Raw genomic sequence first — 111,070 nt, forward strand, 5'->3', positions numbered from 1 at the left:
GGGTCCCGAGCCGGGCGGCCCGTACGGACGGCTGCACGGCCTCCCGGAAGGACGGGTAGTCCTGCGCGTGCACGGCATCCCGGGCAGCGGCCGGCCGTCCGCACATCCGTACGTCCGCACCTACGCCTCTCCGGGCACCGCGCCCAACGGTCCCGGGAGAAGAGCCGGGTCCGATCGGCCCCGTAGGGGGAATCCGGGTTCGAGGACCGGCTGTACGTCAGCAGCGTGCGCGCCCCCCGGACAGCGTCCGCCGTCCCAGCCGACCACCTGGATCTGACGGGAGCCGTGCGGGACCTCGGATGGCCGGCGGTCGCCGGTCACCGGTCGCCGCGTCCTACGGAGCCTCGCTCTTGTTCCAGACGCCCGGGGGCTCCGTTCCGCCACCCACCGGCAGCCTCCGCCCGCCGTCTTCGGCTCCGTCGCGGTGTCCGCCGGGGCCCGCGCGATCCCGGGCGCGGCCCGGTTGAGCGTGCGGGGCGTCCGTACCGGATCGGCCGCGTCGAACGGCACCGGCCACCGGTCCCTGGCCGCCGTATTCGCGGGCGGCTGCCGCCGGAACCGGTCGAAGAGCGGCACACCGCGGCTCCCGGTGCCGGCCCTGTTGTCCGGGGCCGGCAGCACCCCGCAGGCCGCCGACACGTCCACGGCGGCGCCGTCGGAGCCCACGGCGATCCCGCCCGGCAGGGCCGCGCAGGACTTCGAGGCGTCGGCCGTCGCCGGATCCCCGGCCGGATCCCGGTGCGCGAACTGCTGCTCCCACAGGTCCGCCACCATCAGCCCGCCGCGGCGGGCCAGTGCGGAGGTGGCCTCCGGGGCACCCCGGGGCCGCAGGGAGCGCCGGGCCCCGGCAATGCCCCGGGTCCGCTCGGAGCAGGGCCCACCCCCCCCGACCGAGTGGGCACCGGCCGTGTCTCCTCCAACGGCACCGTCCGCCCCCGCCGACGGGGCAGAGGAGGCAGGAGCGATGCTGCGCACGCAGGCGTACCCGTACCGGGCCGTCCGCGCATTCCGCGGCACGCCTCGCTTCAGCCGGCCGGGGTGCCTCGGCCGCGATCCGCTGCAGGGAGCCCCGGTGGCAAACCGTGACACCAGCGGCACGTAATCTGCACGAGGTCCGTCGTGAGGCCGCCGACCGGCGAGCCGCGCGGCTGCGGGTAGAGCGGGCGATGCGCCCCGGCACTGACAGCCCCTTCCCCGACTTTGGTGCAGCCCTCGCAGCCCTGGCTCGGACGACCCCGGCCCGGCAGTGGACCGCACCCCTGACACCACACCCTGACCAGCCCTGTTCGCGGGCAGGCCCCCACCCATGCAAAGGAACACCCCATGTCCCACCCTCCGTACGGGCAGCAGCCCGGCAACGGATTCGGCCACCCCGGCCCTCAGCGGCCGTGGGGACAGGCGCCGCAGCCCGGCGGCTGGGGCCCGCCGCCGAAGAAGTCCAAGGGCGCGATGATCGCGGCCATCGTGGGCGGCCTCTTCCTCCTCGGGATCATCGGCGCCATCGTGGGCCCCAACGACTCCACCGGCACCACGGGCAGCGTGGCCCCGACGGTCACGGTCACGACGGCGGCCCCGGCGCCGGTCATCACCCCCACGTACGCACCGGCAACGACCGCACCGCCAACCACCGCTGTGGCCCTGCCCACCAGCGCCCCCGTGAAGACCGAGGCACCCTCGGGGACTTCCTCCGGCGCGGGAGCCGCATCCAGCACTGGCAAGCTCCCCAACTTCGTCGGCCACCAGCTCCAGGCCGCCCAGGACGGCGCCCAGGCCGCCGGGTTCTTTCTCCTGTCCAGCACCGACGCGACCGGCGCGGGCCGCATGCAGGTGCTCGACCGGAACTGGAAGGTCTGCGCGCAGAATCCGGCACCCGGCACCCACGACATCGCCACCCGCGTCACGTTCGACACGGTGAAGACCGAGGAGAGCTGTCCCTGATGCCCAGCCCCCAGCGGCCGGACGTTCCGCAGGCGGCTCCGGCCCCGAAGAAGAGCGCCGGCAAGAGGATCGGGACCGGCTGCGGCGCGACCGCCGCCGGCCGTGCCCGGGGCGCCGCCTACACGGGCCCGAAGGGGGGAGGCCCGGGGAGCTCCACCGAGAACGGCTGGTACGAGGAGCACCACTACCCCGGCACGACGAAGGAAGAGCGGAACGTCCGCGGCCATGACGAGACGTCGTGCCGCGCGGTCGCCCGCGCCAAGTAGTCCCACCGGGGCCCGGCCCGACCGGCAGGGCCCCCATCACGAAGGAAACGAAGCGATGCCCGCACGCCCGACTTCCGTCCCGGTCACGACCGGCGGAGCCACCTACGACCTCACGCGGGAAGGCGTCGAGGCAGCCGCCTCCCGCATGCTCGCCGTGCACCAGACCGCCCCGGGGGGCGCCGAGTGGTACGTCCTCGTCGGCAGCGGACTGCACTACGTCTCGGACGTGTTCGCCGAAGCCACCAGCGGGCCCCGCACCCGCGACGTCAAGAGCGTCCGCGACGCCCTGGACCTGCTCGGCTTCCCCCTGTTCGTCCGCGCCGACCGCGACCTGATCGACAAGGGCATCCCCACCCACCGAGGCTGACCACCCCAGTCCTGCTCCGCCCCCGCCGGCCCCGTCGCCCCGCCGGCGGGGGCGCCTTCGTCCGGGTGGCGCTGGTGTGCCCCGTACTCATGCGGGCCACCTGACGTCATGTCACCGTGCCGTTCGGTATCCCCGGACGTTCCGGCCGGGCATCCGCACGGCCCGGGTCATTGACCCCGCCCGTACGCGCAGACGAGGATCCCGCCATGACGCCGGTACGGAAGAACACGGTCGACGGACTGCTCCACGACAGCGCGCGGCGCGTCCCGGAACGGATCGCGGTGCGCTACCGCGAGCGGACCTGGACCTACGCGGAACTGGACGCGGCCGTCTCCGCCGGCGCGGCCGTGCTGCGCGGGCGCTACGGCCTGGCCGAGGGGGACCGGGTCGCGACCTTCGGGCACAACTCCGACGCCTACCTCCTCGCCTTCCTCGCCTGCGCCCGGGCCGGGCTCACGCACGTCCCCGTCAACCAGAACCTCACCGGGGAGGACCTCGCGTACATCCTGGAGAACTCCGGGAGCGCGCTCGTCCTCGCGGATCCGGACCTGGCGGCGAGGGTCCCGGCGGCCTTCGCCGTACGCCCGCTGCGCGACGCACCCGCCTCCTTCCTGGCGGAACTGGCAGAACCGGCAGAACCGGCGGAGCCCGCCGGGCCCGCGGCCCCCGCCCGTTCCGGTGACCCGTCCCGGCTGGCGCAGCTCCTCTACACCTCCGGGACCACCGCCCTGCCGAAGGGGGCGATGATGACGCACGAGGCGCTCTGCCACGAGTACGAGAGCGCGATCGCGGCCCTGGACCTGGCGGAGGGCGATCTGCCGGTGCACTCCCTGCCGCTGTACCACTCGGCGCAGATGCACGTGTTCCTGCTGCCGTACCTGGCGGTGGGCGCGCGGAACACGATCGTGGACGCGCCGGTGGCGCAGGAGATCTTCGACCTGGTGGAGGCGGGGGAGGCGGACAGCCTGTTCGCGCCGCCGACGGTGTGGATCGGCCTGGCCAACCATCCCGACTTCGCGGACTTCGCCGTCCGCGACCTGTCCGGCCTGCGCAAGGCGTACTACGGGGCCTCGATCATGCCGGTCCCGGTCCTGGAACGGCTGCGGGCGCGGCTGCCCGGACTCGGCTTCTACAACTGCTTCGGCCAGAGCGAGATCGGCCCGCTCGCCACGGTGCTGCGGCCGGAGGAGCACGAAGGGCGGATGGACTCGTGCGGGCGGCCGGTCCTCCACGTGGAGGCGCGGGTCGTCGACGAGGACGGGGCCGAGGTGCCGGACGGTACGGCGGGCGAGGTGGTCTACCGCTCCCCGCAGCTCTGCCTGGGCTACTGGAACGACGCGGAGGCGACGAAGAAGGCCTTCCGGGACGGCTGGTTCCGCTCCGGCGACCTGGCGGTCCGGGATCCGCAGGGGTACTTCACGGTCGTGGACCGGGTGAAGGACGTCATCAACTCGGGCGGGGTCCTGGTCGCCTCGCGGCAGGTCGAGGACGTGCTCTACACCCACCCGGGCGTGGCCGAGGCGGCCGTGGTCGGCCTGCCGGACGAACGCTGGATCGAGGCCGTCACGGCGGTGGTGGTCCCGCGCGAGGGGGTGACGGAGGCGGAACTGCTGGCCTACGCCCGCGAGAAGCTGGCCCACTTCAAGGCCCCGAAGCGGATCCTCTTCGTGGACGCCCTCCCGCGCAACGCGAGCGGCAAGATCCTCAAGCGCACCCTCCGCGACCGCTTCTCGTCCCCGGCCTGACGGCCCGCCGACTACCCTCGGCCGTCATGAACAGAAGACGGCAGAAGAAGCTCACGCGACAGCTCGTCGGCGCCTCGATGTTCGGGCGCACCGCCCAGGTCCACGCCCTCCTGGGAGCCGGCGCCCACCCGGAGACGGCCGACTCCGAGGGCACCACGCCCCTGTACGCGGCATCCGTTCACGGCGCCGCCGCCACGGTCCGCCGCCTCCTGGCGGCCGGTGCCGACCCGAACACCGAGAGCGGACACGGCACGGAGGGCACGCCGCTGTGCGCGGCCGCCTGCTGGGGCCACACCGACACGGTGCGCGAGCTCCTGGCCCACGGCGCGGACCCGAACCTCCGGGAGGACCGCGGCACGGGCCACACGCCCCTGGAATGGGCGCTGGCCGGACCGCACCAGGAGACGGCGGATGCACTCCGGGCGTCCGGAGCCCGGCCCGCCCCGGCCACCCCCTAGACCGGAGCTACGGCTCTCGGTCCCGGTTCCGGTCCCGGTCATGCTCCTGGCCCTGCTCCTGGTCCTGGTCCTGCGCGAGCTCCGTGTCCTGGAGGCGGCGCAGGACCAGGTGTTCGTGGACGAGGCGGCCGACGAGGGCGCCGCCGTAGACCACGAAGCCGACGCCGACCAGCCAGGACTGGACGACCAGGAGGGTGCCGAAGGGGCCGTACGTCACGGCGTTGGAGGCGATCAGCGGGGAGAACACCAGCTGCGAGAAGACCCGCAGGCCGAGGAGGCCCAGGCTGGTGCACGCGGCGCCCGGGAGCAGGGCGCGCCAGCGGACCCGGCCGCCGAGGAGGATCCGCTGGGAGGTCCAGAAGAACAGGCAGGTGCCGATGACGTCGCCCGAGGTGCCGAGGACCGTGCCGAGCGCGTCGTCGGAGGGGGCGGGGATGCCGACGAGCAGGGCGAGGTAGCAGACCAGCAGGGCGAGCCAGACGACGTGCCGCCACATGGTGTGCCAGCGGGCCGTCGGCAGGTCCCAGACCTTCTCGTAGCCGGTCTGCACGGCGGAGCCGAAGGTCAGGCCGAAGACCGCGAGGGCGGCGAGACCGAAGGCGGTCGTCCGCTCCAGCGCCAGGTCCGCGGCGCCGAACAGCATCTCCACCCGCTCACGGGAGAACTCCGTCACCCCGAGGGCCTGACCGAGCCAGCGGCCGAAGCCCGAGCCGCTGCCGGGCGCGGCGGCCGCGACGACGACGAGCAGCGGCACCAGCGTGAGGAAGCCGAGCGCGGCGAAGCCCATGGCGCGGTGCATCAGCTCCATCTCCCGGCCACGGCTCCAGGCCAGCTGGGCCTGAGAGCCCTGCACCCGTTCGTGGAGCCAACGGAAGATCGAGGTCACGCCTGTGTCCCTACCCGGACAGGGCCGCCCTGTCCCGGACCGCCCCCCGAAATGAGCCCGAAGGGGTGGCCTCCTCGCGCGCGGCCTCGCCGGCCTCGCCGCCCGTGCGTCCGGGGATCCGGTCCGACACGTGGGCGGTACGAGGCGCTTCGTTCCGGACCCGGCAGGTGTCGCCACCGCATGATGGGGCCGGGTCCGGGCTCCTCCGGACCGACCCTCCACCGGAAGGCACCGCCTTGAGGCGTACTCCTCGTCGAGCCGGGATCCTGCTCGCCGCGTTGCCGCTGTGTACCCTCCTGCTGGTCCATGCCGCCCCGCGCGCCGAGGCCGCGGGGCCCCCGCACTGCGCTGCCGGCGCGTTCCCCGTCGACCCCGCCCCGCCCGCCCACCTCGCCCGGCCGGGTCAGGACGCGCAGGGCGTGCTCGTCGCCCTCCGGCCGGACGTCGCACCCAGGAGCGGCGGCACCCAAGTGGTGCTGAACGGCAGCGGACTGACCCCCTACACCCGGGTGCTCTTCGGCTCCCTGACGCCCGACGGCTGCTTCACGGGGCTGGAGGCCACCGGCGTGACGGTCATCAGCGACAGCTCCGTCATCGCCACCGCCCCCCAGTGGCCCGTGGCGGGGACCGTCTCCGTGGTCGCGGCGACGCCGTGCGGCCGCATCACGAACCAGCTCCCCTTCACCTACGTGGACCAGGCGGACAGAGACGGCCCGGACCGTCAGGATTCCCGGAGGTCCACCATGCGCTTGATCTTGCCCACCGAGCGTTCGAGGGTTTCCGGGTCCACCACCTCCACCTTCACCGAGACTCCGACGCCCTCCTTGACCGCCCGCACCACCGAGGCGGCCGCGGCCTCACGCTGAGCCGCGTCGCTCCCGCGCCGGGCCTCGACCCGTACCGTCAGGGCGTCCAGCCGTCCCTCCCGGGTCAGCCGGAGCTGGAAGTGCGGAGCCAGGGCCGGGGTCCGCAGGAGCACCTCCTCGATCTGGGTGGGGTAGACGTTCACCCCGCGCAGGATGATCATGTCGTCGCTGCGGCCGGTGATCTTCTCCATCCGGCGGAAGGCCGGCCGGACGGTGCCGGGCAGCAGCCGGGTCAGGTCCCGGGTGCGATAGCGGATGACGGGCATCGCCTCCTTGGTGAGCGAGGTGAAGACCAGCTCCCCGGGCTCCCCCTCGGGCAGGACGGCTCCCGTCAGCGGGTCGACCACCTCCGGGTAGAAGTGGTCCTCCCATATGTGGAGCCCGTCCTTGGTCGCCGCGAACTCCTGTGCGACGCCCGGGCCCATCACCTCCGAGAGCCCGTAGATGTCCACCGCGTCGATGTTCAGGCGTTCCTCGATCTCCCGGCGCATCTCCTCCGTCCAGGGCTCGGCGCCGAAGATCCCCGTGCGGAGGGAGGTGGCGCGAGGATCGATGCCCTGGCGCTCCATCTCGTCCAGCAGGGTCAGCATGTAGGAGGGGGTCACCATGATGACCTCCGGCCTGAAGTCCTCGATCAGCCGGACCTGGCGGTCCGTCATCCCGCCCGAGGCGGGCACGACCGTACAGCCCAGGCGCTCCGCGCCGTAGTGGGCGCCCAGGCCGCCGGTGAACAGGCCGTACCCGTAGGCGATGTGGACGATCTGGCCGGGCCTGCCGCCCGCCGCGCGGATCGAGCGGGCGACGACGTCCGCCCAGGTGGACAGGTCCCCCTCCGTGTACCCGACGACGGTCGGCCGGCCCGTGGTCCCGCTGGACGCGTGGATGCGGCGGACCTCGGAGCGCGGTACGGCGAACATGCCGAAGGGGTACTGGTCGCGCAGATCGGACTTGGTGGTGAAGGGGAACAGGGCGAGATCGGAGAGGGAGCGGCAGTCGTCGGGATGCAGACCGGCCTTGTCGAAGGCCTGCCGGTAGAAGGGCACCCGGTCGTACGCCCGGCGCAAGGTCGCCCGCAGCCGGGTCAGCTGGAGCGCCGCCAGCTCGTCCCGGCCCATCCGCTCGCCCTCGTCCGCACCCGCGTCGTGGCCGTGGCCGTGGCCCTGTCCGTACGTACCCATGCCGCCCACCCCTTGTCCGAGTCAACTCGCCCGAGTAAACCGACCGATCATTCGGTAGATTGCCGGACGCCGGCGGCCAAATCAATTACTCGAACGGGTGATCGTCTGCTGAGATTGCATTCATGGCGATCTCCACACCCTCCACCTGCACCTTTACCTTCACCACCTACGACGGAACCGAACTCGCGTACCACGTCCAGGGCGAAGGCGAGCCGCTCGTCTGCCTCCCCGGCGGCGCCATGCGGGCCTCCGCCTACCTCGGAGACCTCGGCGGACTGTCCGCCGGGCGCCGGCTGATCCTGCTCGACCTGCGGGGGACCGGCGACTCCGCGGTCCCGGCCGACGCCTCGACGTACCGGGTCGACCACCAGGTCGCCGACGTGGAGGCACTGCGCGGCCACCTCGTCCTGGAGAGCGTCGATCTGCTCGCCCACTCCGCCTCCGGCAACCTGGCCCTGCTGTACGCGGCGGCGCACCCGGGGCGGGTGCGCCGGCTGGCCCTGATCACACCGACCAGCTGGGCCGTGGACCTCGCGGAGTCCCCGGAAACCCGGCTCGCGGACGTCCGCCGGCGGGGTGGCGGCGAGCCTTACGACACGGCCGTCGCGGCCTACGAGCGGGCGCTCGCCGCCATCGCCGCGGGCGAGAACCCCGACGAGGCCGACTGGGCGGCGGTGATGCCCCTCGCCTACGGGCGCTGGGACGAGACGGCGCGCGCGCACGCGGCACTGAGCCCGGTGCAGAAGAACGCCGAGGCCTCCGCCGCCTTCGCCGGCCCCGGAGCCTTCGACCCGCCCGCCACCCGGGCCGCGCTGGGCCGGTTCGCCGGAGAGGTCCTGGTCCTGGCCGGGGAGCTGGACTCCAACCCCTCCCCGGCCCTCGCCGCCCGGCTCGCGGAGCTCTTCGCGCACGGTGCGGCCGACGTACAGCGCGGCGCCGGGCACTTCCCGTGGCTGGACGAGCCGCAGTGGTTCGCGGCCCGCGTCGAGCGGTTCCTGGCCACCGGAGCCTGAGCGGCGACCGCCGGGCCGGGGGCGTACGGTCGAAACAGACGCCCCTGGCGAAGCCGAAACAGACGCCCTGGCGAAGGGAGGCGGCGGCCATGTCCGTCATCGACCCCGCGGTATCGGTGCGGCTCGGCGCCCCCGGTGCGCGCCGCCTGTCCGGACTCCTCGCCGAGGTCGCCCACCTGCTGGAGGACCCCGGCCCCCTGCGCCTCGACGACGCCCAGGCCGATGTGCTGGGCCAGGGCGCGGACCGGGCGGAGCTGGCCACCTGGACCCGCACCCTGGCGGCCGAACTGCGTACCAGGCTCTGAGGAACGGCCCTCGCGCGGTGGCCGGCGGACGCGCACACGCCCGCGGGCCGGAACCCACCTGGGTACCGGCCCGCGGGCGTGCGCCGGTCGGGGTCAGCCCGCGGCGCCCGCGTCCGCCTCCGTGGCCACCGACTTCGCCCACCGGTAGTCCGCCTTGCCGCTCGGGGAGCGCTGGATGGCGGGGGAGATGACGAGCTGGCGCGGGATCTTGTAGCCCGCCAGCTTGGTGCGGCAGTGGGCCTGTATCTCGTCCAGCGTCGGGTCCGCCGCGCCCTCCCGGATCTGGACCACGGCCGCCACGTGGCTGCCCCACTTCGGGTCCGTGACCCCGGCGACCAGGGCGTCGTAGACGTCCGGGTGGGACTTCAGCGCCTGCTCGACCTCCTCCGGATACACCTTCTCGCCGCCCGTGTTGATGCACTGCGAGCCGCGCCCCAGGACGGTGACGATGCCCTGCTCGTCCACGGTCGCCATGTCGCCGAGCAGCACCCACCGCTCGGATCCCTTCTGGAAGAAGGTCTCGGCGGTCTTGGCGGCGTCGTTGTAGTAGCCCAGCGGGACGTACCCGCGCTGCGCGAGCCGTCCCGGTTCGCCGACCGGCACCGGCTCGTGGGTCACCGGATCGACCACCTGCGTCCGCTCGTTGACCTCCAGCCGGAAGCCCTTCTCCGGGCTGGAGTCGTTCGTGGCGCGGCCGTTCGAGCCGGACTCGGACGAGCCGAAGTTGTTCAGGAGCAGCACGTTCGGCACGAGCGCCTGGAACTCGGCGCGCACCGTCTCCGACATGATCGCGCCGGAGGAGGAGACGGAGAAGAGGGAGGACAGGTCGGTGCCCTTCAGGGGACCGTTGAGGGCGTCGATGAGCGGCCGCAGCATGGCGTCGCCCACCAGCGAGACGCTGGAGACCTTCTCCTTCTCGATCGTGCGCAGCACCTCCTCGGGCGCGTACTTGCGGTGGATGACCACCCGCTGCCCGTAGTTGAAGGCGATGAAGGACGTGAGCGTGGACGTGCCGTGCATCAGCGGCGGCGCGGGGAAGAAGGTCAGCCCGGCGCCCTTCGACGCGACCCGCTCGGCCAGCTCCTCGGGCCGCTTCACCGGCTCGCCGGAGGGTTCGCCGCCGAAGAGGCCCGCGAAGAAGAGGTCCTCCGCGCGCCACATGACGCCCTTGGGCATGCCGGTCGTACCGCCGGTGTAGATGATGAACAGGTCGTCGGGGGAGCGGGGCGGGAACCCGCGCTCCGGCGAGCCGGCCGCCTCCGCGTCGGCGTACGCGACCGGCGCGATCGAGGGCTCCGGGGCGCCCTCGGGGGTCTCGCCGACGCGGATCAGGTGACGGAGCTTCGTCGTCTGCGGGAGGGCCGCCGCGACCCGTTCGGTGAACTCGCCCTCGAAGACGAGCGCGGCGAGGTCGGCGTCGTTGTAGAGGTAGACGAGCTCCTCCTCCACGTACCGGTAGTTCACGTTCACCGGAACCAGGCGGGCCTTGAGGCAGGCGATGACGGTCTGGAGGTACTCGACGCCGTTGTAGAGGTGCAGGCCCAGGTGCTCACCGGCCTTCAGGCCGCTGTCCAGCAGGTGGTGCGCGATGCGGTTCGCCGCCGCGTCCAGCTCCGCGTACGTGAGGCGGCGCTCGGCGCCGGTCCCGGGGTGGTCCACGTACACGAGGGCCTCGCGGTCCGGGACCACGTCCACGACCGACTCGAACAGGTCGGCAATGTTGTACTCCACCGGTCCTCCTGACCCAGAAAATCCCATGGCTGGTCTGCTCGGCGGTCATTAGAGCGTCGCCAACCCCAACAGGGAAGGGGACCGTCCAAGAAATCTGACTGGGTGTCAGAAAACTATTGAACTGCACCCGCCCCTCCTGCAACCTGTTCTAGGTCTTGAGACGGGAGGACGGCAATGGGTGGGACAGAACACCTGACCGTGGAACGCCACGGAGCCACGCTGGTGCTCACCATGAACAGGCCCGAGGCGAAGAACGCGCTCTCGCTGCCGCTGCTGGTGGGCCTGTACGACGGCTGGCTGGAGGCCGACGCGGACGACACGATCCGCTCGGTGGTCCTGACGGGCGCCGGCGGGGACTTCTGCGCCGGCATGGACCTGAAGGCGCTGGCCGGCAAGGGCATGGCGGGCGACCAGTACCGGGACCGGCTCAAGGCCGACCCCGACCTGCACTGGAAGGCGATGCTGCGCCACCACCGGCCGCGCAAGCCCGTCATCGCGGCGGTCGAGGGCTACTGCGTGGCCGGCGGGACGGAGATCCTCCAGGGGACGGACATCCGCGTGGCGGGGGAGGGGGCCACCTTCGGACTGTTCGAGGTCAAGCGGGGGCTCTTCCCGATCGGCGGCTCCACGGTCCGGCTGCCGCGGCAGATCCCGCGGACGTACGCGCTGGAGATGCTGCTGACCGGACGGCCGTACGCCGCCGAGGAGGCGGCGCGGATCGGGCTCGTGGGGCGGGTCGTACCGGACGGCACGGCGCTGGACGCCGCGCTGGAGATCGCGGAGCGGATCAACGCGTGCGGGCCGCTCGCGGTGGAGGCGGTGAAGGCCTCCGTCTACGAGACGGCCGAGATGACGGAGTCGCAGGGGCTGGCGGCGGAGCTGCTGCGGGGGTGGCCGATCTTCGACACGGCCGATGCGAAGGAGGGGGCGCGGGCGTTCGCGGAGAAGCGGCCCGCGCTGTATCGGCGGGAGTAGCCGTGCCCCGCGCCCCGTGCCCCGCGCCCGTGCCGGTCCCACCCCTTCCGGTGGTGCCGGTCCCTGACGGCCCGGCGCGGTGCCGTCGCCGGGGACCAGTTCCCGGACCCCTGCGCCCCACACACCGGCGGGGCCGCGTCCGGTGCCTGATGGGCCCCGCGGGACGAGCCTCCCGGGGGCGCCGACCGTCCCGGCAGGCCGAGCTGGTCCTGGCGGCGCCTTGTGGGCCCCGCGGGCCGATTCCGGTCCGGCGGTGCCTGATGGACCCGCGGGCCGATTCCGGTCCGGCGGTGCCTGATGGGCCCGCGCGCCGAGTCGGACCGTGCGGTGCCTGATTCGACCGGCGGAGCCCGTGTGGCCCCGGCAGCCTGATTCGCCCGGCGGGGCCCAGAGCGTCCCGCCCCATACATCGGAGACCCACCCATGACAGCCGCGTCGCCACCCGAGATCCTCCGCGCACCCCTTGTCGTCGAGTTCCCCTTCACCCGCTCCCTCGGCCCCGTGCAGAGCGCCTTCCTCACCGGGCTCCGCGAAGGGGTCGTCCTCGGGGTCACCACCGCCGACGGCAAGGTGATGGTGCCGCCCGTCGAGTACGACCCCGTCACCGCCGAGGAGGTGCGGGACCTGGTCGAGGTCGGGACCACCGGGACCGTCACCACCTGGGCCTGGAACGGTTCGCCGCGCCCCAACCAGCCCCTCGGCACCCCCTTCGCCTGGGTGCTCGTCCGCCTTGACGGCGCCGACACCGCCCTCCTGCACGCCCTCGACGCCCCCGGGCCCGAGGCCGTCTCCACCGGCATGCGGGTGCGCGTGCGGTGGGCCGCGGAGCGGATCGGGGCCATCACCGACATCGCCTGCTTCGAGCCCGCAGAGGACGAGGGGGAGGGAGCCGGGGAAGCGGCCCCGCACAGTGGGGAGTTCGCCGACGCCGTCACCGGGATCGTCGCCGAGGCCCGCCTGGACTACACGTACAGCCCCGGCCGCGCGCAGACCGCGTACATCGCCGGGCTCTCCGAGCAGAAGACCATCGGCGAGCGCTGCCCCTCCTGCCACAAGGTGTACGTGCCCCCGCGCGGCGCCTGCCCCACCTGCGGGGTGGCGACCACCGACCGGGTCGAGGTCGGGCCGGCCGGCACCGTCACCACCTACTGCATCGTCAACATCAAGGCCAAGAACCTCGACATCGAGGTGCCCTACGTCTACGCCCACATCGCCCTCGACGGCGCCGGCCTCGCCCTCCACGGCCGGATCGGCGGCATCCCGTACGACCAGGTGCGGATGGGGCTGAGGGTCGAACCGGTCTGGACCGAGGGCGGGCGCTACCCCGACCACTACCGCCCCACCGGAGAGCCGGACGCGGACTACGACGTGTACAAGGAGCTCATCTGATGGCCCGATACGCCCGCGAGGTCGCGGTGGTCGCCTTCGCGCAGAGCGACCACCTGCGCCGCACCGACGAGCTCAGCGAAGTCGAGATGGTCATGCCGGTCCTGCACCAGGTGCTGGCCGCCACCGGACTCAAGACGGGTGAGATCGGCTTCACCTGCTCCGGTTCCAGCGACTACCTCATGGGCCGCGCCTTCTCCTTCACCATGACCCTCGACGGAGTCGGCGCCTGGCCCCCCATCTCCGAATCGCACGTGGAGATGGACGGCGCCTGGGCCCTGTACGAGGCCTGGGTCAAGATCCAGACCGGCGAGGCCGACACCGCGCTCGTCTACTCGTACGGCAAGTCCTCGCCGGGGTCGGTGCGCGACGTGCTGACCCGCCAGCTCGACCCCTACTACCTCGCCCCGCTCTGGCCCGACTCGGTGGCGCTGGCCGCGCTCCAGGCCCAGGCGCTCATCGACGCGGGGGAGACCGACGAGACCGCGCTCGCCGCGATCGGCGCCCGCAGCCGGGCCTCCGCGGGAGCCAACCCGCACGCCCAGCTCAGCGGAGCCGTCGCACAGGGCGACTACCAGGTCGCCCCGCTGCGCACCGGCGATTGCCCGCCCATCGGCGACGGGGCCGCCGCCGTCATCCTGGCCGCTGGGGACGTGGCCCGCAGGCTGTGCGAGCGGCCCGCGTGGATCACCGGAATCGACCACCGCATCGAGGCCCACAGCCTCGGGCTGCGCGACCTCACCGACTCCCCGTCGACGCGGATCGCCGCCGAGCACGCGGGCGTCTTCGAGTCCCCGGTGGACACCGCGGAACTGCACGCCCCCTTCTCCTCCCAGGAAGTCGTGCTGCGCAAGGCCCTCGGACTCGGCGGGGACGTCGCCGTCAACCCCTCCGGCGGAGCGCTCGCCGCCAACCCGATGATGGCCGCCGGCCTGATCCGGATCGGCGAGGCGGCCGCCCGCATCCACCGCGGCGAGTCCGACCGGGCCGTCGCGCACGCCACCTCCGGCCCCTGCCTCCAGCAGAACCTGGTCGCCGTCCTGGAAGGGGACCGAGCATGAGCACCTCCGCCGCTCCGGGCAAGGAGCCGGTGGCCGTCGTCGGCATCGGCCAGACCAAGCACGTGGCCGCCCGCCACGACGTCTCCATCGCGGGGCTGGTGCGCGAGGCGGCGTCCCGGGCCCTCGCGGACGCCGAGCTGACCTGGGCGGACATCGACGCGGTCGTCATCGGCAAGGCCCCCGACTTCTTCGAGGGCGTGATGATGCCGGAGCTGTACCTCGCGGACGCCCTCGGCGCCGTCGGCAAGCCCATGCTCCGTGTGCACACGGCCGGTTCGGTGGGCGGGTCCACGGCGCTGGTCGCCTCCAACCTGGTCGCCGCCCGCGTGCACCGCACGGTGCTGACCCTCGCCTTCGAGAAGCAGTCCGAATCCAATGCCATGTGGGGGCTCTCGCTCCCCGTCCCCTTCCAGCAGCCGCTGCTGGCGGGGGCCGGCGGGTTCTTCGCCCCGCACGTGCGCGCGTACATGCGGCGCACCGGCGCCCCCGACACGGTGGGCTCGCTCGTCGCGTACAAGGACCGCCGCAACGCGCTGAAGAACCCGTATGCGCACCTGCACGAGCACGACATCACCCTGGAGAAGGTCCAGGCGTCCCCGATGCTGTGGGACCCGATCCGGTACTCCGAGACCTGCCCGTCCTCCGACGGGGCGTGCGCGATGATCCTCACCGACCGGGCGGGCGCGGCCCGTTCGCCGAGGCCGCCGGCCTGGGTGCACGGCGGGGCGATGCGCAGCGAGCCGACGCTCTTCGCGGGGAAGGACTTCGTGTCCCCGCAGGCGGGCAAGGACTGCGCGGCCGACGTCTACCGGCAGGCCGGGATCACCGATCCGCGCCGGGAGATCGACGCCGTGGAGATGTACGTGCCGTTCTCCTGGTACGAGCCGATGTGGCTGGAGAACCTCGGCTTCGCGGAGGAGGGCGAGGGCTGGAAGCTCACCGAGGCCGGGGTGACGGAACTCGACGGGGACCTGCCGGTCAACCCGTCGGGCGGCGTCCTGTCCACCAACCCCATCGGCGCCTCCGGCATGATCCGCTTCGCGGAGGCGGCCCTCCAGGTGCGCGGTCAGGCGGGGGAGCACCAAGTACCGGACGCCCGGCGGGCGATGGGCCACGCCTACGGCGGCGGGGCGCAGTTCTTCGCGATGTGGCTGGTCGGAGCGGAGCAGCCCGGCTCCTGAGCGGAAACCCGATTCCGGGCGGGGGTGCCGTACAGGCCACGAGTGACGCACCGTGGCCTGTGCGGCACGGCGTGCGATGGCTAACCTGGCCCCGGGACGACGAACCGGGAGTACCGGGAGGAGCACGCACGTGGCAGAGAGCATGACTTCGAAGGCGCCCGCCGGCTGGGGCAAGCCGGACCTCGACCTGACCGAGGCGGACTGGCAGTCGAGCAGCCGGGGGGCGGGTGACGTCCAGATCGCCTTCGTGGAGGGGTTCATCGCGATGCGCAACGGTGACCGCCCCGAAAGCCCCTCGCTGATCTTCGCGCCGGACGAGTGGCGCAAGTTCGTCCTGAACGCGCGGGGCGGGGAGTTCGACCTGACGTAGGCCGTCTCCCTCTTCCGGCGGGACGGGAACACGGCGCACCACCGGGCGCGGAGCCGCCGCCCCGGTGGGGAGTCGCCGCCCCGGTGGGGAGTCGCCGGTCACGCCGGGAGCCGCCGGTCACGCCGGAAGTCGCCGGTCACGCCGGGAGCCGCCCGTCAGGGCCGGAGCCCGTGCGATCCCCGGCCCGGTGGCCCCGTAAACCCCTTGCCGGGCCCGGCCGGCCCCGTCATCATGGCCGCCATGACGACCACCCGCCGAAAGGGCGATGCCGCGTAGACGGCCCGGCGCGCTGCGCGCCGCACGAGGTACGTACGAAGGCCGGCGGCCACCCGCCTGGGCGGGGGAACTCCCGCCCGTGGACCGGCTGTCGCCCGGGGCCGCGGCCGCCGCGCACTGGGCCCGGCCCGGACGGGCCGGCGAGATCGCGGACCTGCTGACCCGGTACCGGACCTTCCTGAGCCGCCCCGGCAGCCGTCTGCTCCTGGTCCCCTCCGAGTGCCCGGCCTGCCCCGGCTGCGCACGCGACGACGTCGCCGTCGTCCGGGACGACCTGGGCGAGCTGTACCGCGACCTGCCGCCGGCCGCCCGCACCGAGCTCGGCCGTCTGCTGCGGGGCCTGGACGCCGAGTTCCGCCGCCGCACGCTCCCGCACCCGGTCCCGCGTGCCGGCGGCTGGGCGGACTGGAGCGGCCGTCCCCGCGCCTGGTGGCACCGGCGGCTCTACGAGGACGACTGACCGGCCGGCCGGGGGGCGACCGGCCCAGGGTGTCGGGCCGGCCAGGGCGCGACGACCGCTACGGTGAGCGCATGAGCGGAGAAAACGACCTGCGGAAGCTGCTGAGCACCATGCGGCCCGAACTGAACGACGGGCTGTACGTGTTCTGCACCATCCCCGCCGACACCGACCCGCAGGCCCTGGCCGGGCTCACCCCCGTGGCCTCCGTCCTGGAGCCCGAGGGGCTCACCCTCGTGCTGAGCCAGGAGGACGCCGACGCGGCCGCTCTCCCCTACGCGTACACCGCCGGCTGGATCACCCTGGGCGTGCACTCCGCCCTCGACGCCGTAGGACTCACCGCAGCCTTCGCCACCGAACTCGCCGCACACGGCCTGAGCTGCAACGTCATCGCCGGCTACCACCACGACCACCTCTTCGTGGAAGCCGCCCGGGCCGCCGAGGCCGTGGCCGTGCTGGAGGCGCTCGCGGACCGCTCCGCACAGGACTGAGCCCGCCGCGCGGGTCCCGGCGGGCGGCACCCCGAAGAAGATCAGCTCTATTTGCCGCACCAGCCTTCCCGGGCGCGTGCGCGGGCGTACGCTGAACCCCCGAACAGGCCTGGGGGGTACCAGCCATGACGGAACGCCGGACCCGCGAACGGCGCACGATGTTCGAACGCGACACGGAGCTCACCGCCGTCGACGAAGCCCTGGAGCAGCTCACGGACCCGGGCCCCGACGCCGGTGGAGCCCTGCTGGCCTTCTCCGGACCCGCCGGCCTCGGCAAGACCACGCTCCTCGCCGAAGTCCGCCGCCGCGCCCACACCAGGGCCTGCACCGTCCTCGCCGCCCGCGGCGGCGAACAGGAGCAGAGCCAGCCCTTCCACGTCGCCCGCCAGCTCATCCAGCCCCAGCTGGCCGGCACCTCGGAGGCGGAACTGCGCGAGATCCTCGGCAGCTGGTACTCCATCGTCGGCCCCGCCCTCGGCCTCTGCGCGGCCGAACAGGGCGCCCCGCCCGACCCCCAGGGCCTGCGCGACGGACTGGACTGGGTCCTCACCCACCTCGTCGTCCAGCGGGCCCCCGTCGCCCTCGTCCTGGACGACGCCCACTGGGCCGACCCCGAATCCCTCTCCTGGCTCGCCGCCTTCGCCCCGCGCGCCGAACACCTCCCGCTGCTCCTCGTCGTCGCCTACCGCCCCGACGAACTGCCCGCCCACGCAGAGGCCTTCCGTACGCTCCCCGGCCGCGCCGGCCACCGCCCGCTGACCCTCGCACCGCTCACCGCCGAAGCCGTCTCCGGCCTGGTCCGCGAGGCCGTCGGCGACCACGCCGACGAGGCGTTCTGCCGCGAGGCCTGGGCCGTCACCACCGGCAACCCCTTCGAAGCCGTCGAACTCACCGTCAAGGTCCGCGACAAGGGCCTCGCCCCCGTCGAAGCCAGCGCCCCGCTGCTGCGCGACCTCGCCGCCGCCCAGCGTGGCAGCGGCCTCGTCGCCCGCCTGCACAGCCTCGGCCCCTCCACCGTCCGCTTCGCCTGGGCCTGCGCCGTCCTCGGCACCGACATCCCCCGGGAACTCGCCGCCCGCGTCGCCGGACTCGGCACCGAGGAGGCCGTCGACGCCACCGGGCGGCTGCGCCACGCCCGCATCCTGTCGGGCGCCGCCGAGGAGACGGCCGCCGAGGAAGCGGCCGGGCTGGAGTTCGTCCACCCCCTCATCGCCACCGCCATATACCGCGCCATCCCCGACGCCTTGCGCGTCGCCCTCCACGGGAAGGCCGCCGCGGCCGTGGTCGACGCGGGACTCGGGCCGTCCGCCGCCGCCCGGCACCTGCTGGAGACCCATCCCGAGAACGACCCCTGGGTCGTGCGCACCCTGCGCGAGGCGGCGGGCGAGAACCTCCGCGCCGGCGCCCCCGAAGCCGCCCGCCGCCAGCTCGCCCGGGCCCTGCGCGAACCCCCGGACTTCGACGAACGCGCGGCCGTCCTGTACGAGCTCGGCTGCGCCTCCCTGCTCACCGAGCCCGCCAACACCGTCAACCACCTGCGCGCCGCCCTCGCGGAGCCCTTCGAGGACCCGGCCCTGCGCCAGGGCATCGTCATCCGGCTGGCCCAGGTGCTCTCGCACAGCGACCGGCTCGCCGAGGCCTCGGAATGCCTCGCGCACGAGATCCCGTACACCCAGGACCTGCGCGGCCGGCTGCGCCTGCAGTCCGAGCAGTTCATGTGGGACGCCTTCAACGCCGCCGAGCCGGACTCCCCGGCGCGCTCCCGCCGGCTCGCGAAGCTCGCGGACCGGCTGAGCGGGCGCGACCTGACCGAGCGGTACGTCATCGGGCTGCGCGCCTGGGACGCCTGCCTGCGCGGCGAGCCCGTCGACGTGGTCCTCCACCATGCCGGGCGGGTCCTGGAGACCGAGTTCAGCTGGGCCTACGAGGACCGGGGCTTCGAGGTCCCGGTGCTCGTCGCGATGGTGCACATGTACGCCGACCGGCCGGAGCGGGCCGAGGAACTGTTCGAGGCCGGCACCGCCGAGTTCGAGCGGCAGGGCTGGCGCGGGGCGCACCTGTCCTTCGCCTACAGTCTGCGCGCCTACATCCGCTACCGCCGGGGGCGGCTGGCCGAGGCGGAGGAGCTGGCGCGGGCCGGACTGCGCCTCGCCGAGCGCGTCGGGCGGCGCACGCCCGTGCACTGGTACGCCATCGCGATCCTCGTCACCACCCTGCTGGCGCGGGGCCGGACGGAGGAGGCTTGGGAGCTGTCCCGGGAACACGAGTACGGGGAGCCCTTCCCGGCGGCGGTCGTCTTCCCGGACTCCCAGACCGTCTACGCGGAACTGCTGCTGGCCCGCGGCCAGGCGAAGGCCGCGGCGGCGGAGCTGGAGGCGGTGGACCGGCGGCTGACCCCCCGGGGCATCCAGAACCCGTCCTGGTGCCCGTGGCGGCTCCACCTGGCCCGGGCGGTCGCCGCGGAGGACCCGGCGCGGGCGCGGGAGCTGGCCGGGGAGGCGGTACGCCGGGCCCGCGCCTTCGGAGCCGCGTCCGGCATCGGCCAGGCCCTGCGGGTGGCCGCGGAGGTGGCTGCGCCGCAGGACCGGGCCGCCCTCCTGGAGGAGGCCGTGGAGGTCCTGTCGGCTTCGCCGGCGGCGTACGAGCTGGCGCTCGCGCTGGCCGCGCTGGGGGCGGAGCGGGGGGACGCGGAGCTCCTGCAGCGTGCGGTGGTGGCGGCCCGTGCCTGCGGCGCGGACGGCCTGGTGGCCACCACGACGGACGTACTGCTCGCCTCGGGCGGCATCCTGCCCCGCGATCCGGTGCCCGGTGCCGCCGTGAGCTGAGCGGCGGGGCGGGTGCGGCCGGGGTGGCCCTGCGGGGCCGGGTCCCCTCCCCGCCCTTCCAGCGTTCCCCGGGCTCCGCCCGGACCCCTGCTCGTCAAACGCCGGAGGCGCTGGGTGCGGCCGGTGGGCGCGGGGTCCGGGGCTGAGCCCCGGGGAACGGGCGAAGGGCGAGTAGGGGACTCCTGCCCCGCGAGGCGGCAAGGGCTGCTGCGGGGATCTCCGCCCCGCGCGGCGGTACGCACCGCGGGCCGGGTCGGGGGTGGAGGGCCGCGGGACGCGGCAGGGCACGTACCATGGCGGCATGTCCTTCCTCCGCCGCCACCGCGCCGCCACACCCGCCGGCCCGGACTTCGACGTCCTGGCCATGGACCCGGGGGACTGGCCGGGCAATCTCGGGGCCGGGCTGCTGCCCGCGCCCGACGGCAGCTGCCAGGGTGTCTTCCTCCGCTACGACCTGTTCGGCGGACGCGGCCCCGCGATGATCATCGGAAACCTCCCCGAGGGATCCCCCGCGCGCGAGCTCTCCGAGGGCCAGGTCCCCTTCGAGGTGGCCCAGCTGCTCGACGCCCTCGAGAACGACGAGGACGTCGAGGTGACCGGCGCCGAGGACTGCCCCGTCATGCAGGGCGACAACCTCCTCATCGTCCGGAAGATCAAGCTCTCCGAGAGCCGGATCAGCTGCGTGCAGTTCGACCGCAGTGACAACGTGCTGGTCACCATCGCGAGCTGGGACCGCCCGATCACGGACGACCTCTACGCGCTGCTGAAGCCGCTCCCGGCCGAGCTCTTCCAGCAGGGCTAGCCCGTCACGCGTCCGCGATGTCGTTGGCTGCCACGTAGCCGAACGTCATCGCGGGACCGATCGTCGACCCGGCCCCCGCGTAGCTGTGCCCCATGACGGCCGCGCTGGCGTTGCCCGCCGCCCACAGGCCCCGGATCACGGAGCCGTCCGCGCGCAGGGCGCGGGCCCGCGCGTCCGTGACGATGCCGCCCTTCGTGCCCAGGTCACCCGGCACGATCCTGAAGGCGTAGAACGGCGGCGCCCAGATCGGGGCGAGACAGGAGTTCGGGGTCACGCCCGGGTCCGTGTAGTAGTGGTCGTACGCGGTGTCGCCCCGGTGGAAGTCGGGGTCGGTGCCGTTCCACGCCTGCGCGTTGAACCGGTTGAGGGTGGAGCGCAGGGCGCCCGCGGGCACCCCGATCTGGTTGGCGAGGGCGTCCCAGGTCCACGCCTTCTTCGCGGCGCCCGCCTGGTACCAGGAATCGGGGAACGCGATCGTCGGCAGGATGTCCTTGAACAGGTACTTGTTGCGGTAGTTCTGATCCACGATCAGCCAGGCCGGAATGTGCGAGCCGGCCGCACCCCGGTCCTTCTCGTACATCACGTGGACCACATCGCTGTACGGGGCGGCCTCGTTGACGAAACGGGCGCCCTTCGCGTTGACCATCAGGCCCCCGGGCAGGGTCCGTTCGGCCAGGCAGAAGTACGGTTCGTTCGGGAGCGGGATGGACGGACCCCACCAGGCGTCGTCCATCAGCGCCAGGTCCGCACCGGCCCGCTGGCCCGCCCGGATCCCGTCGCCCGTGTTCTCCTTCGCTCCGACCGACCACTGGGTGCCGATCGGCTGCTGCTGGTACTGGGCCCGCATGTCCGCGTTGTGCTCGAAGCCGCCCGAGCCGATGACCACGCCCTTGCGGGCCCGCACCACGCCCCGTACGCCCGCCTTCTCCACGACGACGCCCGTGACCGCGCCGCCCTCCTGGACCAGGTCGACGAGCGGGTTGTTCAGCCACACCGGCACGCCGGCCTGCATCAGGCCGGCCCGCAGACCGGTCGCCAGGGCCTGGCCCATGGTCAGCGGCTTCTGCCCGCACAGCGCGGCCGCCGTACCGCGCGCCAGGCATTCGGTGGACACCGCCAGCCCCTTGGCGCTGACGGCGGCCAGGTTGAGCCACTTGTAGTCCTGGCTGAACACCACCATCCCGGCCGGCACGGGCATGTACGCCGGGTTCAGGTGGGCCAGTTCGGCGCCGAGGATGTTCCCGTCGATCTGGTCCGGCTCGATGGAGCGGCCGTTGGGGAGCCCGCCGGGGAGGTTCGGGTAGTAGTCGCTGTAGCCGTCCATGAAGCGGAAGCGCAGCGGGCTGTTGGCCATCACGAAGTCCAGCATCCGGGGCCCGTTGGCGAGGAAGGCCGCCTGCCGGTCCGCGGGGGAGCCGTTGCCGACCACGGCCGCCAGGTACTGCGCGGCCTTCGCCGGAGTGTCCGGGACGCCCGCGCCCAGGATCACGGAGTTGTTGGGCAGCCAGATCCCGGCGCCGGACCGGGCCGCCGAGCCGCCGAAGGTCGGGGCCTTCTCGACCACGAGCACGCTCAGGCCCCGCTTGGCCGCGGTGAGCGCGGCGGTCATCCCGGAGGCCCCGGAGCCGACCACGACGACGTCGTACTCGCCGAGCGAGGGCTCCCCGGCCGCGTGGGCGGCGGCGGCCGGCAGCACGGCGGCGGCCAGCACCCCGGCCCCCGCCCCGGCGAGGACCGTCCGGCGGGAGGGGAGGGCGGAACCCGGTACGGATCTCGGTGCGGAACTCGGTACGGAACTCGCTTCGGAGGCGGTTCTCGCGGTCATGGGCAGGCTCCAGCGGAGAGGGGGGGTGGGGGGACGGATCCAGCATTCTGATGCTGAGTCAGAAAAGGTGTTCGGGGGATCATGTGAAGTCAAGGCATACGCGCCAGTTGCGCTCCGGGCCCGGACGCACGAAATCCCGTGCCGCACACACCAGGTGTGTGCGGCACGGGATTTCGTGCGGGCCGCGCGGTGCGCGGCCCGGGTCAGCGCGTGCCCACCGCCGCGCGGACCGCCCTGCGGGCCATGCCCGCGTCGTCGTGGAGGCGGCGCAACAGCAGGCGCTGCTCCTCGCCCGAGGACAGCGAGCCCGCCGGCGGGGCCTGGGCCGGGGTGGTCGCCAGCATCGAGCGCTGCACGGCCGTCTCCGACATCCGGATCTCCCGGGTGAGCACCAGCATCAGGTTGACCAGGAAGGCGTCCCGCGCGGCCGGTCCGGCCGCCTGCGCCAGGCGGCTGATCTGGGCCCGTGCGGCCGGGGCGTCGCCCAGTACCGTCCACAGCGTGGCCAGGTCGTAGCCGGGCCGGTACCAGCCCGCGTGCTCCCAGTCGAGGAGCACGGGACCCGTCGGGGACAGCAGCAGGTTCGACAGCAGTGCGTCGCCGTGGTTGAACTGCCAGGGGTTCCCCGACATCTTCACGCCGTGCAGCAGCTTCTGCAGATCGCCGAAGTCACGGTCGGTCAGCAGGCCCAGCTGGTAGTCCCGGGCGATCCGCCGGTCGTAGTCGAGCGGGCGCCCGAACAGCTCGTCCGCGGGCTGCCAGCCGTTGACCTGGCGCACCGCTCCGAGTGCGGCCCGCAGGTCGGCGCGCGGCGGGGCCTCCACCGGATGCCGCTGGAGCGCGGCGACCCGGCCGGCCATCCGTTCCACGATCAGTACGCAGTTCTCCGGGTCGGCGGCGATCAGCCGCGGCACCCGGACCTGCGGGCGGTGCCGGACGAAGGTCCGGTACGTCGCTATTTCGTGCCGGTACCGCTCGCGCCACTCGGGCGAGTGATCCAGTAAAACCTTCGCTACGGCCGTCATCCGTCCGGTGGTTCCCACCAGCAGGACCGACCGGCCGCTGCGGCGCAGTACCTGGACGGGCGCGAACTCCGGACAGATGCGCTGTACGGAGGCGAGTGCGGTGCGCAACTGCGCGCCCTGCGGACCCGACAGGTCGATTCTCCCGCTGAGCGGCTGCGATCCTGTACCCGGCATCCGCCGTGCCCGTACGGCGCCCTGCGCCGGGGCCGCGGGGCGGCCGGGTTCGAGGTAGGGGCCGCCGCCCGCGGGGAGCGTGCGGTGCGGCCGGACCGGGGCGGACACGGAGGACGTGGCTGCGTACATGGCGTTACGGATCCCTTCGTGCGCCGACGAGTTGCGTGGTGCGTACGCCGCCCCGCCGGATCCCGTGCATCACCCTGGGGAGTTCCGCCGGTGACCGGGTCGGGGAGGCGCATTCCTACCTGACACCCGGGCGTGGGTGGCGGACCACATTGCGTGCCCTGGCGAACCCTGGCGAATAGTCGCTCGGCATCTGACGCCGGGTTACTGTCAACTCAGCCGAGAACCTGGGGGCTTGACGTGAGCAAAGGTCCAAACACCCGTCTGAACGACCTGTTCGGCCTGGCCGGCTGGTCCAAGGGCGAACTGGCGAGGATGGTCAACCGGCAGGCGGCCTCGATGGGCCACCACCAGCTGGCCACCGACACCTCGCGGGTGCGGCGCTGGATCGACATGGGGGAGACCCCGCGCGAACCGGTGCCCACGGTACTGGCAGCACTGTTCACCGAGCGGCTCGGTCGTGTCGTGACCATCGAGGACCTCGGGTTCGTACGACAACGGCGCACCGCCAAACAGCAACCGGACGGGGAGCAGGAGAACCCCGACGGAATGCCCTGGGCGCCCGAACGCACAGCCGCGGTCCTCACCGAATTCACGGGAATGGACCTCATGCTCAACCGTCGCGGTCTGATGAGCGCGGGTGCCGCGCTCACCGCCGGCTCAGCCCTCAGCAATGCCATGCACGACTGGCTCCACACCGACCCCGCCCGCGCGAAGGACGTCCAGCGCCACGGCGAAGGCTTCCAGGCCGACTCCGCTGGATACGACCGCTACGAGGCGGCGCCCATCGGCTCCCAGGAGATCGAGGCGCTGGAGCGCTCCGTGGAGGTCTTCCGCGCCTGGGACGCCTCCAGAGGCGGCGGCCTCCAGCGCAAGGCCGTGGTCGGGCAGCTCAACGAGGTGGGCGGCATGCTCGCGTACCACCACCCCGACCACCTCCAGCGCAGGCTGTGGGGGGTGGCGGCCAATCTGGCGGTGCTGGCGGGCTGGATGTCCCACGACGTGGGCCTGGAGCCCACGGCGCAGAAGTACTTCGTGATCGCCGCGCACGCGGCCCGCGAGGGCGGCGACCGGCCGCGTGCGGGGGAGGCGCTGTCCCGCGCGGCCCGGCAGATGGTCCACCTGGGCAAGCCGAACGAGGCGCTCGATCTGATGAAGCTGGCACAGTCCGGCTCCGGCGAGCAGACCCTGCCCCGGACCCGGGCCATGCTGCACACCATCGAGGCCTGGGCGCAGGCCGCGCTCGGCAAGGGGCAGGCCATGCGCCGCACCCTGGGCGAGGCCGAGGACCTGTTCGTGTCCACCTCGGGCGACGTACCGCCGCCGTCCTGGATGCAGCACTTCGACGAGGCGGACCTGCACGGCATGCAGGCGCTGGCCTTCCGCACCCTCGCGGACCACGACCCCTCGGCGGCGACCATCGCGCAGCAGCACGCGAAGGAGGCCCTGCGGCTGCGGGCCGACGGCCACCAGCGCTCGAAGATCTTCGACTACATCTCGATGGCCTCGGCCTGTTTCATCGCCGACGACCCGGAACAGGCCGACCGCTACGCCCGCCTGGCGCTGGTCTCGATGAACGAGACGTCCTCGCACCGGACATGGGACCGGCTGCGCGAGATGTACCGGCTGACGGGTCACTACTCCGGGTTCGCCGGCATCGAGGAGCTCCGCGAGGAGATCAAGCTGGCGCTCCCGAACAGCCCCGTGGCCCGGTCGGTCTGAGACCGGTGGCCGCGGGGGTGGGGGTCGGACGACGAGGGACGACAGGCCGGACGGCCGAACGGCCGGACGAGGGACGGCGCGAGGCGACAAGAGGCGACGCGAAGGGCCGCGCCTTCCGGCGCGGCCCCGAGTCCCGCGAAGCACCTGTCGGCTGACGCCCGTTACGAGCCGATCCTGGCCACCAGTACGCAGGCGTCGTCCTCGCGCTCGCCCTCGCCGAACTCCCCGATCACCAGGCGCACGCAGTCCTGCGCGGACCGGGCGGCGGAGAAGTGCGGTGCCAGGGCCAGTAGCCGTTCGGTCCCGTCGGCCTTGCTGAACTCGATGCTGCGCGGGGTCAGTCCGTCGGTGTGCAGCACGAGTACGTCGCCCACCTCCAGCCGCTCCTCCGCCTGTCCGTACGCGGCTCCGGAGGTCGCTCCCAGCAGGACGCCCTCGGGCGGCAGCAGGGAACGGCCCTGGCCGCGCCGGAACAGCAGCGGGGCGGGGTGGCCGGCCTGCGCCCAGGACAGCACCCGGCGCGCGGGATCGTAGCGGCAGCACACCGCGGATCCCAGCGCGGGCTGGACGGAGGTTTCCAGCAGCTGGTTCAGCCAGCCCATCAGCGGGCCCGGCTCGATGCCCGCCATGGCCATCCCGCGCAGGGCGCCGAGCATCATCGCCATGCCGGAGGTGGCGGTCACCCCGTGGCCGGTGAGGTCGCCCACCGTCAGCATCGACTGCCCGTCGGTGAGTTCGAGCGCGTCGTACCAGTCGCCGCCGATGAGCGCACTGGTCGCGGAAGGCAGGTAGTGCGCCGCCACGTCCAGCGCCCTGGTGTTGTCGTGCGGGAACCGCAGGGAGCCGCGCCACGGGGGGAGCACGGCTTCCTGCAGCTCGACCGCCAGCCGGCGCTCGGTCTGCGCGATCTCCTGCCGGCGCTGCAGCGAGTCACGGGACTCGCGCACCGCCCGCTGGCTCCGGCGCAGTTCACTCACGTCCCGCAGCACGGCCCACATGGAGGCCGTGCAGCCGTCGGAGTCGAGTACCGGCTCGCCCCTCATGTGCAGCGTCCGGACGCGGCCGTCGGTCCGGACGATGCGGAACTCGCCGTCTATCGGCCTGCCGTCCACCAGGCAGGCCGTCACCATCGCGGTCAGCAGCGGCTGGTCCTCGGAGAACAGGGTGGATCCCAGTTCGTCGAGGGGCAGCGCGCCGGCCTCGGGTGAGCGGCCGAAGATCTGGAAGAGCTCGTCGGACCAACTGACCTCATCGGTCAGCAGGTTCCACTCGGCACTGCCGACCCTGGTCTGCTGCGCCGCGGTCCCCGTCTCGGGGGCGGCCTGCGGAAGCGCGGCGGACTCGGGCGAGGCGGGCGGCAGTCCCTCTTTGAGCTGGCCGAGGTGGGCGCGGAGATCGTCGAGGTGGTGGACGGCGAGATCGCACAGCGCGCGCTGCCAGCGGCCCTGCGCATCGTCGTCGTCGACCACGGTGTCGCGGCGGACCGCGTCGACCTCTCCGCGGAGCTGCCGGGTCTGAGAGATCAGCGCGTCCACCGACCCTGGCTCGGGGGGTTGCGCGGGGCGGTCCGCGTACAAGTGGGACGGCATCTGAACTCCGATACAGGCGCGGCACGGCCAAGTCTGAGGAGGGACCGGTTCTGAAGGAAGGGCCGGCAACGACTGTTGCACAGCCGGCGACGGCCTGTAAGGCGTTTGGCAACATCTGAGTCGGACTTGCTCCGGGCATATGCCTGAGGCCTTCCGGCCCTCCTGGAGCGTGCGAACGAATCCGGTCAGCCGCTGCCGGCGGGCCGCCGGGCGAACCCCGCCGGCCCCTGCCCCTGCCGGGCCCGCCCCCGGTCCCTCACGGGCCGTCACGCGGCGATCGGTGCCGGGCCCAACCCGCCGGAGCGCCCCGGGGGGCGGCCTCCGGCCGCTCCGCCGCGCTCCACCCGCGGCCGGAAAGGGGCCTTCCCGGCGGCGGCGATCGATCGTACGGCCGAGGTGTACGAGGCCACCGCTCCGCCGGGCCGTCGAAAGATGCGCGGGACCCGGATCAACACGGCCGCGCCCGCATCCCCCGAACGAAGGACCCCGTGCCGTCCGCCCTTTTGTCCAGGAGGTGATCCGGACTTCCCCCGGCACCCCCGAATGGCTACTCTACGTGCCGGTAATGAGCCGGGGAGGCTCACTGGAGCAGGCCGCGCAGGGTGGGGACACGACGACATGACCGGGCACAGCCACGCGCTGAACGAGGGGAACGGCCGCGCGACGGCCGACCGGCGGGGCCACGCGCCGGCCGACGGAAACGGCCCCGCCGACGGAAACGGCCCCGCCGACGGAAACGGCCCCGCCGACGGGCGGAGCCGGCGCTCCTTCCTCACCTACCTGATCGCCGCCCCGACCCTCGCCCTCGTCACGCGCGCCGGGGCCGACCTCCTCGCCCCGCAGCCCGCGCACGCCGTGGTCCCCACCCTGCCCGCCCCCGCCGACCTGGTGGACCTCGGCGACCTGTTCATCCTGGCCGGCGCCCCCACCTCCGCCCTGCTCGCGCTCGTCGTGCAGGCCGACGGAACGATCCGCTTCCGGCTGCCGCGCGAGGAGGTCGGCCAGGGGCTCACCACCGCCGTGGCCATGCTCGTCGCCGAGGAACTCGACGCCCCGCTGGCCGCCGTACGGGTCGAACTGGACGATGCCCGCCCCGAGCTGCTCTTCAACCAGCTCACCGGATCCTCGAACTCCATCCGCTCCCTCTACGGCCCGGTCCGCCAGTGCGCCGCCACCGCCCGGGCCCGGCTGGTCGCCGCCGCGGCCGTCCGCTGGAGCCTGCCGGCGTCGTCCCTCACCACCGCGAACGGCGCCGTCCGCGCCCCCGACGGCCGCACCGCGGCCTACGGCTCCCTCGCCGCGGCCGCCGCCGACCCCGGCCTGATCGTCCTCGGGGCCACCCCCAAGCCGGCGGCGAAGCACGCCCTGGTCGGCAGGCCCACCAGCCGGATCGACGCCCGCGCCATGGTCACCGGTGCCCAGCGCTACACCCTCGACCTGGACGTGCCCGGGGCCAAGCCCTGCGTGGTGCGCCGTCCGCCCACCCTCGGGGGCAGCGTCCGCTCCGTCGCCAACCTCGACGCCGTCCGGGCCATGCCCGGGGTGCTGCACGTGGTGACCGTCGCCACCGGGGTCGCCGTCGTCGCCGAGACCTTCGGCCAGGCCCTCGACGCGAAGGCCGCCCTCCAGGTCACCTGGGGCCCGGGACCGGCCGACCAGCTCTCGGACGCGGCCGTCCGTACGAAGCTGCGCGCCGCCACCCCGCCCCTGCTCGTGCCGCCGCTGCTCACCGCGCACGTGGACGCCGAGTTCGACTTCGCCTTCGTCAGCCACGCTCCGATGGAGACCAACTCGGCCGTCGCCGACGTGCGCGACGACCGCGCCGAGATCTGGTCCGGGCTCAAATCGCCGATCGTGGCCCGCGAAACGATCGCCGCCGACCTCGGCCTGCCCCTCGACAAGGTCACCGTGCACGTGGTGCAGGCGGGCGGCTCCTTCGGCCGCCGGCTGTTCTTCGACGCGGCCCTGGAAGCGGCCCGGATCTCCAAGGCCTGCCGCCGCCCGGTCCGGCTGATGTGGACCCGCGTCGACGACACCCGCCACGGCCGGATGCGCCCCGCCACCCACCACAAGATCCGGGCGACCCACCTGCTGGGCGAGGTGCTCAGCTTCGAACACCGGGTCGCCGCCGCGGAGACCGACTTCCGGCACGGGCTCGGCGAGATCATCACCGCCACCGCCGCCAGCCTCCCGCTCGGCATCGGCAACGCCACCCTCGCCCAGACCCTCTTCCTCACCACGATCAAGTCCCCGTACCACTTCGGGCTCACCACCCAGGCGCTCACCGAGGTCCCGACCGGAGTGCCCACCGGGTCCTGGCGCTCGGTGTACTCGGCGAACACCCGCGGGGCCGAGGAGATCGTGGTGGACGAGCTGGCCGCCGCGACCGGCCGGGACCCCTACCAGTTCCGCCGGACCTTCCTGAAGACGGCCGCCCAGCGCGCCGTGCTCGACAAGGCGGCCACCGAAGGGGGCTGGGGCCGGGCCATGCCCGCCGGGTGCGCGCAGGGCATCGCCTTCCACGAGGAGTACAAGTCCCGGACGGCCTGCCTGGTCGAGATCGACACCCGCGACCCGGAGCACATCCGCGTCACGAAGGCGGTCATCGCCGTCGACGTGGGCCTGCCCGTCAACCCGCGCGGTCTCGAGGCCCAGATGATCGGCGGCCTGACCGACGCGATCTCCACCACGCTCAAGGCCGGCCTGCACCTGGACAAGGGACTCCCGCTGGAAGGCAGTTACAGCCAGTTCCACTGGGCGCGCCAGCGCGACACCCCGAAGGACGTACGCGTCTTCGTGCTCCCGGCGACCGGAACCGAGCCGGGCGGGGCCGGCGAGCTGGGCCTGCCCGCCGCCGTGGGCGCCATCGCCAACGCCTACGCCCGGGCCACCGGCACCAAGCCGCGCAGCTTCCCCCTCGACTTCGACGTCGACTTCACCCCGTACCCGCGCTAGTCAGCCAGGAGCCGAGCCGTGCCCTCGCACACCTTCACCGTCAACGGGCAGAGCGTCACCGTGGACGCACCCGACGATCTGCCCCTGCTGTGGGTGCTCCGCGACATGCTGAACGTACGCGGCCCCAAATACGGCTGCGGAGTGGACGTCTGCAAGGCCTGCACCAGCCACCTCGACGGGGTGGACGTCCGCCCGTGCGTGGTGCCGGTCTCCGCGTGCGCGGGGAGGACGGTGACCACCATCGAGGGGCTGGCCGACGGCGACGACCTGCACCCCGTGCAGGAGGCCTGGCTCGAACAGGACGTGGCCCAGTGCGGCTTCTGCCAGCCCGGCCAGATCATGGCGGCCGTCGCCCTGCTGAAGCGGACGAGCACGCCCACGGACGAGGACATCGACGCGATCGCCAACATCTGCCGCTGCGGAACGTACTTCCGCATCCGGGAGGCGATCCGCAGCGCGGCGGCGAAGATGGAGGCGGTTCACCCCGTGACACAGGGTTGATATGGGACGAATCGACACGGTTTTGGCTGATCATGCCTGAATGAGGCGTATCAATGCGAAACGTGTGCTGGTCGGCGAACCGCTCGACACCGCGCGTCTGGGCGAGACCCTGCTGCCCAAACGGCTCGCGCTCCCGATCTTCTGCAGCGACCCGCTCTCCTCCGTGGCCTACGCCACCGAGGAGATCCTGCTGATCCTCGCCCTCGGCGGGGTCGCGCTGCTCCACCTCGCCTGGTACGCGGCCGCCGCCATCGTGTTCCTGCTCGTGGTCGTCGTCGCCTCCTACCGGCAGACCTGCTACGCCTACCCGGGCGGCGGCGGCGCCTACATCGTCAGCTCCAAGAACCTCGGCCAGACCGCCGCCCTCACCGCCGCGAGCGCCCTGCTCGTCGACTACGTCATGACGGTGGCCGTCTCCGTGGTCTCCGGCGTCGCCGCCATCACCTCCGCCATCCCCTCCCTCTCCGACCACGAAGTCCCCCTGTCGGTGGGTTTCGTGGTGCTCCTGACCCTCATGAACCTGCGCGGGGTACGGGAATCGGGCCGGGTCTTCGCCGTCCCCACCTACGGCTTCGTCCTGGTGATCTACCTGATGTTCGCGGTGGCCGCCTACCGGCTCGCGACCGGTGACACGATCCGCGCCGAATCCGCCGAGCTGCCGATCACCGCCGAGGGCAACTACGCCGGCCTCGCGGTGGTGCTCCTCGCACTGCGCGCCTTCGCCTCCGGCTGCACCGCGCTCACGGGTGTCGAGGCCATCAGCAACGGCGTCCCCGCCTTCCAGAAGCCGAAGAGCAAGAACGCGGCGACCACCCTCGCCGCGATGGGCGCGCTCGCCGTCACCATGTTCGCCGGGATCACCATCCTCGCGATGAGCTACAAGGTGCACGTGGCGGCCGATCCGACCGAGCTGGGCCTGGCCCCCGGCACCCCGATGTCCACCGCGCTCGCGCAGATCGGCCGGGCCACCTTCGGCCACTGGCACGTCCTCTTCTACCTGCTCCAGGCCGTCACGGCCGGCGTGCTGGTCCTCGCCGCCAACACCGCCTTCAACGGGTTCCCGATGCTCGCCTCGATCCTGGCCAAGGACCGGTACGTTCCCCGCCAGCTCTTCAACCGCGGAGACCGGCTCGTCTACTCCAACGGCGTCGTCCTGCTGGCGCTGGCCGCCATCGGCCTCATCGTCGCCTTCGACGCCCAGCTGACCCGCCTCATCCAGCTCTACATCATCGGCGTCTTCGTCTCCTTCACCCTCTCCCAGGCGGGCATGGTCCGGCACTGGCAGCAGGAGCTCGCCTCCCCCGAGACCCGCAAGGAGGAGCGGATCCACATCCACCGCCGGCTCGCCATCAACGCCGTCGGCGCCACCATGACCTTCGTGGTCCTGGTCATCGTCCTGATCACCAAGTTCACCCACGGCGCCTGGCTCGTCGTCATCGCCATGCCGCTGCTCTTCATCGGCATGAAGGGCGTGCGCCGCCACTACGACACCGTGGCCCGGGAGGTCGCCGTCGCCCCCGGGGTCAAACCCCGCAAGCCCGCCCGTCACCACGTCGTCGTCCTCGTCGCGTCCGTGCACGCGCCCACCCTCAAGGCCCTCGGCTTCGCCATGGGACTGCGCCCCGACACCCTGACGGCCGTCTCGGTGGCCGCCGACGAGGAGAGCGCGAACCAGCTGCGCGCGGACTGGGCGGACCACGACCCGGGCATCCCGCTGAAGGTGCTGCACTCCCCGTACCGCGAGGTCGTCGGGCCCGTACTGGCCTACGTACAGGAACAGGCGGCCGCCGAGGGCACCGACATGCTCTCCGTGGTCATCCCGGAGTACGTGGTCGGGCACTGGTGGGAACAGCCCCTGCACAACCAGAACGCGCTGCGGCTCAAGGCGCGCCTGCTGTTCACGCCCGGGGTCGCGGTGATCGACGTGCCGTACCTGCTGGAGTCCGCGAGACCGGGGGAGCAGGGGGAGCAGGGGGAGAAGCCGGAGCGGGGAGAGAAGGCGGAGACGGGGGAGCGGTAGGCGCAGGCGCGGGAGCGGCCGGGCGCTGGGTGACCGCCGCGTGGGCCAGCGCCAGCTCCACGACGTGGGCGGGATCGGACAGCGAACGGCCGGTGAGCTGCTCCAGGCGCCGCAGCCGGTTCGAGACGGTGTTGCGGTGGCAGTACAGCCGCTGGGCGGCGTACGTGGTGGAGCCCCGGCAGAGCAGCCAGGTGCCCAGGGTGTCCAGCAGCACCCCGCGGTCCTGCGGGGGCAGCGCCAGCACCGGACCCAGCACCACCTGACGCAGCCGGCCCGCGAGTTCGGGCTCGGCCGCGACGAGCGCCGCCGGGAGCCGCTCGTCCAGCAGGGCGGTGTGCGGACCGTCGGCTCCCGGCGCCGCGCGCAGCGCGAGGACGGCCAGCCGGCGGGCCCCGGCCAGCTCCCCCGGCGTCTCCACCACCGGGCTCACCCCGGCCCGTAAGTCCAGGGGCGCGAGCAGATCGGTCACGGAGGCGAGCGGCAGCCGGCCCAGGTCCACGAGGCCGGTCTCCCCGTCGGCCCGGATCCGCCACAGCACGCGCGGGGCGCCGGCGGCCGGCGCCGTGCCCGCCCCGTCCCCGGGGCCGAGGACCACCACGGCGAACCGCCCGCGCTCCGGCAGCCCGAGCCGGCGCGCCGACTCGGCGGACCGGCCCGCCGGAGCGCCGCCGTCGAACAGGGCGTCGAGCAGGGCCCCCCGCAGCTCCCGCTCGCGGTCGGCGCGCACGGCGTCGGCCCGGCGGTAGGACTCGGCGGTCGCGTCCGCCATCCGGTCCACCACGTCCCACAGCGCGGGCGCCCCGGGCAGCAGCCGGGGCAGCGCCGCCCGGTCGTGGGCGGCGACGGCCTCGGTCAGGACCTGCCACAGCAGCCGGCCGGCGAGCCGGTGGACGCGCAGCAGCGAGTCGAGCGGCAGCCCCTGCCGGGCGCGGAGCTCCCCGTCGGCGCGGGCCTCGCCGAGCTCCGGGGGCAGGCCGCGGGCCTCGCGGAGCAGACCGTCGACGGACTGGCGCAGCAGCTGGTGGACCCGCTCGCGCAGGGCGGCCCGGCCGAGCAGGGCGACGTAGACGGCGCAGGCCGCATCCCCGTCCGGTGACCGGTCGGCGAGCCGCTCGGCGGCCACGGCCATCCGGCGGTCCAGGTCCTCGCGTATCTCCCCGATGATCCGCTCCATGACGGGCAGGGTGGCACGTCGGAGGGGGTGCTGGGGAGGGCCGCGACGAGGCGGTGTCCGCTAGCGTGTCCGAAGCACTGCACGTGCAGTGCATATGCGGCGGTCATACCGGCAGCCACGTCCACACGGTCAGGGACCCACCCATGCGCCAGAACCCGGAGCGCCGCGCCGCGCTGCTCGACGCCGCCATCGAAGTCCTCGCCCGCGAGGGCTCGCGGGGGCTGACCCTGCGCGCGGTGGACACGGAGGCCGGAGTCCCGACCGGCACCTCCTCCAACTACTTCACCAACCGATCCCAGCTCCTCGTGCAGATCCTGCACCGCACCCGCGAGCGGCTGACCCCCGACCCGGCGGACCTGACGGGCCCCTTCGACACGAAGGTGCTGCTGCGCAGGCTCCTGGAGCGCATGCGCCGCGAGCGCAGCGTCCACACCGCGATGCTGGAACTGCGGCTGGAAGCCACCCGGCGGCCCGAGCTCCAGGAGGCGCTGGCCGGGTTCCAGGGCGCCGAACTGGAGGCGAACATCGCCTGGCACCTGGAGGCGGGCCTGCCCGGGGACCGGCAGGGCGTGGTCCTGATCTACCTGGCCATGCTCGGGCTGATCGTGGACGACCTGACCGCGCCGGGACTGCTCGCCCCCCACTCGGTGGAGGGGCTCATCGACACGATGGTCGAGCGCCTCCTCCCGGAGGGCCCCGCCGACTGACTATCGTGCCGGTAGGGCCGGTTCCGGCAGCGCCGTCAGGACCGTCAGGTCCGGTGGCGCAGGCGGACCGGCGGCACTGGCAGGACCGGCACGACCGGCTCGCATCGCGGAGATCGCGGGAGGGGACCGTGGCAATGGCGGACATCACGGGGCAGGGAGCGGACGAAGGCGCCCGCGGCCCGGACGCCGGCATCCAGTGGCTGGCGGACTGGAGCGCCTGGTACGTCGGGCTCACCTTCGCCCGGGGCATCGGCCCCGAGGAACTGGCCGTCCGGCTCGGCGCCCTGCCGGACCTGCACCCCGGACCGCTCGGGGCCATCGACGCGTGGAGCATGGTCACCGAGACGCTCGACGGCGACGGGGTGGCCCGGGTCGGGAGCTGGGGCGGCTGGTCCTTCGCCGTGGAGCACGGAGTGCCCGCCGGGGCGCACCGCCTCGCGGAGGTGTCCCGCTCCGGGGCCGAGGCCGTGTACCTCGACCCGCAGCCCGACCACCCGCCGAAGCAGTTCGCGTACGCCCGGGACGGCGAGCTGGTCTGCTGCTTCGGCATCGGCGAGGAGCACTGGCGCGGCGGCCACCGGCCCGACTTCCTCCTGCCCGAGCTGGTCGAGGCCAAGATCCTCACCCCGGACGGCTGCTACGCCCGCCCCGAGGACGAGCCGCAGGAGGAGCGCGACCGCCTCACCCTCGCCGTCCTGGAACACCGCTTCGCGCTGTCCCTCCCGCGCCACCTCGTCGAGGAGACCCCGCTCCCGGCCTTCGTGACCTGCACGCAGTAGGGAGTTGCGCCGGGGGAGGGAGTACGGCCGAGGAGGAGGGGCGTACGTTCCTCAGCCGGCGTGGTCCCGGATCACCCGGCGGGCCAGCACGGCGCGGGCCGGAGCCAGCTCGGCCGCGACCGCCTGCGCCCGGACGGTGTCGCAGACGACCAGGGCGGGCCGCGGCTCGGCCGAGGCCAGGCGGCGGCGCCGCAGATGGGTCGGCGGATGGGTGTCGTCGACACTGTGCCCGCGCCGCGTCGAGACCCGGCGCAGCCGCTCGTACTCGGTCTCGGGGACGACGGAGATCCGCGCGGCCAGCCGCTCCCACAGCTCGCGTTCGGCGGCCTCGCGCTCCTCACGCACCTGGCCGGCCGTGGATCCGCGGGAGGCCCGCGCCGCCGCCATAGACTCGCGGCGCAGGTGTGCCTCGACGCCGTCGCCGACCAGCAGCCGGTCGAGCAGCGTGATGGCCGCCGCGCTGGAACCGGCCCGGGCCGCGCCGGTGTCCGCCAGGTACTCGGCACGCTGCGAAGCCCGCATGGTCAGGCCGTCGAGCAGGTGGATCAGCCCGTGGACCGTCCAGCGCGGCAGGAAGGTCAGGGCGTTCAGGAACCAGTCCACGATGCTCCCGCGGTTCACCGGGCGCAGGACGAGGTGCCATTCGACGAGGGACCGCAGGGCCCCGTGCATCAGGAACGAGGAGCGGATGTCGCCGTTCGCGAAGTGCCCGAGCTCGTGCCCCAGCAGGGCCACGCGCTCCTGCGGGGTGAGGATCTCCCACAGCCCGAGGCCCAGGACAATCATGCGGCGGCCCCGGTACCCGTAGGTCGTGACCCCGGCGTTGAAGGAGGCGTCCACCACCACCGCGTGCACCCCCGTGGTCCCGACGGCCGCGCCCACCTCGTCGATCAGCTGCCAGCTGCTCACCGTGCCTCTGGGCCAGGCGCCGCCGGACCTGCGCGAGGCGTCCCCGGTCCGGATCCGGGGCGCCCGGGGATGGCCGGTTTTGGTCGGGGAGGGTGCGTCTTGTGACACTACGGAGGTGAACGCGACCGACTTGTTCCACCAGACGCTGCGCGAGCGGATCGCCCCGGCGCTGCGCGACGCGGGTTTCACGGGTACGGGGCTGGAGTACCGGCTCCGCGCCGCCGAGCCCGACCACGCACTGCTCGGTTTCCAGCGGAGCGCTTCGTCCGGGGCCGCCGAGTGCAGGTTCACCGTCAACCTGCGCGCGGTCCCGTACGAGGAACACGAGGCGCTGCGGCGGCTGCGGCCGGCCCTCGGCACCCGGCTCAGCGCCAACCGGATCGGCCCCGTCGGCTGGCACGCCAGGATCGGCCGCCTCCTCGGCCATCCGCACGACCACTGGTGGACGATCACCGACGAGCGCAGCGCCGCCCGCGTCGCGGACGAGGTCACCGACGTGGTGCTGCGCCACGCCGTCCCCGCCCTCTGGGGCGAGGTGACCGACCGGCCGCCGCTGCCGGGGCCCGTGGTGGATCCGGTGCCCGACTGCCTGGACCCGGTGTGCCTGCGCGTGGACAGCGGCCCGTTCGGACCGTTCCCCGTCGCGGGCGGGGAGACTCCGCTGCCCGTGGACCTGGAGGGCACCCTCGTCCTGGAGACGGGCGAGCGCCGCCGGGCCTCGCCCTTCCTCACCGTCCACGACGAGCTGACGGACGCGGAAGCCCGGATCGTCATCGACGCCCCCTGGCGGCTGGAGCAGCCGCTCTTCGGCTCGGTCCGGGTCGGTATCGCCGCCGACGGCGACGTCCGTGTCTCCGCCAGCCCGGGCAGCATGCTCCCCGGCCATCCGGCGGCGCTCCTCGGCGAACTGGCCCTGTGCCGGATCAACACGGCCGAGGTCACCGGCAACGGCTCCCTGCGGCTCACCTTCGAACAGGGCTCCCCGCGCGAGGCCTGCCTCACGGTCTCCGGCGCTCCGCACGCGCTGACCGTCGGCGCGCCCTGGCACATCGAGGGGTGGACACCGGCCAGGATCTGATCCGCGCCGAATGGTGTGTGTGAGCCGGGCAATAGTTGATCTTATGCTCAGGTTTACGCGCGTCCGCTGGTTTTGAGGCCGGTGAGCGACTTTGATGGGTTTGCCAGGCCTCGTACCGGAGCAGGGGGGACCACTCATGGGTACCGAACGCAGCCCGAAGGACAGCACGGAGAACGCCGGCGCCACCACCGCACCCACCCTGATCGGTTCCGTGCAGCGGGCGTTGCGGCTCGTGGAGGCGATGTACGCGGAGGGCGGGGCGACCGCGAAGCGCCTGGCCCGGCTCACCGGGATCCCCTTGCCCACCGTCTACCACCTGCTGCGCACCCTCAGCCACGAGGGATACGTACAGCGCGAAGGCGGATCCTTCCGGCTCTCGGACGATCTCCCGCTGGCCTCATGAGGGCACGCCGAACCAAGGCAATGATCAAAATGTGTGAGGTTCCGGCCAAGCTTTCACGTGCCATCGCGCATGTTCCAGCGGAAAATGCCAGAACGCCCTTCCGCAGTGCGGAACTTGAGTAAGTTCCCTTCTGTCGCGCCGCAGCCCGTGCACCACGCACGGTCCGGCCGGGAGGGGAGCCCGCGTGCCCGGGATCGACGAATGCCTGCTCGAAGCCATGGCCCTGCCCGGTGCCAGGGGGGCCGCGCTGGTCGACTGGAGCAGCGGACTGGCCCTCGGCACCGCCGGGGAATCACCGGTGGGGGACCACGAGACCACCGCTGCCGAGACCGCCGAACTGGCCCGGGCGGCCGCCGAGTACGAGTCCTTCGCCCCGGGCGGGACCGAGGCGCAGGACGGCGCCGGGCCGCCCGTGGAGGACCTGATCGTCACCACCCGGACCGGCTACCACGTGCTCCGCTTCGTCGAGACCAGCTTCGACAGCAGCGTGTTCCTGCACCTGTGGCTCGACCGGACCGACGGAAACCTCGCCCTCGCCCGGCACAGACTCCGGGCCCTGGCCGAGGAGTTGGTGCTGAAGTGACCGCCGTCGCCACCGTTGCCGTCTCCCCGCTGCTCACCCGGCTCGCCGCCGAGCGGGCCACCGGCGCCCTCTTCCGCGAGCGCGGCACGCTCTTCCTGGAGGACGGCCGCGTGGTGCACGCGGAGAGCCCGGCCACCCCCGGACTCGACGTCCTGCTCACCACCGGCGGGGGCCTCACCCCCGAGCGCTGGACCGAAGCCGTGAATGAGGCCGGCGCCCGCCGCCAGGTCGCCCGGTTCCTCGTCGACAGCGGTGGACTCGCGGGCGGCGAGCTGGAGATATGCCACCTCGCCGCGATCTTCGACGCCGCCTTCTTCGCACTCTCCCCGGGCAGCGGGCCGTCCCGCTTCCGGCGCGGCGCCACCCACTGGATCGGCTCCGTCCGTTCCGTTCCGGCCGCCGCCGTCGAGCGGGAGACCTGCCGCCGCCATGAACTCCTCGACGCCGTCTGGCCCTATCCGCTGCTGGATACCTCCCCGGTCGTGCCCAGGACCGCGGCCCCCGGGCAGACCGTCACCGCCCGCCAGCGGATCCTGCTCGACCTCGCCGACGGGGTGCGGACACCGGCTGACCTCGCCTGGGTACTGGGCCGGCCGGCCTTCCACACGCTGCTCGACGTACGGCGCCTCGCGGCGGCCGGGCTGGTCGAGACCCCGCACGCGCCGGCACCCGCCGCAGCGGCGGAGGCGCCGCTGCCGGACTGGATGACGCAGGCGCAGTCCCCGGATGTGGCGCTGCTGCGCCGGTTACGCGACGCACTGGAGGCAAGCCTGTGAGGCTCCCGCTGCGACCCGCCCAGCGCGGCGACCGTTCCGAGCGGCGGCAGTCCGAGAGGAGAAGATCCGACATGAGTACGGTGCCCGCCGAAGCCGAGGCCGAGATACTCGCCGAACTCCGCCGGCTGCGGGCCCGCGTCCCCCAGCTGGGCGGCGCCCTCGCCGCGAGCGTCGACGGCCTGGTCCTGGCCCACGACAGCGCCGCCGCCGAGGCGGAATCCGTCGCGGCCCTGACCGCCGCGGCCCTCGGCGTGGCCCAGCGGCTCAGCGACTGCACCGGGCAGGGCGGGTTCCGCGAGCTGCTCGTGCGCGGGGAGGACGGCTACGTCGCCACCTACGCGGCGGGCGAGGCGGCCGTACTGACCCTGATCGCCGAGCCGCGCGTCAACGTCGGCCGGCTCCACCTGGAGGCCCGCCGTTCCAGCCTGCGCATAGCGGAGCTGATCGACCAGAGCCTCGGCCGCCGCGGCCCGGTACCGGGCCCGGCCCCGGGCTCCTGATCCCGTCGACCACGTACACCCGCACCGACCGACCGAACGTACCGACCTCAGATCCAGGAACCGAAGAGAAAAGGAGCAGCCATGGCCAACGTGGAGACCTCGCTCAAGGAAGCCACCACCAGCATCGAGGGCGTGATCGGCGTCGCCCTGGTCGACTGCAGCAGCGGTATGGCACTCGGCACCATCGGCGGCGGAAAGGACCTCGACCTCACGGTCGCCGCCGCGGGCAACACCGACGTGGTGCGGGCCAAGCTCCGCACGATGGAGATGCTCGGCCTGAAGGACGACATCGAGGACATACTGATCACCCTCGGCACCCAGTACCACCTGATCCGGCTCCTGAAGGGCCGGGGATCCGCCGGGCTCTTCCTGTACCTCGCGCTCGACAAGACGCGGGCGAATCTCGCGATGGCCCGGCACCAGCTGAAGAAGATCGAGGCGGAGCTGGAAGTCTGATCCGATGACGGCGAGGTGGCGGGCGGCTTAACTCATGGCCGCCCGCCCCGCGGCTCCGCGCTTATGCCCGAGATGACCGATTTTTATCATCTCGTTACAGCGTAAGATGCTGTAATCGGCTGATCGTTAAAGTGTTATTGAGCTGGAGAACCCCCACCCCATGCCTCCGCGCCTGAGCATCGTCGTGCCCGTCTACAACGTCGAGCTCTATCTCGACGAGTGCCTTGAGTCCATCGCGGCGCAGACTTTCGGCGACTTCGAAGTCGTCCTCCTCGACGACGGCTCCACCGACGGCAGCGCGGCACTGGCCCGGGCCTTCGCCGACCGCGACGACCGCTTCCGGCTGGTCCTCCAGGAGAACGCGGGACTCGGCGCGGCCCGCAACGCGGGCGCCCGGCACATCAGCCCGGACAGCGAGTTCCTGGCCTTCGTCGACAGCGACGACACCCTGCCGCCGAACGCCTACCAGCGCATGATCGACGCCCTCGACAAGACCGGCTCCGACTTCGCGGCCGGCAACGTCAAGCGCTTCCGCTCCGTCGGCATGCAGCAGGCCTGGGGACACCGGGTCCCCTTCGCCTCGACCCGGCTGAAGACCCACGTCTCGAAGTTCCCGGCGCTCGTCACCGACCGCACCGCGTGGAACAAGGTCTACCGGCGCAGCTTCTGGGACGAGCACGGCTTCCAGTACCCGGAGGGCATCCTCTACGAGGACGCCCCCGTCTCCATCCCCGCGCACTACCTCGCCAAGAGCGTCGACGTCATCGGCGAGTGCGTCTACCACTGGCGCGTCCGCGAAGCCGGGGAGCGCTCCATCACCCAGCGGACCACCGACCCGGTCTCGGTCATCGACCGCGTCACCTCCATCCGGCTGGTCCGCGAGGCCCTCCAGCGCAACCAGGACGCCGCCCGCACCCGTCACCTGCGCGACTACGACCACAACCTGCTGACCGAGGAACTCCAGCTCATCTACAAGTTCGTCCCCGAGGGCGGCGCCGATTTCCGTGCCGCCTTCGCCCGGGAGGTCGGCGCCCTCGTCCGGGAGATGGGCACCGGAACATGGGCGGACCTGCCCGTCGGGGACCGCCTCAAGGCCTACCTCACGGGAGAGGGCCGCGTCGAGGAGTTCGTGGCCCTCATACGGCACCAGCGCGCCTTCCACCACAGCCTGCCGGTCAAGGGGCTCGCCCGCCCGCAGGCCGACTACCCCTTCCTCAAGGCACCGGTTCCCACGCACGTCCTCGCCGTCGGCCCGAGCGAACGGCACGTCATCAGCCGCGTGGAGCAGGCCCAGTGGGCCGACGGCAAACTCCTGCTGCGCGGCTACGCCGTGCCCGGACACCTGGGCGCCGAGAGCCGCCTCGGCTCGCGCAAGATGCTGGTCTTCCGCGAGCAGGGCAAGCGCAAGGCCAAGGGCAAGGGGAAGAACAAGCCGCGCCGTGCCGTCGTCACCACCCGTACGGTCGCCTCCCCCCTGGCCACGGCGAACTCCCCGCACCTCACCCTGCGTCACGCGGACTGGGCCGGCTTCAGCGCCGTCATCGACGCCACGGCCTTCCAGACGGGCGGCCAGTGGAACGAAGGCGTGTGGACCGGGTCCGTCATCGCCACCGGCGCCGGCGGTCTGCACCGCGAGCGGCTCTCGCACGGCGAGCACGACAGCGGGCAGAACCCGCCCGCGCACTGGGTCGCCCCCGACGTGCGGCTCCTGCCGAGCACCGGCGGCCTCTTCAGCGTCCAGGTCGAGAGGGTCCGCGCCCGCGCCCTGGGCGTCCGCCTGGACGGTGACGCCATCGAGGTGACGGGCGAGCTCGCCGCCGAGGTCGGTGCCGGAGCCACCCTGCGCGCGGTGCACTCCAGCCGGGCCACCCTCACCCTTGAGCTGGAGAGCGCTCCCGCCGTCGCCGGCGGCAGGATCCCCTTCACCGTGCGGCTTCCGCTGGCCGCGCTGGCCGACGTCCCCGCCGCCCCCGGCGCGCCCGGCCAGTGGGCCCCCAAGCCGTGGAACCTGACCGTGACCGGCGCCGACGGTACGGAGCACCGCCTGGCGTACGACGAGCGCGCCGGACTCACCGGACTGGTCGTCCCGCTGCCCGGCGGCGAGCCCGGCCGGACGCTGTTCGCCAAGCGCGGCACCACCGGCAACCTCATCCTCTCGGTCCAGCCCTCCCCGCCGCTGGTCGCCACCGTCGGGACCGAGAACGGCGTCCTGACGCTCGGCGGCCGCTTCATCGCTCCCCTGGACGAGCCCTACGAACTCGTCCTGCACAACGCGTCGGGCACCGAGTTCAGCTACCCCGTCACCCGTGACGGCGATGCCTTCGAAGCCTCCTTCGCGCCGGCCTTCCCCGCGAACGGCGCCGGCCGCGTCCCGCTGCCGCAGGGCCGCTGGTGGCCGACGCTGCGCCCGGCCTCCCAGGGCGGAGCCACGGCGAGCAAGCTCGGCGTCGACCGGGGCGTCCCGCTGCAGTTCGCTCCGACCGCCCTGTACGCGGGACCCCACGCCGTCACGGCCCTGGGGCGCCGGATGCGCGTCGAATCGCGCCTCTACGACCGGGTCGTACTCGTCGCCGACCCGATGCTCAGCCCGCACGACCGCTCGCGCTACGCGCAGCGGGTCGCGCGCGATGTCACGTACCCGGCCCAGCGGGACCTCCCGCTCAAGGACGTCGTCGTCTACGACGCCTTCCAGGGGCACGGCGCCGGCGATTCCCCCCGCGCGATCCACGAGGAACTCCTGCGGCGCGGCGAGAAGCTCGAACACATCTGGGTGGTGCGCGACGGCCGCGTCGAGGTCCCGGAGACCGCGCGCGCGGTGCAGTACGACAGCCTCGAATTCTGGGAGCTGCTCGCGCGGGCCCGGTACTACGTGGTCAACGACAGCGTGCCGCTCGCCTTCCGCCGCCGCCCCGGCCAGACCGTCGTGCAGACGTGGCACGGTACGCCGCTGAAGCAGATCGGCCACGACTTCAACCACGACTACTACACCAGCCCCGCGGTGCTGGAGGCGCTGGAGCACGACAGCGCGCAGTGGTCGCTCCTCGCCTCCCCGGGCTCGTACGCCACCCCGGTCCTGAAGCGGGCGCTGGGCTACGAGGGCGAGGTCATCGAGTCGGGCAGCCCGCGCACGGACGCCCTGGTGCGCCCCGACGCGGCGCGGATCGCGGACGTCCGCCGGCGGCTCGGCCTGCCCGAGGGCAAGAAGGTCGTCCTGTACATGCCCACCTGGCGAGAGAACCTCGAGGGCTGGACGCTCACCTCCGGCTACAAGCTCGACCAGCGCATCGACCTGGACGCGGCCCGGCGCGAGCTCGGCGAGGACCACGTCCTGCTGATCCGCAGCCACCACAAGGTCACCGAGCAGGTGTACGAAGGCGCCCGCGACGGCTTCGTCGTCGACGTGTCGCGCTGGCCCGACGCCACCGACCTGCTGCTCGTCGCCGACGTGCTGATCTCGGACTACTCCTCCGCGATCTTCGACTTCGCGCACACCGACCGCCCGGTCCTGCTCTTCACGTACGACCTGGAGCACTACCGGGACACGCTGCGCGGCTTCAGCTTCGACCTGGAGAAGAAGGCCCCGGGCCCGCTGCTCAGGGATTCGGCGAGCCTGATCGAGGCCGTACGGAACGCGGACGCCGTTGGCGCGGAGTACGCACCGGCGCGTGCGGCCTTCCGTGAGGAGTTCTGCGACCTGGACGACGGCTCGGCGGCCCGGCGGGTCGTCGATCGCATGCTCGGGATGTAACCCGCAGGAGTGCGGTGCGGACCGGAAACGGACCGGCCCCGGCCCCACCGATGAGTTTCGGGGCCGGGGCCGGTCTGTATGTACGGGACGGATTCCCCGCCCACCGCACACTCCGGAGGCAGTCATGGCGAGCAACCCCTTCACCACGTGTCTGTGGTTCGACGGCGCGGCGGAGGCCGCCGCCGACCACTACCTGTCGATCTTCAAGGACGGCAAGCGCGGCCGCGTGGGCCTCTACCCCGAGGGGAGCCACGGCGTGGCGGGCGAGGTCATGGTCGTCGAGTTCGAGATCAACGGCCAGAGGTTCGTCGGGCTCAACGGCGGCCCGCAGTTCCCCTTCACCGAGGCCGTCTCCTTCCAGATCCACTGCGCCGACGACGCCGAGGCGGACTACTACTACGAGGCCCTGACCGCCGACGGCGGCGCGGAGTCCGCCTGCGGCTGGGTCAAGGACAAGTTCGGGGTGTCCTGGCAGGTCATCCCCGCCGGGGCCATCGAGCTGATCTCCGACCCCGACCCGGGGCGGGCCGCCCGGGCGACGGCCGCGATGATGAAGATGAAGAAGCTCGACGTGGCGGAGATGCGGCGCGCGGCGGACGCGGGCTGACACCCCCTACGGGCACGCGCCCGACCGCGACGGCCCGCGCGAGCACCTCGGGGTCCAGCCGCTCCCCGAACATCACGGTCGCCGCCTTCAGGATCCCGCCGCACGCGAGGCAGGCCGGATCCGGCTCCCCGGCGGCGACCCGGGCCAGCGCCTCGTCCATACCGGTACGGGCCCGGCCAGCCCGTGCACACCACCGCCCGCGCGGTGGTGTGCAGTTCGAACACCTTGCGCGCGGACGTCCCGGCGAGCTGGTGCAGCCCGTCCACGTTCTTCGATGTCCACGGAGATCGGATCATCCCGGCGGGCGCCCGGCGCATCCGGCCCCCGCCGGCGCCCGCGCATCCGTAGGGTGTCCGCATGCCCACCACCGTCCTGTACTGCTCCGACCCGCTGAACGGGCGCCGCCCCGACGCCCACTTCGCCGAGGAGGCCCGCGCGGTGCGCGATGCCGGGGGCGGCATCGGGCTCATCGACCACGACGCGCTGCTCGCCGGGGACGCCGGCCGGGCCGTGGCCGGGGTCCCCGCCGAGTCGGGCGCGCTCTGGTACCGGGGCTGGATGATTCCGGCGGCCCGCTACGGAGACCTCGACGCGGCCCTGCGCGAGCGCGGCGCCGCACTGCGCGTCACCCCGGAGGCGTACCGGCGCGCCCACGAACTGCCCGGCTGGTACGAGGCGTTCGCCGGACTGACCCCGCCCAGCCGCTGGCTGGCGGCGCCCCCGGGGAGGACCCCGGAGCCGGTCCGGCTCGCGGACGCCGCCGCGGCCCTCCCGTCGCGCGCCGGCATCGTCAAGGACTACGTCAAGTCCCGCAAGCACGAGTGGGCCGAAGCCTGCCACCTCCCCGACCTCACGGACCGGGCCGCCGTCCACCGCGTGGTGAACCGCTTCGTGGAACTCCAGGGCGAGGACCTGGCCGGCGGGGTGGTGCTGCGCGCCTTCGAAGAGTTCACGGCCGCCGTGGGCGAGGCCGGAGAAGTACGGGTCTGGTGGCGCGACGGCGAGCCCCGGCTGGTCACCGCCCACCCCGACAGCCCGTACGCCGTCGCCGCGGAGCCGGACCTCGAACCGGTGCGGGCCGCCGTCGCGGAGCTCGGCTGCGCCTTCGTCACCACGGACCTCGCGCTGCGCGCGGACGGGGTCTGGCGGGTCGTGGAGGTGGGCGACGGGCAGGTGAGCGATCTGCACCCGCAGGCCGATCGCACGGTGTTCGTCCGTCTCCTGACGGACGGTTGAGGGCGCGGGCCGCGCGGGCGGATCTGGTACAACAGCGGACATGACGGGACTCGCTGGATTCGAGATCAACGGCGCGAGCGTCGCCGACATGGCGCTCATCCGGGACTGGGCCGACGAGGAGGGCTGGAACCCCGGGGACTCCGACCGGTTCGCGTTCGCCGTCGCCGATCCCGGCGGATTCCTCGTCGGGAGGCTCCGCGGGGAGCCCGTCGCCTGCATCTCGGCCGTCCGCTACGGCTCCGGGTTCGGCTTCATCGGCTTCTACATCGCCCGCCCCGACGTCCGCGGCCAGGGGTACGGGATCCGGCTGTGGAAGGCCGGCATGGAACGGCTCGACGGGCGGCTCGTCGGGCTCGACGGGGTGGTCGAACAGCAGGACAACTACCGCAAGTCCGGCTTCCGCTCGGCCTGGAACAACGTCCGCCACGAGGGCGTGCCGCGGGCGGGAAGGCCGGGGGACCCGGGAGGGGAGGAGGCCGCGACCGGGCTAACGATCGTGGACGCGGCCACCCTGCCCTTCGGACAACTCGCCGCCTACGACCGGAGGTTCTTCCCCGCGCCGCGCGACGCCTTCCTCGCGGCCTGGGTCGGACTGCCCGGCCGTACCGCCCTCGCCGCGGTCCGGGACGGCCGGATCGAGGGGCTCGGAGTGGTCCGGCCGGGCAGCGGCGCCTCCCGTGTCGGCCCGCTCTACGCGGCCGACCCGGCCGTGGCCGCCGCGCTGCTGCTCCGGCTGGCGGAGCGGACGCCCGACGGCACGGTGGCCGTGGACGTACCGGACGCCCATCCGCGAGCCGCCGCCCTGCTGGGCGGACTGGGCCTGAGCCCGACCTTCGAGACCGCCCGGATGTACACGGGCCAGGAGCCGGACCTCGACCTGACCGGCATGTACGGGGTCACCAGTCTGGAGCTCGGCTGACCGCGGTCACCGGGCCGGTTTCAGGAACGGGCCGAGCGGCCGAGTCGGGCCGGTCTCAGATGGTGAAGAGCGTGCCCGTGCTGTTCCACAGGGCGCACCGGTTCGCGTAGGTGTAGGAGTAGCTCATCCGGCGGCCCTGCCACACGCCATCGGCGGTGACGGTCACCGGGCTCCACTCCCGGGTACACGCCGCGTCGGGGCGCGGCTGGGCCAGCGCGTCCAGGTCGGGCGCGTGGGCCCGTAACTCGGCGCACGCCGCGTCCGGGGCCGGGTGGGTGCCGCCGGGCCGGGGTGCGCACACCAGGGTGACCGCGCGCAGCACCGTACCGCTCGCCGCATCGTCACCGTCGGTGACGCTCAGGACGAGCGCGGACGGGGCGTACAGGCTTTCGCCGCCGGTGGGCGCGGCTCCGGCGGCCCCCGAGCCGGCCAGTGCGGTGAGGGCGGTGAGCCCCATGGCGGCGGACGACAGTCCCAGGGTCCTGGTGACGGATCGCATGTCGAACACTCCTCGCGTCGTTGCGTCGGATAACGGACGCGAGTCTTGCCCATGCGGAACCGGAACGCCCGTTCGCACCTCTACTTCTCGTCACGCACCGCGCACGCATGACCGCAGACCGCAGCCGCGGCGGGCGGCTGACCTGTGGGGGAGCGTCCGGTGGAATCGGCCCGAACCCGACCGGATCAGCTCGCGGCGAGGCGGGGGGCGTACAGGTCCATGAGCCGGGTCCGGGTCTGGTGCAGCCGCAGGGCGAGGACCCGCCCCACCCAGTGGCCGAGTGCGGACCCGAAGGCGGGATCGGCGTCCATGAGCATCCGTACGGTCGTGGCGTCGAACTCGTACGCGCGCACCGGCGTCATGGCCTCGGCGCCCAACTGCCACACGAACGGCGGGAACAGCCACGACCACCCGACCAGTTCCCCGGGGCCCAGGCTCTCGATGGGGGTGGGCCGGCGGCCCGGTACCGGGATCTCCAGGGTCACCGTGCCGGAGCGCACGATCCAGAAGGAATCCGCCCGCGTGCCCTCGTCGAAGATCCGCGCGCCCTCGCGGAAATTGACCTCGCGGGCGTGGGACATCAGCCGCCCGCGATGCTCGGTCGACAGGACGGCAGCGATCCGGATGGGGGAAGGTGTGCTCACGACGGCCTCCGATCGGGACCCCCCGCTCCCCCCAGTGTCGCTGACGCCGGAGCGAATCCGGGGCGTCCGTCTCCGGAGAATTGTCCGATTTTCGGTGACTCAAACCCCACGGACCGGAAGAGCGGTCCCAGGGCGGGCAGGAAGGGCGCCGTGCGGGCGATCCGATGGTGCGGCCCGGCTACTCCTCGGCGCCGGCCTCCAGGCAGGCCAGCTCCATGGCGTCGAGGACGGCCTCGTGGGTGCGCCCGCTCAGTTCGGAGACGTTCTCGATCTGCGCCGTCGCCCAGGCCGCCAGGGTCATGACCAGCACGCGGAGCCCGTCGGTGCCGTACTCGGCGAGGATCTCGTCGGCGGTGTCCATCGCCTTCTCGGGCACCTGTTCCGGTGGTTCCAGACCGGCCAGGCCGCGCAGGAGGGTCAGCGTGCGGCGGGAGATCTCGGGGGTCATCCCCGCCAGTCGCGTGTCTTCTTCGTCGTTCATCCCGCTCGTCCCGCTCATCCCGCTCCGCCCCTCCGTGCCCGCGCCCGTGCCCGCGTACGTCCCCGGGCGTGCGCTGCTGCCCGCGCCCGTGCCGTCCCCCCAGGGCACCGTAGAGGGGTACGGGCCCGGGTGGGGCGGCAATCGGGAGAACGGACCCGGGCGTCCCAGGTTTCGGACGGGCGGGGCCAAGGCCTGCCGCTGGGTGAACAAGGGGTCGCATTCCGTGACCGGAGCGCGCGATTTGGCATCCGGTGCGTCAAGTGCGGTGAACGGGAGCGGGATTCCCCTTAGGGTGCCCGTGGCCACGGGAATGGACGTCCGTACGATAGTTTCCGGCCATTCCGCATTCCGTGGCTTTCGCGGTTTTCATGGTTCGTCATTCGTTTCACCGAACTGGGGGGTTCATGCGTAGATCCAGAGGGCTGGCAGCCGCTCTCACCCTGGCCCTGGCCGGCACCTGCACGGCCACGGGCCTCGGCCTCGTCCAAGAGGCCGCGGCCGTCACCCCGCCGGTGGCCTTCACCGCCGACGAGCTGCCCACCTGGCAGGCCAACGGTGTCGTCTGGGCCCTCGCCGAGGCCGGCGACAAGGTCTTCGTCGGCGGCACCTTCTCCGAGGTGCGTCCCCCGGAGGGCGCCCCCGGAACCGAGCAGGAGGCGGTGAACTTCGCGACGCTCGACGCCGCGACGGGCGCCCCGACCTCCTGCAAACTGTCCTTCACCGTGGGCTCCGGCACCGCCACCGTCCGCGCGCTCGTCCTCTCGCCGGACAAGGCGACCCTGTACGCGGGCGGCTACTTCGGCGCCGTCAACGGCACGGCGGTTTCCAGCCTCGCCGCCATCGACGTGGCGACCTGCACCGTGAAGACCGGCTTCCGGCCCGCCTTCGCGGCCACCGTCCGGGCGCTGGCCGTCACCGGCGACACCGTCTACGCGGGCGGCGACTTCCTCACCGTCGCGGGCCAGCCCCGCGAGCGGTTCGCCGCCGTCGGCGCGGCCGACGGCGCACTGAAGCCGTTCACCGCGGACGCCGACGAGCCGGGCCGGGCCATCGAGGTCACCCCGGACGGCCAGCACGTGATCCTGGGCGGTGACTTCTTCACCGTGGGCGGTACGAACAGCCACGCCCTGGCCGTCGTCGACGCCACGAGCGGAGCCGTCACCAAGGCCTACCCGGGCTTCATCGAGACGAACTCGGTGGTCAAGGACATCGCCACCGACGCGACCGGCTTCTACACGGGCAACGAGGGTACGGGCGGAGGCGTCTTCGACGGCCGGATCGCCCTGAACCTGAGCGACTACGGCCAGCGCTGGCGCGACACCTGCCTCGGGGCGACCCAGGCCGTGCTCCCGTACCAGGACGTGCTCTACAGCGCCTCGCACGCGCACGACTGCTCCAGCATCGGCGAGTACCCGGACGGCCAGCGCCACCACCTGCTGGCCCAGCCGACCACCGCGACCGGCAAGCTGGGCTGGGCCCCCGACACCAACGACGGCATCGGCGAGGGCATCGGCCCGCGCGTGATGACGGTCGGTGCCAAGGGCGGCGTCCAGTACCTCTGGGTCGGCGGCGAGTTCACCACCGTCAACGGTGCGGCGCAGCAGAGCCTGACGCGCTTCGCCTCCACCGGGGACACGGGCGCGCCCAGCGTCCCGGTGGCGAGCGCGGTGAGCTTCAAGCCCGGTGAGGTCCAGGTGCGCTGGCGCACCAGCCTCGACCTGGACGACAGCACCCTCACGTACAAGGTCTACCGGAACGGTTCGGCCACGCCGATCGCGACGCTCGCGGCGGACTCGCTGTTCTTCCGCCGCCCGCAGGCCTCATGGACCGACACCACCGTCACGGCGGGCCAGTCCTACACCTACCGGGTGACCGCCACCGACGCGGCCGGCAACGCCAGCGCCCTGTCGGCGACGGCGAGCGTGACGGTCCCGAACTCGCCCGACGCGTACCCCAGCGCGGTCCGCGCGGACGGGGCCCAGCTGTACTGGCGCTACGACGAGTCGGCCCTGCCCTTCGTCGCGGACTCCTCGGACGGCAACCAGAGCGGTGTGCACCTCAACACCCCCGCCCTGCGCCAGACGCCCGGCGCGGTCTCGGGCGCGAGCACGGCCATCGGCTTCAACGGCACGGACGCCCAGGTGTACGGGGACAAGCGCCAGAACGTCGGCTCCGCCTACAGCATCGAGACCTGGTTCAAGACGAACACCACCACGGGCGGCAAGCTCGTCGGCTTCGGCAACAACCAGGCCCGCGGCAGCAGTCAGTACGACAAGCACATCTACATGACCAATGACGGCCGGCTCGTCTACGGCGTCTACAGCGGCGGCACGCACACCGTCACGACCGCCGCCGCGTACAACGACGACCAGTGGCACCACGTCGTCGCGACCCAGGGCCCGGGCGGCATGACCCTGTACGTGGACGGAGCGCAGAAGGGCACGCTGGCCTTCACCGCGCACGAGAACTTCGCCGGCTACTGGCACGCCGGCGGAGACAGCCTCGGCGGCTGGCCGGACCGTCCGGTCAGCGAGTACTGGGCGGGCAAGCTGGACGAGACCGCCGTCTACCCGACGGTCCTGAGCGCGGCCCAGGTGCAGAACCACCACGCCCTGGCCACCGCCCCGGCCGACTCGGTCGTCGAGGTCCAGGCCGCGGAGGACACGTACGCCAACGCGGGCGCCCCGGGCACCAACTACGGGACGTCCGGCTCGCTCGCGGTGCGCGGGACCTCGTTCTACGGGAGCTACCTGCGGTTCAACCTGCCGGCCGCACCCGCCGGCACGGTGCTCAAGGCCGCCACGCTGAGCGTGAAGACCAGCACCATGAGCGGCGCCGGCACCACGGACACGGTCTCCGTGCTCCCGGTCACCGGCTCCTGGACGGAGGCCGGGACCACGTACGCCAACCGCCCGGCCCTCGGCGGCCCGGCGCTCGGCAGCTTCGCGGGCGTGCCCGAGGGCTCGGCCGTCCAGACGACCGGCCTCGACAAGGCCGCCGTCGCCGGCGGGCTCGGCGGCGCGTACAGCCTGGCGCTGAGCAGCGCCGGTACGGACGCGCTGTGGCTGTGGTCCTCGGAGGCCGCGGCCAACGAGGGCTCGCCGAAGCTGACGCTCACCTTCGGCGCACCGTAGCCGGAGGGGCCCCGCGCCCCGGCGGCCGGTGCGTGTCCTGCGCCCGGCCGCCGGGGCGCACGTGCGCCAGGACCTGCCGGAGCGGGGCGACGGCGTGCTGGTCGCGGAGTGCGCGGAGCACGCCGCGCCCGTCGCGGCGGCCGGTCACCGGGCCGGGGTGGCGCACTCGCCCGGACCGGCCGCACCGGCGTCGGCTGCGTTACGCCGGCTGATCCGCGGCCGCGTCCGGGGCAGCGGCCGTGTCCGTGTCCGTGAACGCGTAGTCGAAGACGTACTCGGCGGAGGTGTCGCCGAAGCGGTGGGCGAAGGAGCCCGAGCCGCCGAGACCGGTCAGGCCGCCCGTACCCGAGCCGGGGACCACGGTGAAGCGGCAGTCGGTGCCGGTGGCGTCGAAGGTGCCGCGTTCCTCCAGGACGAAGGCGCCTTCGCGGCCGTCGACGGTCCCGGTGACCAGCTCCAGGCCGGTGAAGGTGCCGGTGGTGTCCCCCGTATAGGCCACGGTGTAGGCGCAGGTCGTCGCGGGGGCGGTGAGGGCGCCGGTGAAGGCGTTGGTGACCGTGGCCCGGGCCAGGCGGGGGAAGACGCCCTCCGGTCCGACCGGGTGCTCCTCCCAGTCCTTGAAGGTGAAGGCGTTGGTGTTGGCCTTGGCGTTGTTGGCGTTGGGGGTGGGCGTGGCGGTGGGCGTGGACGCGGGCACGGGGGCTCCTGGTGCGCTGGTACGGATGCGGGTGGTGGGTCCTGCGGGCTTTCGGCGGCCCGTCTGTGCACAGCCTGGGCGGCGTACCTGACATCTCCTGTCAGGTATGCCGGACAATGACCGCATGCGCGCCGACCGGCTCCTCTCCCTCCTCCTGCTGCTCCAGAACCGCGGCCGGATGACCGCCCCCGAGCTCGCCGCCGAGCTGGAGGTCTCCGTCCGCACCGTGTACCGGGACGTCGAGGCGCTGGGTGCCTCCGGGATCCCCGTCCACGCGGACCGCGGGCCGGCGGGCGGCTTCCGGCTCGTCGACGGCTACCGGACCCGGCTCACCGGTCTCACCGACGTCCAGGCGGGCTCCCTGTTCCTCGCCGGCGCCCCCGGCCCCGCCCGGGACCTCGGCCTCGGCGCGGACCTCACCGCCGCCCAGCTGAAACTCCAGGCCGCCCTGCCCGCCGAACTCGCCGGCCGGGCCCGCCGGATCCAGCAGCGCTTCCACCTCGACGCGCCCGCCTGGTTCCGCGACGCCGATTCCGTGCCGCACCTCGCGGAGATCGCCGAGGCGGTGTGGGAGCAGCGGGTCCTGAAGGTCCACTACCGCCGCTGGAGCGGGGCCGTGCACCGCGAGCTGTGGCCGCTCGGACTCGTCCTCAAGGGCGGCATCTGGTACCTGGTCGCCCGCGCCGCGGATGCGCCGGAACCTGACGCCGCAGCCGGCACGGTGGAGACCGGGGGCGCCGTGCGGACCTACCGGGTGGGGCGGTTCCTCGCCGTGGACACCCCGGGGGAGCGCTTCGAACGCCCCGACGCGTTCGAACTCGGCGCGTACTGGGCGCAGTCCGCCCGCCGTCTGGAGGCGGCCACGCGCCGGCAGACCGCCACCGTACGGCTCTCCCCGCGAGCCCGCCGCCTGCTGCCGATGTGGTTCGGGGCGGCGGGCGTCCGCGCCCTGGCCGGCGCCGGCCCGCCCGACGCGCAGGGCTGGGTGGAGGTGGAACTGGCCGTCGAATCCGATGCCGTGGCCGTGGGCGACCTGCTCCGCCTCGGCGCCGAGGCCGAGGTGCTCGGCCCGCCGGACCTGCGCCGGGCCCTCACGGCCGCGGTGGCCGAACTGGCCGGCAGGTACCGGTGAGGACGCGCCTGGTCCGGCGCGGCCGCCCCGGGCCGTCTCCTTCGGACCTTGCCGGGCCCGCGCCGCCCGGTGCCGCCCCTAGGGGGTCCGGACCTTGGCCGCGGCCCCGGGGCGGGGGACGTCGTCCACCGTGAGGCAGATGCCGACCACCCGGTCGTGGCCGGTCCAGCCGTTGACGTGGCCCCGGTTGTTGGAGATCTGGACCCGGCGGCGCGGGATGTCCACGGCCGTGACGAGGTGCAGGTACACCGTGCCGGACACCCGGGCCAGCACGATGTCGCCAAGTTCGAGCAGGGCGGGATCGGCCGGGGCGACGCGGACGCGTTGGCGGCTGCGGACGAGCGGAACCATGGACGTGCCGGTGGGCCGGAACTCCACCGTCGCGCCCGCGCGGACACGGGCCGCCTGGATGTCGAGCATTCCCATCGGGTGAGTGTGCCCCGGGGCCGTGCCCCGCGGACACCGGGTTTTTCCGGCGGGCTCATCGCGCCGGCGGTGGCTCGACCTCCAGGAAGCGGCGGCGGCGGGGGCCGCGGTACAGCAGGCAGACCCAGCCGAGCCGTTCGAGCGCGGCCGCGCAGGCCATGAGGCGTCCCTGCTCCTCCTCGGCCGCGCCGCCGCCCGGCGGGCCGAGCCAGGTCACCTCGACGCGGCCGTCCCCGGACGGCGCGGGGCCCACCCGGTACCCGGTCCGGGTGCGCGGTCCGTCCGGGTCTCGCGGATCCCGCGCCGACGGCGGGATGCCGGCCGCCTCCAGTACGAGGGCCACCGCGCGCGGCATCAGCCGGAGCTCCCACGGGGCGGGAACTCCCTCGCCCGCCGGGCCGTTGACGAGCCGGCGGATCTGCAGCAGGCCCTCGTGGGCGGTACGGAGCTCCGCCGCGCGTCCCGGCGCCGAGGGCGCGGGGCCGTCGCCGGTCGCCGGTTCGAAGCCCTGCCCGGGTGTGCTCACGTACGGCCGTCCTCTCGTCCCGCCCTGTACCCACCGGTTGCGCCGGTCCGCTTCTGAGTACCTCACACCCAACGGCTTGAGTATCCGGGCCGATTCCCCGGACGGCCCCCGCTGCTGGAATGGGGGCATGACCACCGAGACCGCTTCCGCCCCCGGCCCCACCGCCACCGCGCCCGCCGCGAGCCGCCCGCGGATGCAGCAGCACGTGACCACCGCCGGGTCCGCCCTGGCCGTGGCCCTGGTCCCGCTCGTGGTCGGGGTCCTGGTGGCCAAGGGTCTCGCCGCGGACCCGCACGCACCGGTCAACGCCCTGATCACCGGCGGCGGCCAGCGCGCCGGTCTGCCGCGGGCGGAGTGGCGCCGCCGCGGGCACGCCACGATGCGCCGGCTGCGCACGGTCCGGCGCGGAGCCGTGCGGGGACGCGCCTACGCGACGCCCGCCCGCCCGGCCGGGCGCTGAGCCCGCAGCCAGGCTTCGGCGGCCTCCGGGGAGCGCAACCGGACCACCCGCAGCGGGGCGAACCGCGGGTCACCGGCCAGCGCGCCGATCTCCGCACGCCGGGCCCCGTACTGGGACCAGGCCCACCACGCCGGGTGGTCGGCGCGCAGCCACTCCCGCCACCGCTCGCGGTTGCCCCCGAACAACCGCTCCCGCAGCAGGCTCCGGCGCAGCGAGCGCACCAGCACGCGACGCATGACGGTACGGCGCGGCTGGTCCAGCCACACCACGGTGTCGGCCCGCCGCCACAGGAACGCGCGGGCGGCCTCGGGTCCGTGGGAGTCGAGGATCCACCGGTCGCCCTCCGCGATCCGCGCGAGGTCCGCGACGTAGGACGGGCTGACGGCCCACCCCGGTCCGGAGAAGTGCAGCTCGTCCATCTCGTGGTACGGCAGGACGAACAGCCGCCCCAGCTCCCGGGCCATGGTGGACTTGCCGGCTCCGCTGATGCCGACGACGAGTACGCGTTGCATCAGCGGAGCCTAACCGGGGCGCGGGCCGTCAGGCGTCGAGGGGTTCCTGGAGCTCGGTGACCCACTGGTTGCGGTCCGCCGGGCAGGACAGGGACACCTCGCGGGCGTAGCCACTGGAGCGCTCCCCGTTCGCGTCGATCCACTGCGCCAGGGCCTGCGCGGTCGGCAGCACGGAGTCCATGGACCCCCGGTGCACGACGGTCGCCGCCCGCTGGACGGCGGGGAGCACCACGATGCGCACGTCGCCCCCGAGGTCCTCGGCCCGGACGCTCGCCGCCACCGCCACCCCGGCGTGGACCAGGACGGCACCGGGCCGCGACGCGTCACCGGCGTCCTCGTAGTACGCCACGCCGGGTTCGGTCAGCGTGACTCCGGCGGCCTCGACGCGGCCGAGCAGCTCCTCGTAGAGCGGGCCGATGACCGGGCTGATGTCCTGCCCGGCGTAGCTGGCCGCCACCCCGCTCAACTCGGCGAGGCGGACGGGCGGAAGGCTCTTGACGACGATGTCGATGGAAGACATGGTTCCCTCGTTCTCGATGATCCGGAGCCTCGTCTCGACCTGGGTCAGCCGGGCCGCCGCGGCGGCCATGGCCGATTCCAGTTCCGCCTGCCGCAGCCGCAGCATGCCGCGCAGCTCCTCCGCGCTCACCAGCTCGTCGAGTATCGACCCCACCTGTTCCAGGCTGAAGCCGAGCTCCTTGAGCGCGATGACACGGTTGAGGCGGGCGAGCTGCCCGGCCTCGTAGTAGCGGTAGCCGCTGGCGGGGTCGACACGGGCCGGGTGCAGCAGTCCGAGCGCGTCGTAGTGACGCAGCATGCGGACCGACACCCGGCCGTGCTTGGCGAAGTCTCCGATGGTGAACATGACGCCTTCCAGTGCAGGCCCTGACACGGTGTGAGGGTCAAGCGCGGCCAGGATATGCGGACATCGGGCCAGGTCAGAGGCTCATGGGCGCGGACGGGTGGTCCGGTTCAGCGGCCGGCCTGGCGGATGCAGAGATCCACGATGGAAGGCGGCAGGGAGCCTTCCGCCGCAGCGCACAACTCGTCCGGGCGCGGCAGCGGCGGTACGGGGTTCCGTGCGGGGCGGTCGGGCCGGGCGGCGGTCGTCTTCGGCGGGTGCGCGCGGCGGGGCGCGGCCGGCTTCGCGCGCCGTTCGGCCGCCGGGCGGGGGGCCTTCGCGGCACGCCGGGAGGGTTCGGGGCCGCCGTCCCGGCCCGTGTCCGCCCCGTTGGCGCCGGCCCGCGCCGGGAGTTCGCCGAGGGGCAGCGGCTCGGCGGGGAGCGCGACCGGACCGGCCGTGGGGGAGGCGTCATCCGGCCGGCTCAGCTCCGGCGCGTCGGCGGTGGTCACGGAATCGCGTTCGGGCAGACCGGCATCCCGCGGGCCGCCGACCGACACGCAGCCGGCGCTCGCGAGGAGGGCGACGAGGGAGAGGGGCAGGGCCCGGCGTAACTGCATCGGACCACCATGCCGCACGGGCGGGCGGGCCGGATTCCCGCCCTCACACGTCGGGGTGAGGCGGGGGAGGCCCAGGGGGCCGGGGAGGGCACTGACGGGGCTGCCGAAACGATCCTCCGGGCGCACTGTGATCGTTTCTGCCGCGCCGGGAGGTTCACCGGTCCGGGAGAACGCGCACCTGGACGGGGGTGGACCTCACGGAGAAATCCCGACAAGGTTCGGAGGGGAACGACAGTACGGATGCCGGGGGAGGCGCGACCCCCGGTGCTCCGCGGTGTCGTGCCGGCTCCCCGGACCGGCGCCGCCCGTGCGGCGGGAACGCTCCGGTGGGCCGCCCCGCCTGCCCGCCCGCCTGCCTGCCCCGTACGGAGTCCCACCCCATGACCGCAGCCCCCGCGCCCGGCAACGAACCCGATTCCCCGCAGCCGAAGCACCCGCCGGGCCCCGCCTCCGCGCCCCCGTCCGCGCGGGCCCCTGGCCCCACGCCCGAACCACCCGCCGAGTCGGCCGAGTCCGCCCGATCCGCCGAGTCCGCCGGGCCCCCCGAGGCCCCCGAGTCCGCCGGGTCCGCAGGGTGGCGCGGATGGGGCGCCGTAGGGGCCGTGGCGCTCGGGATCTTCTGCCTCATCACCTCCGAACTGCTGCCCGTCGGCCTGCTCACCTCCGTGGGCACCGACCTCGGCGTGTCCGACGGCACCGCCGGGCTGATGGTCACCGTGCCGGGGCTGATCGCGGGCTTCTGCGCGCCCCTCGTCACCGTGGGCGCCGGCCGGCTCGACCGGCGCTGGGTCCTGGTCGTGCTGATCGCCCTGATGGCCGTCGCCAACCTGGTCGCGGCCATCGCTCCGGGCTTCGCCGTGCTGCTGGCCGCCCGGCTGCTCGTGGGGGTCAGCGTCGGCGGGTTCTGGGCCATAGCCGGCGGCCTCGCCGTCCGCCTCGTCCCCGCGCACCACGTCGGCCGGGCCACCGCGCTCGTCTTCGGCGGGGTCCCCACCGCCTCGGTGCTCGGCGTTCCCGCCGGGACCCTGCTCGGCGAACTCGGCGGCTGGCGCTTCGCCTTCGCGGCCGTGGGCGGGCTCGGGGTCCTGACCCTGGCCGCCCTGCTCCTGCTGCTCCCGCCGCTGCCCGCGACGCGGACCATCACCTTCGCCCAACTCCCCACCCTGCTGCGGCGCAACCGCGCGGTCCGGGCCGGGGTGATCGTCACCTTCCTCGTGGTGACGGGGCAGTTCGCGGCCTACACGTTCGTACGGCCGATCCTGCAGGACGTCTCCGGTGTGAACGCGGCCTACGTGAGCACCCTCCTCCTCGGCTACGGAGTGGCGGGCGTGGCCGGCAACTTCCTGGCGGGAGCGCGTGATCCGTACCGGTCGCTGTTCGCGGTCGGGGCCTCCCTCGCCGTGATCCTCGCGCTGATCGCCACGGTGCCGGGAGCGGTCCCCGGGACCGTGCTGCTGCTGGCCTGGGGGCTCGCGTACGGCGGGGTCTCGGTCAGTCTGCAGAGCTGGATGATCAAGGCCGCGCCGGAGGACTCGGAGGCCGCCTCCTCGCTGATGGTGGCGATGTTCAACCTGGCCATCGCCGCCGGCGCCCTGTCCGGAGGCCTCGCGGTCGACGGGATCTCGGTGCCCGCCGCCCCTTGGGCGGGAGCCGCCCTGATGGCGCTGGCCGCCGTCACCGTCCGGGTCACCTCGACCTCCCGCACCCGCACGCGAGCCGTCGTGAGCGCGGGATCCGCCGGCGGTGGCGCCGGCCCGGGAGGTCGCACGGACGACCGCGACGCTTCGCCGGCCGACCAGCGGTAGTCCAGCGCCGGACCCCGGAACAGGAGTTGACCGTCCGCAATCCGGACGGTGAACCGCTCAGCCTGACAGGGGAACCGCTCCTGATGGGGTGGTTTCCGATGAAGAGGCCCTGCCCAGACGGGGCGGATGGGGTGGATCGGACATCCGGCTTGACCTGGGGCATCCCCTGGGGAAAGAGTGCGCCGGTCGAACATCGTCACCCGGACCGACCTGCCCGAAAGGTCCGGACGCCCAGCACCACCGCACGGCCCGTACCCCGGAGATGCCTCACATGCTCGTATCCGCCCGCTCCTCGTTCGCTCCTCCAGCGGCCGGCGGCTTCGGTGCGACCGGCCGGGGCGCGGCCCAGACCGGCAGGGGCGCGGCCGCGCCCGTGGTGATCGGCGGTGGCCGTGTTCCGGCCGCCGGTGTCGGGACGGTCCTGGTCGCCCGGCGGCGCAGGACCTGACCGGCCGGGTACGGGGGCCGACACCGCACCGCCGCGCCGGCCCCCGTACCCCCTGCGAGACAACCGCGACTCCTGCCCCTGCCCCTGCCCCTGCCCCTGCCCGCTGACCCGATGAGAGTGGGATCGTGCCCGACGACGATCGCTTGCTCGTACGCCCCTACGTGGCCCCCTCGGGCCCGCTGCCCGGCCCTTCCGCGGCCGCCTGGCCCGACGAGGCCGGGCGGATCTTCGTACCGACGGATTTCGGCCCGCCGGCCGAGGCGCCCGGGCCTTCGCCCGCATCCGGATCGCGGCCCGTGCCCGCGCAGCGGACCGCATCCGCCGCGGGTCCGGCGGGCGTTGCCGCCACCGACCGGCGGGGCAGCCGGCTCCCGCTCGTGGGACTCGCCCTGCTCGCACTCGGGGCGGCCGGGGTCCTCGCGTTCCTCCTGCCGGGCCCCGACCAGGAACCGCGGCGCGCCGTGGTCCCGCCGAAGCTGTCCGTGCCGGTCCTTCCGGCGCGCAGCCCGGGGGCGGGCGAGGAGTCCCCGGCGGCCGGTGAGTCCGTCAGCCCGCCGCCGCCCGGAAACCCGTCGCCGACGGCTTCGCCGGCCACGGGCCGGCCCTCGTCCGGGCCTTCGGGCCGTACGACCCGGTCGCCGAAGCCCGCGGACCCGACGGGCACGCGCCCGGCGCCGGGCGGGGGCGGAACGCTGGGCCCGGGGGACCGCGGGGCCGAGGTGCGCGCCCTGCAGGAGCGGCTCCACGGGCAGGGGTTCACGTACGTCTCCGTCACCGGCGTCTACGACGAGCAGACCCGGCGCGGTGTCCTCCAGCTGCAGCAGAACAGGAGCATCGAGGGCGACCCGCCGGGCGTCTACGGTCCGGCGACCCGCGCGGTCTTCGGAACCGAGGGCTGACACCGCCCCACCGACCCGCAGGCTTCCTGGCACCAGCCGGCAGCCCGCTTCTACGGCCGGTCGGGGCCCCGGGCGCATCTCATCCCTCGCCGGCGAACCGCTCCCACGCCGACTGGCGGGTGATCCCGAGGGATTCCCCGATCCTGGCCCAGGTGACCCCGCGCCGGCGCAGTTCCCGCACCCACGAGCGCAGGTCGGCCTCGGCCCGATCGATGTGCGCCGCGACGCGCGGGATGTGGCTCAGCATCTCCTCGTCCGCCAGCGACTGCCAGAGCGGCCGGGGCGGGCTCGACGGGCCGGTCCCCAGGGTCCCGTCGATGATCGAAGCGGACAGGGTCACGCATTCGTCGCAGATGTTGACGCCGGCGCCGGCGACGAGTTTCGCGACCTCGGTGCTCGGCTTGCCGCAGAAGGAACACCGGGCGGGTTCGGTCGGGACATCGGGCGGTGTCACAGCACGCTCCTAGGGTGTCAGGTGGGTCCTGACACCCTAGGAGCGTCAGGACGTACCTGACAAGGGCCGCCGGGGTCGGCCTGTTCGGCTTCGACACGGCCCACCGCGCGGGCACCGGCCGCGGTGAGCCGGGCGAGGGCGGTGACCCGCTCGGGGTTCTCGCCGGTGGTCTCGGCGGGCCACCGGCGGGGGCGAGGCGGTCCGGGGCGGGGCGCGTAGGCTACATTCAAGTGGAGCGCGGCTCCACTTAATAGGCGGAGTGCGGCTCCGCTTTGTCGAACGATTCCGGAAGGAACGCGCCATGCCCGCCGACAGCCCCACCGGAAATCCGCCGGCCAAGAGCAAGCGCTCCGACGCCCTGCGCAATCAGCAGGCCGTGCTCGCCGCCGCCGCGAAGGTGTTCCTCACCTCCGGGGTCGACGCGCCGATCAGGGAGATCTCCGCCGAGGCGGGGGTCGGCATGGCCACCATCTACCGGCACTTCCCCACCCGCGCCGACCTCGTCACCGCCGTCTACAACCACCAGATCGAAGCGCTCGCCGAAGCCGGCCCCGCGCTGCTGGCCGCTGCCGGGACCACCCCGTACGAAGCGCTGAGCCGATGGATCGACCTCTTCGTCGACTTCCTCGTCACCAAGCACGGCCTCGCCGACGCCCTGCAGTCCGACAGCGACCGCTTCGCCGACCTGCACGCCCACTTCCTCAGCCGGCTCTCGCCCGTGGCCTCCCAGCTGATCGACGCCGCGGTCGACAGCGGTGACATCCAGCCCGGCATCCAGCCCTACGAACTCATGCGAGGCATCGGCAACCTCTGCATCGGGCGCGACACCGACCCCCGCTACGACCCCCGCCGGCTGATCGCACTCCTCCTGCGGGGACTCCGCGGACCCGCCGCGTCCTGATCGCGGCCGGCCGGCCGGCTGGTCGGGGCGGAGCGGGGCGCGCACAAAAGGGCGGCGCATGTGCGTCAGCCCTGGCAGGGTGCGGTCATGGATTCAGCAGAGGTACTGCTCATCGCAGGGCGTGCGGGTGTCGGCAAGACGACGGTGGGTTGGGAGGTCTCGGCCCGGCTGCGCGCCGCGATGGTCGCTCACTGCGTCATCGAAGGCGACTTCATGGGGCAGGTGCACCCCGCTCCGGAGGACGACCCCGGCCGCAGGAAGATAGCCGAACGCAATCTGACGGCGCTCTGGTCGAACTACGCCGAGCTCGGCCACCGCCGCCTGATCTACACGCACACCGTGAGCGTGCTGGCCGAGCAGGAGGGCATGTTCCAGCGGGCCATGGGCCCGCGGGTCGGGATCGTGCGCGTCGTGCTCACCGCCACCGACGCCACCGCCCGCGAGCGGCTGACGGGTCGCGAGCGGGGCTCGGAGCTGGAGCACGAACTGCGGAGCAGCGCCCGCAAGGCGCGGATCCTGGAAGAGCGGATGCCCCCGGACGCGGTCCGGGTGGCGACCGATGGGCGCTCCGTGGTCGACATAGCGAGCGAAGTGCTGGGCGCCACCGACTGGCTGCCCAGCGACTCCGGTTGAGCCACCGCGCGGTGTCCGGTCAGCGCCCGCCGGCGACGCGCAGGACCGTACCGGTCGTGTACGCGGCGTCCGCGGACAGCAGCCAGGCGATGGCCGCGGCGACCTCCGCGGGCTGCCCGGCCCGCCCGAGCGGGATCTCCGCGGCGGCGAGGGCCGGGCGGTCGGGGTCGCCCATGGCGGCGTGCATGTCGGTGTCGATGATGCCGGGGGCCACCGCGTTGACCCGGATTCCGTCCGGGCCCAGCTCCTTGGCCAGGCCCAGGGTCAGGGTGTCGGTGGCGGCCTTGGTGGCGGCGTAGTGGACGTAGCGGCCGGGGCTGCCGAGGGTGGCGGCCGCGGAGGAGACGTTGACGATGGCCCCGCCGCCCGACTCGGCCATGTCCCGGGCGGCCCGGCGGCAGCAGAGCAGGTACCCGAGGAGGTTCACGTCGAGCACGCGGCGCAGGTCCTCGACCCGGATGTCGGCGAGCCGGCCCGGGGTGCCGGTCACTCCGGCGTTGTTGACCAGGCCGGTCACCGCACCGAACTCGGCTCCGGCGATGTCGAAGAGCCGCTCCACGCCGCATTCCTCGGAGGTGTCACCGCGTACGGTCACACACCGGGCGCCCGCCTCCCGCACCCGATCGGCGGTGGCCTTGGCGGCCGCGTCGTCGTGGAGGTAGCCGAGGACGATGTCGTGCCCGTCGGCGGCGAGCTGGACGCATGTCGCGGCGCCGATTCCGCGACTGCCACCGGTGACGATGGTGACCGGTCGACGTGACATGTGAGCCTCCTGTGTGACGCGTTGCCCCGTGTCGTGCCCACACCTGGGTGGCCGCAGGCTAACACCGTGACACCTGGGCTGACCAGGGAAAAGGATCTTCCGCGGTGGGCCCGGGGCTGCCCGGAATCAACTGCACGGCGGCTCAAGCGTGTTGGGCAACGCGTCCTGGAGGAAGGCGTATTGGTCTCACAACAACTCTTTCGAAAGAACTGTTGTGGGTCTACTCTCGGCGCATGGTCGCTTCCCCCGCTTCCCCCGCTCCCTCCGCCGCGTCGGCTGCATCCGCCGGATCTGCCGCCGCCGAGTCGTCGGGACGACAGGACATCGAGCTCGACACGGCCGCCCTGCGCGTACTCGCCCACCCGATGCGCCTGAACGTGCTCACCCTCCTGCGGGAGCGTGGCCCGGCCACCGCGACCCGGATCGCCGAAGAACTCGGCATCAACCCCGGGGCGGCCAGCTACCACCTGCGGCGCCTCGGGGCGGGTGGGCTCATCGTCGAGGAACCCGGGCGCGGCACCGGGCGCGAGCGGTGGTGGAAGGCCGCCCATCGCCAGTCGGTCCACGATCCCGCCTCCAACTCCGCCGAACGGCGCGAGGCCGGCCGCGCCTACACGCACGCCGTCGCCCTCGCGGCGGCGGACCGCCTGCGCAGGGCCGCACACGAGGTACCGCTCCTGCCCGAGGAATGGCTCGACGCGTCCGCCTTCGGCGACTTCCTCATGTACCTGACGCCGGGGGACGTGGCCCGGATGCGCGCCGAGATCTTCCAGGTGATCTCGCGCTACCACCACGCGGAGGACGAGGCCCCTGAAGGGGCGTCACCGGTAGCGGTGCAGGTGCAGGCGTTCCCGGTACCGGGAACGGCCCTGCCGCCGGCCGGTGATGGCGCGTGAAGCCGGCGGGGGCAGCCGCGGCCGCGGTCGCGGCGGCGTCCGCGCGGCCCGGCTACCGGGACGCCAACGTCCTGCGCTGGCTCTTCGCGTACACCGCCTCGGTCACCGGCGACGTCGTCTACTTCCTCGCGCTGACCTGGGCCGCCGTACGGGTCGGCGGGCCGTCGCAGGTGGGCCTGGTGGTCGCGGCCGGAGCCCTGCCCCGTGCGGTGCTCATGCTCGGGGGCGGTGTGGTGGCCGACCGGTTCGGGCCGCGGCGGGTCGCCGTCGTCAGCGACGCGGTGCGCTGCGCGGTGATCCTCGGGGCCGCCGCGGTGCTCACGCTCGGGTCCCCCGGCGTGTGGCCCCTGGTCGCCCTCGCGTCGGTCTTCGGCGTGGTCGACGCGGTGTTCATGCCGGCGGTGGGCGCGCTCCCGCCGCTCATCGCGGCGCCCGCACAGTTCGCCAGGATCCAGGGGATGCGGGGGCTGTCGGTCCGGCTGAGCAACGCGGCGGGTCCGCTGCTGGCGGCGGCCGTCCTGGTGACGGCCGGCGCGGCCGGTGCGTTCACCGCCGCGGGCGTCCTGTTCGCCCTCTCGCTCGCGACGCTCCTCACCGTGCGGGCCGCCTCGTCGGCACGGCCGCCCCGGCCCGCTTCCGCGTCCGCTTCCGCGCCTGCTTCCGAGCCCGGCTCGGCGCCCGGTTCGGCGCTCGCCTCCGAGCCCGGCTCGGCGCCCGGGTCGGCGCCCGCCTCCGCGCCCGCCTCCGAGCCCGGCTCCGCCTCCGCCCGGCGTGAGCTGGCCGGCGGGCTGCGCTACGTCCGCCGCCACCGGATGCTGCTCCCGCTGGTCGCGGTCATCGGGCTGGGCGAGATGTGCTTCAGCGGTCCCGTGGCCACCGGCTTGGTGCTCCTGGCCGACGAACGCGGCTGGGGCGCGGCGGGCATGGGGTGGATCGCGAGCGCCTTCAGCGCGGGAGCCGCCACGTCGGCCCTGCTGCTCACCGTCTCGGCCCGCATACCGCGCGCCGGGCTGGTGATGTGTGCGGCGCTGCTCGGTACGGCCGGGGGAGCGGTAGCCCTGGGGCGTGCGCCCTCGCTGCCCCTCGCCGTCGTCCTCGGTTCCCTGATCGGACTGACCAGCGGGTTCACCTCCACCGTGACCGGTGCGCTGCTCCAGACGGAGACGGACCCCCGCTATCTCGGACGGGTCACTTCGGTCACGACCCTGTGCACGCTGGGCCTCGCTCCCGTGCTCTTCCCCGCCGTCGGCGTCACGGTGGCGCTGTGGGGAGCGGAGGCGTTCTTCGCCGGCTGCGGAGTGATCTGCCTGCTCGCCGCATCCCTCGGCCTCGCCGTCCCCGTGCTCCGGCGAGCCGAACTCCACGCACCCGAACCCATGGCGCCCGCAGCCGTCGCGGGTTGATCCGGGATTTCCGCCCGGGCCCGGGTGCGACCGCAGGGGCGGACCGGGGCCCGGGAAGGGCCGGAGCGGGGGCGGCTAAAGTGCCGACATGGACGCAGCGAGCACGGCCACCGGCACCGGCACCGGGACGGCCACCGGCACCGGCACCGGGACGGCCACCGGTACCGGCACGGCCCCGACCCTGGAAGACGTGGCCCGCGCCGCCGGGGTGTCCCGGGCCACCGTGTCCCGCGTGGTGAACGGGGTCCGCAATGTCGATCCCGCCATCCAGGAGGCGGTCCAGCAGGCCGTCGCCGCCACCGGCTACGTGCCGAACCGCGCGGCCCGCTCACTGGTGACCCGCCGCTCGGGTGCGGTGGCGTTGGTGGTCTCGGGCGCGGGCGCCGACACCGGCCGGGTGTTCCAGGACCCCTTCTTCGGGCGGGTGGTGAGCGGGGTCGTACGGGCCCTGCGCCCGCGCGGGGTGCATCCGGTGCTGCTGTTCGCCGACGGGGAGGCGGACCGCGCGCAGGTGGTCTCGTACCTCACCCAGGGAGGTGGGGACGGAGCGCTGCTCGTCACCACCGACGGCCACGACCCGCTGCCCGGCATGCTCGTGCGCGCCGGTGTGCCCGCGGTGCTCTTCGCCCGGCCGGCTCCCGAGATCCCGCTGGACTGGGTCGACCTGCGCCACCGCGAGGGCGGGGCGCTGGCCGCGCGGCACCTCCTCGCCCGGGGCTGCCGGCGGCTCGCCGCGATCGGCGGTCCGGCGGACGTCCCGGCGAGCCGGGACCGGGTGGAGGGCTTCCGGGAAGCGCTGTCCGGAACGGCGGTACGGGTGGCCGAGGCCGATTTCACCCTGGACGGCGGCGAGCAGGCGATGCGCGCACTCCTGGCCGAACACCCGGACCTGGACGGGGTGTTCGCGGCGAACGACCTGATGGCCCAGGGCGCCTGCCTGGTGCTGCGCGAACACGGCCGCCGGATCCCCGAGGACGTGGCGGTGGTCGGCTTCGACGACTCCGGCGCGGCGGTGGCGGCGCGGCCCCGGCTGACGACGGTCCGCCAGCCGGTGGAGGAGATGGCGGCGGAGATGGTCCGCCTCCTCCTGGACCGGGTGGCCGGCACGGCCGCGGCGGACCCGGCGGCGGTGCTCTTCGACCCGGAGCTGGTGGTCCGCGACTCGGCGTGAGTTCCATCGGCGTGAGGTCCAGGGGCGTGGGCGCCCCTGCTCAGCAGTCGAAGGCCGACCAGCAGATGCCGTTGCGCAAGCGCTGGTCGTCGAGCACGAGTGCGCGGATCGCCTCGGGAAGCCGGCCGCGCTGCCACCGGCACTCCCGGCGCCCGGCAGCCTCGCCCTCGCCCTCGGGCGCTGCGGCGCGGACGGCCTTGATCGCATAGGCGGCCGCGCCGAGCTCGTGCGCGGCGACATGAGCGACGGCCCCGGCCTGCCCCGCGGCGTACGCGGCGTGGCGGGCCGCCCCGCGCAGGTCCCGGGCCGCGCCCATCGCATGGCCGCCCGCCGCGCGTGACGCGGTCATGGTGACCTCACCGCGGACCCATGCCCGGACGTGCTCGATCGCCCGGCGCGGCCGCGGATCCTCGGGCCGGGCCGACTCGAACAGTCCGAGGACGTGCTCGGCGCACTCTGCCGCCCAGAGGGCGAGAAGGCGGTGATCCGCGTCGCTGAGGGTCCCGCCCCGGCGGGCCGTCACGAAACGGAGGTCCCGTTCCTTCGGAAGGATCATGGTCAGCGCTCCTTGGACACCCCGGGCCCGTGCCCCGCAACGGGCCCCGGCTTCGCCTTCGACTCCGGCCCCGCCCCGCCCCGGGACGGGGGTTGCGATCCTAGTCCCGGCACGGGCTCCGCTAGGGGTCCCGGCCCCGGCCCCGGCTCCGGCCCGGACCGCGGCACTGGCTCCGCCCTCGATCCTGGTCCCGGCCCGGACTGCGGCCTAGCCTTCGGCTCCGGCCCAGGCCCAGGCCCAGGCCCAGGCCTAGGCCCAGGCCCAAGCCCAGGCCCAAGCCCAGGCCCCGGCACAGGTTCCGGTGCGGGCCGTGCCCGGCCTAGCCCCGCGCCCCCGCCGCCGGGGTGCCGCCGCGGGTTCGGAGGGACGTCTGCCAGCCCGGGGCCTCCGCCGTGGGCTCCGGTGGGGTGCGGCGGCCGCCCGTGGCGAAGAAGGCGGCCAGGGGGAGGGTGGCCGCGCCCACGGTGACCGCGTCCGGGCCCAGTGAGCCCATGTCGATGGTGACCCGGGCGGCCGGATGACGCAGCGAGTAGCGCGTCGCGTGGTCCCGTACCGCCGGGAGGATGTGCGGGCCCAGCATCAGGCCCGCCCAGCCGCCGATCAGGATCCGCTCGGGCTGGAACAGGTTGATCAGGTCCGACAGGCCGGCTCCCAGGTACTCCGCGGTCTCGTCGAGCAGCTCCAGCGCGACCGCGTCCCCGCCGCCGGCCGCCGCCAGCAGCGCGGCCAGGGCATCCTCCTCGTCCCCGGCGGCGGCGTCCCCGCCGCCCCGCTCCGCCCACCGCGCCAGGAGCGACTCCGCCCCCGTGTAGGCCTCCAGGCAGCCCAGCGCCCCGCAGCGGCAGCGCCGCCCGCGGACCTGCACCGTCAGGTGGCCCCACTCCAGCGGTGCGCCCTCCGTGCCTGCGCCGTCGGGGGAACCGTCGGTGATCAGGCTCGCGCCCACGCCGGAACCGAACAGCACGACCACCGCGTCCCGGGCCCCGCGGCCCGCGCCGAACCACATCTCCGCCTGCCCGAGCGTGCGGGCCCCGTTGTCGATGAGGTACGGGACCTCGGGCGGTACGGCGCCCGTCGCCCGCAGCAGCGCCTCCAGCGGGACCGCGTCCCAGCCGATGGTCTGCCCGTGGACGACCGTACCGCCCGGCGCGTCCCGGTCGACGATGCCGGGGACCCCGATGCCGACCCCCAGGAGCCGGTCCGTTCCGACCCCGGCCCGCTCCAGGACGGTGGCGATCCCGCTCCGCACGTGGTCGACGACCGGCCCGACGTCGTAGCAGCCGCGCGGTTTCAACGGCAGTTCCGTGCGCGCCAGTTCGGTCAGCGTCAGGTCGAACAGCTCGACCCTGACCCGGGTTTCGCCGACATCGATGCCGATCATGTGTGCGCTGCCCGGCGCCACGCGCAGCAGCGTACGCGGCCGGCCGCCGTCCGAGTCGACGACGCCGGCCTCCTCCAGCAGTCCGTCCGCGACGAGTTCACCGACCACGTTGCTGACGGATCCCGAACTCAGCCCTGTCGCGGGGCCCAGCTCCTGCCGGCTCATGGGCGCGCCGAAGTACAACTGCTGGAGTACGGCGCTGCGGTTGCCCCTTCTCAGGTCCCGCACCGTACGTCCACTGCGCCCCGTCGTCATGTGGCTCCTTCCGCCCCGACACCGATCGCAACATACCCTTGCGCGGCCCCTCGGGGCGAGCCTTTGCCGAGGCTTACCTCACAGCGTGAATTAATTCCCGCCGCGCCGCGCCCGCTCCTCCTCCCCGGGTGGACGCGGCTCTTCGTGGTGGGATGGGGGCGGGGGCAGACGCACGGCTCACGGAGAGGCGAGAAGGTATGTCCGAGGACCAAGAGGGCACCATGCGGGCCATGACGTACGACACGTACGGCGGAGTGGAGGTGCTCTCCGAGACCCGGATCCCCGTGCCCAAGGTCGGGCCCGGCGAGGTTCTCGTCCGCGTCCGGTGCGCCTCCGTCAACCCCGTCGACTGGAAGATCATGGCGGGCGGGCTCGACGGCCTGATGGACGTCGTGTACCCGGTCGTCCCCGGCTGGGACGTCGCCGGCACCGTCGAGTACGCGGGCATCGACACCCCCGAGTTCACCGCGAGCGACGAGGTCATCGCGTACGCCCGCAAGGACTACGTCCACGGCGGCACCTTCGCCGAGTTCGTCACCGTGCCCGTACGGGCCCTCGCGCCCAAGCCCGCCTCCCTGACCTGGCAGCAGGCCGCGGGGCTGCCGCTGGCCGGCCTCACCGCGTACCAGCTGCTCACGCGCCTGGACACCGGCAAGGAGGACACCGTCCTGGTGCACGGAGCCGCGGGCGGTGTCGGCTCCATGGGCGTGCAGATCGCCCGCGCGCTGGGGGCCCGTGTCATCGGCACCGCCTCGGCCCGCAACCACGACCGGCTGCGCGAGCTGGGCTGCGAACCCGTCGAGTACGGGGACGGTCTCGCCGGGCGGGTCCGGGAGCTGGCGCCCGAGGGGGTCACCGTCGTCGCCGACTTCGTCGGGGGAGTCCTCGACACCACCCTGGCGGTCCTGGCCGAGGGCGGCCGGCACGCCTCCATCGCCGACCACACCGTGCTCGGCTCCGGCGGCCAGTGGATGTGGGTGCGGCCCGTCGGCGACGACCTCGCCGAGCTGGGCCGGCTGGCCGACGCCGGGCAGCTCACCGTCAACGTCGCGGAGACCTTCCCTCTCGCGGAACTGGCGGCCGCCTTCGCGCTCAGCCAGGAGGGCCACACCGCCGGGAAGATCGTCCTGGAGCTCTGAGCCCGCCTGATCGTGCTGGTGCGCGGGCGTACGGGCGTACGGGCGTACGGGCGTAAGGGCGTACGGGCGTAAGGGCGTACGAGCACGCGCCGCCCGGTTCGGGTCCGGGCGGCGCGTGGGTGTGGGGGAGGAGCGGTCGCGCTACGGAAGGCGGCCGTCAGGGCCGAGCACGGTGCCGGCCTCCGGGTGGAACTGGTCGTAGCCGCGGTTGTTGCACTGCAGGCCGCCCTTGATGCAGTGCTCGACCATGGCGTTCAGGGTGCGCTCGTCCCACGCGTTGAAGAAGTCGTAGTGGAAGGTGTGGCCGGACCCGCTGGACAGCCTGACCTGCGACATGTCACCGCTGACCGGGAAGGCCATCTTGAACTCGACCATCGGAACCGCGACCGGGTGGGAGGCGGGGCAGACGTTGTCGTTGTTGCCGGGCTTGGTCACCGGGTAGGCCATGTGCGCCTTGTGGTCCGGCACGTCGAGGTTCTTGCCGTCCCAGCAACTGGGGGACTGCATACGGATGTTGAGCTGACTGCCGGCGGGGCAGTTCGCCGGGAACTCGGTGTTCTTGAAGCTCTCACCGCACTCCCAGCCCTCGACCCAGCCCTTGTGCGCGCGGAACTCGGCCGCGGTCTGGGTCGGGCTGCCGACGACGAAGCGCAGTCCCTTGGGGAAGGGGCGCACGCTCGTGTAGTCGGTGACGCCGGTCTTGTAGTAGATGACCTGGGGGCCGGTGGGCAGGACCTTCTGGTTGCCGTTGAGGAGCGTCGGCATCCAGTAGCCGGACAGGTCGCCGAGCGCGGTGCAGGCCGTGCTGCCGGCACTCAGGGAGGCGGTGGTGCTGTTGCCGTCGGTGCCGGTGTTGCCCATGAAGGTGTGGTCGTGCGAGGCGCCGGGCCGGCCCGCGAAGACGATCGGGTCGTCGGGCGCGGTCTTGGTGACGGAACAGTTGGCCTGGAACTCGTGGAAGTACCGGTCCGGCGGGTTGTTCCAGGACGGGGTGACGCCCGTGACCTGCGGAACGGCCGGGATGTAGCCGTCGCCGTCGGGGTCGTCGCCCCCGGCGACCGCCGCCACGGCGGAGTGGTCCATGTTCATGTGGACGGCGCCGGTGTCGGGCGAGGCCTGTGCGGTGAGCGTGGTGGCGCCGAGACCGGCGGCCGCGGTCACGGCGATGGCCGCCGAGACCAGGAGCGCGGACAGGGTCCGCGGTCGGAGATGCATCGTTCCTTCAGCTCCTTCTGGGGGAGGGGGGAAGAGGGCGCGGGGTTGGGAGAGCGCTCTCTCGCTTGCCCCGGAAAACGCGGGGCGGCCGGTGGCCGCCCCGCGAACCGGGCGTCAGGGGTTGATCAGGGGAAAGAGACGACGGTGGAGGGGGTGGTCGAGGTGCCGGAGGTCGGCGCGCCCGTGTTGTTGATGACGTGCTCGTACTGGCCGTTGCCGCCGAGGGAGACCACGAGGATGTCGTGGAACTTCACGCCCGGCTTCACCGGGACCTCGAATCCGTGGTCCTGACGGATCGTCGGGTCGACGTTGTAGTAGCAGTAGCTGCCCAGGCCCCAGCCCTCGTGGGTGTTGACCGAGTCGGCGACCTTGTAGGCGGCGTATCCCTTGACCGAACCGTTCTGGACCGCGGCCTGGTTGGGGGCGTCGTACGCCTTTTCGTTCTGGAAGAAGATCGTGCGGCCGCGCTCGCCGTTCCACTCCACGTCGTACTTGTTGAAGTGCTCGACGAACAGGCCGGTGGCCAGGACGTCGTCACCGTTGACGCGGAACCCGTAGTCGGAGCGGTTGGTCTCCCAGCCCACCCCGTCCCCGTGGTCGGCGCGCCAGATCCACGTGTGGTCGACGATCGTGTCGTGGTTGTTGATCACCATGCCGACCGTGGCCTTGCCGGCGCCCGCGCCGCCGACGCGGATGAACACGTCCTGGACGGTGGTCGGGTTCGCCGCGTGGTCCGTGGTGGTGCCGGCCGGGCCGACCTCCAGCAGGCTGGGGGAGTTGACCTGGCCCGCGTCGACCAGGAAACCGGCCAGCTTCACGCCGTCGACGTCGCCGACCTTCATCGCCGTCACCCCGTTGTCCGGGACGATGGTGGCGAGGCCCAGGCCCAGGACGACCGTGTCCGCACGGTTGACCTGGATGGTCTGGTTGACGTGGTAGACGCCCGGGGTGAAGAGCAGGTGCAGACCCTGGGCCAGTGCCTGGTTCATCGTTGCGGCGGTGGTGCCGGGCTTGACCACGTAGAACTGGCTCAGCGGGATCGAGGAGCCCTGCGGCGCGCCGTTGCCCCAGGAGGTGCCGCGGGCGTTGGTGCGCTTGGCCGGGACGAACACCTTGTACTCGGAGCCGTCCAGGTAGAGGAACGGCTTCTCGCGGGAGACCGGGGTGGTGTCGAGGGTGGTGTAGCGGGGCTCCGGGAAGCTCTGTGCGGGTGCGCCCTGGGTGCCGGAGAAGACCTGGTTCCAGACGCCGTTGGACCAGCCGCCGATGGAGCTGTCGCGGGTGTACCACTGCTGCTGCGAGTAGTTGCCGACCTGGCCGTCGATCTTCGAGTCGGCGATGAAGCCGCCCGAGGACCAGCCGTAGCCGGAGGGGGCGAGGTTGAGTCCGCCCTTGACGTGCATCCGGCGGAACGGAGCGGCCTGGGAGACGGCCCAGCGGTCGGTGCCGTTGACCGGGTTGAGCGCGAGGTTCTCGGCCGAACGCCAGAAGTTCTGGGTGGCGTTGCCGCCGAACCAGCCCGCGTCGACGGTGACGTCACCGTTGATGGTGGTGTCGTCCGGGCTCAGCCCGAGGCCGGAGATCGAGGTGTAGAAGCCGATCTGGGCGTTGAGGCCGTTGTAGGTGCCCGGCTTGAAGAGGAACTGGTAGCGCCCGGAGCCGAACTGCGCCGACTCCTGCTGCGCGAAGACCTGGTCCAGCTTGGCCTGGATGTTCGGCGTCGAGGGATCGAAGACGATCACGTTGGGGCCGAGGTCGCCGCCGCCGGGGAGCTGCGGGCCGGTGCCGCCGGTGGTCCCGTAGACCTGGAACTCCCAGAGGGAGTAGCCGTATCCGGTGGTGCGCTGGGTGCCGTACACGCGGACGTAGCGGGCGGTGCCGGTGATGTCGTGGGTCGCGACCCCGCCGGTGGAGTTGGCCGTGGAGTAGGCCGTGGACCAGTTCGCGCCGTCCGTGGACAGCTCGACGCGGTACGCCTTCGCGGCGGCGGTCTCCCAGCGCAGGACGACCTGGCTCAGCTGGGCGCTCGCGCCCAGGTCGACCTGTATCCACTGGGGGTCGGAGAACTGGCTCGACCAGCGGGTGCCGTTGTTGCCGTCGACGGCCGCGGAGGCCGGGGTGCCGGCGCCCTCGGTGGAGGAGGCGGTGGCGGGCTTGCCCTGGGAGAGGAGCGTGGGCGCGGCGGTCGCCGCGGTGCTCGGCAGGAGCACGAGGAGGGCCGCGACGAGGGCGCCGGCCAGAGAAGCCACGGTCAGCCGGGACGGACGCGAGGGGCGGCGCGAGGGATGACGCGATGGGTGGGGAGGGTGAGCGGAGAGGAGGGGCATGCGGGGCTACTCCTGACGTTGTGGATCCGGGGGGATCGAAGCGTGAGTGAACTGCCCGGCGCCTGGGCCGTCAAGGGTTTGAGCGTTCATGAACTGAAGATCCAATGACGTATCAAACAAGCATCAGGCCTGTGAACTTGGAGTTTCTTCAATCCTTGTGAAAAGTGTTGACGAAAAAACTTTGCCCGACTCTACTGATGCTCTGACCGCTCCGTCCCGCCGTGCCCGTCAGGGGCGGGACGGAGCTCCGGCCGAGAACCCTTCGCCGCGTTCGGGGAGTGGGGTCCGATGGCCCGGCCGGTGCTGCCGTGCGTTCGTTACTTGTCGTCAGGGAAGGCCGGGGACGGCCCGGGAAGGTCAGGAAAGGTCGGGTACGGTGCCGCAGTCCGCCCACGTCACCTCGGTGCCGGGGAGCGTCGCCGACCAGGGCGCGGCGAGGGCCGCCAGGGTGTTCGCGTCCGGCGGCGTGTGGCCGAGGCCGATCGCGTAGCGGGCCAGGGCCGGGGTCCGCTCGAAGGGCCGGGGCCAGGCGTGCGCCTCCGCCAACCCCGCCTGCGCCAGGGTGCCGAGCAGGGCGCGGAGCCGACCGCGGGTGCGGCCGAGGTTGTCCTCGAAGTCCCCGGGGCGCGGGCCCGTCACGGTGACCACGGCCCAGGCGGCGTGCCGGCGGTGCGCAGGCGCTGCGGGGGCGGGCCGCGCCGCGGGGCTCAGCTCCAGCGCCTCCCAGGTGGCGAACAGCTCCCGCGTCAGCAAATCGGCGATGCCCGCGGTGACTTGGGCGGTGCAGCTACGGACCGGGGCGGACGGGGTCAGCACCGTGACGGGGTCCTCGCTGCCAGGGCCCTCGCCCTGCTCCGCCGGGGCCAGGCTCACGGGGGTGCGCCAGTCCCAGGCGGCCCAGGTGGCGAAGAAGGCGCGGAGCAGGGGGCCGGGGGAGAGGTCGGGGGCGGAGCGGACGGTGCGGGCGGCCAGTACGGACCAGGCGAGACCGGGCAGGCCGCCGAAGGGCGCCGAGTCCAGACCCCGGGACCGGGCCCAGGCCTTGACCTCGCGCGCGAGCCGGGCGAAAGCCGCGTGCTCCGGGCCCACGAAGTCCCGTACCGCCTCGGCATCGCTCACCGCACTCAGTGCCACCGCCGCGGCCTCGCCGAGTTCCATCCGCCGGGCGACGGCCCGGTCCGGCGGCGCCGCTCCGGTGGCGACCACCACCAGGTCCACGTCCAGCCCGTCGACGCCGAACCGCAGGCCCGGCACCCGGGCGCCGGTCACCTCGCGGAGCCGCTCCGCCCCGGGCAGGGCCGAGGCGACCCGCGCCCGCACCTGCGCCGCCCCGACGGCTCCGGGCAGCGCCACGACCAGGTCCACGTCCGCACCGGGCAGCGCACAGCCGATCCGGCGCGAGCCGGCCAGATGCACGACCCCTTCCGGGAGCGCGGCCGCGACCCGTGCCACGAGGCCCGCGGCGTCGGCCCCGGCCCCGGGGGCGCCTCCTGTCCCCGTTCCTGCTGCAAGGGGCCCCGTGCCGCCCGGGTGGGGTGTCACGGGGCGTGGGGGCTCCGGCTCCGGGGTCCAGCCGGCTTCTCCGGTGCCCAGCCGGACCGTCGCGCGGATCTCCATCCGGCCGTCGCCGCGCCGGGACAGGACGGCCAGCGACTCCACGCGCGCCGGGCGGCCACCGCCGAGGCGGGCCGTGAACTCACGTTCCGCGCGTACGGGATCGGAGCTGCGCCCCAGTGTCAGGTGGGGCGTGAACCCCTCGGCGCGGCCCCGGCAGCCCGGGAACCGAGCGGCCAGGGACCGGCGCAGCTCCTGCCACGGGGTGTCACCGGCCGCGGCCGGATCCAGCCACAGGGTCGGGCCGAAGCCGTACACGCCCTCCAGCCGCGCCGTGAACGCGGGTGACTGCGACGCCGCTTCGGCCAGGAGGGGCAGCGCCGCCTCGAAGGAGGACTCCGGTACGAAGCCGAAGAGCAGATTCACATGCGCGGGCCAGCGCTCCGCCTGCTGGTCGTGCGCACGGCGCAGGGCTTCCACCGCCTCGTCCTCCGGCGGCAGCCAGGCCACCGCCGTCCGTGAGGTGGCGGGGACGTCCAGCACCGCGTGCCCGGAGCCCGCGCCGGCCGCCGGGTCGAAGTCCAGGGTTGCCTCGACGCCGTAGTGATCGGAGATGAACAGGCCGTCCGCCGAAGGGGAGTCGCCGCGCAGCGCGGCCCGTGCCACGCGCGCCTGCGGCGAACGCAGCAGGATCCGGTCCAGGCGGGCGGCCCGGCCCGACAGCGACCCCACCGCGGCGAGGGGGTTGGCGATCGGATCGAAGGTCGGGGTGGTGTCGTGCGACCCGTGCACCTCGGTCCACGCGTCCCGCAGGCCCAGTACCGCCGCCGGACCTCCGGCGCCCGACCGGCCGTCGTTGAAATCGCCGAGCAGGGCCACGCCGGCCGCCTCGATTCCGGCCAACCCGTCGGTCAGTCGACTCAGTTCCATGCCGCGCCGGTCCCCGCCGCGTTCCGTGTGATCGCTCGTCAGGTGCGTGGCGGCGACCACCAGCGGTCCGCCCGCCGTGTCCACGGTCACGGCGACGACCGCCTTGTGCGGACCCAGAACGTGAACGCCCGCCTCCCGCACCGGCAGCCGGCTCAACACCAGCAGCCCGCTCTCCGCCACGTCCCGGCCGCCCGGGTCGGCGGCGACCGTGTACCCGGCCCGGATCCAGGACTCGGCGAGCAGCATGCGCAGCAGGTCGCGTTCGACTTCCTGGAGCGCGATCACATCGGCGTCGGCCGCCGCCAGGTCGGCCAGCAGCAGCGGCCTGCGCCGCTCGGTGGCGATGCGCGGGGCGTCGTACCGGTCCCAGAGCGTGTTCCACGTCAACAGCCTTACGGTGGAAGGGGGTTGGCTGCGGGGAGCGCTCTCCGGCACCACCCGCCACGCGCCGCCGCCGGACGCGTCCCACGCGTACGGGGTTCGTGCGGTGAAGAACGGCGCCCGCAGCAGCCGCGGGGCGCGGACCCGCCCGGCCGTGGTGCTGTCGATGACGTCGACGCCCGTGGCCCGGTCCCACACCAGTTCGCCGTCGGCCTCCACGAACAGCACCCGGTGCCAGGGGATGTCGCCGCCGGGCACGAAGGACGGGAGGGGCACCCGCTTCGGGGCGGCTCCGCGCTGGAGCAGGCCCAGGGTGAACCGGGCGGGATCGAAGCGGGGGTCCCAGCGGACCTGGTGGTAGAGCTCCTCACTGGTACGCATCAGTTCTCCCCGCGGCTCACCGGGCGGCTTGCGGAGAGGGCCTTCGTACTGGCCGCCGCGGTGGCCGCCGCGCCGATCGTGCCCGCCGTGTCCTCGACGGTTCCGTCCGCCCCGATGTACCAAGTCCGGTGCGCCTCACCGGGATACGGCGGGGCGAACCGGCGCAGCTGCGAGGTCAGCACCGGCTCCGGCACCGGGTGGGCGCGCGTGGAGTTGCGGCGCAGCAGCTCCGCCTCCCCGACCAGCAGCACGGCGTGGGTGACCAGCGCGTCGCGCCGCCGCGCGACCGTGCCGGCCAGAGCGCGCTGCTGCGCGGTGAGGGAGGTCGCGTCCCACACCACGGTGCCGCCGCTCCGCGCGGCCGCGGCGAGCGCGGAGTCCAGCCGGTCGAGGCCCTCGCGGAGCACGTCCGCGTTGTCCCGCTGGTCGGCTCGCGCACCCCGGGCTCCGCGCAGGTCGTCGAGGCTGATGGAGGTCTCCACCCCGGGCAGGTTCCGGGCGAACGTGCTCTTCCCGCTGCCCGAGGGCCCGCAGAACTGCACCAGCCGGGGGAAGGAGCCGCCGTCCCGCCACCGCCAGGTTGCCGCGACCGCCTCCTCGGGGCCGGTCAGTCTGCCCTGCCCGTAGGCCTGGCGCGCCTCGGCCCAGCACCGGTCGGCGGCGTCCCCGCCGATCCGGCCGACGGCGGTCGTGTTCCCGTCTCCGTCGCCGTCCCCGTCCCCGTCGCCCGCTCCGGCTCCGGCTCCGGCTCCGGCGAGAGCCTCTCGGAGCCCGGTCCGCAGGGATTCCAGGGGTGAGGGCCCGAGCAGCCCCGCCTCCTCGGCGTGCAGCGCGGACCACTCGACGCACTCGGCGGCCTCGGAGAGCGCTCCCGCCCCCGCTCCCGCCCCCGCCACCGCGCCCGCCAGCGCGTGCAGTACCCCCAAGTCGGCCGCCTCCGCCATCCGTACGAGCCCCGCGCGCCGTTCCGTGTCCGGGTAGGGGAAGGGCCTGCGCAGCGCCGGCTGGAGGCCGACCAGGTCCGCGACCCGCCGTGCGGTGGCCATCCCGAGCGGTCCGGCCGCCAGCCGGGAGGCGAGGGCGGCTCGCGGTACGCCGTGCAGGGCCGCCGCCAGGAGTCCGGCCAGCCGCTCCTCTCCGGACCTGCGCACGCCCAACCCGTCGATGCGGTCCGCCACTTCGGCGACCAGCCCCTCGACTCCCGCCGCCGCGGCCAGGGTGTCGGCTCCCACCGCCCGGAGCAGCCCGGCCGCGTCCGGATCCGCGCCCGACCGGGCGTCCCACAGGGCGGCCGCCGGACCCAGCCCGTTCGGCACGACCTGGGCGTACATCCAGTGCGTGTCCGTCTGCACGTGCCCGCCCCGCACCCACTTGGCCACGCGGCGCCCGAAGTCGGCCCGGTCGAAGCCGGCCACGGTGCGGACGACGTACCCCTCCTGCCGCGCCGTGTCGAGCCGGAGCCGGCGCAGCGCCCGTTCGTCGAAGACCCCGCGCCACAGGACGCGCGGCCCCGGGACCCCGAGACCGCGCAGGAAGAGCACCGTCCGGTCCCAGTCCAGGCAGTGGTCGCCGTCCCACACCGAGAACCCGTAGAACCACGCGTCGAGTTCCTCGTACGCGAGCGAGTGCCGGGCGTAGACGTTCTCCCCGCACACCCGCCAACCGGCCGGTATTCCGGGGCCGATGCGGCCCTGCAGACCCTTCACCCAGGCCCGCGAAGGATGGTGGCCCGAGTCGAGCGACCGCGCGTGCAGGCCGTCGGCGTAGAGCGTGGTGTTCTCGCCGTCGAGCTTCTCGGTGACCACGACCTCGCGCCCGGCGAACCCCGCCAGCATGCCGGGCCCGGTGGTGCGCACGTCGTCGGACGCCGCACCCGGGGACCAGGGCAGGTGCGGGGTCCGGGGGTAGTGCGTGCGCATGATCCGCTCCCTGCGGGCCGGGGCTGGTGCCCGGCCACTCTAGGGAGGCGGAACCCGCCCGGACCAGCGAATATCGGCGTCGGGGCGGTACGGCAGCCGGTAGGTGTCAGTACCCGACGGTGAAACGCCTGCCCGCGTGCGCGTCGCGCTCGATCTCGTCGAGCAGCGCGACCGCGAAGTCCTCCGTGGAGATCAGGCTCCTGCCGTCGTCGTCCACCACGAGCTCGTCGAGCCCCAGCCGGTACGTGCCCGTCCGGGTGCCCGGCTCGATCGTGGCGGCCGGGCTGAGGTTGGTCCAGTGGACCTCGTCCACCGGAACCGTCCGCAGGAAGTCGAGGGCGTCCCCGTGGGCGTGCATGAGGGCGAGCACCGGCTCCGGGATCCCGGCCTGGTCCCAGACCTTCGGTCCGCCGGGGGTGCGCAGGGACCCCGCACCGCCGACAGTGACCACGCGCGGCCGGGGCCCGTCCTCGCCGAGGGTCTGCACGCCGCCGATCAGTGCCTTGGCCGCGGCGACGAGCGTGCCGGGATCCCCGGAACCGGGACCGTACGCGCTGACCACCACGTCCTGCCCGGTGGCCGCCGCGGTGACGGACGCGGGGTCGAGGACGTCGCCGCGTACGACGGTGACGTCGGCGGAACTGGCTTCGGACTCGGCGAAGTGCGCGGGATCGCGCACGACGGCCGTGACCTGGTGTCCGCGCCCGAGTGCTTCGTGCATCACCCGGGATCCGATGGTGCCGGTCGCGCCGAAGAGAGCGATCTTCGCCATGGCCACTCCTGGAGGTGGAGGCTGGAGGGGCCCCGGTCGGGGTCCGCCGGGCCCATCCAAGCGAATCCCGCCTCCCGCACCCGGCAGCGCCACGCGGTCAGTGGCACAGCGCGACGATGGCCGGGTCCACCCTGCCCCGGGCCGCCGCGCACAGGGGTGCCATGTCGTACGTACGCCGCGGCGCCGGCCGGGTGCGCCGCGCCTTCGCGGCCGGCGCCGCGGGCTTCTTCGGCGCGGCCCGCCGGGGCCGCTCCGGCCGGTGCCGGGGAACGGCGGGCTTCACCCGGCTGCGCTCCCGGACGGCGGGCTGCCGGGGCGGGTCCGGCTGCCGGGCGGCCACGGCCCGGGGCACGGGTGCGGAGGCGTCGTCCGAGCCCGCCTCCGAGCCCGCCTCCGAGCCCGCATCCGGGCCCGCCTCCGACGCCGGAACCGCTCCCCGTACCGCCATCGGATCCGCGTCCTGCGCGACTTCGGGCAGCGCCCCCAGCGGCCCGGCCACCTCCGCCGGTCCGGGCAGGCCCGTCCGCACCACCGTCGGCACGGCCCCAGCACCTGCTCCCGGCCCAGCACCTGCCCCGGGCCCCGTGACCGTCCCCGGCCCCGTACCCGCACCGCCCCCGGACCCCGGCCCGGTTCCGGCCGGCCCCACGGTCACACATCCGGTCAGACAGCCGGCCGCCACGGCCAGCGCGACGATGATCAGGGGCACCCTCGGTCCCCGGCGCGACTCCATCCGCCCACCCTGCCCGACGCACGCCCGCATCCCCGCACGCGCTCACCCGCACGGGTGGTCCGGATTCCCCGCCGGGACGGATCAGCCGCAGGTCACGCTGTCCCTCGGCGTGTAACGGGTCTTCATCGTCTCCCGCTTGACCTCTTGCCCGCCCTTCACGAACACCCGGTCGACGGCGACGTCGAAGCCCTCCAGCGGGGACTGCGGTTCGCACTTCGGGCCGGTGTCCGTGCGGGTGACGGGCGGCTTGACGTTCGTCCGGGGGCCCTTGGCCGCGCGGATCTCGTCGTACTTCTTCGTCCCCAGGAAGGTGATGGTGATCGAGGTGTCGGTCGCCTCGGCCTGGATGTAGAGGGCCTTGCCCGAGTCGTTGGCGAAGCGCAGGTCCAGACTGCCCCACGCCACGGTGGCCTCGCGGCCCTCCGGGTAGCGCTCGATGTAGAAGGAGTGCGCCCCGTACTCGACGGGCTTGACCCCGGAGAAGAACATCGCGTTGAAGACCGTGGTCGCCACTGCCGACACCCCGCCGCCCGCGGCCTTCTCGTACTGGCCGTTGTTGATGATCAGGCCGTCGACGAAACCGTTCTCCTTCGTGCGTTCGCCGACGCGGCGGTTGAAGCTCCACGTCTCGTCGGGCAGGACGAGCGAGCCGTTGATCAGCTCCGCGGCCCGCCCGATGTTCGTCGTGCGGTACGGGGCCTTCTCGAACTCGACGGTGAAGGAGGACACCTCCTCCTTGATGCCCAGCTGCCCGACGGTGCCGGCGGTCAGCTTCGGCCGGACCTCCTCCGTGGCGACCTCGCCCGTGCGCTCCGGCGCGCCCGTCCGCGTCAGCAGCGGCAGTACGGCGGCGGACAGGCCCTCCTCGGCGACCCGGCGTCCGGTCCGGCCCTCCTCGGCGACGGAGACGGCGCCGGCGGAGTCCGTACGCAGCTTCGCCTCGACCGGTCCCGGCGTGGCCCGCCGCAGCGGCCCGGCCAGCTCCGGGTCGGAGAGCAGGGCCTTGGCGTCGAGGCCGGGCGCGAGGCGCCCCCGGCCGTCGTCCTTGAGGCTGAGGTGCTTGGCGAGGACGGCCGGGCCGACGGGTATGCGCTTGCCCTGCACGGTCAGGGTGACCGGCGCGGACACCGCCGGTTCGGCGAACTCCTTCAGGGCCCGCTCCGTCTCCTGCCGCCCGATACGGGGCTCCGTGCTCCGGACGGGAAGGACGACGGGCCCGCCGCGCTCCCCGCCGTCCCCAGGGCGGGAGGAGGCGGTGTAGGCGGAGCGCAGCACGCCGAGGGAGCCGTCGACATCGAGGGCGGTACCGGTGACCGGGGCCACCGCCTTGGCCTTGCCCTTCTCGAAGGAGACCGAGCCCTCCCGGGCTTCCTGCCGGGTCTTCGCGCCGAGCCCGTCCAGCGCGGAGCGGGCCGCCTTCTCGTCGAGCCGGACCACGGGCTCCACATCGGGATCACCGGAGGAGAACAGCCGGCCGATCACCTCGGCGGGGCCGGAACCGGAGCGGGCCGCCCGGTCGACGGTGGCGCCGGTGTCCAGGGACAGACCGAGCGTCGCCGGCTGCGCCTTCTCGGTCCGCTCCCCGATCCGCAGGTCGAGCGGGGCCGCGGCGGACGGGCCGAGCGCACGGTTCAGGGTCTGCCGGGCCTCGGCGCGGCTCATCCCGCCTATGTCGACACCGCGCACCTTCGTACCGGTGGCGATGTCGTCGCCCGCCAGCAGCAGGCCCGCGGCGTACAGCCCACCGAAGCCGAGGACCGCGACGCCGCCGGCCACCCCCGCCGCGCCCGGGACGGTCCACCGTTTGCCGGGGGCCGCGCGGGTGCCCGTACGGGGTGCGCGTCGCATGAGCGGGTCTCTCCTCGGTCCGGTGACGTGGTCGGACCGGCGGTTTTCATGCCGCCAGTCCGCACCGGGAACGTAGCAAGATCCATGTAACCAGGTAATAAGGAGGTATAGGGGTGGCAAAGGGGAAAGGGTTGATCTCCGTAACCCGGGGGCCGTCCGCGCTGTTGCACAGCCCGCGGGTCCACCCGTCCGCAACGCCCCGGCGAGGCACGCGCGATGGCCGCGCGACGCCCCCGTGCCGGGGCCGCACGGTGCGCCCGCGGTGCCCCTACGGTGAATGGAGTGCGATGCCGCAGCTGACCCACGAGGACGTGACCGAGGACACGCCCGCGCGCCCCGGCACGTGGATGACCCCGGAGGAGTACGGGGCCTCCCGGGCCACCCTCTGGACCGGCGCCGTCGTCCTCGTCACCGATGCCGACGGGCGCGTCCTCGTCCAGAGCGTCGACTACCGCCCCGACCGGCTGCTCCCCGGCGGCGCCGTGGACGCCGGCGAGGCACCGGCCGCGGCCGCCGCCCGCGAGATGTACGAGGAGCTCGGCGTCGAGGGCCGCTACCCGCGCGGCCTCGCCGTCGACTGGATCCCGGCCGACGCGCCCGGCATGCCGCCCGGGATGCGGTTCCCCGGCGAGATCCTGCACGTCTTCGACGGCGGCACGTGGACCCGGGAGCGCATCGACTCCGTCCGCCTCCCCGCACAGGAGATCACCGGCATCGACTTCGCCGAACCGGCCGAACTGCCCGCCCTGATGGACGCGGGCGACGCCCGCCGCGCCCTGTCCGCCCTGCGGGCCCGGATCGGCGGAGGCGGCGCCGCCCTGCTGGAGGACGGCCGCCCCACCGACCCCACCGCCCTGGACCGGCTCGGCGTCCTGCGCACCCGCCGCGTCCCCCTGCACGGCACCTGGCACCCGGGCCCGGCCCCCGCGCACCTGACGCCCGGGGACCCCGCCGGCTGGCTCTTCGCCCCGGACGGCCGGGTCCTGCTGCTCGTCGCCCGCGCCACCGGCTCCGCCCACCTCCCGCCCCCCACGCATGCCCGCACCGCGGGAGCGCTCCCTCTCGGGTACCGGTACGCCGACCAGTGCGCCCATCCGCGCACCGCGGCCCGGCTCACCTCGCTGCCCCCGGGCCCGGACCCGGCGTACGCCCGGCTGCTGGCCACCCCCGAACAGGTCCGCGAACTCAGCGACTGGGGCCCGGCGGGCCACGAGGAACTCGCCGCCGTCCACGCCGCCCGCGAGCGTCTCTCCCTGCCGGCGCCGGCCCGCACCCCACCGACGGAACTCCCGGCCGAAGGCTGCCACTGGTGAGCGCGGAGCGGCTCAATCCCCGCTCCACGGGCCCCGGTCCCGCAGCATGAGGGGATGAGCGAGACTGCGATCACCTACACCGTCTACGTCCAGGCCGACCCCGCGCGCGTGTGGCAGGCCCTGACCGAGCCCGCGTTCACCCGCCGCTACTGGGGGCTCGACTTCGAGACCGACTGGCGGGTGGGCTCGACCATGGACTGGGTCGAGCGCGGGGCGCGGACGAGCGATCCGGAGCAGGTGGTGCTGGAGTGCGTACCGGAGCGGCTGCTCTCCTACACCTGGCACACCTTCACCCCGCAGTGGGCCGCCTCCGTGGGCATCGGCGAGGAGCTGCGCGCCGAACTGGCCCGCGAGCGGCGCACGAAGGTGACGTACGAGATCGAGCCGGTCGGTGACACCCTCGCCCGGCTCACCATCCTGCACGAGGGGTTCGAACCGGGCGGCACCCTCATCGGCATGTGCGCCCGCGCCTGGCCGATGCTCGCCTCCAGCCTCAAGACCCTCCTGGAGACCGGTGCCCCGCTCCCGGAGCAGGGGCACGAGAACGAGCAGGGTTCCGGCGGCTACGAGAGCCACGGCCCCCGGACCTGAGCGCGGGGCCGGCCCCGGCCCGGGCGGGTCGCGGTCCCGCCGGACCAGGTCAGGTGCGCGAGGGGACGGTGCAGCGCGGCGGGCCCGCGGGGATCTCCGTGCTCTCGTCGTACGGGTCGACCACCGGCCACGGCCGGTCGGCGGTCTTCGCCTCCTTCGAGAAGTAGGGGTGGACGAAGCCGTCGGCCGTGCCGCAGTCGTGGTTGCCGAGCTGCCGGCGGTAGTCGGCCGCGACCAGCTTCCCGGCCGTGACGCCGGGGGACCCGGCCGGGGAGTACAGCAGGACCAGCTGTCTGCGGACGACGACCCGCGCCACTTCCTCCGTGTCGGGCACGGGTCCCGGCTCGGAGAGCGGTTCCGCGCGCCGCAGGGCGTAGACGAAGGTGTAGTCGGCGCGGATCCGCAGCTGTCCGGGGACCCCGCCCGGCGCGAAGGACATCCGGCCGCGCACGCGGACGCCCCGGTCCGCCACGGTGAGCTCGGCGGGATCGAAGCGCGTGAACATCTCGGTGGGATCGCCGTCGGGAAGGCCGGGGGAGCGCAGGTGCTCCGTCAGCCGGGCCCGTGCGGGCTCCTGCGGATCGAGCAGCTCCAGGGCCGCGGTGGGCTGCCCGCCCCGCAGCACCTCCGGGTCCAGGTTGGCGGCGACCACGAACTCCCTTGCCCGTCGGAGTCCTTCGGTGACCTGCTGCGGGGAAAGGGACCCGACCGTCGCGGGAACGGGCAGCGGGAGGTCCTCCCTGTCGGTCGCCCAGGTACGGGCCGGCGAGCCGCGCAGCGGCAGGTTGGTCGTCGCCGGCCAGGCGTCGGGCCACAGCGCCTCTTCGAGTGCGACGGGGGCGTAGGGCTCGTCGGCGGGCCGGGGCCCGGTGCTGGTCACCAGCCACGTGGCGAGGCCGGCCAGTGCCAGGGCCGCGAGGGCTCCGACGGAGGCGCGCCGCCGGCGCTGGCGGCGCCGGTCCGCGAGGAAGGCCTCCTCGCGGTTCGGGTCCTGTGCCTCCGCCCGCAGTCTCGTGATGTAGTCCACCGGATCCGACATGTTCGGTCCCCACCCTCTGTTCTCGGTCCGGGCCATCCCACAGGCGCCGCTCACGGGGCACAAGACGCGCCATGATCACGTAATGCTCCTGTGACCTGCGGTGATGTCGGTCTCGTCGGGTCTGCGGCCTCCCGCCGGGACGTCGTCCGGCGCCTTGATGCCACCCTGACAACGTCTCGTTCACCCGTGTCGTGTGGAATGGCGGCATGGGGAGAAGTGAGTACCAGATCAGCCAGGGCGGCGCGGAACGCCCACCCGCCCGGATCGACGGGACGACGGGCGCGGCGGCGGTGAACGCACCGTCCGAGCACTGGCGCTACGCCCGGCACCTGGAGTCCCTGGCAGCCGTCTCAGGCCGGCCCGCGGAAGCCGAGGCCGTGGCCGCCGTCCTGCGCGACCCGGACCGGGTGATGGCCGAGAGCGCCGTGGTCACGCACCTCGACCGGCGGGCGGCCGGTCTGCTGGCCGACGAGGCCTTCCCGGCCTGGGCTCAGGCCGTGGGAGCGGTCCTCGGCGGCCGCACCTTCGCGGCGCGCCGCCTGCGCGAGTGGACCCTGCTGAAGGCCGTCACACGGGGCGAGCCGTGGTCCGCGGAGGAACTCCTCGCCGCCTCCGACTGGTGCCAGGGCACGGCGGCCCGCTCCCTGCACGCGGAGGAGGCCCTGCGGCTGCTCGCCGAGGGTGCCCGGACCCGCCGGGTCCGGAACGCGGCGGCGCAGCGGTTGCTGCGGCGGGCCGCGGTCGGCTCGTGACCCGCGGTGGGCACCGAATGAGCTCGTGACCTCCGAGCTCGTGGCCTGCGGCTCGTGGCCTTCGGCTCATGACCGGATCGCCGTACCCGGACGCACGGGAGGGCCGTGACCGCACCGCGGTCACGGCCCTCCCGTCCTGCTGCCCGGCGCTACTTCGTGCCGCGCCGCACCCGCGCCGCCGCGCGGGCCTCGGCGGCCTGCCGGGCCTCGATGGTCTTGCGGGACTCCTTGCCCTTGCCGGGCCGTCCGGGCCGGGTGCCGATCCCGCGGAAGCCGAGGTCCGAGCCCGAGGGCCGGCCCTTGGCGTCGGTGGCCGCGGCGCCGGCCAGCGGAACGCCCGAGGGGGCCTTCGCGCCGGTGATGCGGCTCAGCGCGGCCTCGCCGGAACGGACCTGGGTGATGGTCGGCCGGATCTTGGCGTCGGCCATCAGCCGGACGATGTCGCGCCGCTGGTTCGGGGTGACCAGGGTGACGACCTTGCCGGACTCGCCGGCCCGCGCGGTGCGCCCGCCCCGGTGCAGGTAGTCCTTGCTGTCGGCCGGCGGGTCCACGTTGACCACGAGGTCGAGGTCCTCGATGTGGATGCCGCGGGCGGCGACGTTGGTCGCGACCAGGACGTTCAGCAGACCGTCCTTGAACTGCCCGAGCGTCCGGGTGCGCTGCGGCTGCGACTTCCCGCTGTGCAGCCCCTCGGCGCGCACGCCCATGGCCCGCAGGTGCTTCACGAACTGGTCGACCCCGTGCTTGGTGTCCAGGAACATCAGCACCCGGCCCTCGCGCGCCGCGATCTCGGTCGCCGCCGAGACCTTGTCGGCGGCGTGGATGTGCAGCACGTGGTGGTCCATCGTGGACACCGAAGCGGACTGCGGGTCCACGGAGTGCCCGACCGGGTCCTTCAGGTACCGCTGGACGAGCTGGTCCACATTGCGGTCCAGGGTGGCCGAGAACAGCATCCGCTGACCGGCGTGGTGGCACTGGTCGAGGATCTCGGTGACCTGCGGCATGAAGCCCATGTCGCACATCTGGTCGGCCTCGTCGAGGACGACGATCTTCACGCGCTCCAGGTGCACGTCGCGCCGGCCGATGAGGTCGCTGAGCCGCCCGGGGGTGGCCACCACGATCTCGGCGCCGGTGCGCAGCGCGCCCGTCTGCTTGCCGATCGACAGTCCGCCGACGACCGTGGCCATGCGCAGCTTCAGGGCCTGCGCGTACGGGGCCAGGGCCTCGGTCACCTGCTGCGCCAGCTCGCGGGTCGGTACGAGGACCAGCGCGAGCGGCCGCTTCGGATCGGCCTGCTGGCCCGCCGTACGGGCCAGCAGGGCCAGGCCGAAGGCCAGCGTCTTGCCCGAGCCGGTGCGCCCGCGGCCGAGGATGTCGCGGCCCGCCAGGGAGTTGGGGAGGGTCGCCGCCTGGATGGGGAACGGCTGCGCCACCCCCTGGTCGGCCATCGTCGTCACCAGCTCAGGGGGCAGGCCGAGCTCCGAGAAGGACTCCACCGGCGGCAGCGCCGGCGTGGTCGTCCGGGGCATTGAGTACTCGCCCTGGGGGCCGAGGGTCCGGGGGGTCTTCCCGCCGCCCTTCGCACCGCCCTTCGGGCCTGCCTTCGCTCCGGGCTTGATGCCGAAGCGCCCATGAGGTGACGGGTTCTTCATGCAGAACCTTCCGTGAGACGCACAAGATGATCGGGAGCGCGACGCGAACGTCGCCAAAAGGCAAATTTTACCATCGGGCCTACGGGGCCACCGGCCCGAGTTCCCCGGCCCGTACCCGGTCCAGATGGGCGGTGACCTCGGCCGTCGCCCGCCCGAACCAGTCCGCGATGACGGCGACCTCGTCGGGGGTGTACTCGGCGAACACCGCGCCGAGCCGGGCGTAGAAGGGCTCGTAGACGGCGAAGATCCGGGCGGCGGCGGCAGGTTCCGCGACCACCCGCACCCGGCGCCGGTCGGCGGGATCGGGTTGGCGGCTCGCGTACCCGGCGCGCTCCAGGCGGTTGAGCACCCCGGTCACCGCGCCGGTGGTGAGGTTGGTCAGCTCGGCGAGGTCGCCCGCGCCGAGCGGGTCCTCACCGGCCCCCAGGATGTGGCCGAGGCAGGTCAGGTCGGTGACGTTGAGCCCCAGGAGCTGCGCCACCTCCTGCTGGCCGACGATGCCGAGGGCGACGTACCGGTCCATGCGCGAGAGCGCTTCCTGGACCGTGGCCGCGGGGCGGGGCTTGCCCTGCACGCGGTTACTCCTTAGCATCTAAGTTACTTAGCTCGTGAGATAAATGGCTTTCTCCGTAAGAGAACGCCATTCGAGCCTACTGAACCGACCGGGCTGCGGACGAAGCAGACGAAGCAGCGGACGCAGCGGAACGCAGCGGCAAACGAGAAACAGGGGGAGACCGATGAGTGCTCACGGCCACGTGGACCTCGGCCACACCGTGGCGGGCTGGACCGGCACCGCGATCGCGCTGGTGGGAACCGCGGTGGCGGGCGCGGCCCTGTGCGCCTCCTGGACCCCCGGCATCTGGATCGGCCTGGGGGTCGTCGTGGCCGCCGGCCTCACCACCTGGCTCCTGCACCTCGCCGGCTGGGGCAAGCCGAGCGGTCCCCGGCCGGAGAGCCAGTGGGACTGGCGGGTCCGCGACACCGTCGCGCACTCCGGTCACGCCGACTGCCTGGGCTGCCGGCTCAGCGGGCCGCGGCGAGCTGCCGCAGTAGTCCCCGGCTCTCGATCCGCCGCGTCGTTGCCCGCTGGGGATAGCACCGCATGAACATCCGGGTGAAGTGCTCCCCGTAGTGGATCACCGCGGCCCCGGCGCCGCCGTCCCCGCCCGGCTGGACCCGCGCCGGGTCGAGGGGGCGGATCCGGGCAGCGAAGCGCGGCTCGTGGAAGTAGGCCAGGGCGTACCGCTCCCGGTCCGCCAGCCGCACCCGGTGCGGGGTCGACAGCAGCGCGCCGCCGGTCATGAACTGGAGGATGTCCCCGGGGAACACCGTCAGCACCCGCGCCACGGGCGGTACCGGGATCCAGCCGGGCCGGTCCTCGGCGAAGCCCGCCGTGCTCTCGCCCGGCAGCCAGTTGCGCGGGCGGTCCTCGCCCGCCACCGGAGGCCGTACGAAGAGTCCGCCCACCTCGTCCTGGGCGGCGATCACGAGCAGCCCGTAGTCCGTGTGGGCGCCGATCCCGCGCTCCGATGTCCGCTGCGCGGCGGGGAAGCGCAGCACCCGCATGTGGTGCCAGCCGCCGCGGGTCGGGCCCGCGAGCCGGTCGATGCCGGCCGGACCGAGGCCGAGCCCGAGGGCCACGAGCCGCAGCAGCCGCTCGCCGAGCCCGCCGACACCCGCCAAGTAGGCTTCCATGGCGGCGCGGTAGCCGGGGGAGGGCCAGGGGACCGGGCCGTGGCAGGGCAGGCCGGCGGCTGCCGCCGGAGGAATGTCGGGAGTGATGGTGAAGATCTCCGAGGCGTCCGGCCGGCCGGCCGTCACCTCCTCGCCCGAGGCGACATAGCCGCTGTAGGAGGTGTCGTTGACGTACGCGGCCTTCTCCGCCGCGGGCCGGGCGAAGAAACGCCGGCTCGCCGCCAGCGCGGCCCGCGTACGGGCCTCCTGCCGTCCGTCGACGGCCACTTGGAAGATGCCGTCACGCTGCCAGGCGCGGACCATCGCCCCGCCGAGCATGTTGTCCGCCGTCGTTCCCGTGATCCGAGCCGGCACCCGGAACGTCGCGAGCTCGCCCATGTCCGTCCCCTCTCGAAGACTCCTTCGAAGCGCCCCGCCGTGTGCCCTTCCCAGGGCCCGTGCGAAGGCCTGCTCCCCCGTTTCACGGACGGGGCGGAGGAAAGTTCGAATATCCGGAAGCACCCCGGTTGGCCGCGCTTGGCGTGTGCTCGGGCCGATCAATGGGCAGGATCGGGTCCGGCCGCGTGTGCGGCCGGTGGAACGTTGTGAAGGATCAGTACAGATGGCAACTGGCATCGTGAAGTGGTTCAACTCGGAGAAGGGGTTCGGCTTCATCCAGCAGGACGACGGTGGTCCCGACGTGTTCGTGCACTTCTCCGCGATCCAGACCACCGGCTTCAAGGAGCTGGCGGAAGGCGCGAAGGTCGAGTACGACGTGACGCAGGGGCCGAAGGGACCCCAGGCGGAGCAGGTGGTCACCATCGGCTAGCACCGCTTCACGAGCCCGGCCCGTGACGTGAGCCCCGCCCGGTCCTCCGGCGGGGCTCACGCACGTCCGGAGCGGACGGGTAGCGTGGGCGGGATGATGACCGGCACGCCGGACACCCGGCTGATCGTGCTGCGCGGCAACTCCGCCGCGGGCAAATCCTCCCTGGCGGAGGGCATCCGGGACCGCCACGGCCGGGGCCTGGCGCTCGTGGGCCAGGACAACCTGCGCCGCACCGTCCTGCGCGAGCGGGACACGCCCGGCGCGGCGAACATCGGACTCATCGGCAGCGTGGCGCGCTACGCGCTGGACCACGGCTTCCACGTGATCGTCGAGGGGATCCTCTCCGCGGACCGCTACGGCCCCATGCTCGACGCCCTGCGCCGTGCCCACCGCGGGCCGACGCACTTCTACTACCTCGACGTGCCCTTCGAGGAGACCCTGCGGCGGCACGCGGGCACCCCGCGGGCGGCCGACTACGGCGAGGCGGACATGCGGGAGTGGTACCGGCCGCTCGACCTGCTGTCCGGCGACTGGGAGAGCGTCATCGGGGCGGAGCACTCGCTGGAGGACACCGTCACCCGGGTCATGGCCGAGACCGGGCTGACGACGGAGGCCCCGGACGGATCGACGCCGCATCACTGACCGTCACCGACCGCTGAGCCCTTGCCCGCCGCGGGGATCACCCCGCCCGGTGCAGGGCGACCAGGAGCAGCCAGATCCGGTCCGCCAGTGCGGCCGGGTCCGTCAGGCCGGCCGGCAGGTCGCCGTGCAGCCAGTCCGCGAGCACCGCGGTGAAGGTGGCGGCCACGGCCGAAGCCACCAGTTCGGGGCGCGGGGCGCCCACCGCGGCGCGCTCGGCCCGGCTGCGCTCGCGCAGCTCCCGGTACAGCCGTTCGCCGAGCGGGCCGCCGCCGCCCGGCAGGAGCAGGGTGCGGTAGAGCGGTGCCCGGTCGGCGGCGCCGCCGAGGAAGCCGGCCAGCGCGGCCGGGGGGCGGGCCGGGGGCGGCGCCGAAGGCTCCGTCTGCCAGGCGTGCAGGGCGTCGACCGCCGCGTGCACGACGTCGGCGCACGCGTCCACCGCCAGCGCGGTGAGGTCCTCGTAGTGCAGGTAGAACGTGGCCCGGCCGACGCCCGCCCCGCGGACCACCGCCGAGACGCTGACCTCGCCGAGCGGCCGGTCCGCGCACGCGGCGAGGAGGCTCTCGCGCAGCCGCGCCTTCGTGCGGGCGGTGCGGGGGTCAGTACGGGGGTCGGTGGGGGAGCCGGTGCGGGAGCTCATCCGGCGAGCAGCGCCGCGCCCAGGGCGAGGGCGCCGGGCAGGGCCTGGGCGAGGAGGATGCGGCGGTTGGCGGTGGCGGCCCCGTACACCCCGGCGACGATCACGCAGACGAGGAAGAAGACCTGCGTGGCGAGGGAGTCGATGACCAGCGACCAGACCAGCCCGGCCGCGAGGAACCCGTTGTACAGGCCCTGGTTCGCGGCGAGCGGCGCGGTCAGGCGGGCCGTCTCGGCGTCGAACCCGGACAGGGCGCGGCCGGGCGGCCGCTGCCACAGGAACATCTCCAGGACCAGGAAGTACGCGTGCAGCGCGGCGACGAGGCCGATGAGGATCGTTGCGACCGTGTGCACGGCCACCTCCCGGGGTGCGGGGCGAGCGGAGGGCGGTCCCGCCGACTTCCTGGACAACTGTACAGGAAGTCGGGTCGCGTCCGGCGGTCCGCGGCGCGGCTACGCTGACCGCATGACTGCGCTCGTATATGAAGACTTCGCCCCCGGACACCACCGCGAGGCCACGCTGATCCGGCACGCGCTCGGCAGCGTGCACGAAGAGGCCCTGGTCGCGGGCCTGGCGGGCGGCATCGGCTTCATGTACTTCGTGTTCGAGTACGCCGGCAGGCCGCCCATGCCGACGATCGTCGCCCAGGCCCACCCCGACCCCTGGGTCCAGGTCGCCCTCGGCCGCCTGCGCATCCCGTACGAGGCCACTCGCAGCGCCAAGCCCCGCTGGCACCGGGTCGAGGCGGCGCTCGACGCCGGGGCCCCGGTGTTCTGCACCGTCGACCGGTCCGCCCTGCCCTGGCACGGCCCCGCCCCGATGGCGGAGCTGGCCGCCGCCGATCCGTACGTGGTGGCCGTGGTCGGCCACGACGGCGACACCTTCCTGATCGACGACCCGGCGGCCGGCCTGGACGGCGCCGGGACCCCTTACGCGATCGGCCGCGAGGAGTTCGGCGCCGCCTGGTGCGGACACAAGAAGGGCCGCCACCAGATGGTGGTGACCACCGGGAAGCCCGCGGGCGAACCCGACCTGGACGCGGCGATCGCCGCCACGGTCTCCCGCCTCACCGGACCGGTCCTCGGCAACCACTTCGACGTCAACTTCGGCTTCTCCGGCATGGAGAAGTTCGCCGCGCAGCTGCGCGACACCAGCACGAAGACGGGCTGGGAGCGCCGCTTCGCCACTCCCGAGGCCTTCGCCCTGGGAACGCGGCGGCTGCACACCTGCCTGGAGGAGGAGTGGACCGCACCGGGCGCCACCCGGCCGCTGTACGCGGACTTCCTCGACCTCGCCGGACACGGCGAGGCGGCCGCGCTCTTCCGCGACTCCGGGCGGCAGTGGTCGCGGCTCGCGGAGCTGGCCCGTACGGCCGACCCGGCCGCGGACGCCGCGGGGCGGCGGGAGCTCTTCGACGCCTGCGCCGAGCTCGTGGACGGCGTACTGGTGCTGGAGCGGCAGGCGGTCGGACTGCTGCCGGAGGCCGCGCCGGCCGCGTGAAGCACGGGGTGCGCGGGGCAGGGCGGGCGGGCCGGGGCAGGCGGGCGGGGCAGGCGGGTCGGGGTCGCATCAAAGGTTGATCTGCTCAATTTTTGACGCCGTGAAACCGCCGAGCGTACGGTGGACAAATCCTCCCCGACCACCACTAAGGCCCTGTACCGCGTATGGAAATGACCCTCGTCTCGATCGTCGGCGTCAGCAGCATCGTCGCCGTGGCCGCCTTCTCGAAGCGGCTCGGCCTCGCCGCCCCGCTGAGCCTGGTGGTCGTCGGCATCGCCCTCAGTTTCGTACCGGGCGTGCCGGCGCTCGCCGTCGAGCCGGAGTGGGTCCTCGCGGGCGTGCTGCCACCCCTGCTCTATTCCACGGCCGTGAACATGCCCGCGTCGGACTTCCGCCGCAACATCAAGGCGATCAGCGGCCTCGCGGTGCTGCTCGTGGCCGTCACCACCCTCGGGGCGGGCTGGCTCTTCCACTGGCTCATGCCGGGCCTCGGCTGGCCGGCCGCCTTCGCCCTCGGCGCCGTGGTCAGCCCCACCGACGCGGTCGCCGCCACCTCCATGGGCAAACAGCTCGGCCTCCCGTCACGGCTGCTGACCATGCTGGAGGGCGAAGGCCTCGTCAACGACGCCTCCGCGCTGGTGCTGCTGCGCTCCGCGATCGCGGCCACGGCAGGAACGGTTTCCCTGGCCGGGGTCGCCGGGAACTTCCTCTTCTCCGTGGCCCTCGCCACCGCCGTCGGCCTCGTCGTGGGCCTCGTCAACGTCCGGGTCCGCGCCCTGCTCAAGGACAGCCTGCTCAACACCGCGATCTCCTTCGTCGTGCCGTTCGTCGCCTTCCTGCCGGCCGAGGAGTTCCACGCCTCCGGAGTCCTCGCGGTCGTCGTCGCGGGGCTGGTCACCGGCCACCAGGCCCCGCGCTTCCTCAGCGCCCAGGACCGGCTGGCCGAGGCCATGAACTGGCGCACCCTCGCCTTCCTGCTCGAAAGCGGGATCTTCCTCCTGATGGGACTCGGCCTCAAGGGGCTCCTCGACCAGGTCGCCGCGGACGGGCTCAGCGCCTGGCGCGCCCTGTTCATCGGCCTCGCGGCCTCGGCCCTGGTGATCGTGGCCCGCATGGTGTTCGTCGCCCCGCTCATCGCCTCGCTCCGCAAGGACGCGCAGCGGGCCGCCGAGAAGAAGCCCCGCCTCGACTGGCTGATGGACCGGCTCGGAGCCCCGGAGTCCGAGCAGCCGGACAACCCGCTGCGGCCCCGCAGGGAACTGTCGCCCCGCCGCAGGGAGCAGATGAAGCAACGCGTCACCCGGGTCTCGGCCGACGTCGACTTCAAGGTCAACGAGAGCCTCGGCTGGCGCAGCGGCGTGGCCCTGGCCTGGGCCGGAATGCGCGGGGCGATCACGGTCGCCGCGGCCCAGACCCTGCCCGAGGACACCCGGTACCGCCCCCAGCTGCTGCTCATCGCCTTCGTGGTCGCCACCACGACCCTGTTGCTCCAGGGCCTGACGCTGCCCGCCGTCATCCGGTCGGTGAAGATCTCCGGCGACGACCCGGCCCGCTTCCAGGAGGAGTACCGGCGGCTGCTGGACGAGGTCGCCGCCGCCGGCCGGGCCGTACTGGAGGAGCCCGGGCTGGTCCGGGACGACGGAAGCCCGTACGCGCCCGAGATCCTCGCCAAGGTCCGCGAGGACGCCCGGCTCGACCGTGCGGACGGGGAGAAGAACGTCCCCGTCGTCATGGACGGCGCGCGCGAACAGTACGTGGACTTGCGGCTCGGTGTGATCGCGGCCTCGCGGGACGCCGTACTGGCCGCCCGCTCGACCGGGATCTACAGCTCGCAGGCCATCAACCAGGCCCAGCGCGGGCTGGACCTGGACGAGGCCATGTTCCAGCGGCTGGGCGCGGCTGCCCGGCACTGAGGACCGCGGTGGCCGGGCGGCGAACGGCCTGAGACCGCCGCGCTGGCCGGGCCGCGACCGGCCTGAGACCGCGGTGGCCGGGCCGCGCCGCCCTGAGACCGCGGTGGCCGGGGCGGCGACCCGGCCCGCTCAGACCTCCTCGACCGTGACCGCCGACACCGGGCAGGCGCGCGCCGCCTCCCGCAGCAGCGGGCTGCCGCCGCCGTCCTCGCGACCGGGCAGCACCGCGCCGAAGCCGTCCTCGTCCTGGGTGAACACGGCGGGCGCCGTCAGGGCGCACTGGCCGGCCCCGATACAGACGGCCGTGTCGATGGAGACGCGGCCGGCGGGACGCGTGGGACCCGTGGGGCCCGTGGGGCTCACCGGGCTCACCACGCCACGGGGAGTTCGAGCATGCCCTGGACGGTGTCCCCGGGTTTGAACGGGATCAGGTCCGGATCCGCCGCCAGCCGCAGGCCGGGGAGGCGTGCGAAGAGGGTGCCGAGCGCGATCTCCATCTCGGCGCGGGCCAGGTTCTGGCCCAGGCACTGGTGGATGCCGAAGCCGAAGGCCAGGTGGTGCCGGGCCGGCCGGTGCCAGTCCAGGGTGTCGGGCTCCGCGAAGGCGCTCTCGTCGCGGTTGATCACGGAAGTGGAGAAGATCACCCCGTCGTCGGCGCGGACGGTCACCCCGCCGATCTCGATGTCCTCGGCCGCCACCCGGAGCAGGCCGTCCGCGATCGACAGGAACCGCATCAGCTCCTCCACGGCCGCCGGCAGCAGGGACGGATCGGCCCGCAGCTCCTCCCGCTGTTCCGGGTGGCTGAGCAGGGTGAAGGTACCCAGCGAGATCATGTTGGCCGTGGTCTCGTGCCCCGCGACGAGCAGGATCGCGGCCAGCGAGACCAGCTCCTCCACATCGGTCTCGCCGGTCTCCAGGCGCCGTGCGATCAGCTCGTCCAGGAGCCCTTCGCCCGGGTGCTCGCGCTTGTGGCCGATGAGCTCGCGCAGATAGCCGCTGACCTGCTCCCGGGCGTCCTCGACGTCGGCGGGTTCCGGGCCGCGCAACAGCCGGCGGGACTGGCCCTCGAAGAACTCGTGGTCCGCGTACGGGACTCCGAGCAGGGCGCAGATCACCATCGACGGCACCGGCAGGGCGAAGGCTCCGACCAGTTCCGCGGGGGACCCGGCGGCGAGCATCCCGTCGATCAGCCGGTCCACGGTCTCCTGGATCCGGGGGCGCAGGGCCGCCGTGCGCCCCAGCGAGAAGCTCGGGATCAGCATTCGGCGCTGAACGTTGTGGACGGGGTCGTCGACGCCGATCAGGGCGGTGCGCCGGTTGACCAGCCCCTGGAACCGCCGGGAGGGGGCGGGGAAGGAGAGGTTCTGCCGGTCGGCCGAGAGCCGGCCGTCGGAGAGCAGGGCGCGCGCCTCGGCGTGCCCGGAGACCACCCACACGGAGCGGCCGTCGAAGAGGGTGACCCGGGAGAGCGGCCGTCCCGCCTCCCGCAACGGCGCGTAGGCCGCCGGCGGGTGGTAGGGACAGGTCCGGTCCTGGGGGAAGGCAATGGTCTTCTCGGACATGCAGCACCTCGCACGCGATGGTTCCGTTTCGCCGGAATCCATTACATGCCTCAGGCACCTATCCGATCCATGTGACTTTCGGCCAGATCGTGCGCTTCGCCCGGACGGCCCAAGCGCCGGTCCGGCGGGGGTGCGCCGCCGTGATCGTCTTCTGCCTCATGCTGCTGGATCCGATCTGATCAGAGACGGGCGTCCAGGAAGAGCCTGAGCTCCTCCGCCGTCATCGGGCCCGCCTGGGTGGCCACCGGCTCGCCGCCCGCGATGAGCACGGCCGTCGGGGCCCCCGTCACCTCGTACCGCTTGGTCTGCGCGGGGCAGCGGGTGATGTCCACGCGCACCGCCGTCAGCCGGGTCCCGTACTCCTGCGCCAGCGCGGCGACGACCGTGTCCATGGCGCGGCAGGGCTCCAGGGCCTTGGGCCAGCTGCCGCAGAAGTAGGCGAGCACCGGTCCGTCCGTCATGCCGAGGATGAAGTCGAACTCCTGGTCCTCCAGTGGCTGGTGTACCCGACGTGCCATGGATGGTGCTCCGCTTCGTGTGCCGTGCGATCCGAACGGCTCCCATCATCGCTGCACGGAGGCATTGTCAGTGCCGTCTGTGAAGCTGGCCGGTATGGACGACAGGATGCTCCGGCGCCGGGTCTACGGCGCCGACCACGACGACCCCGACCCGGGTCCGCTCCCGGGGCACGCCTACGGAGAGCTCGTGGGCGGGCCCCTCGACGGGCTGCTGCTCGACATCACGGGCTGGACCGGACCGCAGCTCGCCGAGGAGGCCCGGCTCCCGACGGAGATAGGGCGCTACGGGCCCGGAGGCCGGGCCCACTACCAACGTCGCGCGTCCGATCCCGGTCATTGGGACTGGACGGGCGACAGCCGCTGACGCCGGGGGCGGCGGGGCGCGGGATGCCCGGCGCCCTCAGCCCGCCGCGTTCCGGCCGACCTTGCGGGCCCACAGCACCAGCGGGACCTGGAGCGGCAGCCGGCCCAGGGTCATGGCCCGCACGGCGGGGGAGCCGTGGCGGGCGTCGACGGCCATCTTGACGTTCGCGGGGAACACGCCGACGAAGAACGCCGCCGTCGCCAGTGCCGCGGCCCGGCGGGTGCGCGGGTGCGCGACCCCGGCCGCGAGCGCGAGCTCCGCCACGCCGCTCGCGTACGTCCACTGGCGCGGGCTGCCGGGCAGCGAGCGGGGTACGGTCGCGTCGAACTTCTGGGGGACGGTGGCGTGCGCCACCGCCGCGCCGGCCAGCAGACCGGCGAGCAGGAGCGGTGAGGAAGGCATGCGCGGCATCGGGGGATCCTCTCGGAAGGGCCTGGGCCCGCCGATCCTACTCACCGGTAGCCACGGTTGGGGCGGCGATCGCACACCGCGCCGCCGCGCGCGCCCCGAAAGTCGCCGAAGATTTTTCCGGGAAGCTGTCGATCCCGGCGTCTCCCGTTCGACGCAGGGGTGAGAGGCGGGGAAGGGCCCCGTCCTCCACCACCGAGGAGTCACCATGCCGCGCTTCCTGTCGCTCATCCGCATTGACGAGCAGAACCTCACGCCCGACACCCCCTTCCCGGCCGACTTCAACGACCGCATGGGCGCCCTCATGGAGGAGATCACCAAGGCCGGCGTCATGCTCGACACCGCCGGCCTGCTCCCCACCTCCCAAGGGACCCGGGTCACCTGGTCCGGCGGGAAGCTCAGCTACACCGACGGTCCCTTCACCGAGACCAAGGAGGTCGTCGGCGGGTACGCCCTCATGCAGTGCAAGGACAAGGACGAGGCGCTGGAGTGGACCAAGCGCTTCCTGGAGATCCACCCGGAGAACTGGACGGTCGGCGCCGAGCTCCGTCAGCTCGACGGAAGCTGACGGCCGGCCGCACAGCGCGGCGTTTGCCCTGCCTCGTCACGGCTGCTCTGATGGGTAGCCGTGACGGCAGTGAGTACGACCCGAGCGGTCGAAGCGGTGTTCAGGATCGAGTCCGCACGGATCATCGCGGGCGTCGCCCGGATCGTGCGCGACGTGGGCATCGCCGAGGAGATCACCCAGGACGCGCTGGTCGCGGCGCTGGAGCAGTGGCCGGATTCCGGCGTGCCCGACAAACCGGGGGCCTGGCTCATGGCCACCGCCAAGCACCGGGCCATCGACCTCGTCCGCCGCAAGGAGACCTACGCCCGCAAGCTCGCCGAAGTGGGCCGCACCCTGGAGGACGCGGCGCCGCCCGAGGAGGAGGCCGGGCTCGACGATCCCGAATCCATCGACGACGACCTGCTGCGGCTGATCTTCACCGCCTGCCACCCCGTCCTCGCCACCGAGGCCCGGATCGCGCTGACCCTGCGGCTGATGGGCGGCCTGACGACCCAGGAGATCGCCCGCGCCTTCCTCTGTCCGGAACCGACCGTCGCCCAGCGGATCGTCCGCGCGAAGCGGGCGCTCGCGAAGGCGGCGGTGCCCTTCGAGGTCCCGTACGGGGCCGACCGCGAAGAGCGCCTCGCCTCCGTGCTGGAGGTCATCTACCTCGTCTTCAACGAGGGCTACTCGGCGACCGCCGGGGACGATCTCGTCCGCCCCGCCCTGTGCGAGGACGCCCTGCGCCTCGCCCGGGTCCTGGCCGGCCTGATGCCCAAGGAGCCCGAGGTGCACGGCCTGGCGGCGCTGCTGGAGTTCCAGGCCTCGCGCATCGCCACCCGCACCGGCCCGGACGGGGAGCAGGTGCTGCTCGCCGACCAGAACCGGTCCAAGTGGAACCGGCTGCTGATCCGGCGCGGGGTCGAGGCCCTGCAGCGGGCGGGCACCGGCCCCTACTCCCTCCAGGCCGCCATCGCCGGCTGTCACGCCGACGCCGTCCGCTACGAGGACACCGACTGGCCCACGATCGCCGCCCTCTACGGACGGCTGGTCCTGCTGATCCCGTCACCGGTGATCGAGCTCAACCGGGCCGTCGCCGTCTCGATGGCCGAGGGCCCGGCGGCGGCGCTCCCCCTGGTCGACGCCCTGACCGCGGAACCGGCCCTGCGCTCCTACCATTTGCTGCCCAGCGTACGGGGAGACCTGCTGGAGCGGCTCGGCCGCCCGGCGGAGGCCCGCGCGGAGTTCGAACGAGCCGCCTCGCTCACCCGCAACGCCCGCGAGCAGGCCCTGCTGCGCGGCCGCGCGGCCCGTCTCTGAGCCATGCCGACGGGCGGCGCTGCGGGCCGGCCGCGCCCCGATCAGCCGCGGCGGACGGACCCCGCCGCGTCGAGCGGGGTCTGCGCGGGCCGGCGCGGCGGGGTCAGCGCGATGGGGCGGCGCAGCGATCCGTGACGGGCGATCTCCATGACCGTCTCGCGCAGGGCCTGGAGGAAACCGTCCATGGTGCGCCGGGCGGCCGGAGTGTCCGAGTAGATCGAGTTCATGTGCAGCCCGTCCGTGTCCCGCTGGAACCAGGAGCAGGCGCCGTTGGCCTGGGCCGACCACACGTGGGAGGTGGGCCGCCAGTCCTCGTGGCGCTCGGCGCCCGGGCACTTGCGCATGTCGATGTACGAGAAGAAGTTCACCGGGTACGGCCAGGAGCGGGCGGCGAACTCGCGGGGTGCGAGCAGCTCCCAGGCACGGACGAACGGGACGTCGATGTGGCCGATCATCTCGTTGAAGCCGGCCCGCACCGAGGTCATCACCTGCTCGAAGTCCCGGCCGGGCGAGGCGTCGAACTCGATGGGCATCGTGTTGACGAACCAGCCCACCGAATTGCCCCACCCAGCCCGGCCGCGCTCGCTCACCGGCATGAACCCCCGGTAGACCCCCGGCCCGCCCGCCTCGCGCAGACAGACCGCGACGGCGGCGAGGACGCCCATGAACGGCTTGCCGCCCACCTCCAGGCAGGCCTTCTCGAAGACCTCGGCCTCGGCGGCGTCCAGCAGCGGGGAGGCCTCGTTCACGATCGAGTACATCCGGCCGGGCTCCACCCCCAGTTCGAGGGGGAAGCGCGGGAAGAACTCGCCGCCGCCGCTCGCCATGAACTCCTTCCAGTAGCCGAGCCGTTCGTCGTCGGCGTCGATGCCGAGGTACCGGCTGCGCTGCTCCTCGGCGAAGTCGAGATAGCTCGGCGCGGGAGTCTCGTCGGGCAACTCGCCCCGCAGCAGGGCCTCGTATCCCTGCTCGACCTCCTGGGCCACGATCGGCATCGACATTCCGTCGCAGACGATGTGGTCGAAGGCCAGGTAGACGGTCGCCGATTCCTCGCGCAGGACGGCGCCCATCGTGAACAGCGGCCAGGACAGCGTGTCGATGCTCCGCTTGAACCGCTCCACGAGGAAGCCCGTCAGCTCCTCGGTGCGGTCGAACTCGGCGACCGGGACGGTGTCCAGGGCCAGTTCGGCGGCGGGGATCGGCGCGCACGCCAACTCCCCGGCCAGGCGCCGGAACTCGCAGCGCAGCACCTCGTGACGGCGTACGAACGCCAGCAGGGAACCGGTCAGCGCGTCCTCGTCCAGCGGGCCCGCGACCTCGAAGGTGACGGCGATCCACGACGCGGTCGGATCGTCGGCCGCGCGGCTCTCCTCGGCGACGGTGAAGTGCTTGTCCTGGTTGAAGGAGGCCCTCCTGTCCGCAGCGCCGTCGGCGCCGTCCGGGCCGGGGGACTGTGCCCCGGCCGTGGACCGCAACCGCCACTCGACGACCCGGCCGGGTGCCATGTGGTGCATCTCCAGAGGAAACTGCCGCATTCCGTCATCCCTTCGACCCCCGAGTCAACCCCGAGCGCCTAACGACACCCGGGCCACGGAAGTGACGCGCGCCGGGAGGATCGCCGGGAGCGCGCGCGGGGGGTGCCCGGGCCGACGGGGGGTCAGCCCGCGGGCCTCGCCGGTACGGAGTCGCCCTCCGGCGGCGTGGCGGCCGCGTTGTCCGGGCGCAGTTCGATGTGGTCCGCCGCCAGGTCCACCGCCACCCGGTGCTCCATGCCCAGGGCCTCCAGGAACTTCTGCGGGAGCTGAACGCGCCCCGTGCGGTCGAGCATCACGTACTCGCGCTCGCTCACCGACTCGGCCCCGTGCTCGTCGGTGACCGTACGGCGCAGCACCTCGCTGCTGGTGCGGCCGTCGCGCATCGCCACCGTGCGCCGGACCTCGCCCGCGACCAGCGGGTCGTGGGTCACGATGACCACCGTCGCGCCCAGTTCCCGGTTGACGGTGCGGAAGGCCTCGAAGATCGCCCCGCCCGTCTCGGAGTCCAGCTCGCCCGTCGGCTCGTCGGCCAGCAGCACCGCGGGATCGTTCGCCATCGCCACCGCGATGGCCACGCGCTGCTGCTGGCCGCCGGAGAGCTCGGCGGGGCGGCGGTCCGCCAGATCGCCGATCTCCAGGGCTTCGAGGAGTTCGCCGGTCCGGACCGCGTGGCGTTTGGCGGCCGCCCGCCGCCCGCCCTTCAGCTGCATCGGCAGGGCGATGTTCTGCGCCGTGGTCAGGAAGGGCAGCAGATTGCGGGCCGTCTGCTGCCAGACGAAGCCGACCGCCTCGCGCCGGTAGCGCAGCCGGTCGCGCGCCGACATCTCCAGCAGGTCGTAGCCGCCGACGCTCGCGGTGCCGGCCGTGGGCACGTCCAGTCCCGCGAGGATGTTCAGCAGTGTGGACTTCCCGCTGCCGGACGCGCCGACCAGGGCCATCAGATCGCCCTGCGCCACGGTCAGTTCCAGCCCCTGCAGGGCCTGTACCTCGACCCCGTCCGTACTGAAGATCCGGACCAGGCGGTCGCAGGCGATGGCCGTGTCCGCGCCGTGCCGGCGGGGCTCGGCGGCCGCCAGGGCCTGCTGCCGCAGCTCCTCGTAGGTGGGCTGATCGCTGTTCACCGCTGGTCTCCCGCTCTCAACTCGGTCGTGATCTGTCGCCTGCCGGAGATCGCCGCCTCCGCGAGCACGGCCCCCGCGACGAGGGCGGCCAGGCCCAGGGCCTGGGTCAGTACGGGTCCGACGAGGACCGGCAGACCGGCCGGCACCCGGGTGCCGACCAGCGTGGACAGGTCCACGGCCGGGCCCAGCAGCGCGACGGCGCCCACCGCGAGCAGTGCGCCGCCGATCGAGGCGGCCAGGGCCAGGGGCACCGACTCCACCAGGATCAGCAGGACCCCCTGCCGGGGCCGCAGGCCCATCGTGCGCAGCCGCGCGAGCAGCGCCGCCCGGTCGGGGGCGGCCCGGACCAGGGTCAGCAGCACCGCCAGCAGCGCGAAGCCCGCGGCTCCGGCCAGCGAGGCCCAGAACAGCCGCTCGGCGGAACGCTGGAGCGGGTCGGAGCCCAGCTCGGCGGCCAGGGCGAGGCTGGTGCGGACACGGTAGCGCTCCGCACCGGCCGCCGGGTCCACCGTGCGGACCAGCTGCTCCAGCCGGTGCTGGTCGACCGGGCCGAGCGCGAACCAGCCGTCGGGCAGACCCATCTGCGGTACGGCGGCCAGCACTTGGGGCGCGGGCAGGACCACGGTGGTGGACTTGGCGCCGGCCCGGGCGGGAGTGCCGTCGATCACTCCGACGGTCTTGAGCTTCAGCTCCCCGCCGTTCTCGAGCCGCAGCCGGTAGCCGGAGGTGTCGCCGTCGGCGAGGTCCCGGCTGATCAGAGCGGGCACGGTCGCGCCCGAGGTGCCGGCGGCGCCGGCCGCCAGGAGTGCCGGATCGAACCGGCCGCTCCCGGCCGCCGCCGAGAGTTTCGCGTACTCCACCGGGTCCGCGACGACCACGGAGATCTGCGCTCTGTCCGTCTTGGTGCCGTAGAGGTACACGTTGTCGTCCGTCCACACCTTCACGGAGGACCGGACGCCGGGGAGCGCGGCCGCCGCCGACGTCAGGGCGTCCGGGAGCGTGTCGGACGGCGCCGTCAGCTGCGCGTCGCCGCCGACGGCCGCACGGGCCGCCGTGAAGCGGGCGTCCGACATCGCGGTCAGAACCGTGGCACCGAAGCCTCCCGTGGTGACGGCCAGCAGCATCGCGATCAGCGGCAGTACGGACGGACGCGCCCGGCCCCCGGTGCCCCGCGTGGCGCGCGCCAGCCCGAGGAAGCCGATCAGCCCCGGGCCCCGCCCGGCCGCCCGGGCCAGGAGTCCGACCAGGGCGGGCTGGATCCGGGCCAGCAGCAGGCCGCCGCAGAGCGCGAGCAGCAGCGGGGCGGCGATGAGCAGCGGGTCCACGCCGGCGCCCGCCGGGGCGACCCCGCGCGAGCGGACCTCGAACACGGCGGCCGCGGTGGCCGCCAGGGCGAGCAGTTCGGCGACCAGCCGCCGCCGGGGGCCCGGCCGGCGCTGCGGCGACAGCAGCACGAAGGCCCGTACGGGCACGGCCAGCAGCGCCAGGAGCGTGGCGGCCGAAGCGGCCAGCAGCGTGGCCTGCGAACGGGGCGTGGGCAGCAGGAGCACGGCGAGCGCCGTCGCGATCGCGGCGGCCGGCAGGACGGTGACGGCGTTCTCCGCGAGCAGCCGGCGCACGATGCCCGCGCGGGAACCGCCGCGGGCCAGCAGGAGCCGCAGTTCGGACTCCCGGCGGTCCCCGGTGAGCCCGGCCGCCAGGCAGAACACCACGAACGCCACTCCCGCCACCCCGGCCGGGCCCATCATCGCGAGCGGCGCGGCGGCCTGGCGCCGGGCCTCGGCGAGGGTGAACTGCTCGGGGAGGCGGGAGGTGAACCGCAGGTCCTGCCGGTGGGTCTCCTGGGTCAGGCGCGCGGCGGTCGGGCCGCTCACGTAGGAGGCCACGGACTTGGCGGTGGCGGTGAGCCGGTCGGCCCGCAGGGTCCCGGTGGCCACCGGGATCCGCCAGAAGTCCTTGCTGTCCGTCTCGCCCCACTTGGGGAGCCGGCCGAGTGCCTCCGCGCCGACGAGGGCGTCGGTGCTCCAGAACGCCGCCGGTGGCTGGGTCGTCGTCATGGTGAGGCATGCGCGCAGGAGGCAGGTGAGGTCGGTCCAGTAGTCCTCGCCGTCGTCGTTCGCGGCGTACAGCCCGACGACCTCGGCCTTCTCCGTGGTCAGGTCCTGACCGGTGGCGGTCTCCAGCACCATGCCGATCCGGACGCCGAGGGTCTTCGCCGCGCTCTGCGACAGCGCGACGGGTACGGGACTGCCGGGCGCGGGCCCGGGCGCGCCCGGCCAGTGTCCTTCCACCAGGCGGACGTGCTCGGAGCCCGTGCGCAGGTGGTAGAGGCCCAGCTGGGGCGGGACCCCGTCGGGGGCGGCCAGGCCGGGGGTGGCCAGCGTCCGGGCCCCCGCGGAGGACCCGTGGACGGGGCCGGCGGGGGCGACGGCGAACCCCGGGGCGGTACGGGAGACCAGGGTCGCCAGCACTTCGTCGAGGTTCTGCGCGCTCTGCTCCCCGTAGCGCGGGCGCGCGGTGACGTTCAGGCTGGTCTGGCTCGGCCCGCGCGACTCCAGGAAGGAGCGCAGCGCCTGGTCGGTGCCCCGGTCCATGGCACGCGGCAGGGCCGCTGCGAGCAGGACGGCGACGAAAGCCAGGGCAGCGCCGAGCAGGGCGCTCAGCGGGGTGGCGCGCAGCCGGGTCCGCACCCAGGGCGCGGGCGGGGGCACGGCGCGCGGGGCGTCGGCCCGCGGGGTCCGCGGGCCGGTCCCGTCGGGGGCGCGCCGGTCGGCGTCGGTCGCGGCCGGCCCGGTCATATGTCCTCCACGTGCCGCAGCCGGTCGGCCGGCTTCGAGCGGTTCTGATGGCGCCGCCCGCCGAAGACCGCGGACAGCAGCGGTACGGCGGCGATGGCGGCGGCGAGCAGCAGGGTCCGGGCCGCGGGCAGGTCCACCAGCACCGCGGGCTCCGGGCGGCCGGCGGCCGGGGTCAGCACGGTCAGAGGTACGACGAGGTGGACGATGACCACGCCCAGCCCCACCCCGACCGCGGTGCCGAGGCCCACCAGCAGGCAGCTCTCGGCGGTGGCCGTCCGGGCCAGGTCCCGGCGTCGGGCGCCCAGCGCCATCAGCACCGAGAACTCCCGGGAGCGCTCCCGGGCGGCGGCCGCGGCGGAGGCGGCGAAGCCGATGGCGGCGAGCACCGCACAGGCCACCGCCAGCGCGGCCAGCGCCCCTTGCGGGCCCGCGCTGAGCGGATCGTCCAGCAGGGCCGAGGCCACCTCCTCGCGCACCCGCACCTGCTGGGAGCCGGCGCCGGAGCGCAACTGCGCGGCGGCCCGGGCCGGCGTGCGGTCGTCGGCGGAGGCGGCCGGCAGCCACCATTCGCCGGGCGTCGGCAGCTCCCGGCCGCCCGCCGCGAGCAGCCGGGCCGCGGTGTCCAGGTCGACGGCGATCGCGGTGTCGCCGGCCACGGGCAGGGCGCCGATCGCGGCGGTGATCCGGACCGGGAGGGTGACGTCGTCCAGTGTGACCGGCACCAGATCGCCGACGGCCGCGCCGATCGCGGACAGGTACGCCCGGGTGGCGATCCCCGGGACCTCGGCGGCCGCGGCGGGACCCGGCGTCAGGCCGGCCTGGACGCCGCCGCGTTCGCCGGAACCGTCCCGGTAGCGCAGCTCGACCAGGGCCTGGCCGCCCGGCGCGGACGCGGAGCCGGGCAGCAGTTCCGCGGCGGGGCTGCCGTCGTTGAGCTTCGGGGCCGACAGCTTCCAGTCGGGTGCGGGCGCCGGGACGGGCGTCGCCGCACCGTCCCGGGTCTGCGCCACCGCGAGGCCGCGTACGGTCAGCTCGTCGAAGATCTTGACCGTTTCACCGGGCTTCCCCGAAGCGGGGTCGACCGGGGCGGCGTCCGGATCGGTACCGGGGAGCGGTCCCTCCCGGTCGTACGAGAACACGAGCCCGGCCAGGCTGAGCGGGGTGGCGGCCGATCCGACGGGGGCGCCGAGCATCGTGCCGAGGTGCACCGACACGGTGGCGTCACCGCTCTCCGGGAGCTGCACCATCGCGGCCCGGTAGGTGATGCCGAAGCGGTCGCGCAGCAGCAGCCCGAGGCCGGGGCGGCCGCCCGCACCGGTGGAGCGTACGGAGACCGAGAGGTCGATGCGCTGGGGCTGACCGGGGAGGGGGATACCGGGCGCGGAGGTGGAGGTGGAGGCGGAGGCCGGGGCCAGCGGGGTGAACAGCTCGCGCATGCTGCGCCCGTCGCGCAGGTCGGCCCGCAGGGCGAGCCGGTCGGCGGCGGCCGCCGCGTCCAGGGCCATCACCTGGCCGGTGCGCCCGCCGGGCAGGTCCTGCCGGGCACGGAGCACCGGCAGGATGCGCTCCCCGCCGGGCAGCGCCGCGTACCGGCCGCCCCGGCCCAGCGAGGGCACGTCGCTCCCGGAGATGAGCAGGCCCCCGGCGGTGGTGAAATCGGCCTGGTCGCGCTGGGACGCGGACCAGGCGGTGTGCTGGCCCAGCGCGAGGACCCCGCTGGAGACGGCGAGGACGAGCAGCAGCACCGGCCCGGTGGCCCGTCCGGGCCGGCGCGCCAACTGCCAGCCGACGAGCGCCGGACCCAGCCCCCGGCCCCGGGCGGCGATCCGCGCGCCGAGCCGCGCCCCGAAGGGCAGCAGCCGCAGCACGAGCAGGGTGCCCGCGCACAGCGCCAGCGTCGGGGCGGCGACCAGGACCGGGTCCACGCCGAACAGTCCGCCGCTCTGCGCGGCCGGGCCGGAGCCGCCCGCGCCGTAGCGGGAGAGCTGCTCGTAGGCGAGTACGGCCAGGGCCACCAGCGCCAGATCCGCGCCGGAGCGTGCGGCGCCGGCGACGAGCGCCTGGCGCCGGCCGGTCCGGTGCAGGGCGGCCGATGCGACGCCCCGCAGGACGACGGGGAGGGTGGTCAGCACCACGCAGCCGAGGGCGCAGGCCGCGGCGACGGGCCAGAGCAGCCAGCTCCGGGTGACCGTGAAGGGGACGTGCGCCAGGGAGCCGTAGCCGCCGAGGAGGCGTAGCAGCGGCGGGGTCAGCAGGGGTGCGAGGAGGGCCGCGGGCAGCGCCAGCAGCAGCGCCTGGACCGCGGTGAGGACACCGAGCCGGCCGCGGGAGGCACCGCGCGCGGCGAGCAGGGAGCGCTCCCCGTCCTGGCGCTCGGTCAGCAGGTGCGAGACGAGCAGCAGCGCGGCCCCGGCGAGCACGGCCAGTTGCAGGGCCCCGACCAGCAGGGTGGAGCGGGCGACGGTCAGGCCCGACCGCAACTCCCCGAGCAGCGCCGCAAGCTCGGTCGCCGGGGCGAGCCCGGTCTTGCCCTGGAGTTCCTTCAGGGCCGCGGCGGCGCGGCCGTGGACGGCCTCGGCCCCGGCCGCGTCCACGGTGGAGAAGTCGGCGGTGAGGAGCACGGCGCGGCTGTCCTGGACCAGTCCGCCCGAGGTGAAGGCGGAGTCGTCCACCAGCAGCGGCCCGTAGGTGGCGAATCCGGCGACCTGCAGACCGCGCGCACCGAGCGGATCGAGCCGCCAGTACGGGGCGTTCGGTTCGGCCGCCCGGTAGACGCCGGTCACCAGCACCGTCAGCGGGGAGTCACCGTAGCGGTCGTCGAGCCGCACCCGCGCGGGGAGCGCTCCCTCGGCCAGCCCGAGCCGGTCCAGCGCCGCCTTCGGCACGGCCACGGGAACCGGGGCTCCCCGATCGGAGACCGGTCCCGCGACGGGCTGCGGCCAGGTTCCCGACAGGAGCCGTACGCGGTCCTTGGCGAAGGCCGCCAGCAGGGTCAGGTCGGCGTCCTTGCCGGGGGTGTGCGGTCCCGGCAGCCCGTACGAACGGCTGCGCGCCACGCTCTCGGTGGCGGTCGGGAGGGGGCCGAACAGCCCGCGCGCGAAGCCCCGTACCGCCTCGTCGTCCTTGGCACGGTCGGCCGTCGGGTGGGAACCGGTGACCAGTACGGTGCCGCGGGCGAGACCGGGCCCCGCGAGGGCCTGGCGCAGTCCGGCGTCGCCCACTCCGCGGGTGAAGGCGAAGAGCGCGGTGAGCACGGTCGTGGTGATCAAAACGGTCAGCAGTACGGCGGCTGCGAGCGGCAGTCGCCCGCGCAGCCGGCGCACGACGAAGCCGAGCATGTGCCTGTTCCTCCCCCGCACCGGACTGGTGACCCCGGATAACGGACGATGCTGCCAGATTCGAACAGATAGCGGAAGGGACTTGCGTGAGTGGTGCAACGGATGAACAAATCGTCCGGGCGGGACCGCAAGAGCGCCGTTTCGGCCTCCATCCGCTCATCCGCTCAGCCGCTTGGAGGGGGAGCCGCACTATGACGCAGGACCAGGAACGGCGACAGGAACCACGACCGGAGCCGGGACAGGAGCCGCTGGACGGCACGGGGAAGGACCCACTCGACGGACCGGGGCAGGACCCACTGGACGGAACGGGGCAGGACGCCGGGGCGCCGCCGATGGTGGTGGTCGACGACGTACGCCGCAGTTTCGGGACGGGCGGGCAGGCGGTGCACGCCCTGCGCGGAGTGTCCTTCGAGGTCCGCCGCGGCGAACTCACCGCGCTCAAGGGGAGGTCCGGCTCCGGCAAGACCACCCTGCTGAACCTGGTCGGCGGCCTCGACACCCCGACCGGCGGCAGCGTCGCCCTTGACGGCACCGATCTGGCCGGCCTCGACGAGGACGGCCGCCTGGCGCTGCGCCGCGACCGGATCGGTTTCGTGTTCCAGTCCTTCGGCCTGATCCCCGCCCTGACCGCCGCCGAGAACGTCGGGGTCCCGATGCGGCTGCGCAAGGTACCGGCCAAGCAGCGCGAGGAACGGGCCCGCACCCTGCTCGCCCTCGTCGGCCTCTCCGAGCAGAGCGAGCAGCGCCCCGGCGAACTCTCCGGCGGCCAGCAGCAGCGGGTCGCCGTCGCGCGGGCCCTCGCCAACGAGCCCGATCTGATCATCGCCGACGAGCCGACCGGCCAGCTCGACTCCGACACGGGCCGGCAGATCATGCGGCTGCTGCGCGCGGTGGTGCGCAGCGAGGGGGTCACGGCGCTGGTGGCCACGCACGACCCGGCGCTGATGGAACTGGCCGACCGGGTAGTGGAGTTGCGTGACGGGCGCATCGTGGACGCTTCGCCGTCCGGGGACGAGGACCAGGACGAGGACCAGGACGAGGACCAGGACCAGGACCAGGACCAGCAGGGCTGAGCGCCCTGCGGGGCCGGACTCCTACTCGGTGTGCAGGGCCGCGGCGATGGTCATCCGGGCCGCCGAGCGGGCCGGTATCAGCGCGCCCAGGACCGCGATCGCGACCCCCGCGCACAGCATTGCGGCGAGCTGCGGCGCGTGCCAGACGTCCTTCATCGACTCAGGGAAGGCGACGATGCCCACGTTGTCCACGACGAGCCGGTGCGCGGCGATCCCGAAGGGGATCCCGAGCAGACCGCCGGCCAGGCCGAGTCCGGTCACCGAGGTCACGGTCATCACGACCACCTGGCGCGGGGTCATGCCGATCGACTTGAGCATGCCCAGGTCGCGGCGCCGGTCGCGGGTGTTCAGCAGCACGGTGTTGAAGACGCCGAGCGAGGCGACGAGGGTCAGCATGACCGAGAACACCGAGGAGAAGCCGACGACGGTGGTGGTGGCGGCGTTGACCGAACCCCGTACCTCGGAGTCCAGTCCGGGGTCGGCGGCGTCGACGGCGTCCGCGTAGGCGCGGGCGTCCGCCCCCGGGGCGAGCCGGACGGTGTAGTCGACCGCACGGCTGCCCGGGGCGAGTCGGTCGAGCGTCTCCCACGTGGATTCCAGGGAGCGCGCGTCGATGTCGATGAGCTGACCGACGATGGTCGCCGTCGTCCGCCTCCCGTTGGCCTCCAGGGTGACCCGGTCGCCGACCGCCAGCCCGCGTTCCATGAGGAAGGAGGGGCCTGCCGCCATCTCGCCGGGTCCACTGGGCGGCCGGCCCTCCACGAAGGCCGCGGCCGGGGAAGCGCTCCCCCGGTAGAAGTTCCCGAACGCGGGCTGCGCGTATCCGACCAGCCCGACCTGCGTCAGGCCGCGGGCCTGCACCTCCCGCGCACCCAGCGACCGCAGCCGCTCCTCGATCTGTGCGTCGCTCAGCAGCGGTTCGGCCAGATCGTTGCCGTGGCCGCCCACCTGGACGTCGACCACCGGTCCGCCGGGGCCGCGCCCGGTCTGTGCGTACGCGACCATCGTGCTGGTCAGACCGGTCGCCAGGGTCACCGTGGTGACACCGAGGACGATGGCCGCCATGGTCATGAAGGCGCGGCCCGGACGGGCGAACGGATGACCGAGGCCCAGGCTGACGGAGCGCGGCAGCCGCGAGGAGGCGAGCACGCGCTGCACGCGCAGCCCGCGCCCGGTGCGGGGCGCGCCGCCCGCGCTGATGGCCCGCGCGGCCGGCAGCCGGTGCGCGCGCAGGGCCGGTACGAGCGCGGTCAGCAGCACCAGGGCCGGCATCCCGGCCAGGCAGGCGATGCTGAGCCAGGGGGATACGGTGCCCACGCCCGCCATCCCGATCTCGATCCCGGAGAACGCGATCTGCAGGAGGGGCCCGGCCAGCGCGTTGCCGAGCAGGGTGCCCAGGACGCAGCCGGCCACGGCGGGGACCGAGACCATCGTCAGGTAGACGGCCACGACCTGGTTCGGGGTGAAGCCGATGGCCTTGAGCACGCCGATGTGCCGGCTCGCGGAGACGACGGCGCCGCTGACCACGTTCGCGACGATCAGGGCGGAGACGAGCAGGCCGAGGACACCGAAGAGGGCGATGAAGGGCAGATAGGCATCCGCGCGGGCGGAGAAGGCGCTCTTGAGGGTGAGGTAGGTCTGCGCGGCCATCACCGAGTCCGCGGGAAGGCCGTCCGCGGCACGGGCGAGCGAGTCCCGCAGCTGCGCGCCGGTGGCCGAGTCGGTGAAGCGGTAGAGCATCTGCGTGGACGTCGGGTGGAGGGCCCCGGCCTGCTCGGGCGTCACCCAGGCTGCGGCCGACTTGCTCATGCTCGTCGCGAAACCGACGACGGTCAGCGTCGGGAGCCCGGGCACTTCCAGCCTCGTACCGAGCAGCTGGGTGTCCGGGGTGCCGTTGGTGGTCCAGTTGACGACGATCTCGCCGGGCGCCTCGGCCCAGCGCCCCAGCCGCATCCGGACGCGGTCCACCGGGCCGCCCGGATCGGCGCGCCCCACCACGGTGAGGGGGCCCGGCGGACTTCCGATCCAGTCCGTGGGCACATCGATGACGGCCTGCGGGAACGGTCCCGCGGCGGCAGCCACTCCCGGGCGGTGCGCCGTCCGCGCGAGCTGAGCGGCGGACACCTTCGCCGGGTCGTACGTGGCCACGGTGTGCGCCCCGCGCTGCGCGGAGTACGCCTTGTCGAAGGGGCCCGAGGCGGCGGAGAGCAGGCCGAGGGCGAGGAGGACGGTGGTGGTGGAGCAGAGGACGACGAGGCCGATGACGAAGGTCTGGACCCTGCGGCGCTTCACGGCGCCCCGGGAGGCCCGCCACACGGCGCTCACGCGGAACGCTCCAGGGACTCGCCGTTCACGGTGGTCTCGCCGTCCAGGGCGCGTTCGCGGGCCACACGGCCGTCGGCCATCTCCACCAGACGGCCGGCGCAGCGGGTCGCCAGATGCGGATCGTGGGTGACGATCAGCAGGGTCTGGCCTATCTGGTTGAGGTCGATCAGCAGGTCCATCACCTGCTCGCCGGAACGGCTGTCGAGGGCGCCGGTCGGCTCGTCGGCCAGCAGCAGGGCCGGACGGTTCATCAGTGCACGCGCCACGCCCACGCGTTGGCGTTCGCCTCCGCTGAGCGTCGCGGGGTAGTTGTTGCGCCGGTCGGCGACCCCGAGCTCGTCGAGGAGTTCGAGGGCGCGGCGGCGGGCCTGGCGGGCGGAGGTGCCGGTGAGCTGGGCGGCCAGCGCGACGTTGTCGAGCGCCGGCAGGTCGTCGATGAGGTTGAAGAACTGGAAGATCATGCCGACGTCGCGGCGGCGGTAGAGGGCCAGGCCCGT

Annotated in this window: 99 protein-coding genes and 3 pseudogenes (1 of these 102 cut by a window edge); 56 read left to right on the plus strand and 46 right to left on the minus strand. The window is 73.8% G+C overall.

Features of this window, described 5'->3' with window-relative positions:
* Positions 1 to 1,323: 1,323 nt before the first annotated feature.
* The 5 genes from ACWCP2_RS16770 (at position 1,324) to ACWCP2_RS16790 (ending at position 4,774) form a co-directional block, all read left to right on the plus strand.
* The gene (locus ACWCP2_RS16770) at positions 1,324 to 1,938 is read left to right on the plus strand and encodes a hypothetical protein (protein WP_450909328.1); all 615 of its coding nucleotides are present in this window, start codon (positions 1,324 to 1,326) and stop codon (positions 1,936 to 1,938) included.
* The gene (locus tag ACWCP2_RS16775; protein WP_450909329.1) at positions 1,938 to 2,204 is read left to right on the plus strand and encodes a hypothetical protein; all 267 of its coding nucleotides are present in this window, start codon (positions 1,938 to 1,940) and stop codon (positions 2,202 to 2,204) included. The genes ACWCP2_RS16770 and ACWCP2_RS16775 overlap by 1 nt, the downstream gene beginning before the upstream one ends.
* A 55-nt stretch (positions 2,205 to 2,259) precedes the next feature.
* The gene (locus tag ACWCP2_RS16780) at positions 2,260 to 2,571 is read left to right on the plus strand and encodes a hypothetical protein (protein WP_450909330.1); all 312 of its coding nucleotides are present in this window, start codon (positions 2,260 to 2,262) and stop codon (positions 2,569 to 2,571) included.
* A 206-nt stretch (positions 2,572 to 2,777) separates the two neighbouring features.
* Entirely contained in the window at positions 2,778 to 4,316 is a 1,539-nt protein-coding gene (locus ACWCP2_RS16785; RefSeq protein ID WP_450909331.1) for a fatty acyl-CoA synthetase, read from the plus strand.
* 26 nt (positions 4,317 to 4,342) lie between these two features.
* On the plus strand, positions 4,343 to 4,774 hold the full coding sequence (locus ACWCP2_RS16790) for an ankyrin repeat domain-containing protein (protein WP_450909332.1): 432 nt from the start codon (positions 4,343 to 4,345) through the stop codon (positions 4,772 to 4,774).
* A gap of 7 nt (positions 4,775 to 4,781) precedes the next feature.
* On the opposite strand, the gene ACWCP2_RS16795 is transcribed toward ACWCP2_RS16790, so the two are convergent.
* The 3 genes from ACWCP2_RS16795 to paaK form a co-directional block, all read right to left on the minus strand.
* Positions 4,782 to 5,660 carry a YhjD/YihY/BrkB family envelope integrity protein gene (locus ACWCP2_RS16795; RefSeq protein WP_450909333.1) on the minus strand — a complete coding sequence of 293 codons (879 nt, stop codon included), beginning with the start codon at positions 5,658 to 5,660 and terminating at the stop codon, positions 4,782 to 4,784.
* Positions 5,661 to 6,159: 499 nt separating this feature from the next.
* Positions 6,160 to 6,327, minus strand: coding sequence for a hypothetical protein (locus tag ACWCP2_RS16800; protein ID WP_450909334.1), 168 nt, complete (start codon positions 6,325 to 6,327; stop codon positions 6,160 to 6,162).
* A gap of 54 nt (positions 6,328 to 6,381) precedes the next feature.
* On the minus strand, positions 6,382 to 7,704 hold the full coding sequence (gene paaK / locus ACWCP2_RS16805; RefSeq protein WP_450909335.1) for a phenylacetate--CoA ligase PaaK: 1,323 nt from the start codon (positions 7,702 to 7,704) through the stop codon (positions 6,382 to 6,384).
* 122 nt (positions 7,705 to 7,826) lie between these two features.
* Here paaK and ACWCP2_RS16810 point away from each other — a divergent pair, with 122 nt between their 5' ends.
* Entirely contained in the window at positions 7,827 to 8,717 is an 891-nt protein-coding gene (locus tag ACWCP2_RS16810) for an alpha/beta fold hydrolase (protein ID WP_450909336.1), read from the plus strand.
* An 89-nt stretch (positions 8,718 to 8,806) separates the two neighbouring features.
* On the plus strand, positions 8,807 to 9,022 hold the full coding sequence (locus ACWCP2_RS16815) for a hypothetical protein (RefSeq protein WP_450909337.1): 216 nt from the start codon (positions 8,807 to 8,809) through the stop codon (positions 9,020 to 9,022).
* Positions 9,023 to 9,115: 93 nt separating this feature from the next.
* Here ACWCP2_RS16815 and ACWCP2_RS16820 read toward each other — a convergent pair whose 3' ends face one another.
* On the minus strand, positions 9,116 to 10,753 hold the full coding sequence (locus tag ACWCP2_RS16820) for an acyl-CoA synthetase (protein WP_450909338.1): 1,638 nt from the start codon (positions 10,751 to 10,753) through the stop codon (positions 9,116 to 9,118).
* A 174-nt stretch (positions 10,754 to 10,927) separates the two neighbouring features.
* On the opposite strand from ACWCP2_RS16820, the gene ACWCP2_RS16825 reads away from it, so the two are divergent.
* From ACWCP2_RS16825 to ACWCP2_RS16865, 9 genes are all read left to right on the plus strand, one after another.
* Positions 10,928 to 11,728, plus strand: coding sequence for a crotonase/enoyl-CoA hydratase family protein (locus ACWCP2_RS16825; protein WP_450909339.1), 801 nt, complete (start codon positions 10,928 to 10,930; stop codon positions 11,726 to 11,728).
* 423 nt (positions 11,729 to 12,151) lie between these two features.
* Positions 12,152 to 13,117, plus strand: a complete 966-nt coding sequence (locus ACWCP2_RS16830; protein ID WP_450909340.1) for an OB-fold domain-containing protein — start codon at positions 12,152 to 12,154, stop codon at positions 13,115 to 13,117.
* On the plus strand, positions 13,117 to 14,175 hold the full coding sequence (locus tag ACWCP2_RS16835) for a thiolase domain-containing protein (RefSeq protein ID WP_450909341.1): 1,059 nt from the start codon (positions 13,117 to 13,119) through the stop codon (positions 14,173 to 14,175). The genes ACWCP2_RS16830 and ACWCP2_RS16835 overlap by 1 nt, the downstream gene beginning before the upstream one ends.
* Complete coding sequence (locus ACWCP2_RS16840) at positions 14,172 to 15,356, plus strand: thiolase domain-containing protein (RefSeq protein ID WP_450909342.1); 1,185 nt, start codon at positions 14,172 to 14,174, stop codon at positions 15,354 to 15,356. Before ACWCP2_RS16835 ends, ACWCP2_RS16840 begins: the two co-directional genes overlap by 4 nt.
* 142 nt (positions 15,357 to 15,498) lie before the next feature.
* Complete coding sequence (locus ACWCP2_RS16845; RefSeq protein WP_375949687.1) at positions 15,499 to 15,726, plus strand: DUF397 domain-containing protein; 228 nt, start codon at positions 15,499 to 15,501, stop codon at positions 15,724 to 15,726.
* Between the two features lie 265 nt (positions 15,727 to 15,991).
* The gene (locus tag ACWCP2_RS16850; RefSeq protein ID WP_450909343.1) at positions 15,992 to 16,462 is read left to right on the plus strand and encodes a hypothetical protein; all 471 of its coding nucleotides are present in this window, start codon (positions 15,992 to 15,994) and stop codon (positions 16,460 to 16,462) included.
* Between the two features lie 71 nt (positions 16,463 to 16,533).
* Positions 16,534 to 16,950, plus strand: coding sequence for an ACT domain-containing protein (locus ACWCP2_RS16855; protein ID WP_450909344.1), 417 nt, complete (start codon positions 16,534 to 16,536; stop codon positions 16,948 to 16,950).
* Between the two features lie 125 nt (positions 16,951 to 17,075).
* Positions 17,076 to 19,775 (plus strand): ATP-binding protein, encoded by a 2,700-nt coding sequence (locus ACWCP2_RS16860; protein WP_450909345.1) that lies wholly within the window; start codon positions 17,076 to 17,078, stop codon positions 19,773 to 19,775.
* Between the two features lie 301 nt (positions 19,776 to 20,076).
* Positions 20,077 to 20,577, plus strand: coding sequence for a hypothetical protein (locus tag ACWCP2_RS16865; RefSeq protein ID WP_450909346.1), 501 nt, complete (start codon positions 20,077 to 20,079; stop codon positions 20,575 to 20,577).
* 4 nt (positions 20,578 to 20,581) lie between these two features.
* Here the strand turns inward: ACWCP2_RS16865 and kstD are convergent, their stop codons facing one another.
* On the minus strand, positions 20,582 to 22,402 hold the full coding sequence (gene kstD / locus ACWCP2_RS16870) for a 3-oxosteroid 1-dehydrogenase (protein WP_450909347.1): 1,821 nt from the start codon (positions 22,400 to 22,402) through the stop codon (positions 20,582 to 20,584).
* 203 nt (positions 22,403 to 22,605) lie between these two features.
* Positions 22,606 to 23,730 carry an aminoglycoside phosphotransferase family protein gene (locus ACWCP2_RS16875; protein ID WP_450909348.1) on the minus strand — a complete coding sequence of 375 codons (1,125 nt, stop codon included), beginning with the start codon at positions 23,728 to 23,730 and terminating at the stop codon, positions 22,606 to 22,608.
* A 237-nt stretch (positions 23,731 to 23,967) separates the two neighbouring features.
* Between ACWCP2_RS16875 and ACWCP2_RS16880 the strand changes: the two genes are divergently transcribed.
* On the plus strand, positions 23,968 to 25,449 hold the full coding sequence (locus ACWCP2_RS16880) for a DNA-binding protein NsdB (protein WP_450909349.1): 1,482 nt from the start codon (positions 23,968 to 23,970) through the stop codon (positions 25,447 to 25,449).
* Positions 25,450 to 25,610: 161 nt separating this feature from the next.
* Here ACWCP2_RS16880 and ACWCP2_RS16885 read toward each other — a convergent pair whose 3' ends face one another.
* The gene (locus ACWCP2_RS16885) at positions 25,611 to 27,038 is read right to left on the minus strand and encodes a PP2C family protein-serine/threonine phosphatase (RefSeq protein ID WP_450909350.1); all 1,428 of its coding nucleotides are present in this window, start codon (positions 27,036 to 27,038) and stop codon (positions 25,611 to 25,613) included.
* Positions 27,039 to 27,656: 618 nt separating this feature from the next.
* On the opposite strand from ACWCP2_RS16885, the gene ACWCP2_RS16890 reads away from it, so the two are divergent.
* From ACWCP2_RS16890 to ACWCP2_RS16900, 3 genes are read left to right on the plus strand one after another with little or no spacing between them, the layout of a single operon-like run.
* The gene (locus ACWCP2_RS16890; protein WP_450909351.1) at positions 27,657 to 29,993 is read left to right on the plus strand and encodes a molybdopterin cofactor-binding domain-containing protein; all 2,337 of its coding nucleotides are present in this window, start codon (positions 27,657 to 27,659) and stop codon (positions 29,991 to 29,993) included.
* A gap of 18 nt (positions 29,994 to 30,011) precedes the next feature.
* Positions 30,012 to 30,494: a (2Fe-2S)-binding protein gene (locus ACWCP2_RS16895; RefSeq protein WP_450909352.1), complete on the plus strand. Its 483-nt coding sequence runs from the start codon at positions 30,012 to 30,014 to the stop codon at positions 30,492 to 30,494.
* Between the two features lie 40 nt (positions 30,495 to 30,534).
* Entirely contained in the window at positions 30,535 to 32,514 is a 1,980-nt protein-coding gene (locus ACWCP2_RS16900; protein WP_450909353.1) for an APC family permease, read from the plus strand.
* A gap of 52 nt (positions 32,515 to 32,566) precedes the next feature.
* On the opposite strand, the pseudogene ACWCP2_RS16905 reads toward ACWCP2_RS16900, so the two are convergent.
* Positions 32,567 to 33,688: pseudogene (locus ACWCP2_RS16905) on the minus strand (PucR family transcriptional regulator); the annotation flags it as partial.
* A gap of 143 nt (positions 33,689 to 33,831) precedes the next feature.
* Between ACWCP2_RS16905 and ACWCP2_RS16910 the strand changes: the two are divergent.
* Positions 33,832 to 34,395 (plus strand): TetR/AcrR family transcriptional regulator, encoded by a 564-nt coding sequence (locus tag ACWCP2_RS16910; RefSeq protein ID WP_450909354.1) that lies wholly within the window; start codon positions 33,832 to 33,834, stop codon positions 34,393 to 34,395.
* Between the two features lie 134 nt (positions 34,396 to 34,529).
* Positions 34,530 to 35,174 (plus strand): DUF6461 domain-containing protein, encoded by a 645-nt coding sequence (locus ACWCP2_RS16915; protein ID WP_450909355.1) that lies wholly within the window; start codon positions 34,530 to 34,532, stop codon positions 35,172 to 35,174.
* 51 nt (positions 35,175 to 35,225) lie between these two features.
* On the opposite strand, the gene ACWCP2_RS16920 is transcribed toward ACWCP2_RS16915, so the two are convergent.
* Positions 35,226 to 36,083, minus strand: coding sequence for a M48 family metallopeptidase (locus tag ACWCP2_RS16920; RefSeq protein WP_450909356.1), 858 nt, complete (start codon positions 36,081 to 36,083; stop codon positions 35,226 to 35,228).
* Positions 36,084 to 36,198: 115 nt separating this feature from the next.
* On the opposite strand from ACWCP2_RS16920, the gene ACWCP2_RS16925 reads away from it, so the two are divergent.
* From ACWCP2_RS16925 to ACWCP2_RS16960, 8 genes and pseudogenes are all read left to right on the plus strand, one after another.
* A complete protein-coding gene (locus ACWCP2_RS16925; RefSeq protein ID WP_450909357.1) occupies positions 36,199 to 37,161 on the plus strand; it encodes a DUF4304 domain-containing protein in 963 nt (320 codons plus the stop codon).
* Positions 37,162 to 37,297: 136 nt separating this feature from the next.
* Positions 37,298 to 37,531 (plus strand): annotated as a pseudogene (locus ACWCP2_RS16930) (helix-turn-helix domain-containing protein); the annotation flags it as partial.
* Positions 37,532 to 37,748: 217 nt separating this feature from the next.
* Complete coding sequence (locus ACWCP2_RS16935) at positions 37,749 to 38,147, plus strand: hypothetical protein (protein ID WP_450909358.1); 399 nt, start codon at positions 37,749 to 37,751, stop codon at positions 38,145 to 38,147.
* Positions 38,144 to 38,923, plus strand: a complete 780-nt coding sequence (locus ACWCP2_RS16940; protein WP_450909359.1) for a transcriptional regulator — start codon at positions 38,144 to 38,146, stop codon at positions 38,921 to 38,923. The genes ACWCP2_RS16935 and ACWCP2_RS16940 overlap by 4 nt, the downstream gene beginning before the upstream one ends.
* A 71-nt stretch (positions 38,924 to 38,994) precedes the next feature.
* Positions 38,995 to 39,423: a roadblock/LC7 domain-containing protein gene (locus ACWCP2_RS16945; protein WP_450909360.1), complete on the plus strand. Its 429-nt coding sequence runs from the start codon at positions 38,995 to 38,997 to the stop codon at positions 39,421 to 39,423.
* Positions 39,424 to 39,504: 81 nt separating this feature from the next.
* A complete protein-coding gene (locus ACWCP2_RS16950) occupies positions 39,505 to 39,879 on the plus strand; it encodes a hypothetical protein (protein ID WP_450909361.1) in 375 nt (124 codons plus the stop codon).
* 160 nt (positions 39,880 to 40,039) lie between these two features.
* Positions 40,040 to 43,627: a CDP-glycerol glycerophosphotransferase family protein gene (locus tag ACWCP2_RS16955; protein WP_450909362.1), complete on the plus strand. Its 3,588-nt coding sequence runs from the start codon at positions 40,040 to 40,042 to the stop codon at positions 43,625 to 43,627.
* A gap of 124 nt (positions 43,628 to 43,751) precedes the next feature.
* Positions 43,752 to 44,234, plus strand: coding sequence for a VOC family protein (locus tag ACWCP2_RS16960; protein ID WP_450909363.1), 483 nt, complete (start codon positions 43,752 to 43,754; stop codon positions 44,232 to 44,234).
* A 16-nt stretch (positions 44,235 to 44,250) separates the two neighbouring features.
* On the opposite strand, the pseudogene ACWCP2_RS16965 reads toward ACWCP2_RS16960, so the two are convergent.
* Positions 44,251 to 44,509, minus strand: a pseudogene (locus tag ACWCP2_RS16965) (Sir2 family NAD-dependent protein deacetylase); the annotation flags it as partial.
* 82 nt (positions 44,510 to 44,591) lie between these two features.
* Here ACWCP2_RS16965 and ACWCP2_RS16970 point away from each other — a divergent pair.
* Together ACWCP2_RS16970 and ACWCP2_RS16975 are read left to right on the plus strand one after the other, a co-directional pair.
* On the plus strand, positions 44,592 to 45,470 hold the full coding sequence (locus tag ACWCP2_RS16970) for an ATP-grasp domain-containing protein (protein WP_450909364.1): 879 nt from the start codon (positions 44,592 to 44,594) through the stop codon (positions 45,468 to 45,470).
* 40 nt (positions 45,471 to 45,510) lie between these two features.
* Complete coding sequence (locus tag ACWCP2_RS16975) at positions 45,511 to 46,389, plus strand: GNAT family N-acetyltransferase (RefSeq protein ID WP_450909365.1); 879 nt, start codon at positions 45,511 to 45,513, stop codon at positions 46,387 to 46,389.
* A 55-nt stretch (positions 46,390 to 46,444) separates the two neighbouring features.
* Here ACWCP2_RS16975 and ACWCP2_RS16980 read toward each other — a convergent pair whose 3' ends face one another.
* The 3 genes from ACWCP2_RS16980 to ACWCP2_RS16990 all read right to left on the minus strand — a co-directional run bounded on the left by ACWCP2_RS16980 (position 46,445) and on the right by ACWCP2_RS16990 (position 48,013).
* Positions 46,445 to 46,888 (minus strand): subtilase-type protease inhibitor, encoded by a 444-nt coding sequence (locus tag ACWCP2_RS16980; RefSeq protein WP_450909366.1) that lies wholly within the window; start codon positions 46,886 to 46,888, stop codon positions 46,445 to 46,447.
* A 185-nt stretch (positions 46,889 to 47,073) separates the two neighbouring features.
* A complete protein-coding gene (locus ACWCP2_RS16985) occupies positions 47,074 to 47,532 on the minus strand; it encodes a Crp/Fnr family transcriptional regulator (RefSeq protein WP_450909367.1) in 459 nt (152 codons plus the stop codon).
* Positions 47,533 to 47,710: 178 nt separating this feature from the next.
* Positions 47,711 to 48,013: a hypothetical protein gene (locus ACWCP2_RS16990; RefSeq protein ID WP_450909368.1), complete on the minus strand. Its 303-nt coding sequence runs from the start codon at positions 48,011 to 48,013 to the stop codon at positions 47,711 to 47,713.
* A 404-nt stretch (positions 48,014 to 48,417) separates the two neighbouring features.
* On the opposite strand from ACWCP2_RS16990, the gene ACWCP2_RS16995 reads away from it, so the two are divergent.
* Positions 48,418 to 51,147: a DNRLRE domain-containing protein gene (locus ACWCP2_RS16995; protein ID WP_450909369.1), complete on the plus strand. Its 2,730-nt coding sequence runs from the start codon at positions 48,418 to 48,420 to the stop codon at positions 51,145 to 51,147.
* 199 nt (positions 51,148 to 51,346) lie between these two features.
* Here the strand turns inward: ACWCP2_RS16995 and ACWCP2_RS17000 are convergent, their stop codons facing one another.
* Positions 51,347 to 51,844, minus strand: a complete 498-nt coding sequence (locus tag ACWCP2_RS17000; RefSeq protein ID WP_450909370.1) for a DUF3224 domain-containing protein — start codon at positions 51,842 to 51,844, stop codon at positions 51,347 to 51,349.
* A gap of 124 nt (positions 51,845 to 51,968) precedes the next feature.
* Here ACWCP2_RS17000 and ACWCP2_RS17005 point away from each other — a divergent pair, with 124 nt between their 5' ends.
* A complete protein-coding gene (locus ACWCP2_RS17005; RefSeq protein WP_450909440.1) occupies positions 51,969 to 52,976 on the plus strand; it encodes a helix-turn-helix transcriptional regulator in 1,008 nt (335 codons plus the stop codon).
* A 78-nt stretch (positions 52,977 to 53,054) separates the two neighbouring features.
* On the opposite strand, the gene ACWCP2_RS17010 is transcribed toward ACWCP2_RS17005, so the two are convergent.
* On the minus strand, positions 53,055 to 53,402 hold the full coding sequence (locus ACWCP2_RS17010) for a S26 family signal peptidase (RefSeq protein ID WP_450909371.1): 348 nt from the start codon (positions 53,400 to 53,402) through the stop codon (positions 53,055 to 53,057).
* A 55-nt stretch (positions 53,403 to 53,457) separates the two neighbouring features.
* Positions 53,458 to 53,928, minus strand: a complete 471-nt coding sequence (locus ACWCP2_RS17015) for a hypothetical protein (RefSeq protein ID WP_450909372.1) — start codon at positions 53,926 to 53,928, stop codon at positions 53,458 to 53,460.
* Between the two features lie 127 nt (positions 53,929 to 54,055).
* On the opposite strand from ACWCP2_RS17015, the gene ACWCP2_RS17020 reads away from it, so the two are divergent.
* Positions 54,056 to 54,388: a hypothetical protein gene (locus ACWCP2_RS17020; RefSeq protein WP_450909373.1), complete on the plus strand. Its 333-nt coding sequence runs from the start codon at positions 54,056 to 54,058 to the stop codon at positions 54,386 to 54,388.
* Here ACWCP2_RS17020 and ACWCP2_RS17025 read toward each other — a convergent pair.
* From ACWCP2_RS17025 to ACWCP2_RS17035, 3 genes are all read right to left on the minus strand, one after another.
* Complete coding sequence (locus ACWCP2_RS17025; RefSeq protein ID WP_450909374.1) at positions 54,355 to 54,900, minus strand: adenylate kinase; 546 nt, start codon at positions 54,898 to 54,900, stop codon at positions 54,355 to 54,357. The two genes, ACWCP2_RS17020 and ACWCP2_RS17025, sit on opposite strands and share 34 nt — an antisense overlap.
* A gap of 28 nt (positions 54,901 to 54,928) precedes the next feature.
* Positions 54,929 to 55,765, minus strand: a complete 837-nt coding sequence (locus ACWCP2_RS17030; protein ID WP_450909375.1) for a MerR family transcriptional regulator — start codon at positions 55,763 to 55,765, stop codon at positions 54,929 to 54,931.
* 107 nt (positions 55,766 to 55,872) lie between these two features.
* Entirely contained in the window at positions 55,873 to 56,361 is a 489-nt protein-coding gene (locus ACWCP2_RS17035; RefSeq protein ID WP_450909376.1) for a hypothetical protein, read from the minus strand.
* 380 nt (positions 56,362 to 56,741) lie between these two features.
* Between ACWCP2_RS17035 and ACWCP2_RS17040 the strand changes: the two genes are divergently transcribed.
* From ACWCP2_RS17040 to ACWCP2_RS17050, 3 genes are all read left to right on the plus strand, one after another.
* Positions 56,742 to 58,166 (plus strand): MFS transporter, encoded by a 1,425-nt coding sequence (locus tag ACWCP2_RS17040; protein WP_450909377.1) that lies wholly within the window; start codon positions 56,742 to 56,744, stop codon positions 58,164 to 58,166.
* A 271-nt stretch (positions 58,167 to 58,437) separates the two neighbouring features.
* Positions 58,438 to 58,614 (plus strand): hypothetical protein, encoded by a 177-nt coding sequence (locus tag ACWCP2_RS17045; RefSeq protein ID WP_450909378.1) that lies wholly within the window; start codon positions 58,438 to 58,440, stop codon positions 58,612 to 58,614.
* Positions 58,615 to 58,739: 125 nt separating this feature from the next.
* Complete coding sequence (locus ACWCP2_RS17050; protein WP_450909379.1) at positions 58,740 to 59,513, plus strand: peptidoglycan-binding protein; 774 nt, start codon at positions 58,740 to 58,742, stop codon at positions 59,511 to 59,513.
* Positions 59,514 to 59,592: 79 nt separating this feature from the next.
* On the opposite strand, the gene ACWCP2_RS17055 is transcribed toward ACWCP2_RS17050, so the two are convergent.
* Positions 59,593 to 59,967, minus strand: a complete 375-nt coding sequence (locus ACWCP2_RS17055; protein WP_450909380.1) for a ClpX C4-type zinc finger protein — start codon at positions 59,965 to 59,967, stop codon at positions 59,593 to 59,595.
* A gap of 301 nt (positions 59,968 to 60,268) precedes the next feature.
* Between ACWCP2_RS17055 and ACWCP2_RS17060 the strand changes: the two genes are divergently transcribed.
* Positions 60,269 to 60,868 carry a TetR/AcrR family transcriptional regulator gene (locus ACWCP2_RS17060; RefSeq protein WP_450909381.1) on the plus strand — a complete coding sequence of 200 codons (600 nt, stop codon included), beginning with the start codon at positions 60,269 to 60,271 and terminating at the stop codon, positions 60,866 to 60,868.
* An 87-nt stretch (positions 60,869 to 60,955) separates the two neighbouring features.
* Complete coding sequence (locus ACWCP2_RS17065; RefSeq protein ID WP_450909382.1) at positions 60,956 to 61,501, plus strand: AAA family ATPase; 546 nt, start codon at positions 60,956 to 60,958, stop codon at positions 61,499 to 61,501.
* A gap of 19 nt (positions 61,502 to 61,520) precedes the next feature.
* Here the strand turns inward: ACWCP2_RS17065 and ACWCP2_RS17070 are convergent, their stop codons facing one another.
* On the minus strand, positions 61,521 to 62,264 hold the full coding sequence (locus tag ACWCP2_RS17070) for an SDR family NAD(P)-dependent oxidoreductase (protein ID WP_450909383.1): 744 nt from the start codon (positions 62,262 to 62,264) through the stop codon (positions 61,521 to 61,523).
* A gap of 233 nt (positions 62,265 to 62,497) precedes the next feature.
* Between ACWCP2_RS17070 and ACWCP2_RS17075 the strand changes: the two genes are divergently transcribed.
* The 3 genes from ACWCP2_RS17075 to ACWCP2_RS17085 all read left to right on the plus strand — a co-directional run bounded on the left by ACWCP2_RS17075 (position 62,498) and on the right by ACWCP2_RS17085 (position 65,734).
* Positions 62,498 to 63,160 (plus strand): ArsR/SmtB family transcription factor, encoded by a 663-nt coding sequence (locus ACWCP2_RS17075; RefSeq protein ID WP_450909384.1) that lies wholly within the window; start codon positions 62,498 to 62,500, stop codon positions 63,158 to 63,160.
* The gene (locus ACWCP2_RS17080) at positions 63,157 to 64,563 is read left to right on the plus strand and encodes an MFS transporter (protein ID WP_450909385.1); all 1,407 of its coding nucleotides are present in this window, start codon (positions 63,157 to 63,159) and stop codon (positions 64,561 to 64,563) included. Before ACWCP2_RS17075 ends, ACWCP2_RS17080 begins: the two co-directional genes overlap by 4 nt.
* Positions 64,564 to 64,651: 88 nt before the next feature.
* Complete coding sequence (locus ACWCP2_RS17085) at positions 64,652 to 65,734, plus strand: LacI family DNA-binding transcriptional regulator (protein WP_450909386.1); 1,083 nt, start codon at positions 64,652 to 64,654, stop codon at positions 65,732 to 65,734.
* A gap of 40 nt (positions 65,735 to 65,774) precedes the next feature.
* Here the strand turns inward: ACWCP2_RS17085 and ACWCP2_RS17090 are convergent, their stop codons facing one another.
* Both ACWCP2_RS17090 and ACWCP2_RS17095 read right to left on the minus strand, forming a co-directional pair.
* On the minus strand, positions 65,775 to 66,290 hold the full coding sequence (locus tag ACWCP2_RS17090) for a putative immunity protein (RefSeq protein WP_450909387.1): 516 nt from the start codon (positions 66,288 to 66,290) through the stop codon (positions 65,775 to 65,777).
* A 319-nt stretch (positions 66,291 to 66,609) separates the two neighbouring features.
* A complete protein-coding gene (locus ACWCP2_RS17095) occupies positions 66,610 to 67,926 on the minus strand; it encodes an ROK family transcriptional regulator (protein ID WP_450909388.1) in 1,317 nt (438 codons plus the stop codon).
* A gap of 221 nt (positions 67,927 to 68,147) precedes the next feature.
* On the opposite strand from ACWCP2_RS17095, the gene ACWCP2_RS17100 reads away from it, so the two are divergent.
* Positions 68,148 to 69,065, plus strand: a complete 918-nt coding sequence (locus tag ACWCP2_RS17100; RefSeq protein ID WP_450909441.1) for an NADP-dependent oxidoreductase — start codon at positions 68,148 to 68,150, stop codon at positions 69,063 to 69,065.
* Positions 69,066 to 69,206: 141 nt separating this feature from the next.
* Here ACWCP2_RS17100 and ACWCP2_RS17105 read toward each other — a convergent pair whose 3' ends face one another.
* The 7 genes from ACWCP2_RS17105 to ACWCP2_RS17135 all read right to left on the minus strand — a co-directional run bounded on the left by ACWCP2_RS17105 (position 69,207) and on the right by ACWCP2_RS17135 (position 81,125).
* Positions 69,207 to 70,280, minus strand: a complete 1,074-nt coding sequence (locus ACWCP2_RS17105) for a DUF1996 domain-containing protein (RefSeq protein WP_450909389.1) — start codon at positions 70,278 to 70,280, stop codon at positions 69,207 to 69,209.
* 125 nt (positions 70,281 to 70,405) lie between these two features.
* On the minus strand, positions 70,406 to 72,607 hold the full coding sequence (locus ACWCP2_RS17110; protein WP_450909390.1) for a discoidin domain-containing protein: 2,202 nt from the start codon (positions 72,605 to 72,607) through the stop codon (positions 70,406 to 70,408).
* A gap of 357 nt (positions 72,608 to 72,964) precedes the next feature.
* On the minus strand, positions 72,965 to 75,853 hold the full coding sequence (locus ACWCP2_RS17115; protein ID WP_450909391.1) for a poly(A) polymerase: 2,889 nt from the start codon (positions 75,851 to 75,853) through the stop codon (positions 72,965 to 72,967).
* Positions 75,853 to 77,772 carry an RNA ligase family protein gene (locus tag ACWCP2_RS17120; RefSeq protein ID WP_450909392.1) on the minus strand — a complete coding sequence of 640 codons (1,920 nt, stop codon included), beginning with the start codon at positions 77,770 to 77,772 and terminating at the stop codon, positions 75,853 to 75,855. Before ACWCP2_RS17120 ends, ACWCP2_RS17115 begins: the two co-directional genes overlap by 1 nt.
* A gap of 106 nt (positions 77,773 to 77,878) precedes the next feature.
* On the minus strand, positions 77,879 to 78,544 hold the full coding sequence (locus ACWCP2_RS17125) for an NAD(P)-dependent oxidoreductase (RefSeq protein ID WP_450909393.1): 666 nt from the start codon (positions 78,542 to 78,544) through the stop codon (positions 77,879 to 77,881).
* 97 nt (positions 78,545 to 78,641) lie between these two features.
* On the minus strand, positions 78,642 to 79,085 hold the full coding sequence (locus tag ACWCP2_RS17130) for a hypothetical protein (protein WP_450909394.1): 444 nt from the start codon (positions 79,083 to 79,085) through the stop codon (positions 78,642 to 78,644).
* A 273-nt stretch (positions 79,086 to 79,358) separates the two neighbouring features.
* Positions 79,359 to 81,125 carry a VanW family protein gene (locus ACWCP2_RS17135; RefSeq protein WP_450909395.1) on the minus strand — a complete coding sequence of 589 codons (1,767 nt, stop codon included), beginning with the start codon at positions 81,123 to 81,125 and terminating at the stop codon, positions 79,359 to 79,361.
* Between the two features lie 287 nt (positions 81,126 to 81,412).
* On the opposite strand from ACWCP2_RS17135, the gene ACWCP2_RS17140 reads away from it, so the two are divergent.
* Together ACWCP2_RS17140 and ACWCP2_RS17145 are read left to right on the plus strand one after the other, a co-directional pair.
* Positions 81,413 to 82,438, plus strand: a complete 1,026-nt coding sequence (locus ACWCP2_RS17140) for an NUDIX domain-containing protein (RefSeq protein WP_450909396.1) — start codon at positions 81,413 to 81,415, stop codon at positions 82,436 to 82,438.
* A 54-nt stretch (positions 82,439 to 82,492) separates the two neighbouring features.
* Positions 82,493 to 83,029: an SRPBCC family protein gene (locus ACWCP2_RS17145; protein WP_450909397.1), complete on the plus strand. Its 537-nt coding sequence runs from the start codon at positions 82,493 to 82,495 to the stop codon at positions 83,027 to 83,029.
* A gap of 49 nt (positions 83,030 to 83,078) precedes the next feature.
* Here ACWCP2_RS17145 and ACWCP2_RS17150 read toward each other — a convergent pair whose 3' ends face one another.
* Entirely contained in the window at positions 83,079 to 84,068 is a 990-nt protein-coding gene (locus tag ACWCP2_RS17150; protein ID WP_450909398.1) for a hypothetical protein, read from the minus strand.
* Positions 84,069 to 84,274: 206 nt separating this feature from the next.
* Between ACWCP2_RS17150 and ACWCP2_RS17155 the strand changes: the two genes are divergently transcribed.
* Positions 84,275 to 84,820, plus strand: coding sequence for a hypothetical protein (locus ACWCP2_RS17155; RefSeq protein ID WP_450909399.1), 546 nt, complete (start codon positions 84,275 to 84,277; stop codon positions 84,818 to 84,820).
* 149 nt (positions 84,821 to 84,969) lie between these two features.
* Here ACWCP2_RS17155 and ACWCP2_RS17160 read toward each other — a convergent pair whose 3' ends face one another.
* Together ACWCP2_RS17160 and ACWCP2_RS17165 are read right to left on the minus strand one after the other, a co-directional pair.
* The gene (locus ACWCP2_RS17160) at positions 84,970 to 86,472 is read right to left on the minus strand and encodes a DEAD/DEAH box helicase (protein ID WP_388495697.1); all 1,503 of its coding nucleotides are present in this window, start codon (positions 86,470 to 86,472) and stop codon (positions 84,970 to 84,972) included.
* 79 nt (positions 86,473 to 86,551) lie between these two features.
* The gene (locus ACWCP2_RS17165) at positions 86,552 to 87,046 is read right to left on the minus strand and encodes a MarR family transcriptional regulator (RefSeq protein ID WP_450909400.1); all 495 of its coding nucleotides are present in this window, start codon (positions 87,044 to 87,046) and stop codon (positions 86,552 to 86,554) included.
* 163 nt (positions 87,047 to 87,209) lie between these two features.
* Between ACWCP2_RS17165 and ACWCP2_RS17170 the strand changes: the two genes are divergently transcribed.
* Positions 87,210 to 87,578, plus strand: coding sequence for an HGxxPAAW family protein (locus ACWCP2_RS17170; protein WP_450909401.1), 369 nt, complete (start codon positions 87,210 to 87,212; stop codon positions 87,576 to 87,578).
* On the opposite strand, the gene ACWCP2_RS17175 is transcribed toward ACWCP2_RS17170, so the two are convergent.
* On the minus strand, positions 87,496 to 88,545 hold the full coding sequence (locus tag ACWCP2_RS17175; RefSeq protein ID WP_450909402.1) for an isopenicillin N synthase family dioxygenase: 1,050 nt from the start codon (positions 88,543 to 88,545) through the stop codon (positions 87,496 to 87,498). The two genes, ACWCP2_RS17170 and ACWCP2_RS17175, sit on opposite strands and share 83 nt — an antisense overlap.
* A gap of 223 nt (positions 88,546 to 88,768) precedes the next feature.
* Between ACWCP2_RS17175 and ACWCP2_RS17180 the strand changes: the two genes are divergently transcribed.
* Positions 88,769 to 88,975 carry a cold-shock protein gene (locus tag ACWCP2_RS17180; protein WP_388495703.1) on the plus strand — a complete coding sequence of 69 codons (207 nt, stop codon included), beginning with the start codon at positions 88,769 to 88,771 and terminating at the stop codon, positions 88,973 to 88,975.
* A gap of 96 nt (positions 88,976 to 89,071) precedes the next feature.
* On the plus strand, positions 89,072 to 89,617 hold the full coding sequence (locus tag ACWCP2_RS17185; protein WP_450909442.1) for an AAA family ATPase: 546 nt from the start codon (positions 89,072 to 89,074) through the stop codon (positions 89,615 to 89,617).
* 37 nt (positions 89,618 to 89,654) lie between these two features.
* On the opposite strand, the gene ACWCP2_RS17190 is transcribed toward ACWCP2_RS17185, so the two are convergent.
* Together ACWCP2_RS17190 and ACWCP2_RS17195 are read right to left on the minus strand one after the other, a co-directional pair.
* On the minus strand, positions 89,655 to 90,254 hold the full coding sequence (locus ACWCP2_RS17190) for a TetR/AcrR family transcriptional regulator (protein ID WP_450909403.1): 600 nt from the start codon (positions 90,252 to 90,254) through the stop codon (positions 89,655 to 89,657).
* Positions 90,251 to 90,604, minus strand: a complete 354-nt coding sequence (locus ACWCP2_RS17195; protein WP_450909404.1) for a DUF1304 domain-containing protein — start codon at positions 90,602 to 90,604, stop codon at positions 90,251 to 90,253. Before ACWCP2_RS17195 ends, ACWCP2_RS17190 begins: the two co-directional genes overlap by 4 nt.
* A 112-nt stretch (positions 90,605 to 90,716) precedes the next feature.
* Here ACWCP2_RS17195 and ACWCP2_RS17200 point away from each other — a divergent pair, with 112 nt between their 5' ends.
* Both ACWCP2_RS17200 and ACWCP2_RS17205 read left to right on the plus strand, forming a co-directional pair.
* Positions 90,717 to 91,751, plus strand: a complete 1,035-nt coding sequence (locus tag ACWCP2_RS17200; protein WP_450909405.1) for a BtrH N-terminal domain-containing protein — start codon at positions 90,717 to 90,719, stop codon at positions 91,749 to 91,751.
* A gap of 164 nt (positions 91,752 to 91,915) precedes the next feature.
* A complete protein-coding gene (locus ACWCP2_RS17205; protein ID WP_450909406.1) occupies positions 91,916 to 93,664 on the plus strand; it encodes a cation:proton antiporter in 1,749 nt (582 codons plus the stop codon).
* A gap of 129 nt (positions 93,665 to 93,793) precedes the next feature.
* Here ACWCP2_RS17205 and ACWCP2_RS17210 read toward each other — a convergent pair whose 3' ends face one another.
* The 3 genes from ACWCP2_RS17210 to ACWCP2_RS17220 form a co-directional block, all read right to left on the minus strand.
* Complete coding sequence (locus tag ACWCP2_RS17210; protein ID WP_450909407.1) at positions 93,794 to 94,027, minus strand: ferredoxin; 234 nt, start codon at positions 94,025 to 94,027, stop codon at positions 93,794 to 93,796.
* A gap of 5 nt (positions 94,028 to 94,032) precedes the next feature.
* A complete protein-coding gene (locus ACWCP2_RS17215) occupies positions 94,033 to 95,226 on the minus strand; it encodes a cytochrome P450 (protein ID WP_450909408.1) in 1,194 nt (397 codons plus the stop codon).
* Between the two features lie 179 nt (positions 95,227 to 95,405).
* Positions 95,406 to 95,744 (minus strand): thioredoxin family protein, encoded by a 339-nt coding sequence (locus ACWCP2_RS17220; protein WP_450909409.1) that lies wholly within the window; start codon positions 95,742 to 95,744, stop codon positions 95,406 to 95,408.
* 94 nt (positions 95,745 to 95,838) lie between these two features.
* Between ACWCP2_RS17220 and ACWCP2_RS17225 the strand changes: the two genes are divergently transcribed.
* On the plus strand, positions 95,839 to 96,108 hold the full coding sequence (locus ACWCP2_RS17225) for a hypothetical protein (RefSeq protein WP_450909410.1): 270 nt from the start codon (positions 95,839 to 95,841) through the stop codon (positions 96,106 to 96,108).
* 36 nt (positions 96,109 to 96,144) lie between these two features.
* On the opposite strand, the gene ACWCP2_RS17230 is transcribed toward ACWCP2_RS17225, so the two are convergent.
* Positions 96,145 to 96,519 (minus strand): DoxX family protein, encoded by a 375-nt coding sequence (locus ACWCP2_RS17230; protein WP_450909411.1) that lies wholly within the window; start codon positions 96,517 to 96,519, stop codon positions 96,145 to 96,147.
* A 205-nt stretch (positions 96,520 to 96,724) separates the two neighbouring features.
* Between ACWCP2_RS17230 and ACWCP2_RS17235 the strand changes: the two genes are divergently transcribed.
* Both ACWCP2_RS17235 and ACWCP2_RS17240 read left to right on the plus strand, forming a co-directional pair.
* The gene (locus ACWCP2_RS17235) at positions 96,725 to 97,084 is read left to right on the plus strand and encodes a YciI family protein (protein ID WP_450909412.1); all 360 of its coding nucleotides are present in this window, start codon (positions 96,725 to 96,727) and stop codon (positions 97,082 to 97,084) included.
* Positions 97,085 to 97,153: 69 nt separating this feature from the next.
* On the plus strand, positions 97,154 to 98,383 hold the full coding sequence (locus ACWCP2_RS17240; RefSeq protein ID WP_450909413.1) for an RNA polymerase sigma factor: 1,230 nt from the start codon (positions 97,154 to 97,156) through the stop codon (positions 98,381 to 98,383).
* A gap of 41 nt (positions 98,384 to 98,424) precedes the next feature.
* On the opposite strand, the gene ACWCP2_RS17245 is transcribed toward ACWCP2_RS17240, so the two are convergent.
* The 4 genes from ACWCP2_RS17245 to ACWCP2_RS17260 all read right to left on the minus strand — a co-directional run bounded on the left by ACWCP2_RS17245 (position 98,425) and on the right by ACWCP2_RS17260 (position 107,175).
* Complete coding sequence (locus ACWCP2_RS17245) at positions 98,425 to 99,918, minus strand: condensation domain-containing protein (RefSeq protein ID WP_450909414.1); 1,494 nt, start codon at positions 99,916 to 99,918, stop codon at positions 98,425 to 98,427.
* Positions 99,919 to 100,040: 122 nt separating this feature from the next.
* Positions 100,041 to 101,039: an ABC transporter ATP-binding protein gene (locus ACWCP2_RS17250; protein WP_450909415.1), complete on the minus strand. Its 999-nt coding sequence runs from the start codon at positions 101,037 to 101,039 to the stop codon at positions 100,041 to 100,043.
* The gene (locus tag ACWCP2_RS17255; RefSeq protein WP_450909416.1) at positions 101,036 to 103,837 is read right to left on the minus strand and encodes a hypothetical protein; all 2,802 of its coding nucleotides are present in this window, start codon (positions 103,835 to 103,837) and stop codon (positions 101,036 to 101,038) included. Before ACWCP2_RS17255 ends, ACWCP2_RS17250 begins: the two co-directional genes overlap by 4 nt.
* Entirely contained in the window at positions 103,834 to 107,175 is a 3,342-nt protein-coding gene (locus ACWCP2_RS17260; protein ID WP_450909417.1) for an FtsX-like permease family protein, read from the minus strand. Before ACWCP2_RS17260 ends, ACWCP2_RS17255 begins: the two co-directional genes overlap by 4 nt.
* Positions 107,176 to 107,507: 332 nt before the next feature.
* On the opposite strand from ACWCP2_RS17260, the gene ACWCP2_RS17265 reads away from it, so the two are divergent.
* Positions 107,508 to 108,248, plus strand: a complete 741-nt coding sequence (locus tag ACWCP2_RS17265) for an ABC transporter ATP-binding protein (RefSeq protein ID WP_450909443.1) — start codon at positions 107,508 to 107,510, stop codon at positions 108,246 to 108,248.
* 21 nt (positions 108,249 to 108,269) lie between these two features.
* On the opposite strand, the gene ACWCP2_RS17270 is transcribed toward ACWCP2_RS17265, so the two are convergent.
* Together ACWCP2_RS17270 and ACWCP2_RS17275 are read right to left on the minus strand one after the other, a co-directional pair.
* Positions 108,270 to 110,573, minus strand: a complete 2,304-nt coding sequence (locus ACWCP2_RS17270) for an ABC transporter permease (RefSeq protein ID WP_450909418.1) — start codon at positions 110,571 to 110,573, stop codon at positions 108,270 to 108,272.
* A protein-coding gene (locus ACWCP2_RS17275) for an ABC transporter ATP-binding protein (RefSeq protein WP_450909419.1) crosses the window boundary here: on the minus strand, positions 110,570 to 111,070 show its 3' portion. 243 nt of this gene lie beyond the right edge of the window; only the last 501 of its 744 coding nucleotides appear in the window; its start codon lies beyond the right edge, outside the window — the gene reads right to left on this strand; the stop codon is at positions 110,570 to 110,572. The genes ACWCP2_RS17270 and ACWCP2_RS17275 overlap by 4 nt, the downstream gene beginning before the upstream one ends.

Source organism: Streptomyces sp. NPDC002104, assembly GCF_053593795.1.

What these genes read in the sequence shown, in the direction of transcription:
- ACWCP2_RS17100 (WP_450909441.1), top strand. Translation starts at nt 68,148, where the DNA reads ATGCGGGCCATGACGTACGACACGTACGGCGGAGTGGAGGTGCTCTCC.
- ACWCP2_RS17175 (WP_450909402.1), bottom strand. Translation starts at nt 88,545, where the DNA reads ATGGGCGAGCTCGCGACGTTCCGGGTGCCGGCTCGGATCACGGGAACG.
- ACWCP2_RS16770 (WP_450909328.1), top strand. Translation starts at nt 1,324, where the DNA reads ATGTCCCACCCTCCGTACGGGCAGCAGCCCGGCAACGGATTCGGCCAC.
- ACWCP2_RS17225 (WP_450909410.1), top strand. Translation starts at nt 95,839, where the DNA reads ATGGACGACAGGATGCTCCGGCGCCGGGTCTACGGCGCCGACCACGAC.
- ACWCP2_RS16780 (WP_450909330.1), top strand. Translation starts at nt 2,260, where the DNA reads ATGCCCGCACGCCCGACTTCCGTCCCGGTCACGACCGGCGGAGCCACC.
- ACWCP2_RS16955 (WP_450909362.1), top strand. Translation starts at nt 40,040, where the DNA reads ATGCCTCCGCGCCTGAGCATCGTCGTGCCCGTCTACAACGTCGAGCTC.
- ACWCP2_RS17105 (WP_450909389.1), bottom strand. Translation starts at nt 70,280, where the DNA reads ATGCATCTCCGACCGCGGACCCTGTCCGCGCTCCTGGTCTCGGCGGCC.
- ACWCP2_RS17245 (WP_450909414.1), bottom strand. Translation starts at nt 99,918, where the DNA reads ATGCGGCAGTTTCCTCTGGAGATGCACCACATGGCACCCGGCCGGGTC.
- ACWCP2_RS17075 (WP_450909384.1), top strand. Translation starts at nt 62,498, where the DNA reads ATGGTCGCTTCCCCCGCTTCCCCCGCTCCCTCCGCCGCGTCGGCTGCA.
- ACWCP2_RS16775 (WP_450909329.1), top strand. Translation starts at nt 1,938, where the DNA reads ATGCCCAGCCCCCAGCGGCCGGACGTTCCGCAGGCGGCTCCGGCCCCG.
- ACWCP2_RS16790 (WP_450909332.1), top strand. Translation starts at nt 4,343, where the DNA reads ATGAACAGAAGACGGCAGAAGAAGCTCACGCGACAGCTCGTCGGCGCC.
- ACWCP2_RS16915 (WP_450909355.1), top strand. Translation starts at nt 34,530, where the DNA reads ATGGCGGACATCACGGGGCAGGGAGCGGACGAAGGCGCCCGCGGCCCG.
- ACWCP2_RS17040 (WP_450909377.1), top strand. Translation starts at nt 56,742, where the DNA reads ATGACCGCAGCCCCCGCGCCCGGCAACGAACCCGATTCCCCGCAGCCG.
- ACWCP2_RS16840 (WP_450909342.1), top strand. Translation starts at nt 14,172, where the DNA reads ATGAGCACCTCCGCCGCTCCGGGCAAGGAGCCGGTGGCCGTCGTCGGC.
- paaK (WP_450909335.1), bottom strand. Translation starts at nt 7,704, where the DNA reads ATGGGTACGTACGGACAGGGCCACGGCCACGGCCACGACGCGGGTGCG.
- ACWCP2_RS17085 (WP_450909386.1), top strand. Translation starts at nt 64,652, where the DNA reads ATGGACGCAGCGAGCACGGCCACCGGCACCGGCACCGGGACGGCCACC.
- ACWCP2_RS17010 (WP_450909371.1), bottom strand. Translation starts at nt 53,402, where the DNA reads ATGGGAATGCTCGACATCCAGGCGGCCCGTGTCCGCGCGGGCGCGACG.
- ACWCP2_RS17255 (WP_450909416.1), bottom strand. Translation starts at nt 103,837, where the DNA reads ATGACCGGGCCGGCCGCGACCGACGCCGACCGGCGCGCCCCCGACGGG.
- ACWCP2_RS16865 (WP_450909346.1), top strand. Translation starts at nt 20,077, where the DNA reads ATGTCCTTCCTCCGCCGCCACCGCGCCGCCACACCCGCCGGCCCGGAC.
- ACWCP2_RS17215 (WP_450909408.1), bottom strand. Translation starts at nt 95,226, where the DNA reads ATGTCCGAGAAGACCATTGCCTTCCCCCAGGACCGGACCTGTCCCTAC.
- ACWCP2_RS17140 (WP_450909396.1), top strand. Translation starts at nt 81,413, where the DNA reads ATGCCGCAGCTGACCCACGAGGACGTGACCGAGGACACGCCCGCGCGC.
- ACWCP2_RS16970 (WP_450909364.1), top strand. Translation starts at nt 44,592, where the DNA reads ATGCCCACCACCGTCCTGTACTGCTCCGACCCGCTGAACGGGCGCCGC.
- ACWCP2_RS16910 (WP_450909354.1), top strand. Translation starts at nt 33,832, where the DNA reads ATGCGCCAGAACCCGGAGCGCCGCGCCGCGCTGCTCGACGCCGCCATC.
- ACWCP2_RS16825 (WP_450909339.1), top strand. Translation starts at nt 10,928, where the DNA reads ATGGGTGGGACAGAACACCTGACCGTGGAACGCCACGGAGCCACGCTG.
- ACWCP2_RS16995 (WP_450909369.1), top strand. Translation starts at nt 48,418, where the DNA reads ATGCGTAGATCCAGAGGGCTGGCAGCCGCTCTCACCCTGGCCCTGGCC.
- ACWCP2_RS17265 (WP_450909443.1), top strand. Translation starts at nt 107,508, where the DNA reads ATGGTGGTGGTCGACGACGTACGCCGCAGTTTCGGGACGGGCGGGCAG.
- kstD (WP_450909347.1), bottom strand. Translation starts at nt 22,402, where the DNA reads ATGACCGCGAGAACCGCCTCCGAAGCGAGTTCCGTACCGAGTTCCGCA.
- ACWCP2_RS17090 (WP_450909387.1), bottom strand. Translation starts at nt 66,290, where the DNA reads ATGATCCTTCCGAAGGAACGGGACCTCCGTTTCGTGACGGCCCGCCGG.
- ACWCP2_RS16850 (WP_450909343.1), top strand. Translation starts at nt 15,992, where the DNA reads ATGCCGCGTAGACGGCCCGGCGCGCTGCGCGCCGCACGAGGTACGTAC.
- ACWCP2_RS17060 (WP_450909381.1), top strand. Translation starts at nt 60,269, where the DNA reads ATGCCCGCCGACAGCCCCACCGGAAATCCGCCGGCCAAGAGCAAGCGC.
- ACWCP2_RS16855 (WP_450909344.1), top strand. Translation starts at nt 16,534, where the DNA reads ATGAGCGGAGAAAACGACCTGCGGAAGCTGCTGAGCACCATGCGGCCC.
- ACWCP2_RS16810 (WP_450909336.1), top strand. Translation starts at nt 7,827, where the DNA reads ATGGCGATCTCCACACCCTCCACCTGCACCTTTACCTTCACCACCTAC.
- ACWCP2_RS16835 (WP_450909341.1), top strand. Translation starts at nt 13,117, where the DNA reads ATGGCCCGATACGCCCGCGAGGTCGCGGTGGTCGCCTTCGCGCAGAGC.
- ACWCP2_RS17030 (WP_450909375.1), bottom strand. Translation starts at nt 55,765, where the DNA reads ATGTTCACCATCGGAGACTTCGCCAAGCACGGCCGGGTGTCGGTCCGC.
- ACWCP2_RS16890 (WP_450909351.1), top strand. Translation starts at nt 27,657, where the DNA reads ATGACCGGGCACAGCCACGCGCTGAACGAGGGGAACGGCCGCGCGACG.
- ACWCP2_RS17205 (WP_450909406.1), top strand. Translation starts at nt 91,916, where the DNA reads ATGGAAATGACCCTCGTCTCGATCGTCGGCGTCAGCAGCATCGTCGCC.
- ACWCP2_RS16945 (WP_450909360.1), top strand. Translation starts at nt 38,995, where the DNA reads ATGAGTACGGTGCCCGCCGAAGCCGAGGCCGAGATACTCGCCGAACTC.
- ACWCP2_RS17115 (WP_450909391.1), bottom strand. Translation starts at nt 75,853, where the DNA reads ATGCGTACCAGTGAGGAGCTCTACCACCAGGTCCGCTGGGACCCCCGC.
- ACWCP2_RS16875 (WP_450909348.1), bottom strand. Translation starts at nt 23,730, where the DNA reads ATGTACGCAGCCACGTCCTCCGTGTCCGCCCCGGTCCGGCCGCACCGC.
- ACWCP2_RS17025 (WP_450909374.1), bottom strand. Translation starts at nt 54,900, where the DNA reads ATGCAACGCGTACTCGTCGTCGGCATCAGCGGAGCCGGCAAGTCCACC.
- ACWCP2_RS17260 (WP_450909417.1), bottom strand. Translation starts at nt 107,175, where the DNA reads ATGCTCGGCTTCGTCGTGCGCCGGCTGCGCGGGCGACTGCCGCTCGCA.
- ACWCP2_RS17135 (WP_450909395.1), bottom strand. Translation starts at nt 81,125, where the DNA reads ATGCGACGCGCACCCCGTACGGGCACCCGCGCGGCCCCCGGCAAACGG.
- ACWCP2_RS17110 (WP_450909390.1), bottom strand. Translation starts at nt 72,607, where the DNA reads ATGCCCCTCCTCTCCGCTCACCCTCCCCACCCATCGCGTCATCCCTCG.
- ACWCP2_RS17180 (WP_388495703.1), top strand. Translation starts at nt 88,769, where the DNA reads ATGGCAACTGGCATCGTGAAGTGGTTCAACTCGGAGAAGGGGTTCGGC.
- ACWCP2_RS17005 (WP_450909440.1), top strand. Translation starts at nt 51,969, where the DNA reads ATGCGCGCCGACCGGCTCCTCTCCCTCCTCCTGCTGCTCCAGAACCGC.
- ACWCP2_RS17190 (WP_450909403.1), bottom strand. Translation starts at nt 90,254, where the DNA reads ATGAGCTCCCGCACCGGCTCCCCCACCGACCCCCGTACTGACCCCCGC.
- ACWCP2_RS17220 (WP_450909409.1), bottom strand. Translation starts at nt 95,744, where the DNA reads ATGGCACGTCGGGTACACCAGCCACTGGAGGACCAGGAGTTCGACTTC.
- ACWCP2_RS16860 (WP_450909345.1), top strand. Translation starts at nt 17,076, where the DNA reads ATGACGGAACGCCGGACCCGCGAACGGCGCACGATGTTCGAACGCGAC.
- ACWCP2_RS16980 (WP_450909366.1), bottom strand. Translation starts at nt 46,888, where the DNA reads ATGCGATCCGTCACCAGGACCCTGGGACTGTCGTCCGCCGCCATGGGG.
- ACWCP2_RS17185 (WP_450909442.1), top strand. Translation starts at nt 89,072, where the DNA reads ATGACCGGCACGCCGGACACCCGGCTGATCGTGCTGCGCGGCAACTCC.
- ACWCP2_RS16885 (WP_450909350.1), bottom strand. Translation starts at nt 27,038, where the DNA reads ATGCCGTCCCACTTGTACGCGGACCGCCCCGCGCAACCCCCCGAGCCA.
- ACWCP2_RS16900 (WP_450909353.1), top strand. Translation starts at nt 30,535, where the DNA reads ATGAGGCGTATCAATGCGAAACGTGTGCTGGTCGGCGAACCGCTCGAC.
- ACWCP2_RS17150 (WP_450909398.1), bottom strand. Translation starts at nt 84,068, where the DNA reads ATGTCGGATCCGGTGGACTACATCACGAGACTGCGGGCGGAGGCACAG.
- ACWCP2_RS16950 (WP_450909361.1), top strand. Translation starts at nt 39,505, where the DNA reads ATGGCCAACGTGGAGACCTCGCTCAAGGAAGCCACCACCAGCATCGAG.
- ACWCP2_RS17095 (WP_450909388.1), bottom strand. Translation starts at nt 67,926, where the DNA reads ATGACGACGGGGCGCAGTGGACGTACGGTGCGGGACCTGAGAAGGGGC.
- ACWCP2_RS17145 (WP_450909397.1), top strand. Translation starts at nt 82,493, where the DNA reads ATGAGCGAGACTGCGATCACCTACACCGTCTACGTCCAGGCCGACCCC.
- ACWCP2_RS17235 (WP_450909412.1), top strand. Translation starts at nt 96,725, where the DNA reads ATGCCGCGCTTCCTGTCGCTCATCCGCATTGACGAGCAGAACCTCACG.
- ACWCP2_RS17170 (WP_450909401.1), top strand. Translation starts at nt 87,210, where the DNA reads ATGAGTGCTCACGGCCACGTGGACCTCGGCCACACCGTGGCGGGCTGG.
- ACWCP2_RS16785 (WP_450909331.1), top strand. Translation starts at nt 2,778, where the DNA reads ATGACGCCGGTACGGAAGAACACGGTCGACGGACTGCTCCACGACAGC.
- ACWCP2_RS17125 (WP_450909393.1), bottom strand. Translation starts at nt 78,544, where the DNA reads ATGGCGAAGATCGCTCTCTTCGGCGCGACCGGCACCATCGGATCCCGG.
- ACWCP2_RS17065 (WP_450909382.1), top strand. Translation starts at nt 60,956, where the DNA reads ATGGATTCAGCAGAGGTACTGCTCATCGCAGGGCGTGCGGGTGTCGGC.
- ACWCP2_RS17035 (WP_450909376.1), bottom strand. Translation starts at nt 56,361, where the DNA reads ATGCAGTTACGCCGGGCCCTGCCCCTCTCCCTCGTCGCCCTCCTCGCG.
- ACWCP2_RS17120 (WP_450909392.1), bottom strand. Translation starts at nt 77,772, where the DNA reads ATGCGCACGCACTACCCCCGGACCCCGCACCTGCCCTGGTCCCCGGGT.
- ACWCP2_RS17155 (WP_450909399.1), top strand. Translation starts at nt 84,275, where the DNA reads ATGGGGAGAAGTGAGTACCAGATCAGCCAGGGCGGCGCGGAACGCCCA.
- ACWCP2_RS17200 (WP_450909405.1), top strand. Translation starts at nt 90,717, where the DNA reads ATGACTGCGCTCGTATATGAAGACTTCGCCCCCGGACACCACCGCGAG.
- ACWCP2_RS16845 (WP_375949687.1), top strand. Translation starts at nt 15,499, where the DNA reads ATGACTTCGAAGGCGCCCGCCGGCTGGGGCAAGCCGGACCTCGACCTG.
- ACWCP2_RS16830 (WP_450909340.1), top strand. Translation starts at nt 12,152, where the DNA reads ATGACAGCCGCGTCGCCACCCGAGATCCTCCGCGCACCCCTTGTCGTC.
- ACWCP2_RS16960 (WP_450909363.1), top strand. Translation starts at nt 43,752, where the DNA reads ATGGCGAGCAACCCCTTCACCACGTGTCTGTGGTTCGACGGCGCGGCG.
- ACWCP2_RS17045 (WP_450909378.1), top strand. Translation starts at nt 58,438, where the DNA reads ATGCTCGTATCCGCCCGCTCCTCGTTCGCTCCTCCAGCGGCCGGCGGC.
- ACWCP2_RS16815 (WP_450909337.1), top strand. Translation starts at nt 8,807, where the DNA reads ATGTCCGTCATCGACCCCGCGGTATCGGTGCGGCTCGGCGCCCCCGGT.
- ACWCP2_RS17020 (WP_450909373.1), top strand. Translation starts at nt 54,056, where the DNA reads ATGACCACCGAGACCGCTTCCGCCCCCGGCCCCACCGCCACCGCGCCC.
- ACWCP2_RS17230 (WP_450909411.1), bottom strand. Translation starts at nt 96,519, where the DNA reads ATGCCGCGCATGCCTTCCTCACCGCTCCTGCTCGCCGGTCTGCTGGCC.
- ACWCP2_RS17160 (WP_388495697.1), bottom strand. Translation starts at nt 86,472, where the DNA reads ATGAAGAACCCGTCACCTCATGGGCGCTTCGGCATCAAGCCCGGAGCG.
- ACWCP2_RS16990 (WP_450909368.1), bottom strand. Translation starts at nt 48,013, where the DNA reads ATGAACGACGAAGAAGACACGCGACTGGCGGGGATGACCCCCGAGATC.
- ACWCP2_RS17070 (WP_450909383.1), bottom strand. Translation starts at nt 62,264, where the DNA reads ATGTCACGTCGACCGGTCACCATCGTCACCGGTGGCAGTCGCGGAATC.
- ACWCP2_RS16975 (WP_450909365.1), top strand. Translation starts at nt 45,511, where the DNA reads ATGACGGGACTCGCTGGATTCGAGATCAACGGCGCGAGCGTCGCCGAC.